75 protein-coding genes (1 of these 75 only partly in view) are annotated in these 88,904 nt (G+C 41.8%); 45 read left to right on the forward strand and 30 right to left on the reverse strand.

Annotation, left to right across the window (positions count from 1 at the left end; genetic code table 11):
- From FA047_RS17550 to FA047_RS17575, 6 genes are all read left to right on the forward strand, one after another.
- Positions 1 to 429, forward strand: the end of a protein-coding gene (locus tag FA047_RS17550; RefSeq protein ID WP_136837383.1) for a FecR family protein. 690 nt of this gene lie to the left of the window's left edge; only the last 429 of its 1,119 coding nucleotides appear in the window; its start codon lies off the left edge, out of view; it ends in the stop codon at positions 427 to 429.
- 249 nt (positions 430 to 678) lie between these two features.
- Positions 679 to 4,125: a TonB-dependent receptor gene (locus tag FA047_RS17555; protein WP_136837384.1), complete on the forward strand. Its 3,447-nt coding sequence runs from the start codon at positions 679 to 681 to the stop codon at positions 4,123 to 4,125.
- A 34-nt stretch (positions 4,126 to 4,159) separates the two neighbouring features.
- Entirely contained in the window at positions 4,160 to 5,602 is a 1,443-nt protein-coding gene (locus FA047_RS17560; RefSeq protein WP_136837385.1) for a RagB/SusD family nutrient uptake outer membrane protein, read from the forward strand.
- A 94-nt stretch (positions 5,603 to 5,696) separates the two neighbouring features.
- A complete protein-coding gene (locus FA047_RS17565; RefSeq protein WP_136837386.1) occupies positions 5,697 to 6,896 on the forward strand; it encodes a TlpA disulfide reductase family protein in 1,200 nt (399 codons plus the stop codon).
- A gap of 27 nt (positions 6,897 to 6,923) precedes the next feature.
- Positions 6,924 to 8,000 carry a TlpA disulfide reductase family protein gene (locus FA047_RS17570; protein WP_136837387.1) on the forward strand — a complete coding sequence of 359 codons (1,077 nt, stop codon included), beginning with the start codon at positions 6,924 to 6,926 and terminating at the stop codon, positions 7,998 to 8,000.
- A gap of 11 nt (positions 8,001 to 8,011) precedes the next feature.
- A complete protein-coding gene (locus FA047_RS17575; protein WP_136837388.1) occupies positions 8,012 to 9,190 on the forward strand; it encodes an AhpC/TSA family protein in 1,179 nt (392 codons plus the stop codon).
- Here the strand turns inward: FA047_RS17575 and FA047_RS17580 are convergent.
- On the reverse strand, positions 9,187 to 9,372 hold the full coding sequence (locus FA047_RS17580) for a YtxH domain-containing protein (RefSeq protein ID WP_136837389.1): 186 nt from the start codon (positions 9,370 to 9,372) through the stop codon (positions 9,187 to 9,189). The two genes, FA047_RS17575 and FA047_RS17580, sit on opposite strands and share 4 nt — an antisense overlap.
- Before the next feature lie 107 nt (positions 9,373 to 9,479).
- Here FA047_RS17580 and FA047_RS17585 point away from each other — a divergent pair, with 107 nt between their 5' ends.
- The 11 genes from FA047_RS17585 (at position 9,480) to FA047_RS17635 (ending at position 22,049) form a co-directional block, all read left to right on the forward strand.
- The gene (locus FA047_RS17585) at positions 9,480 to 9,896 is read left to right on the forward strand and encodes a hypothetical protein (protein ID WP_136837390.1); all 417 of its coding nucleotides are present in this window, start codon (positions 9,480 to 9,482) and stop codon (positions 9,894 to 9,896) included.
- 95 nt (positions 9,897 to 9,991) lie between these two features.
- On the forward strand, positions 9,992 to 10,222 hold the full coding sequence (locus FA047_RS17590) for a hypothetical protein (RefSeq protein ID WP_136837391.1): 231 nt from the start codon (positions 9,992 to 9,994) through the stop codon (positions 10,220 to 10,222).
- Positions 10,223 to 10,503: 281 nt separating this feature from the next.
- A complete protein-coding gene (locus FA047_RS17595) occupies positions 10,504 to 11,145 on the forward strand; it encodes an RNA polymerase sigma factor (protein WP_136837392.1) in 642 nt (213 codons plus the stop codon).
- 81 nt (positions 11,146 to 11,226) lie between these two features.
- Positions 11,227 to 12,414 (forward strand): FecR family protein, encoded by a 1,188-nt coding sequence (locus FA047_RS17600; protein ID WP_136837393.1) that lies wholly within the window; start codon positions 11,227 to 11,229, stop codon positions 12,412 to 12,414.
- A gap of 359 nt (positions 12,415 to 12,773) precedes the next feature.
- The gene (locus tag FA047_RS17605) at positions 12,774 to 16,316 is read left to right on the forward strand and encodes a SusC/RagA family TonB-linked outer membrane protein (RefSeq protein WP_225872775.1); all 3,543 of its coding nucleotides are present in this window, start codon (positions 12,774 to 12,776) and stop codon (positions 16,314 to 16,316) included.
- Between the two features lie 11 nt (positions 16,317 to 16,327).
- The gene (locus FA047_RS17610) at positions 16,328 to 17,689 is read left to right on the forward strand and encodes a RagB/SusD family nutrient uptake outer membrane protein (protein WP_136837394.1); all 1,362 of its coding nucleotides are present in this window, start codon (positions 16,328 to 16,330) and stop codon (positions 17,687 to 17,689) included.
- A 15-nt stretch (positions 17,690 to 17,704) separates the two neighbouring features.
- Positions 17,705 to 18,676 carry a discoidin domain-containing protein gene (locus FA047_RS17615; protein ID WP_136837395.1) on the forward strand — a complete coding sequence of 324 codons (972 nt, stop codon included), beginning with the start codon at positions 17,705 to 17,707 and terminating at the stop codon, positions 18,674 to 18,676.
- Between the two features lie 33 nt (positions 18,677 to 18,709).
- Positions 18,710 to 19,846, forward strand: a complete 1,137-nt coding sequence (locus FA047_RS17620) for a TlpA disulfide reductase family protein (RefSeq protein ID WP_136837396.1) — start codon at positions 18,710 to 18,712, stop codon at positions 19,844 to 19,846.
- Between the two features lie 10 nt (positions 19,847 to 19,856).
- The gene (locus FA047_RS17625) at positions 19,857 to 20,990 is read left to right on the forward strand and encodes a TlpA disulfide reductase family protein (RefSeq protein ID WP_225872776.1); all 1,134 of its coding nucleotides are present in this window, start codon (positions 19,857 to 19,859) and stop codon (positions 20,988 to 20,990) included.
- A 152-nt stretch (positions 20,991 to 21,142) separates the two neighbouring features.
- Positions 21,143 to 21,580 carry an SRPBCC family protein gene (locus FA047_RS17630; protein ID WP_136837397.1) on the forward strand — a complete coding sequence of 146 codons (438 nt, stop codon included), beginning with the start codon at positions 21,143 to 21,145 and terminating at the stop codon, positions 21,578 to 21,580.
- A gap of 97 nt (positions 21,581 to 21,677) precedes the next feature.
- Positions 21,678 to 22,049, forward strand: coding sequence for a helix-turn-helix domain-containing protein (locus FA047_RS17635; RefSeq protein WP_136837398.1), 372 nt, complete (start codon positions 21,678 to 21,680; stop codon positions 22,047 to 22,049).
- On the opposite strand, the gene cdaA is transcribed toward FA047_RS17635, so the two are convergent.
- Both cdaA and folP read right to left on the reverse strand, forming a co-directional pair.
- On the reverse strand, positions 22,046 to 22,837 hold the full coding sequence (cdaA, locus tag FA047_RS17640; protein ID WP_136837399.1) for a diadenylate cyclase CdaA: 792 nt from the start codon (positions 22,835 to 22,837) through the stop codon (positions 22,046 to 22,048). The genes FA047_RS17635 and cdaA overlap by 4 nt on opposite strands.
- Before the next feature lie 29 nt (positions 22,838 to 22,866).
- Positions 22,867 to 23,724: a dihydropteroate synthase gene (gene folP, locus FA047_RS17645; RefSeq protein ID WP_136837400.1), complete on the reverse strand. Its 858-nt coding sequence runs from the start codon at positions 23,722 to 23,724 to the stop codon at positions 22,867 to 22,869.
- 49 nt (positions 23,725 to 23,773) lie between these two features.
- Here folP and FA047_RS17650 point away from each other — a divergent pair, with 49 nt between their 5' ends.
- The 3 genes from FA047_RS17650 to FA047_RS17660 are packed head-to-tail and all read left to right on the forward strand — an operon-like array spanning position 23,774 to position 26,017.
- Positions 23,774 to 24,316 carry a DUF1599 domain-containing protein gene (locus FA047_RS17650; RefSeq protein ID WP_136837401.1) on the forward strand — a complete coding sequence of 181 codons (543 nt, stop codon included), beginning with the start codon at positions 23,774 to 23,776 and terminating at the stop codon, positions 24,314 to 24,316.
- 16 nt (positions 24,317 to 24,332) lie between these two features.
- A complete protein-coding gene (locus FA047_RS17655; protein ID WP_136837402.1) occupies positions 24,333 to 25,484 on the forward strand; it encodes a BT_3928 family protein in 1,152 nt (383 codons plus the stop codon).
- A 26-nt stretch (positions 25,485 to 25,510) separates the two neighbouring features.
- Positions 25,511 to 26,017, forward strand: coding sequence for a shikimate kinase (locus tag FA047_RS17660; protein WP_136837403.1), 507 nt, complete (start codon positions 25,511 to 25,513; stop codon positions 26,015 to 26,017).
- Between the two features lie 5 nt (positions 26,018 to 26,022).
- On the opposite strand, the gene FA047_RS17665 is transcribed toward FA047_RS17660, so the two are convergent.
- From FA047_RS17665 to FA047_RS17730, 14 genes are all read right to left on the reverse strand, one after another.
- Positions 26,023 to 26,478: a DoxX family protein gene (locus FA047_RS17665; protein ID WP_136837404.1), complete on the reverse strand. Its 456-nt coding sequence runs from the start codon at positions 26,476 to 26,478 to the stop codon at positions 26,023 to 26,025.
- A gap of 85 nt (positions 26,479 to 26,563) precedes the next feature.
- Positions 26,564 to 27,373: a tRNA pseudouridine synthase A gene (locus tag FA047_RS17670; RefSeq protein WP_136837405.1), complete on the reverse strand. Its 810-nt coding sequence runs from the start codon at positions 27,371 to 27,373 to the stop codon at positions 26,564 to 26,566.
- 2 nt (positions 27,374 to 27,375) lie between these two features.
- Positions 27,376 to 29,340: a beta-N-acetylhexosaminidase gene (locus FA047_RS17675; RefSeq protein ID WP_136837406.1), complete on the reverse strand. Its 1,965-nt coding sequence runs from the start codon at positions 29,338 to 29,340 to the stop codon at positions 27,376 to 27,378.
- Positions 29,341 to 29,364: 24 nt separating this feature from the next.
- Entirely contained in the window at positions 29,365 to 30,777 is a 1,413-nt protein-coding gene (gene dacB / locus FA047_RS17680) for a D-alanyl-D-alanine carboxypeptidase/D-alanyl-D-alanine endopeptidase (protein WP_136837407.1), read from the reverse strand.
- A gap of 101 nt (positions 30,778 to 30,878) precedes the next feature.
- The gene (locus FA047_RS17685; RefSeq protein ID WP_136837408.1) at positions 30,879 to 31,871 is read right to left on the reverse strand and encodes an aspartate-semialdehyde dehydrogenase; all 993 of its coding nucleotides are present in this window, start codon (positions 31,869 to 31,871) and stop codon (positions 30,879 to 30,881) included.
- Positions 31,872 to 32,024: 153 nt separating this feature from the next.
- Positions 32,025 to 32,900 carry a sugar phosphate isomerase/epimerase family protein gene (locus FA047_RS17690; protein WP_136837409.1) on the reverse strand — a complete coding sequence of 292 codons (876 nt, stop codon included), beginning with the start codon at positions 32,898 to 32,900 and terminating at the stop codon, positions 32,025 to 32,027.
- A gap of 10 nt (positions 32,901 to 32,910) precedes the next feature.
- Positions 32,911 to 33,792 (reverse strand): hydroxypyruvate isomerase family protein, encoded by an 882-nt coding sequence (locus FA047_RS17695; protein WP_136837410.1) that lies wholly within the window; start codon positions 33,790 to 33,792, stop codon positions 32,911 to 32,913.
- An 11-nt stretch (positions 33,793 to 33,803) separates the two neighbouring features.
- Positions 33,804 to 35,039, reverse strand: a complete 1,236-nt coding sequence (locus FA047_RS17700; RefSeq protein ID WP_136837411.1) for a nucleoside permease — start codon at positions 35,037 to 35,039, stop codon at positions 33,804 to 33,806.
- 34 nt (positions 35,040 to 35,073) lie between these two features.
- A complete protein-coding gene (locus tag FA047_RS17705; protein ID WP_136837412.1) occupies positions 35,074 to 35,778 on the reverse strand; it encodes a 3-keto-disaccharide hydrolase in 705 nt (234 codons plus the stop codon).
- Between the two features lie 21 nt (positions 35,779 to 35,799).
- Positions 35,800 to 37,257, reverse strand: coding sequence for a Gfo/Idh/MocA family protein (locus tag FA047_RS17710; RefSeq protein ID WP_205943342.1), 1,458 nt, complete (start codon positions 37,255 to 37,257; stop codon positions 35,800 to 35,802).
- Positions 37,258 to 37,283: 26 nt separating this feature from the next.
- On the reverse strand, positions 37,284 to 38,339 hold the full coding sequence (locus tag FA047_RS17715; RefSeq protein WP_136837413.1) for a sugar phosphate isomerase/epimerase family protein: 1,056 nt from the start codon (positions 38,337 to 38,339) through the stop codon (positions 37,284 to 37,286).
- A 7-nt stretch (positions 38,340 to 38,346) separates the two neighbouring features.
- Positions 38,347 to 39,504 (reverse strand): Gfo/Idh/MocA family protein, encoded by a 1,158-nt coding sequence (locus FA047_RS17720; RefSeq protein ID WP_205943343.1) that lies wholly within the window; start codon positions 39,502 to 39,504, stop codon positions 38,347 to 38,349.
- A 2-nt stretch (positions 39,505 to 39,506) separates the two neighbouring features.
- Complete coding sequence (locus FA047_RS17725) at positions 39,507 to 41,210, reverse strand: GMC oxidoreductase (RefSeq protein ID WP_136837415.1); 1,704 nt, start codon at positions 41,208 to 41,210, stop codon at positions 39,507 to 39,509.
- 21 nt (positions 41,211 to 41,231) lie between these two features.
- Entirely contained in the window at positions 41,232 to 41,921 is a 690-nt protein-coding gene (locus tag FA047_RS17730) for a gluconate 2-dehydrogenase subunit 3 family protein (RefSeq protein ID WP_136837416.1), read from the reverse strand.
- A 280-nt stretch (positions 41,922 to 42,201) separates the two neighbouring features.
- Between FA047_RS17730 and FA047_RS17735 the strand changes: the two genes are divergently transcribed.
- Both FA047_RS17735 and FA047_RS17740 read left to right on the forward strand, forming a co-directional pair.
- Positions 42,202 to 43,152 (forward strand): NAD-dependent epimerase/dehydratase family protein, encoded by a 951-nt coding sequence (locus tag FA047_RS17735; protein ID WP_136837417.1) that lies wholly within the window; start codon positions 42,202 to 42,204, stop codon positions 43,150 to 43,152.
- A 13-nt stretch (positions 43,153 to 43,165) separates the two neighbouring features.
- On the forward strand, positions 43,166 to 43,894 hold the full coding sequence (locus FA047_RS17740) for a YebC/PmpR family DNA-binding transcriptional regulator (protein ID WP_136837418.1): 729 nt from the start codon (positions 43,166 to 43,168) through the stop codon (positions 43,892 to 43,894).
- Between the two features lie 2 nt (positions 43,895 to 43,896).
- On the opposite strand, the gene FA047_RS17745 is transcribed toward FA047_RS17740, so the two are convergent.
- From FA047_RS17745 to trhO, 9 genes are all read right to left on the reverse strand, one after another.
- The gene (locus tag FA047_RS17745) at positions 43,897 to 44,679 is read right to left on the reverse strand and encodes a carboxylesterase family protein (RefSeq protein WP_136837419.1); all 783 of its coding nucleotides are present in this window, start codon (positions 44,677 to 44,679) and stop codon (positions 43,897 to 43,899) included.
- Between the two features lie 268 nt (positions 44,680 to 44,947).
- Positions 44,948 to 47,245, reverse strand: coding sequence for a beta-glucosidase BglX (gene bglX / locus FA047_RS17750; RefSeq protein ID WP_136837420.1), 2,298 nt, complete (start codon positions 47,243 to 47,245; stop codon positions 44,948 to 44,950).
- Positions 47,246 to 47,274: 29 nt separating this feature from the next.
- On the reverse strand, positions 47,275 to 48,663 hold the full coding sequence (locus FA047_RS17755; RefSeq protein WP_136837421.1) for a glucoamylase family protein: 1,389 nt from the start codon (positions 48,661 to 48,663) through the stop codon (positions 47,275 to 47,277).
- A 9-nt stretch (positions 48,664 to 48,672) separates the two neighbouring features.
- Positions 48,673 to 50,337 (reverse strand): glucoamylase family protein, encoded by a 1,665-nt coding sequence (locus FA047_RS17760; protein WP_136837422.1) that lies wholly within the window; start codon positions 50,335 to 50,337, stop codon positions 48,673 to 48,675.
- 76 nt (positions 50,338 to 50,413) lie between these two features.
- Entirely contained in the window at positions 50,414 to 51,301 is an 888-nt protein-coding gene (locus FA047_RS17765; RefSeq protein ID WP_136837423.1) for a LamG-like jellyroll fold domain-containing protein, read from the reverse strand.
- A gap of 12 nt (positions 51,302 to 51,313) precedes the next feature.
- Positions 51,314 to 52,852 (reverse strand): RagB/SusD family nutrient uptake outer membrane protein, encoded by a 1,539-nt coding sequence (locus FA047_RS17770; protein WP_136837424.1) that lies wholly within the window; start codon positions 52,850 to 52,852, stop codon positions 51,314 to 51,316.
- A gap of 23 nt (positions 52,853 to 52,875) precedes the next feature.
- Complete coding sequence (locus FA047_RS17775; RefSeq protein WP_136837425.1) at positions 52,876 to 55,899, reverse strand: SusC/RagA family TonB-linked outer membrane protein; 3,024 nt, start codon at positions 55,897 to 55,899, stop codon at positions 52,876 to 52,878.
- 247 nt (positions 55,900 to 56,146) lie between these two features.
- A complete protein-coding gene (locus tag FA047_RS17780; protein ID WP_136837426.1) occupies positions 56,147 to 59,041 on the reverse strand; it encodes a triple tyrosine motif-containing protein in 2,895 nt (964 codons plus the stop codon).
- A gap of 28 nt (positions 59,042 to 59,069) precedes the next feature.
- Positions 59,070 to 60,008, reverse strand: coding sequence for an oxygen-dependent tRNA uridine(34) hydroxylase TrhO (gene trhO, locus FA047_RS17785; RefSeq protein WP_136837427.1), 939 nt, complete (start codon positions 60,006 to 60,008; stop codon positions 59,070 to 59,072).
- Between the two features lie 454 nt (positions 60,009 to 60,462).
- On the opposite strand from trhO, the gene FA047_RS17790 reads away from it, so the two are divergent.
- The 3 genes from FA047_RS17790 (at position 60,463) to FA047_RS17800 (ending at position 62,451) form a co-directional block, all read left to right on the forward strand.
- Positions 60,463 to 60,897 carry a DUF6526 family protein gene (locus FA047_RS17790; RefSeq protein ID WP_225872777.1) on the forward strand — a complete coding sequence of 145 codons (435 nt, stop codon included), beginning with the start codon at positions 60,463 to 60,465 and terminating at the stop codon, positions 60,895 to 60,897.
- A 172-nt stretch (positions 60,898 to 61,069) separates the two neighbouring features.
- Complete coding sequence (locus FA047_RS17795; RefSeq protein WP_048905418.1) at positions 61,070 to 61,261, forward strand: cold-shock protein; 192 nt, start codon at positions 61,070 to 61,072, stop codon at positions 61,259 to 61,261.
- Positions 61,262 to 61,365: 104 nt separating this feature from the next.
- Positions 61,366 to 62,451 (forward strand): sensor histidine kinase, encoded by a 1,086-nt coding sequence (locus FA047_RS17800; protein WP_136837428.1) that lies wholly within the window; start codon positions 61,366 to 61,368, stop codon positions 62,449 to 62,451.
- Positions 62,452 to 62,464: 13 nt separating this feature from the next.
- Here the strand turns inward: FA047_RS17800 and FA047_RS17805 are convergent, their stop codons facing one another.
- The gene (locus FA047_RS17805) at positions 62,465 to 63,709 is read right to left on the reverse strand and encodes a cation:proton antiporter (protein WP_136837429.1); all 1,245 of its coding nucleotides are present in this window, start codon (positions 63,707 to 63,709) and stop codon (positions 62,465 to 62,467) included.
- A gap of 287 nt (positions 63,710 to 63,996) precedes the next feature.
- Here FA047_RS17805 and FA047_RS17810 point away from each other — a divergent pair, with 287 nt between their 5' ends.
- The 7 genes from FA047_RS17810 (at position 63,997) to FA047_RS17840 (ending at position 74,095) form a co-directional block, all read left to right on the forward strand.
- Positions 63,997 to 64,593, forward strand: coding sequence for an RNA polymerase sigma factor (locus tag FA047_RS17810; RefSeq protein ID WP_136837430.1), 597 nt, complete (start codon positions 63,997 to 63,999; stop codon positions 64,591 to 64,593).
- A gap of 67 nt (positions 64,594 to 64,660) precedes the next feature.
- Positions 64,661 to 65,806, forward strand: coding sequence for a FecR family protein (locus FA047_RS17815; protein WP_169304451.1), 1,146 nt, complete (start codon positions 64,661 to 64,663; stop codon positions 65,804 to 65,806).
- Positions 65,807 to 66,060: 254 nt separating this feature from the next.
- Entirely contained in the window at positions 66,061 to 69,384 is a 3,324-nt protein-coding gene (locus FA047_RS17820; protein ID WP_169304452.1) for a SusC/RagA family TonB-linked outer membrane protein, read from the forward strand.
- Positions 69,385 to 69,413: 29 nt separating this feature from the next.
- On the forward strand, positions 69,414 to 70,862 hold the full coding sequence (locus FA047_RS17825; RefSeq protein WP_136837433.1) for a RagB/SusD family nutrient uptake outer membrane protein: 1,449 nt from the start codon (positions 69,414 to 69,416) through the stop codon (positions 70,860 to 70,862).
- Between the two features lie 2 nt (positions 70,863 to 70,864).
- A complete protein-coding gene (locus FA047_RS17830; RefSeq protein ID WP_225872778.1) occupies positions 70,865 to 72,037 on the forward strand; it encodes a TlpA disulfide reductase family protein in 1,173 nt (390 codons plus the stop codon).
- 114 nt (positions 72,038 to 72,151) lie between these two features.
- Complete coding sequence (locus FA047_RS17835; protein WP_136837434.1) at positions 72,152 to 73,336, forward strand: C1 family peptidase; 1,185 nt, start codon at positions 72,152 to 72,154, stop codon at positions 73,334 to 73,336.
- A gap of 99 nt (positions 73,337 to 73,435) precedes the next feature.
- Complete coding sequence (locus FA047_RS17840; protein ID WP_136837435.1) at positions 73,436 to 74,095, forward strand: hypothetical protein; 660 nt, start codon at positions 73,436 to 73,438, stop codon at positions 74,093 to 74,095.
- Positions 74,096 to 74,097: 2 nt separating this feature from the next.
- Here FA047_RS17840 and FA047_RS17845 read toward each other — a convergent pair whose 3' ends face one another.
- Positions 74,098 to 76,545 (reverse strand): DUF5686 and carboxypeptidase regulatory-like domain-containing protein, encoded by a 2,448-nt coding sequence (locus FA047_RS17845; RefSeq protein WP_136837436.1) that lies wholly within the window; start codon positions 76,543 to 76,545, stop codon positions 74,098 to 74,100.
- Positions 76,546 to 76,686: 141 nt separating this feature from the next.
- Between FA047_RS17845 and kbl the strand changes: the two genes are divergently transcribed.
- The 7 genes from kbl to FA047_RS17880 all read left to right on the forward strand — a co-directional run bounded on the left by kbl (position 76,687) and on the right by FA047_RS17880 (position 82,195).
- Positions 76,687 to 77,877 carry a glycine C-acetyltransferase gene (gene kbl / locus FA047_RS17850; RefSeq protein ID WP_136837437.1) on the forward strand — a complete coding sequence of 397 codons (1,191 nt, stop codon included), beginning with the start codon at positions 76,687 to 76,689 and terminating at the stop codon, positions 77,875 to 77,877.
- Between the two features lie 123 nt (positions 77,878 to 78,000).
- Positions 78,001 to 79,038: a phenylalanine--tRNA ligase subunit alpha gene (gene pheS, locus FA047_RS17855; RefSeq protein ID WP_136837438.1), complete on the forward strand. Its 1,038-nt coding sequence runs from the start codon at positions 78,001 to 78,003 to the stop codon at positions 79,036 to 79,038.
- Entirely contained in the window at positions 79,038 to 79,454 is a 417-nt protein-coding gene (locus FA047_RS17860; RefSeq protein WP_136837439.1) for a Rieske (2Fe-2S) protein, read from the forward strand. The genes pheS and FA047_RS17860 overlap by 1 nt, the downstream gene beginning before the upstream one ends.
- On the forward strand, positions 79,454 to 80,029 hold the full coding sequence (locus FA047_RS17865; RefSeq protein ID WP_136837440.1) for a TetR/AcrR family transcriptional regulator: 576 nt from the start codon (positions 79,454 to 79,456) through the stop codon (positions 80,027 to 80,029). Before FA047_RS17860 ends, FA047_RS17865 begins: the two co-directional genes overlap by 1 nt.
- 81 nt (positions 80,030 to 80,110) lie before the next feature.
- Positions 80,111 to 80,221: a phenylalanyl-tRNA synthetase subunit alpha gene (locus tag FA047_RS17870; protein WP_136837441.1), complete on the forward strand. Its 111-nt coding sequence runs from the start codon at positions 80,111 to 80,113 to the stop codon at positions 80,219 to 80,221.
- 94 nt (positions 80,222 to 80,315) lie between these two features.
- Positions 80,316 to 81,773 carry a 23S rRNA (uracil(1939)-C(5))-methyltransferase RlmD gene (gene rlmD, locus FA047_RS17875; RefSeq protein WP_136837442.1) on the forward strand — a complete coding sequence of 486 codons (1,458 nt, stop codon included), beginning with the start codon at positions 80,316 to 80,318 and terminating at the stop codon, positions 81,771 to 81,773.
- A 17-nt stretch (positions 81,774 to 81,790) separates the two neighbouring features.
- Positions 81,791 to 82,195: a hypothetical protein gene (locus tag FA047_RS17880; RefSeq protein WP_136837443.1), complete on the forward strand. Its 405-nt coding sequence runs from the start codon at positions 81,791 to 81,793 to the stop codon at positions 82,193 to 82,195.
- Between the two features lie 63 nt (positions 82,196 to 82,258).
- Here the strand turns inward: FA047_RS17880 and FA047_RS17885 are convergent, their stop codons facing one another.
- The gene (locus tag FA047_RS17885) at positions 82,259 to 82,972 is read right to left on the reverse strand and encodes a head GIN domain-containing protein (RefSeq protein WP_136837444.1); all 714 of its coding nucleotides are present in this window, start codon (positions 82,970 to 82,972) and stop codon (positions 82,259 to 82,261) included.
- Between the two features lie 189 nt (positions 82,973 to 83,161).
- On the opposite strand from FA047_RS17885, the gene FA047_RS17890 reads away from it, so the two are divergent.
- The 5 genes from FA047_RS17890 to hemH all read left to right on the forward strand — a co-directional run bounded on the left by FA047_RS17890 (position 83,162) and on the right by hemH (position 87,208).
- A complete protein-coding gene (locus FA047_RS17890; RefSeq protein WP_136837445.1) occupies positions 83,162 to 83,671 on the forward strand; it encodes a phosphoribosyltransferase family protein in 510 nt (169 codons plus the stop codon).
- 39 nt (positions 83,672 to 83,710) lie between these two features.
- Positions 83,711 to 84,331: a 1-acyl-sn-glycerol-3-phosphate acyltransferase gene (locus tag FA047_RS17895; RefSeq protein ID WP_136837446.1), complete on the forward strand. Its 621-nt coding sequence runs from the start codon at positions 83,711 to 83,713 to the stop codon at positions 84,329 to 84,331.
- Positions 84,328 to 85,248, forward strand: a complete 921-nt coding sequence (locus tag FA047_RS17900; protein WP_136837447.1) for a hypothetical protein — start codon at positions 84,328 to 84,330, stop codon at positions 85,246 to 85,248. Before FA047_RS17895 ends, FA047_RS17900 begins: the two co-directional genes overlap by 4 nt.
- Positions 85,249 to 85,264: 16 nt before the next feature.
- Positions 85,265 to 86,113, forward strand: a complete 849-nt coding sequence (locus FA047_RS17905; RefSeq protein ID WP_136837448.1) for a 4-hydroxy-3-methylbut-2-enyl diphosphate reductase — start codon at positions 85,265 to 85,267, stop codon at positions 86,111 to 86,113.
- A gap of 81 nt (positions 86,114 to 86,194) precedes the next feature.
- Positions 86,195 to 87,208 (forward strand): ferrochelatase, encoded by a 1,014-nt coding sequence (hemH, locus tag FA047_RS17910; protein ID WP_136837449.1) that lies wholly within the window; start codon positions 86,195 to 86,197, stop codon positions 87,206 to 87,208.
- Here hemH and FA047_RS17915 read toward each other — a convergent pair.
- Positions 87,205 to 88,416, reverse strand: coding sequence for a 3-deoxy-D-manno-octulosonic acid transferase (locus FA047_RS17915; protein WP_136837450.1), 1,212 nt, complete (start codon positions 88,414 to 88,416; stop codon positions 87,205 to 87,207). The two genes, hemH and FA047_RS17915, sit on opposite strands and share 4 nt — an antisense overlap.
- A 150-nt stretch (positions 88,417 to 88,566) precedes the next feature.
- Here FA047_RS17915 and FA047_RS17920 point away from each other — a divergent pair.
- The coding region (locus FA047_RS17920; RefSeq protein ID WP_136837103.1) for a 2-dehydropantoate 2-reductase N-terminal domain-containing protein at positions 88,567 to 88,904 on the forward strand (338 nt) is incomplete at its 3' end.

Genomic DNA, 88,904 nt, shown 5'->3' on the forward strand with positions numbered 1-88,904 from the left:
GTACAGGAAATAGAGGTATTAGGAACGCATTTTAATGTAGATGCCTATGATAATGAAAAATCGGTGAAGACGACGCTGCTTGAGGGGCTGGTTAAGGTTTCTGCAAATGGAGTGGATAAATTATTAGATCCCGGATTTCAGTCGGTGAATACCGGCAACCGGATTTCTATTGCTAAAGTAGATGTAAATGCTGCAATAGCCTGGAAAAATAAGCAGTTCGTTTTCGAAAGTGAAAATATAAAATCAATCATGAGAAAAGTAGAGCGCTGGTATAATGTGGAGGTGATATATACCGACGAGGTTTCGGAAGAGACTTTTAGTGGAGGTGTGTCTAGGTTCGACAATTTATCAGAGGTGTTAAAGTCTTTAGAATCAACAGGAAATGTATCTTTTAAAGTAAAAGGAAGAATAGTCTACGTTTCCAGGTAAATAATCAATTATTCAACTAAACCCATATCAATGACCAAACCACTACGATAGACCACAATCAAAAAAACCAGACTTCAAGAAAGCCTGGTTCAGAGTTGGCTCCGGCCAATTAGAATTAACCGTTAACCCGCAGAATGCCAATGCTTCGAAACCTGGGCAAACTGCATAGAACCAACTAAACAAATGTATAAAAATTATACCAGGAAAAGGGGTGTACCTTCACCTCTGTACCACAAAATTTTGCTAATTATGCGCTTAACCACCGTAATATTGATAGCATCCATGCTTCAGGTTAGTGCTTCGGTACTGGCCCAGAAAATTAGCTTGTCTAGTTCTAATGCACCGCTGAAGTCAGTCCTGACCGACATAACCAAACAAAGCGGTTATATATTTCTTTACAGCGACAACCTGATGAAACAGGCGATACCCGTAGACATCAAGGTTGACGAAAAGAACATTAAAGAAGTGCTGGAAAAAATATTTGACAACCAGCCTTTAAATTACGAAATCAATAAAAATACAATTACCCTTAGGGGAAAAGAACATGATTCTTTTCTGGGGCGTGTTGGTGATTTTTTTGCAGACCATGTGGTAAGAGGTATGGTGACCGATGAGAGAGGTTTGCCACTTCCGGGGGTAACCGTAAAGATCAAAAATGACACCAGAGCTGTAGAGACTAAAGCTAACGGCGCCTTTGAAATTACGGTGCCTGATGAAAAGACTGTTTTGGTTTTTTCTTACGTAGGATATGCTACAAAAGAAATGGTAGCCAGGACTGGTATGATGGTGTCTATGGTATTGGAAACAAACAGACTGGAAGAGACTGTGGTGGTCGGTTATGGTACGACGAAAAGAAAGGACCTCACGGGATCTGTTGCTTCGGTAAGTATCACTGAGGTAAAGGATGTGCCTTTTGCTACTTTCGATCAGGCGCTGAGCGGTAAAGCTGCCGGTGTGCAGGTAGTGCAGGCAGATGGTTCTCCGGGAGGGGTTGCCAAGATTCGGATCAGGGGTGGAACCTCTTTGATGGGGGGAAATGATCCATTGTATATCATCGATGGCGTGCAGATACAAGTTCAGAACCGCTACCAGCAAGGAGCATCAGATATCGTGAGTCCGGTGGAAAGAGGCGGAAATGACGACCCTAATTTTACGGTGGCAGGTTCTTTTGCACGTGGACTGAATAGTTTGGGTGGACTGAACATCAATGACATTGAAACTATAGATATCCTTAAAGATGCTTCTGCAACAGCTATTTACGGCTCAAGAGCGGCAAATGGGGTAGTGATCATCACGACCAAAAAAGGTAAGATGAATCAGAAGCCAGTCTTTGAGGCTAATTATTATACAGGAGTAAGCTTAGCTGAGAACGAAAAGGTATTGAACAGAGATCAATACATCATGATTGTCAAAGAAGCTGCTAAAAACCTGAACGATGCACGTGCAGCGAAAGTTCCGGTACTTGCACCAAATGCACTTGCTACGCAGATCCTTACTGATCCGGGTTATTTTGGAACAGCAAACACGGACTGGCTTGACCTGGTGACCCGTACAGGGATCACTCAAAATGCAGACCTTTCGGTGAGAGGTGGTGGTTCAGGTTCGCGTTATTATACTTCACTCAGCTACAACAGTTCGCAAGGAACGGTATTGGGAACAGACTTCAGGCGTATCGCCGGAAAGGTAAGTCTGGACAATGACATCACCAGTAAATTGCGTTTCAATACCAATCTGGATTATGGTTTCAGTACCAATAACATCACCAACGGATTGTATACACAGGCTATATTTGCACCGCCTACGGTAGATCCATACAATGCGGATGGCAGTATTAAAATTATTGACCCTGCATCTATCGGTGCCTATGCGTATGAAGGATTTCAAAACCCGCTTTTACTTACCAAAGGGATTAATAAGTCGAACACACTTTTCCTGATCGGTAGTCTGGCAGGTGAATATGACATCGTAAAAGACCTCACCTTTAGAAGTTCGGTTTCTGTAAACTACAATAATTACCGTCAGAACAACTATATCCCAAGTACTGTAGCGGTGGCTACACCTAATGGAACTGGAAGCTCTAACAACGGTACGGCTACACAGGCACAGGCTGAGCAGGTAAATACCTTTGTTCAGAATACGATAACCTGGAATAAAGAATTCAATGAAAATCACCGTTTGAATGTGGTGGCTGGTACAGATTGGCAGATCACGAAAGGGAATGCTTTTTCTGCAAGCGGACAGGGCTTCCCCGACGATGAGTATTTAAATAACCTTTCTTCAGCAGCGGTAACTTTACCATCAACAGGAACATCAGATCAGAATTCATTGCTGAGTTTTTACATGAGAGCTAACTATAGCCTGATGGATAAATACATGTTCACATTTACAGGGAGGTCGGACGCTTCTTCAAAATTCCCGGTGACCAACCGTGTAGGTTATTTCCCTTCGGGCGGTGTGGCATGGAGGATTTCACAGGAGAATTTTTTAAAGAATGTGAAATGGATCAGTGAGATCAAACTGAGAGCGAGTGCCGGTTATACTGGTACTCAGAATATTGGCAACAACCTGTTCTATACCCTTTATTCACCGGTATCATATGCGGGGTTGAATGGACTTTCACCTTCACAGCTTGGTAATGAGCGGTTAAAATGGGAATCCACCTTACAAAAAGATGCGGGTATCGATTTTGCCTTTTTTAATTCCCGTCTTCGCGGAGGAGTGGGTTATTATGAAAAGACCACTAGTGGAGTGTTGTTCCCTACAACCGTTGCGGGAAGCTCCGGTTTTGGCCAGGTGACTTCAAATATTGCCAACATTCGTAACCGTGGTCTGGAAATAGAACTGAGTGGAGATTTTATACGGGGTAAAAATTTCCAATGGTCAGGGAGTTTTAATATATCCGGCAACCGTTCTAAAGTACTTGCGCTATCTAACCAGGTTGACGATCCGGACAATCCGGGCATCTACCAGTTTGGAAATACTGTGCTGAAAGTAGGAGAACCAGTGGGGCTGCTATACGGAAGGGTGTTCGATAAAATTCTTAGCACACAGGCTGAGGTGGATGCATATAAAGTAGGAAATGTGCTCGCGGGTAGTTATCCATACCTCGGTATCGGTGACCCTAGTTATATATTAGATCCTAATGCTTTTGGTCCCGGAATCAGGTATTTTGCGGATGATATCATTGGAAAAGCCGAGCCTAAATTTTACGGCGGTTATACCAACAGGATGAGCTATAAAGATTTCAGTCTGACCACACTGGCAACCTTCTCTTATGGTGGAGATATTTACTATCTGGCAGATGTGCAGAACCAGGACATGGGAAAGAGAACAAACAAAGGTATTAGAATTCTAGACCGCTGGACTCCTGAAAACACGGATGCCACAAGACCACGCTTAATTCAGGGTCAGGGCGCTTATGCTTACGCCGCAAGTAACAATGTGTATGATGCATCTTTCATCAAATTAAAATCGGTAACCTTTGCTTACCAGTTTCCAAAAAGCCTGACCAGCAAATGGAAACTGAATGGTATATCTGCGTACGTTTCCGCGACCAACCTGTTCACCATCACCAATTATCCAGGTGTAGATCCTGAGACAAGTAATGATCCGTACAGTCTGATTGGCGGATATAGTGATTCAGGAGGTTATCCATATGTGAGACAGTTCAGCCTGGGAATCCGGGTAGGTTTATAGTACAGGGGAATAAAATTTAATTAGAACAAAGGACATGAAAACATTATATAAATTTCTGACAATGGGTGTTGTGCTCATTGGGGCCTACGGCTGTAAAAAAGAATTGAATGCACCACCTAAAAATGCCAAAGTAGAAGGGAATACCATTTTAGATCAGGCAACCTCTCAGATTGCTTTGAATGGTGCTTATTACAATTTTGCCAATGCCAATAACATCAGTACAGACTGGCAGCAGCATCAGATTCTTCCGGCAGAATTTGCAGGCTATTTAGGCTATGGTTTTGGTGCAAGTCCATCTGAGGAGAATATGACAGAAGGTAGCTCTGGTACATATTGGAACGAATCTTACAAAGCCCTGAATAGCACCAACGGTGTGATCAAGGGTGTGAATGAGCTTGCGGACAATAAGTTTACAGGCAACAGGAAAAAAGAAGTGATTGCCGAAGCGAAATTCATTCGTGCTTACGCACATTTCAAACTGTTGAGTTACTATGCAGAATGGTACAAGATCGGCAGTACGCAGGGGGTTCTGTTGAGGGACGAGCTTTCAACGTTGACGAATATCATAAAAAAGCGTAGTACGGTTAAGGAAAGCTATGATTTCATCATTGCTGATATAAATGAAGCGATTGCTAATGGGCCATCAAGTAATCCAAACCACTATGCGACCAAGTGGGCGGCAATGGTGCTGAAAATGCGTGTATTGATGAGTAGGGCGGGAACCGGAGATTATGCTGAGGTAATTACACTTGCAGACAACATCATGCAGAATAGCCCGTATGTATTGGAAGCCAGTCAGCAAAGCCTGTTTCACACGATTGGTTTAGCCAGTAAGGAAGTGATTTTAGGGGTTAAGCCACAAGCGCTTCAGCCTACCGATCCCTATTCCAAAACCCGACAATACTTTCCAGGGGCTTCAGCTCTGTATGTAGCCAAAGGAGCTTTGAAGGATCTTTACGCCAATGATCCGCGAGGAAGCTGGGTTATTGGTACCGCAAATCCTAATGCACAGTATTCGCCTAATACCTTTTATTTCAACAAATACAATGCACAGGGCGTTGCTCCCTCGGCATTGACTGAAACAGACTATGCGATGCGCCTTACGGAAGTCTACTTACTGAAAGCAGAAGCTATAGTAAGATCTGGAGGTAGCCTGGCCACAGCAAAAACATTGATTCATCAAATACAGGCAAAGGCAGGTATAACCGCAATTTCTAATAATTTTCACTATTTGGCTGTGGAGGCGGCAAACACTCCTGATGCAGTATTATTGGAGTTATATAAGGAAACTTCAAAAAGTATGGTGGGAGAGGATGGCAGCGAATGGATGGCGTTACTGCGTTTCCCGCTGTCTGTTGTGACGCAATTGAAACCGACCATTACGACTCAAACTCAGTATATTATTCCTGTTCCAAAAGGTGAATTTATCTACAATCCGCAGTTTGGTGAACAAAACACGGGATATAGCGCAAATTAAACGACTTATTATATGAAACCATCAGATTTGTCAAACCACACAGTGGGGTGATAAATCTGATAGCTTCATCACAAAAGAAAACAAATTTAAACAGATGAAAAAGTACTTATTGACATTATCATTGCTGGCAGGTATGATTCCGGTACTGGCCCAGGATGGTTCCTTTACATTGCAAGGCAAGATTAAAGGGCAAAGTAGCGGGATGTTAAAATTAACTTACCCGGATACAAAAGACGGATATAAGCAGGACAGCGCTGCCATTCAGAACGGACAATTTGAATTCAAAGGTAAAGTGGCAGGCCCGGTGATGGCTTACATCATGGGAGCTGTAAAAAGCCAGGGCTTCGACGATCCGAATATGGCTACCTTTTTTATTGAGCCAGGGAAACTGAGTTTGGAGCTAACCAACGGAGATTTCAAAAACCTGAAATTAAAAGGTTCTAAAACCCAGGAAGAGTTAGTGGCCCTGAATCTTCGTAAAAAAACACAGCTGGAGCAAATGCGTGTATTGTCGGCAGCCTATAACAAGGCCAATACGAACTACATAGACGCAAGAAAGGCCGGTAAACCTGAAGCAGAACTGGAAGCTCTAAAGGAGGCTGCAACGGCAGAAAAGGACAAGATGGATCCTGTGAGAGAGGAGATGGATAAAATTGATATGGAATACATCAGGACTCATCATGATTCAGATTATTCAGCCTATGCTTTAAGCTGGAAGGTTTCTTCGTTGCCACTTGCAGAATCTAAACTGCTTTACTCGAAACTATCAGACCGTATCAAACAAAGCAGCTATGGTAAAAAAATTGCGGAGGAGATCAAGAGCCTGGAAGGCGGATCGCCAGGGGGTATAGCTTCGGTATTCAGCTCGACAGATATTAACGGACAGCCGCTGAGTCTCGCTGATTTTAAGGGCAAGAAGTATGTGTTGCTTGATTTCTGGGCCAGCTGGTGTGTGCCATGTCGTAAGGGTAACCCTCATTTATTGTCCTTGTATAGCAAGTACAAAGATAAAGGTTTGGAAATAGTGGGGGTGTCTGATGATGACGGTAATCTTCCAGCCTGGAAGAAGGCTGTAGAGCAGGATAAGATCGGAGTGTGGAAGCATGTGCTGCGCGGTCTGAAACGCACGGCAACAGGTTATGATAAGTCGGCAGACATCAGTGAACCTTACGCCATCCATACATTGCCAACTAAGATACTAATCGATAAGAACGGAATCATCGTTGGACGCTATGGTGGCGGTGGCGAAAATGATGAGGCTATGGATAAAAAACTGGCTGAGATCTTCAACTAACAACTTAAACAAAAACATAAAAAAACGATGAAAGTAATTAAATCATTGGCAGCTGCAGGACTGCTGTGTATGGCGGGTGCCGCTTTTGGGCAGCAGGCTAAAGTGACTGGCGACATCAAGGGCCTTGGCGACGTAGACGTCAACATCCATTATTATGAAGGAGCTGAAACAAAAACAGGTACGATAAAGACCACAGGAGGAAAGTTTAGCTGGACAGGCAATATGCCGGCTCCTCAGAAGGTGACACTGATGTTTCCAAACAGGGCAGCATGGGTATACCTGGAGCCCGGAAATATTTCAATTAAAGGCACAGCAGACTCTCTGCATGCGCTGAAAGTTACCGGTTCTAAAACACAGACAGAAGCAGATGCATTTGAGGCCTCCCAAAAACATCTGGATGATCAGCTGATGCCGCTATACCAGAAATATGGAAAGTTAGGCAAAGAAGAACAATTGGCCCTGGAAGAAAAAATTAATGGGATCAGGAAACAGATGCGCGAGATGGAGAATACATACATCGCTGCTCATCCTGAGAGTGCGGTGAGTCTGGCCATGGTAACTGATCGCGCCGGCATGGGTAGCTATCAGGACATCCAGACGATCTACGAGAAACTGGGGCCAAAAATGAAAGCAAGTGCTGAAGGGAAACGCTTGTCGGAGCGACTGACGGTTCTGAAACGCAGCTCGATTGGTGAGCAGATGCTGAACTTTACCCAAAATGATATGGAAGGTAAACCTGTAAGCTTTGCTTCTTTTAAAGGTAAATACGTGCTTGTAGATTTCTGGGCGAGCTGGTGTGGCCCCTGTCGTGCTGAAAACCCGAATGTGCTAAAAGCCTACAATACCTATAAAGACAAGAACTTTACCGTAGTGGGTATTTCACTGGATGATAAAGGTGACAACTGGAAAAAGGCCGTTAAGGATGATGGTATGCCATGGACACAACTGTCGGATCTGAAGGGCTGGAAAAATGAGGTATCTACCTATTATGGCATCATGGGTATTCCAAGTACTTTACTGGTAGACCCGCAGGGGAAAATCATAGCCAAGGATTTGAGAGGAGAGATGCTGAATAAGAAACTGGAAGAGTTATTTAAAAACTAAAAATACACAGTATGATGATGAACAAATTAAAGAACAGTTTGATGGCTGTAACCCTGGTTGCGGTAGCAGGCTGTGCACAAAATAAATCTTCGGATGGCTACGCCATTTCAGGTAAAATCAAGGGAGTAGATTCAGGCATGGTCAGATTGATGCACTATAATGAAGCTGACCGAACTTCTAAGGCTGTAGATAGTGCTTTGTTAAAAGACGGTGTTTTTGAACTGAAGGGGAAAATAGATAACCCGGAAGTGATGGGGCTGCAATTTTCGTCCGGCAACTGGGGGATGAGGTTGTTTGTAGAAAACAGCAAGATTACTGTTGATATTGATACTACAGGTGCTGAGCATTACGATTATACAGCTTATGGCATGGGAAAAGGTGCAAGCCTGAAGACATTTAAGATAAGCGGTTCCAAAGTGAATGATGAATATGAGCAATATGAAAACAATCCTGAGCAACTTAAATTTAAGGCAGCCTATGCAGCACTTGATAAGATGAAGGGTGCAGACCATGAGGCATTGCGTGCCAAGTCAGATTCCATCAGCAAACTATACAAAGCATGGCAGTTGAAATATATTAATGATTTTGTGGCAAAAGACCCCGCTTCTGTAGCCGGAGTATATATGTTTAGCAATTATTATATGTTTGAATCCTCTATGCCTATTTCAAAGGTAGAGGCTATGCTGGCTAAGTTTCAATCAGGCGCTAAAGGGTCAGCTTATTATGATAACCTGAGTGAAAACATAGAGATGAGAAAGCGTGTCTTGCCAGGCAAATCTGCTCCTGATTTTACTTTATTAACACGCGATAGTACCTCATTCAGCCTTTCTTCAACAAAAGGTAAATATGTGATGGTCGACTTCTGGGCAAGCTGGTGCAAGCCATGCAGAGAGGCTATTCCACACTGGAAAGAAGTTTATCAGAAATATAAAGACAAAGGATTTGAAATTGTGAGCGTTTCTAATGACAGCAAGTGGAAGGATTGGTTTAAAGCCATGGACCAGGAACAAATGCCATGGATCCAGGTATGTGATGAATTTCCTTTAAAGAATATGCCGGCTAAGGTTTCTACATTGTACCAAACCCCGTCTCTTCCTTGTTATGTTTTGTTGGATAAGGAAGGTAAGATCTTAGTGCACACTATAGAAGAAAAGGACATAGACCGTAAGCTTGCAGAGGTATTTCGTTAATACCTCTGCTTTTCGAGTTCTACTTTGAACTCCTCTTTTACATTTTTTACCTTTTCCATCCATTCAGGAGCTTTCTCTTTGAGATCATCCATTATTGATCTCCCGTTTAAGTCCTTTTTCGTTACATATTTAATGACGCCGTATACTGCGGCGCCTATTAATGCTGTTTTTAATAAGCCCATTTGTTTAAAGATTGATGTGATTGAAGAACAACTTACGCTTTGAAAGGTTTTGTTTTATTTGTAGCGTTTTGTTAAATTCTACCGTTTCCTTTAAAAACCGATAAACGATGAAGAGAATTGCGCTTGCATTATTAATGGCCGGGACGTTGCTGGCCTGTAAAAAAGACAGAAATAATACTGACTGTGGAAATAAGATTTGCACTGATATTTTTGTATCGGCAACCGTAAAGTTTGTAGACAATAAAGGTCTGGCCGCCGAAGTAAAAGACTATAGTGTGGTGAACCAGCGGACCGGCGAAAAAATTGATGCTCATTTTACCAGTTCATATTATGTGAAAGGCTCCTACTTAGTGGTAAATGATAATTTTACTTCGAAGTTGTCTGAAGCGGGTGACGATTTGAAGGTTACAGGCACATCTGTAGAGACCAACCAGACCAAATCTGCAGTGGTAAAAGTAAAGGGTGGCGAATGTGCCTGCCATATAGAAAAAGTTTCGGGTCCGGAACAAATTGCTTTCAATTAGTGCATCAGCTGTGATTGATAACATAACATTAACTAACCAATGAGTTAAAATAGGTTGTCTTGTTTTGCGCTCAACTAGCAAGGTTAGATCACAACATGGAAAAAGCACAAATAAAAATCAGCTCAGATCTGCAAAGGTTTATCGACAAATTTGAACCGAACAAATTTAAACTGCTGTCTAAAGGAATTGAGATCAGAGGTATCAATGACATCCACAGGAACATTATCCAGGCCAAAGCTTTGATTGAGAGGCTGGAACTTAATCTTGTAGTGGCGCACAATGCTGAAATGCTCAGTTATGGAGGTTTTGAAGTGAACAACGCGTAAAGAGAAAGAGGTGCATTTGCATTGCCTTTGATTTCTTTTCGATATGCGTTCGTATAATTACAACATAAACGTATTCTACGGTGATAATGAGTGATTCTACGGTGACTACAATGGATGCCACAGCAAAGGATTCTATTGTTGTGGACACTGCAGTGAAAAAGTAAGTAATCTGACTTTGACCAACTTTTAAAAGAGCCTGCAAATTTCTAGGCTTTTTTTGTAGGCTGAAAAAGAAATGAGCCGTAATTGATGTTTGGTTAATATTGATAACTTACCTAATCTTGCAGAAATTTAGTAAATTAGTAACGGGGGGAGGTAATTTAATAAACGTCATGGCTGCTTACGGTACTTATACAGATCAGGAACTGATTGCTTTAATGAGGCAGGGGGATGAGCATGCCTTTAATGTTTTATTTGAGCATCATCAGCAGCTTGTTTTTAGTATAGCCATGAAAATGACACATTCCAGATCCCAAGCCAAGGAAGTAGTACAGGATGTGTTTTTGAAGATATGGATAAAACGGGGAGAGCTTGATGGTGTTGAAAATTTTGGTGCTTACCTGAACAGAATTGCAAGAAATCAAAGCATTGACGCATTAAGACGAATTGCCCGGAAAGCGCTGAGGACGGTCGAACTAAAAGAGGAGCAGTTAGAAAATGGTGAGGATTTGACTGAACAAACATTGAGTTATCATGAAATGGGGGGCATGATTGCACAGGCAGTTGAAACCCTTTCACCACAGCAGCGTAAGGTTTACCAGCTTTGTCATGAACAGGGATTGAAATATGAAGAAGCTGCAAATCAACTTGGCCTGAGTGCTGGTACTGTTCATGCTCATATGAAGGTAGCTTTGGGAAATATCAGAAAGTATCTTAAAAATATGGATGCGATGCTGGTCTTGATTCTATTGATGAATAAATAAAAATATTTTACATCACACTACCCCGATACCCTTATTCATTTCGTCAAGCTGTTGAAAGGCATTAAAATGTACCTGTAATTTATGACTGCTGATTCAGAATTTTCTTTATTGTTCCGCAAATATGTCGATGGAAATGCATCACATGATGAACGACTTGCGTTTTTAGAGCTGGTTAATCATGACGAAGTGCAGGCTGAGCTTGCTCAGCTGGTAGATGCTGAATTGAAATCCAGGAATACCTATAGCCTGGATGAAGACGAACAACAGGAAATTCTAAATAACATTTATAAGATGGCACCTGTAATGCCATCTGCCGATAAAAAAATAAAGCTGTCAGGGTTTCGGATCACCTTAGGAATGGCGGCAGGTATCGCAGCTGTAGTGGGAGGGCTTGTTTTTGGACTTTGGTTCTTCAATTACAGATCTGAGATCGCTGGTGGTTCCCATGATAACAAATATAGGTATGCCAATGATATCACACCAGGTAAGAACGGGGCAACAATTACACTGGCCAATGGCAAGGTGATAAAGCTAAGGGACAACAAGAGTGGGGTAGTGATAGGTGAGGACAGGTTGGCCTATAGTGATAATAATGATGTAGTAGATTTGTCGCTGCGCTCTGTCGAGATGACAGCCGAAACAGAGAAAGGCCAGACCTACGAATTCACGTTACCTGATGGTACTAAGGTGTGGATAAATGCTGCCAGTAAATTGCAGATACCTTCCAGCTTTTCGCGGGGAGGTGTAAGAAAAATTTATTTGGATGGCGAAGCTTATTTTGAAGTGACTAAGAATAAAGAGCGTCCCTTTGTGGTAGAAAGTAATGGGCAGCAGGTAGAAGTACTTGGTACTCATTTTAATATAAACAGCTATGCTGATGAGGGTAGTGTGAAAACAACATTATTGGAAGGATCTGTGCGTGTTGCTACGCACTCTTATGGAGTAGAAAGCAGCACGGTACTCAAACCCCAGCAGCAGGCAACCCTGATTAATCAGGCCATTAAAGTAAAAGAAACAAATACCGAAGAAGTGCTGGCCTGGAAAAATGGCAGCATCGTATTCAGGGATAAAACACTGGAGGGACTCATGCGTGAATTGGCCCGTTGGTACGATGTGACAGTTGTGTATGCCGCGGATGCACCAAAGAACGTCACATTTAGCGGCGCAGTATCAAGAACCAGAAACATATCAACTGTACTGGAGAGAATGCAAACTACTGGCAGTGTGAAGTTTAAAATAGAAGGCAGGACTGTAACGGTAATGAAATAAAGACTATTTAATTAAATCATATAATCAACAACCTAAACAACCAGTTATGAAAGAAATTCTACGCCACTAAGACCAGAGAAAAAGGGGCTTTTAAATAAAAAGCCGAAAAGTGGTTCGAACACTTTCCGGCAATAGTTTGAGCAACCATTCCTGAAAAATTTCAGGAAGAACAATTATTTGCTAACAATCAATTCTCAACTCAAACCAATTCAAACTTAGGCATTATTGCTTAACAAAGCAATATGATGTCTGTCGTCGACTTCCTGTGTTTGAATACAAAACAATGACGAAGTATGGAAAACTATGCTTTAAATCGAGGTATGCCTTTTAAGTGGCTGCCAACCAAAATTCTATTGATTATGAAGTTAATCATAGTGCTAATGACCACCTTTTTGATTCAGGCAAGTGCTGCAGGCTATGCTCAGAAGGTTACTTTAAATGAAAAAAATGTTTCGCTTGGAGCAGTAATTGATAAAATACGTTCACAAACTGGGTACGACTTTGTATTTAACTCTGAGGAGGTTAAAAATGCTAAAAAAGTAACCATCAGCCTGAGCAGCGTGGAACTGAAAGATGCTTTGAGGGCTGTTTTTAGGGATCAGGATCTTACTTATTCGGTAAAGGATAAATTCATTGTGATAGAGCCCGCCAAGCCCTCCTTTATAGATAATCTAAGTGCAATGTTTTCAAACATTGATGTGCGTGGACGCGTGGTAGATAGTGCCGGCGATGTACTTGTTGGAGCTACTGTAACGGTTAAAGGACAAAAGCAAGGGGTCAGAACAGGTGCGGATGGTTCGTTTTTTCTGCAAAATGTAGATGATGGCGCAATACTGGTTATCACTTACACAGGCTATAAGACGAAAGAAGTCAGATCGTCAAAAGACGTTGGAACCATCCGAATGGATGTTGCCGTAGCAGACCTGGAGGAAGTTGCAGTAACTGTTAACACGGGCTACCAGCGGATTAAGCCGGAACAGAGCACAGGTGCGGTTTCGCAAATAGGTACTAAAGAATATGAATCAAGGGTAAGTTCTAATTTCCTTGATGGACTGGTAAACCGTTTACCAGGATTGTTGATTAACAACAGCGTACAGTTTACCAGTACTACTCCTGGCGTTGGTGAAACTACCAGGCCTTTGTTCAATATCCGTGGTATTTCTACCATGTCAGCCAACCAAAGTCCGTTAATCGTAGTGGATGGTTATCCAACAGAGTTGACGCTGGATATGATAGACCCAAATGAAATAAAGTCGGTGACGATCCTTAAAGATGCCGCCTCTGCCACTGTATATGGGGTAAGGGCATCTAATGGAGTAATTATTATTGAAAGAAAACAGGCAAGCCCTGGGGCTGCACAGTTTAATTTCAGGACTACATTGGGCCTTACGCCAGAGGAAAATTATAGCCGCTACCGGTGGGATCCAGAGGCGTCGGGCATCAATGCAAATTACATACGTGAAAGACAAGCGCTAATTGTCACACCATCTAGCTGGAATGCCTTGTATGCGCCGGGATCTTTAGGGGGTAATGTACGTCGTTCTATTCCCTACTATATTCAAGCCCAGCTAGCCGCCGGCATTATTACACCTGCACAGGCTGAAAGCTCTTTTGCAGAACTGGCTAATTATGACAATCTTGAGGATTACAGTCGTTTATTCCAGAGGACGGCAGTTGCGCAAACAAATACCTTGAACATTTCGGGTGGTGTGCCAAACGCACTATATTACATCACGGCCAATTATACGGGTAACCGCAATAATGCCATCCTGAATGACAACAACAGATTTCAACTGACGGGCCGCACTACCCTTAAACTCGCAAAACGATTGAGTTTGGAACTGATAACTGAGTACCAGGAAAGTCGTATCAACGGCGCTCCAGTACCGGGTGCTGCTACCTATGCAGGTTATGAGCGCTATGAAGATGTAAATGGTAACCCTGCCGCCATCACTTCACAAAGCTACGCACCGGTTTACAATAGTTTCCTCCTATCGCAAGGCTTGTTAGACCAAAACTATTACCCGCTAATTGAAGCGAATAAAGTAAGTAATAAAACGCGCACGTTAAATAACAAGACCATTGCCAATTTTAACTATAATATTGGAAAAGGATTTAACCTATTGTTCGGCGGGGTATATGAAACGTCCCGTACAGAGTTCAAGCATTTGGCTGGCCAGGGTTCCAATGAGGTGAATAGCTACGTAAATAATTATACCATCACTCCTACGGCTGCTAACCCTACGTTGGCATTCAAAAGGAATCTTCCTGACGGGGATTTCCTCCGTCAACAGAATACTACTTCAACTAGTTATACGGCGCGGACGCAATTAAATTATAATAAAAGAATTGGTAACCATTCCCTTAACGGTATAGCAGGTGCTGAAATACGCCGCGTATTAGCTAAAGGTAATTTAGCGTCTTACTTTGGCTATAACGATCAGAGTTTGTTGCATCAGCCTGTAGATTATGCTGCGATATTTAATGGTGTAACAGGAACTACTGGTACACTTGTTACGGGAAATGGCCTTGGACTTTTGAATAGTTTTTTTAACCAGAGCTATGATGACGACCGGTTTGTATCGGCTTTTTCTAATGTTGTCTATTCCTTTAAAGATACGTATTCCTTATCGGGAAGTATCCGCATTGACCAATCAAACCTTTTTGGTAGTGATCCAAAATATAAATACAAACCATTGTGGTCATTAGGTGCTGCCTGGAACATACATAGGGAAGATTTTATGAGCAAAATAAACTGGCTTCACCAGTTGAAACTGCGCGGTGCTTACGGATTTAATGGAAATGTAGCTAAACTTTCGCTTCCACAGGTAATTGCCAGGGCTCAGAACAATTCACAGAATTCACCTGTGCTTCCTTCGCTCATCTTATCCTCCAATGCCAATACAGGCCTGCGTTGGGAACAGACTGAGAACTTAAACTTTGGGCTTGATTTTGATGTTTTCAAAAACATTACCGGTAGCCTTGAGTATTATACCAAAAAAACAACCGATGTAATGGGTAATTCTACGATCGACCCAACGCTCGGTGCCAGCTCTGCCTTAATCAATTATGCCACCATCAGAAATAACGGGCTGGAATTTAGCCTGAAGTCTGATTGGATCACCACCCGGAACTTTAACTGGAATACGGGTATTGTGATTGCTAAAAATAACAGCAAGGTACTTGATGTGTATAGAACGGGACGTTACGATCCGCAGATTCTTGATGTATTGGGTTATGTAAGTGGTTATCCAGTGGGTGCTATGTTTTCTTACAATACAACAGGACTTAACAATGAGGGCCACCCCATCATTATGAATCAAAATGGGGAATCATTTGTGGTAAACACCAGTACTACAGGAACACCTTTAGTTACTGCGATGTCAGATAAGAATTCAGGACTGGTACAATATTCGGGAACATCTGTTCCAACTATTAGCGGTGGACTAAGTAACAGAGTGGATGTTGGCAATTTTTATTTCTTCGCAATGATCAATTATTATGGTGGTTTTAAAGTACGCGTGCCGAGACCGACACCGGAAGTCACCAGACCTTTAAAAGGGTCAAATAACTTTTGGAGGGTTGCTGGCGATGAAGAGCGCACAGATATTCCAACCCTAACTGACCTGAATAGCTTTGCGCCAGGATTGGCTTACCGTTATAACAGCAACTATGTGGTTAATGGTGATTACATGACACTAGGAGATGTAACGGTTTCGTATCGGTTAAATGACGTTAGCTTTACAAAAAAGGCTGGTTTCAAGAACTTTGAGATCAAAGCCCAGGCTTCAAACGTGTACTCCGTTGGGTTTAACCGTGAAAACTTTAGTATGGCTACGGGAAGTTACGCAAAATCGTATCTAACTCCTACGTATACACTTGGTTTGTTCACTAACTTTTAAAATTTAAACTGATGAAGAAATTAAAATATATAACCGCCAAACTGTTGCTTTGCTGCATGATTTTTAGTGGTTGCGACAAATATCTGGATGTGGAACCAAAGGGCAAGCAATTGCTGAAAACAACCAATGACTATGATCTTTGGTTAAACGCAATAGCATTCACAACTGAAATGAGCAGTCCTTATTTGGATTATATGACCGACAATATGGATTACCTAAGCGTTAATACTCCGCCAGTTACGCTTGCTGATTTCGTTTATACCTGGCAGCCACAGTTTACAAATGATGTTAGTGCAGCCGCCTATCTATGGGCTGACCATTACCAACGGATTAGTTTGTACAATACTGTGTTGTTAGGTATTGACGCTGCTGAAGGCGGTACTGCATCTCGGAGGAACAGTGTTAAGGCGGAAGCCTTACTTGGCCGTGCATTTTCTTATTTTTACCTGGTGAACGAATATGCCAAGCCCTACGACGCTGCAACTGCGGCTACTGATTTGGCTGTACCTTTTGTCACTTCAGACAATGTAAGTCAAAAAGCTCCACCAAGAGCTACGACGGCTGAAATTTATCAACATATCATTGACGACATCAATGCGGCTATCCCAAACCTTCCTGTTGACAATAGCAGCGCAAGGTTTCGTGGTTCCCAGGCTGCTGCATATAGCGTATTGGCACGCGTTTATTTATACAGAAGAGAATATAGTGAAGCGCTGCGTCATGCAGAGCTGGCGCTAGCAAATACCCGTGCAACAATGATTGATTATACCACTCCTGCTTCCTTTCCAATCACGCAACTTGTAGTGTCTCATCCGGACGCGATTTACGGTAAGGGATATGCTGCTGCCGGTATTCCGATAGCCTTAGACTTCAAAGCTTCGTTCGCCAGCAACGACGCAAGAAGGACAATTCTTTATTCGAGCTGGACAAGTACCGTAAGAGGGGCGACTGCGTTCTACGCAGCTGCAGTTACACCAATTTTTCAGCTAACCAATTCCGGTACGACTGTGCAGGAAATGCGGTTAATTGCTGCGGAATGTGCCGCAAGGGCAAACAATCTTACAGACGCTCTAAATCATTTGAATATAGTTCGCAGGGCCAGGTATACAGGCACGAGCAGAGATTTCAGTTCGGCTGATCAAAATGTTGTGTTTAATGAAGTACTGGCCGAGAGAAGGCGTGAATTGCCTTTCCATAGCTTACGCTGGTTTGATATGCGGAGATTTGACATGGAAAACAGGATGCCGGCAGTAACCCGGACCAATGCGCAGAATACAGTGATAGCCACGCTTGAGCCGCATAGCCCGAGATACACGCTGCAAATACCGATACAGGTGACGGCCTTTAATCCAGATATGCCCCAAAATCCATAACTATAAAATCAAGAGATGAAGACATATAAATTAAATTTATTAGCAATATGCACGGTAGCGCTATTGTTTATGGCTTGCAAAAAAGACAAAACTGGCCGCGAAGCCCTACCTGAAGGTAGTGTAACTTTTGATGTGCCGGCTTCAACAGATGTTGTGGCGAGAGATTTCGACATCAGAAATGTGTCTGTAGTTACCGTAGAAATGAAAGCGGCGCTACAAGGTAGTTCGTCTTCGGATGTTCATTATGTGACCTTTGCCACTGATACGACTAAAATAGCAGATTATAAGCTGAAATATGGCAATGCCGCCCTTTTACTTCCCACAAAAAGCTATCTGTATTATAAGCCAACGGTAGCCATCGCTGCCGGGACTAATCTTTCAGAAGCGGCGATACTAAATCTTAGTTTTCAGACCACACTGCAGCCATTCACCACCTATGTGCTGCCGTTGACCATTGCATCTGTAGACGGCGTAGCGCAGGATCCAAAGGCACGTAAAGTTATTTACTATGTCTTTAATACAAAAGAACCACGTTATGTGAACCATGCCGGATATACTCCTACTGCTACTGCATCTTCTACATTTGGAACTAACGTAGCGGGCAGAGCAATTGATGCAACTACTGGTACAACATTTTGGGCAAGTTCTAATACCGTGCCGCTGCCACAATTCTTAACTATTGATTATGGACGCAATGTTACCTTTCCTGGATTAGACTATTTTTTTCCAACGGGCTTAACCGCTGCCAATGGAGCTCAGACAACCTCTGCTAAAGTGGAAACAAGTGTAGATAACATAACCTGGACAGATAAGGGTACGTATGCAATCAATGTCAACAATACCGCTAAAATGCACACTATAACTTTGCCTTCATTAACTACAGCCAGATACTTACGCTTCACCATTTTGGCTGCAAATCCATATGTAGCATCAGCAACAATCACTTATAACATAGGTTTTGTGGGCGGGATTTTGTTGTTAAATTAAAAAAGATAACTCTTAATCTATAAAAATAGAAAAATGAAAAAAACAATATTTTCAGTTTTGATGCTGCTGCCCTTTGTGGTAGCAGCTCAAAAAAGCTATACGATATCTGGAAAATTACCCGCTATAAAAGGTCAGGCCAAGGCATATCTTGTTCTTTTAAGGAACAATGCATGGAAGGAAATTGATTCTACGGAAATCAAGGACGGCAAGTTTCAGTTTACCGGAAGTGTTGAGGAGCCTCAAAGTGCAATTCTCACAGTTAGACGCAATGGTGCAGCAGATTTCGGAAGACAACGCGACTCCCAAGGTTTTTTTATAGAGAATTCGAAAATTTCTATGGTTGGTACAGATCTGATCAGCAACGCCCAAATCACGGGTTCAGTTGCTGATTCTGAAAATCGTGAAAGAGAGGCCATGATTAAGCCGGTTACGGCCAGAATCATAGCATTACAGGATGAATACGGAAAGAAAGCCGCAGACGGGAGCTATGTGAAATCATTGGAAGAACGTAAAATGGCGGGCGACAGTGTTCAAAAGCTGGTAGCTAAGAATAAGGATATCAGTGTTAGGTTTGCAGAGAGCCATTTAAATTCTTTTATGGGGCTTTATACCTTTAACATGTATGTGCTGGACAGTAAATTCGAAGCCTCAAAAGTAGAGCCCTTGTTTCATCGCTTTTCTGCTGTATTAAAATCCTCTCCTCTTGGCTTGCGGACCGCCGAGAAAATTGAAATAGGTAAGCGCAGACAGGCAGGATCTAAGGCAACAGATTTTACTCAAAATGACCTCAACGATAAACCATTCACGCTTTCTTCTTTAAGAGGCAAATATGTGCTGGTAGATTTTTGGGCCAGCTGGTGCGTGCCTTGTCGCGCGGAAAACCCGAATGTAGTAAAGGCATACAATGCACTAAAAGGTAAAAACTTTGAGATTGTAGGTGTGTCGCTTGATTATCCGGGAGGTAAAGCTGTTTGGGCAGATGCAGTTAAAAAAGACGGCCTGCCATGGATTCATGTGAGCGACCTGAAAGGCTGGAAAAATGAGGTGGCTGTGATGTACGGCATCAATTCGGTGCCTCAAAACCTGCTGATTGATCCGAATGGAATAATCATTGGTAAAAACCTGAGAGGTGAAGCACTCACGGAGAAATTGAAGGAATTGATTAAATAGATTTTAATAAATGATGAACATAAAAAAAACACTTGCTTTCTTCCTGATTCTTTTGGCAGGGAGCAGCATGGCGCAAGATAAATTTGAAATATCCGGCAAACTGGCTGAGGCAGGAAAGGATAAAATGGTAATGCTGAGTTACAAAAACAGCGAAGGGAAAGATGCCAGGGATAGTGCAGTTGTAAAAAATGGAAAGTTTTTACTTAGCGGTACCACGGCATTTGCAAGTAAAGCATATCTGTCATTGGTACCTCTGAAGAAAGATACAGCTAAGCGTGGGGGCCAGTCTGACTATCAGGAATTTTATCTGGAAAAAGGCAAATATAAGGTGACTGGTAAGAATAGCATGGCTAAGGCGAGCATTATAGGTGCTCAAGCACAAAAAGATTATCTTCAATACAATGAACAACTAGGCGCAATGCTTGCGCAATTTAAAGAGATCACGCAAAGGTTTACGAAGGCATACTATGCAAAAGTGAAAGATACCGTTGAGATCAAAAAGATACAGGCGGAAGCAAGACCTGTGCACGCAAAAATAGAAGCGGCTCTGGACTCCTTTATCTTCAGTCACCCCGATTCCTATGTGACACTTGATCTCATCAGTGAGAACAAAACTGCTGTTATTGATCCTGGGACATTCGGACGTTATTATGATCCGCTTAGCAAAAGGGTTCTGGCAAGTTATACCGGACAGAGGCTGACAGCGAAGTATGATAAAGCTAAACAAATTGCAATCGGAAAAGCAGTAGATTTTAGGCAGACAGATGATAAAGGAGCAGAATTTAAACTGTCATCCTTAAGAGGTAAATATGTACTGGTAGATTTTTGGGCTAGCTGGTGTGTGCCTTGCCGTGCAGAGAATCCACATTTGTTGAAAGCTTATAATCAACTGAAAGATAAAAATTTTGAAATCGTGGGTGTTTCCCTTGATGAAACAAAGGCTGCATGGCTGAATGCGGTGAAGCATGACGGTATGCCTTGGATCCAGGTGAGTGATCTGAAAGGGTTTAAAAGTGATGTAGCTGTTAAATATGGTATTAGTGCAATCCCTCAGAATTTCCTCATCAACCCTGAAGGGGTGATCGTAGCGAAGAACCTGAGAGGTGAAGATGTGAACGAGAAAATAGCTGCTTTTATTAAATAAGAGATGCAGAGAACAGATTGCACCCATATTTAAGTGCAATCTGTTGGAGATCGAAGTTTGACGGGATAAGCCCTAAATATGTCGCAATTACGCCTTTACATTCCTTATAATCTTCCCGATCTTAGATTAACATAAACCTTAATGATAAAGACATGGAAAGATTAACATTTAATATCACGATTGACGCCCCAAGAGAAAAAGTATGGAAACTTCTTTGGAGTGATGAATCTTATCGCGAGTGGACTTCTGCTTTCTCTGAAGGATCACGGGCAGAGACTGACTGGAAAGAAGGAAGCAAAGTTCTCTTTTTAGGCGAAGGTGAGGACGGAATGGTTTCGAGGATCGTCAGAAATATACCCAATGAATTCATGTCTATAGAGCATCTGGGGATGATACAAAATGGTGTGGAAGATCTGGATAGTGATGCAGTAAAGGGATGGTCCGGCGCTTTGGAAAATTATACGCTAAAAGACGTAGATGGAAAAACAGAACTCTTTATAGAAACAGACATGGATGAGAGTTATGTAGAGCAGTTTAAACAAATGTGGCCAAAGGCTTTGGATAAATTAAAGACAATGGCGGAGAAGTAAAGGGAAAGTGCCTGTTTTAGTAACTGTAATTCATTTTTTATTGGAAGCTTCATGAGTATCATTGTGACCAGAAGACAACTGATATTAAATCTTGAAGATGAAAGATACAAGCCGTTTTGAAAGGGGAGGGTATATCACGCCCGACAGGAAATTGGTAATAAGACTCGAGGAACTGATTGAGCATTCTTTTAAGTCGGAACATCACCCTAATTTCTATGCAGATGAGATGAAAATTTCTATGAAACGTTTGAACAGCTATACCATGTTTTATGTTGGTAAAACTGTAAACAGGATGATTGAGGATAGGATTCATGAAGAAGCATTAAAATTGTTGTGCTCAACAAAACTTTTGATCAAGGATATCACCTATCTGCTTGGAGTCAATGACCCTTCCTGGTTTAGCCGCTGCTTTAAGAAGTATACCGGATATTCGCCAAAGGACTGGCGACGTATGAACATGGGCGCTTAAAAATCTTTGTTCAGTAATTTCTCCAGTTCGCCAAAAGAGACGTTCATTCTTACACGGCCCTGTTTTGCATAGGCAATTTCCCCTGTTTCTTCCGAGATGATGACAGCAACCGCATCGGTGGTTTCTGAAACGCCGATTCCGGCCCGATGGCGCAATCCGAACTGAGGCGGAAGCTTGTCATTATCCGTAAGTGGGAGAATGCAGCTTGCACTTTTGATCTTATTTTCAGCAATGACTACGGCCCCATCATGCAGCGGACTGTACTTCTGGAAAATGCTTTCCAGTAAACGTTTGGAGATTTTTGAGTCTATCATCTCACAACTGTTGGCAAATAGCTGATCGTCATAAAACTTCACAAAGACGATCAATGCACCTGTCCGTGATTTCTTCATGCTCTTGCAGGCATCAATGATCGGTTTGATACGCACGAGATTGTCTCTTTCGATATTTTTACTACCGAACAAGTATCCCCACCAGGCCTTGTTTTGCTGGAGAAATGTGTTTTTACCGATCAGCAGAAGGAAACGCCTGATCTCGGGCTGGAATATCACAATCAACGCGATAATCCCCACACTCATGAATTTTTCTATAATTGCGGTAAGCAACTCCATGTGTAATTGTTTCACCACAAACCAAATGATCATGATGATCAGCATTCCGAGCAGAAGATTTACCGCAAGGGTATTCTTGATGAGGTTGTAGATGTAATAAATGAGCAATGCAACAAAGACAATGTCTACAACATCAGTTACAGTTATTTTGAGAAAATCGAAATCAATTGTTTTCACTTCGTATTTATGATTTGGTTTGAGCTCCGTCAGCTCGTTTGTACCAAGGTAAGAATTTTTATAGTTTCAACAGCTTCTTTGACATCGTGTACACGCAAAATACGTGCACCTTTTTGTAAAACGATAGTGTTTAATACGGTAGTTCCGTTTAATGCTTCTTCCGGCGAAGTTCCAAGGAATTTATAGATCATCGATTTTCTGGATACGCCGACAAGTAAAGGTAATTGAGGTATCTGCAGATGCTCCATTTGCTGCATTAGCTGATAATTGTGCTGGAGGGTTTTTGCAAATCCGAAACCGGGATCCAGAATGATATCTTTTACTCCCAGCTTTTTCAATGTCGAAATTTTATTAGAGAAATAATGCAATACTTCCAATCCTATATTTTCATAATGAGGATTTTGCTGCATGGTTTGCGGTGTTCCCTTCATATGCATCATGATGTAAGGGACCTGCAGTTGCGCAACGGTTTCAAACATGGCTTCGTCCATGCCACCTGCCGATATGTCGTTGATGATATGTGCTCCTGCTTCAATACTTTCTTTGGCGACCTTTGCCCTGAAAGTATCAACAGATAATATCGCTTCTGGTAACTTTTTTGTGATGGCTGCAATCACCGGAAGCATTCTTTTCAATTCCTCTTCTGCACTGACCTCTGCTGCGCCTGGTCTGGAAGAATATGCACCAATGTCTATAAACGTGGCTCCATCCTTTAAAAATGCTTCTGTTCTTTGTAAAGCGTCATCCACAGAGCTGCTGCGGCTGTTCCCATAGAAGGAATCCGGCGTAAGATTTAGTATGGCCATAACTGCCGGGGTACTTAAATCTAATAGCCTTCCTTTAACGTTTAATGTGGTCTTTCCGTTTAAAAATGTATCTTTAGCCATTGTTTGAGTACAAACTTAGATAAATGTTTCTATATAAATTATTATTCTTTTGGCAACAAATACTTCACAGGAATACGACTCAATAATAGCGGTTTGCAAATCGCTTTTTTTGAAGAAAACAAATGATTATGGCACTGCATGGCGTATCCTAAGACCATCATCAATTACAGATCAGATTTTCATTAAGGCGCAGCGGATCCGTACGCTTGAAGAGAAAAAAGTATCGAAGGTAGGTGAAGACATCACTTCGGAATACATCGGTATAGTCAATTATTGTATCATCGGAATGATTCAGCTGGATATGGGGCCGGAAGATCCCAATGAGCTTGAAGTGGCGCTTGTAGAACGTTTGTTTGATGAGAAAGCAAACGATACAAAAGAATTGATGTTTGCCAAGAATCACGATTACGGTGAGGCATGGCGCGACCTGCGTATCAGTTCTCTGACAGATTTAATCCTGATGAAAATTTTCAGGGTGAAACAAATAGAGGATAACCTGGGGCAAACCCTCGCTTCCGAAGGTGTGGATGCGAATTATCAGGATATGCTGAATTATGCAGTTTTTGCATTGATCAGATTAGGTGTAAAGTAGATATTGAAATAACCAGATGAAAAAAAGCTTACTTAACTTTTCAAGAATATTTGTTGGAGTCCTGTTTATATTTTCGGGCCTGATAAAAGCAAATGACCCACTTGGCTTTGGCTACAAGCTACAGGAATATTTTGAGGTATTTCACATGGACTTTTTAAGTGGCTGGTCAACCGGAATAGCCATTCTATTATGTGTCTTTGAGATTGTACTTGGTGCATTGTTGCTCTTCGGCTTCTGGCGCAAACAGGTAACAACAGGCTTGTTGCTGGTGATCATATTCTTTACGTTCCTGACGTTTGTATCGGCAGCATTTAAAGTGGTGACTTCATGCGGATGCTTTGGCGACGCAATACCATTGACTCCATGGCAGTCTTTCTCTAAAGATCTTGTGCTGCTTGTATTGATCTTAATCTTATTCAGGAACAGGGAACGCATTATGCCGGTTACGGAGAATAAGGGTATTCAGAATACGCTATTTGGACTGGTATTGACAGCTTCTTTATTGTTTAGTCAATACACCTACAGCAGGTTGCCGATTTTGGATTTCCTGCCATATAAAATAGGAGCCAATTTACCCGAACTGATGAAAATCCCAGCAGGGGCAAAGCCTGATGAATACCAGATCATGTACAACCTGAAACACAAGGAAACAGGGGAGAAGAAAGTGATGAGTGATAAGGACTACCTGAAGACAGAAATCTGGAAGGACGACAACTGGGAGATTGTAGGAACACCGGAAAGTAAATTGATTAAAAAAGGCTACCAGCCGAAGATTAAAGATCTGCTGATCACAGATGCTTCAGGAACAGATTATACCAAAGAACTGATTGAAAATCCATATTACAACCTGATCGTTGTAGCCTATAATTTAAAGGAAACAAATGATGATGGGATGTCTAAACTGAATGCGCTTGCACTTAACGCGGCGGAGCAGTTCAACATCCGGGCGGTATTATTGACTTCAAATTCTGCCCAGGACGCGGATGCTTATAGCAAAAGAATGAAGCTGTTTATGGAAGTTTTCTATGCTGATGCTGTGCCTTTAAAAAGTATGGTTCGTGCTAGTCCGGGAGTTTTATTGTTGAAAAACGGAGTGGTGATTAACAAATGGCATTATAACAATGCTCCTTCAATAGACGAGCTGGCAAAGGAATATTTTGCCAGGTAACATTGATCAATTAGAAAGTTAAGGTAATGAAGATATTCCTGATTGGCTTTATGGGTTGTGGTAAAAGTACGCTGGGCAAGAAGCTGGCGACAAAGCTTGGCTATGATTTCATAGACCTTGATCATCAGCTGGAAAAGGAGTTAGGAGATAGCGTGGGAAATTATTTTGCCACTCATGGAGAAGATGCTTTCCGTAGACTGGAAAAGAAAACCCTGCAGGAATATAACTATCCTGCCAATATTGTAATTGCAACAGGTGGCGGGGCGCCATGTTATTTTGACAATATGGAGTGGATGAATGCCAATGGGAAAACGGTTTATATCGAAATGTCGCCTGTAGCATTGGCAAAAAGGCTCGAAGGCGGAAAAGAGAAGCGCCCATTGATCAAAAATCTCAATGAAGTTGAATTGATCGCTTTTATAGAGGCTAAGCTTGCCGAGCGTGAAGTCTTTTATAAACAGGCTGCAATAAACGCCAATGGCATCAGCCTTACGGCCGATGCACTCAGGGCTATATTGTTGTCAGAAAGCTAAGTAGCTTACCTGTAGATGGTTTGTTTTCTTTTCATTGCCTGATCTACTGAATAGGGTCCAGAGCCTACTACCCAGAACAATACCAAGAGCATCAATACAATGATGGACAACCATAATTCAGAGTTCAGTACTGAAAATCCCTGTGAGAGATTGACAAAAAATACTGCACAAAGCAGGATCGGAATCTGAATGACTACCGCAAATCTTGTAACCAGTCCGATGGCAATTAGAATGCCCCCAACCAGGTGTACAAAACCTACAATGTGAATGGCTAAACTGGCCATCATTCCCGAAAAGCCAAAAACATTATTTTGCAGCAGCAAGTTCTGAAGGACTTCAGTATTACTCACGATGGCGATGCCCTTGCCGAAAATGAGAATTCCTAAAACAATCCGAATTACATCGAGCCATTTGGCGTGGTGTACATCGCCCCAATGCTCAATTTTTTGAATAACAGTCATAATAATGCCTCCTATTTATATTGGTCTATTAAAGCTAACGATAATAAAGTAAATTATCAATAGCAATAAATTATCAATCAGTAGCTTATAAAGTTCTCCAGGTAACGTCTGTTTGTTTCTGAAGAATGGATGAAAATTCTACGCGTGGAGGGAGGTTTAGGTAAGGATAGGTAACCTTTGAAAGGTACAGTCCCTGGGGATGTGCAGGTGTAATTAGTTCAGGTGTGGTATTGGTGATCAGGTAGTTTTCAAACTCATCCACACTCAGTACACCTCGCCCTATTTTCAATAGCTGCCCCATAATAATACGGATCATTTTACTGAGGAAGCGATTGGAAGAGATCTGAAAGCGTAATTTGTCGCCATTAGTGTCGACTGCAAAAGATGCCGACATCACGTTGCAGATCGTGTGTTCGTATTTATCGGGACTGGTACAAAACGCCCTGTAGTCTTTGTATTTTGGTAACACCGCAGCTGCCTGTTTCATTTTATCGAAATCAAGGTTATCTAACAGGTAGAACGAACTTAATCCGTTCAGAAAAGGATCTTTATAGGTATGGATAAAGTAATCATAAGAACGCTGTACAGCATCGAAACGCGCATGAGGCAGGCCTTCCATAGGAATGATGTCAAACACCGCAATGTTTAGTGGCAGCAGTTTATTAAGCCTGAACTTAAGGTCAAAATCCCATTCCTGTTCGATATCCATGTGAAAAAAGAATTGGCTGGCATGTACATGCGCATCAGTACGGCCGCATCCATTGATGAAGACCTCAGTCTTTAGCGCCTGACTTAGGTATTTTTCTATTACACCCTGTACATTCAATACGCCCGGTTGTTTTTGCCAGCCATTGTATTGTAATCCATTATATCCGATGTGAACGAAGTATCTCAATGTTATTTTCTCCAGGCTCTTTTATTCAATTCTTCTATTGGCATAACCATCATGCGGCCCGCTGGTTTCTTACCTTTGTAGGTGATCACTTTTAGGGTAGCCGCGTCTTTAGGAGGAGTAATCTTCTCCGTATATTTTGGATAGAAACGATCAGGGAAGGAATTGTCAAAGCTATAGTAGATATCTAACCCCTGAACTTCTGTACTCAGCTCAATCATCAGCTGCTTGTCGGCCGATCTGCTCACCGAGAATATCGGGTCATATACACTTGGTGCATATTTGGTTTCTGCGATATCAAGCCTTTTGAAGTGCTGTTCTACTCGGTTGAAGAAATTACTCCAGTTCTTCTTCTCAGGGGGAGACCATACGGATTCAGCTATTGCAAAACCACGTGGCCAGGTCATATATTCCGCCTGGCGGATGTTGTAAACTTGTTCAGTCCATAGGTTTGCTTGTCCACCTTTGATAAATTTAGGATCCACGCCTGCAGGTATCGGGTCAAACTCGTAGGATTTGCTCAGGCGAAGTGAAGCATAAACTTTAGGTTCGGTGATGACATCGGCTTGCATGTAATCCAGGTAAGCATAAGTGCTGGGGCTCATGACTACTTCATGTTTCTTTTTAGCTGCATCAATGCCATATTTCATACCCCGCCAACTCATTACCGCAGCACTGGAAGGCATATCCCCATCCAGAATCTCATCCCAACCCATAAACTTCTTGCCCTTGGCCTCTACGATCTTCTGAATACGTTTTTCAAAATAGCCCTGGACCTGGTGCATGTTCTTTAAGCCTTCTTTTTGCATTAGTGCTTTAATGGCATCATTCTTTTCCCAGAAATTAAAGGGAGCCTCATCACCTCCCATGTGAATATAATCAAAGGGAAATAACTGGGCTACCTGTGTAATTACTGTATCCAGAAAGCTGTATACCAGTTCGTTTGCCGGACAAAGCGTGTTGTCTACCAAAGCAGTAGGAGGCGCACCTCTGGACCAGTCCATGATCCTTTCACCCGAGCGTACCCTGTAATTTGGTGCGGCTGGGGTGCATGACAGTTCAGGGTATGAAGCGATTGCCGCCAGACTATGTCCCGGAACATCTATTTCGGGCATGATGTCTACAAATCTTTCCTTAGCATACTGCACCAGTTCCCTGATGTCATCCTGGGTGTAAAATCCTCCGTAGGTTCTGGGTTCATCAGGGCCAGGAGTACTGAAGTTCCCAAATTCTCCGACTTTCTTTACATTCCATGCGCCGACTTCGGTCAGCTTTGGATATCCCTTAATTTCAATTCTCCAGCCTTCATCGTCAGTCAGGTGCAGGTGCAATAAGTTGTACTTGTAGCGTACCATTGCATCGATGTATTGTTTTACCTCTGCTTTTGTAAAGAAGTGACGGGCCACGTCGAACATCAGTCCTCTCCATCCAACACGGGGATAATCAGTAATTTCAACACAGGGTGCTGTCCAGTTGATTTCTTCAACAGGCTCCTTGCTTTCTATCTCCTTGGGGAATAGCTGCATCAGACTTTGTATTCCATAAAATAGTCCGGCTGCTTTATTGGCCCTGATGGTAATGTGGCTGGGGGTTACAGAAAGCTGATAGCCTTCTTTTCCAAGAACTGAACTGGCCTTTTCATTGATGATCAGTTTAACTGTAGCAGCCTGGTTGTGCGTATTTACTACGGATACAAAACTACCAGTCGGTATAGACAGCCTTTCCTGAAGAAATGCAATGGCCTGTTTCAATTCAGGGAGGGCAGGAGCGGCTATCAATATGTTTTCAGGGATAACGAAATGTCCTTCACTTTTAACCACTGAGACCGGCTCAGGGATAATGGCTACCTCAGGTGCGTTGTTAAAAGAGGGTATAGATTCTGTGGTTGCTGAACTTTCAGGTGCAGCATTCTGGCTGAATGTAGCGTAGCTAATTACATTAAAGAATAGCAGTAAAAAAAATCTCTTCATAAACTTTCTGCAAGTTATCATTTCTTATTTTAAGGCGTCCAGTACTTTAAATAGTTTTTTATTGATTCCTGATCCGGAATAGTTATTAATATTGATGACAATAATATATTTTCGGCCTGCATTATCGGTATAATATCCTGCGAATGCAGAAACATCATTTATGGTTCCGCTCTTTAGCCTCATTCCATTGTTTTCAGGTAGAGACTCATAGAACGCCGGAAACCAGGTTTCTTTTTGAGATTGAAACAGCACATTGGCCATGGCAGAGGTCGTAACTCTGGTGCCTGGAGAAAGGCCACTTCCATCCAGTATATTTAATGCATTCCTATCAATTCCTTTTGATTCCCAGTAACTGATTACAGTCGCTGCCCCGTTTTTGGTGCTGACTTCTTTTCCGGATTTCCAGGCAAGTGTTTTCAACAGGTGTTCGCCGTAAAGGTTTACACTTTTTTTATTGAACCAATAGACAATCTGGCTCAATGTAGGAGAGCTTATGGTCGCCAGTTTGTGTGTCACTGAAGGTAAAGGTTTCCCTTCTATATTAAGCAACCTGCTCGTCGAAGGATTGCCTGAGGAAGATATCCCAATTCTTTTCAATGTATCCTGTAAGCGGAAAGCAGCATCAAAAGCAGGGTCTGGCAGTGCTGCAGATATGCCGGATTTTGCAATGCCAAGTGCCCAGGTGCCTCTTAGGTAAGCAACATTCCCTAATGGAGGCAGATAGGCATACACTCTGTCACCAGTACCTTCAGCACCTGCTTTCAGTTCATTTACCACTTTGATATAAGGCATTTCAGGAACGGCTTTTAAAACCGTAACTGAGCCGTTAGCTCTGTTCGCCCTCAGGTGAAGGTCAAACTGATTTTCTCTCCATGATAAGGCAGAGGCACCGGCTCCATAATAATTTCCTATGTCCTGCCATATCCAGCCATCTGGCGTCGTTTGCGATCCCCACAGATTCTCATCCCCTATTACACTTCCTTCTATTTTTTTGATTCCGGCAGCTATGATAGCCTTTACCCATTGGTTCAATACAAATCCTTCTTTGCTGCCCTCATATCGCCATGATCCCAATGTAGGGTCCCCGCCCCCAACAATGATCAGGTGGCCTTTCAAGGTGCCTTCATCATCAATTTTACCAGTATATGAAAGTGTGGTCTGGTATTGAAAATCTTTGCCCAGTAAATTAAACGCTGTGGCCGATGTAATGACTTTTAGTGTTGAGGCAGTTGGCAGTCCTATATTTTCATTGCGTGCGAACACGGTTTTGCCGGTACTGGCATCAAGGACACACAACGAGGTGATTGCATACTTTGCTTGCGGGTCGGCAATGAGATTGTTATAAGCTTGTTCCAGCCTTTGGACTGGGGCTTGGGCGAATGAAAGATTCGTGCTTAGCAGGAAAAACAGGAAGAGTAGGTTTTGTCTTTTAAACATAGTGTAACAATCGTGCTTAATCAGTGGTAGTATTAAATAAAACGGTCGTCATTCTGATTTATTTCAGGATAACGACCGCCATTGTGTGTTTACTAATTTTATTATATCAGTTCCTTGCTCACAAGATACTCGGCAATTTGAACTGTATTAGTTGCAGCACCTTTACGCAGGTTATCGGCAACGATCCACATGTTTAATGTGTTTGGCATAGATTCATCGCGTCTAATCCTTCCTACAAATACCTCATCTTTCTCATGAGCATCCATAGGCATTGGATATTTCAGGTTTGCAATATCATCCACAACGATTACCCCAGGAGTTTTTGTCAGGATATCCCTTACTTCAGCTACATCATAATCATTTTCAAATTCGATGTTCACAGATTCTGAGTGTCCTCCCATAACCGGAATACGCACTGTCGTTGCTGTAACCCTGATGCTGTCGTCACCCATGATTTTACGGGTTTCCAGGATCATTTTCATTTCCTCTTTAGTATATCCGTTTTCAGTGAACACATCAATCTGAGGAATTACATTAAGGTCGATAGGGTAGGCATAAGCCATAGGGCCGTCAGTGATTCCTTTACGTTCGTTCATCATTTGTTCTACCGCTTTCACACCAGTTCCTGTTACAGACTGGTAAGTAGATACTACCACACGTTTGATCCTGTATTTATCATGAAGTGGTTTTAACGCTACCACCATTTGAATGGTTGAACAGTTTGGATTGGCAATGATTTTATCATCTATAGACAATACATGGCCGTTTACTTCAGGAACTACCAGTTTTTTCGAAGGATCCATTCTCCATGCAGAAGAGTTGTCAATCACCGTTGTACCAGCTTCAGCAAAGCGAGGAGCATATTCCAATGAAGTACCACCACCAGCAGAAAACAACGCGATATCAGGTCTCATTGCAATTGCTGTCTCCATGTTTACAACAGCAAACTTCTTACCCTTGAAGCTGATTTCCTTACCAACACTCTTCTCAGAGGCTACAGGGATCAATTCGGTCAACGGGAAGTTACGCTCTTCTAATACTTTTAACATTACGGTGCCTACCAGTCCGGTGGCACCTACTACTGCAATTTTCATCTTTCTAATTGGTTGTTTTACTTGTTTTTAAATTATTTAATAATTGTATTAATGGTGAATAATAAGTCCCCAAAGATGCGGATTATTTCAACATAAAAAAAGGGGAGCGGCCTTTTCTAAACCACTCCCCCTGTTATTGTTAAGATATATATCTTAAATCAGTTCGCGGTTTACATAATCAAAGCTTTGTTTAATGCTTACGAATGGATCAATTGAGAAATTCTCCTGCTCCACAATCAGGTGCTTTAATCCGGCCTGTTTGGCCTGTTTATAAATTGGTTTAAAGTCAATGGTTCCGGTACCAACTTCCGTATTGATCCCATTGTTGGTCTTATCCATATCTTTTACATGCCACATCGGGAAACGGCCAGGATGCTTAGCGAATAATGCAAGTGGATCATTTCCAGATCTCACCACCCAGTAAAGATCCATTTCAAACTGAACCAGCTTCTTATCAGTTTCCTGAAGCATGATCTCATAACCGTTTGTATCACCAAATTTCTTGAATTCAAAATCATGGTTGTGATAGCCAAGTTGCAATCCTGATTTTTTACAAAGTACAGCTGCTTCATTCAAACGGGCAGATGTCTTTTTGAAATCATCTGCAGTGGTTCTTAAAGATGGGTCTAGCCATGGACAAGTTAAATAACTCATGCCAATGGCGGTTGCACCTTCAATTAATGGTTTAAGTAGGTCCAAATTGCCAGTTTTGATGAAGTCATCAATACCAAAATGTCCACTTGGCGCTTTTAGCCCATTACTATTCAGCAAAGCTTTGAATGATTTCGCATCGAGTCCCCAATAGCCATCTTTAGGAGAGTAGCCATAAGTTTCGACCTCTTTATAACCTGCCTTTGCAACTTTTTCTATTACACCTTTTACATCTTTAGAAATCTGATCTCTCAATGTATATAGCTGAAGTCCAACTGCTTTAGCTGCTGCTGGAGATGTACAGGCAAAAGAAGGTATTAATAATGCTCCTGCTGCGGCAATCCCTGCTTGTTTTAAAAATATTCTTCTAGAATTCATATGCTTCAAATTATACGTCACAAATATTTACCGCTTCCTTCAGGGATTTTATGCCATCTTTTTGTTTTGGAATAAATTCCTGCGCCAGATATCCTTTGAAACCTGTTGCCACGATAGCTTTAATGATTGCCGGAAAAAATAGCTCTTGTGTATCATCAATTTCATTTCTTCCAGGTACGCCGGCGGTATGGTAATGAGAGATGTATTTATTGTACTTTTTAATGTTGGCGATGACGTTTCCTTCATCGATCTGCATGTGGTAAATATCGTAAAGTAATTTGAAATTTTCAGATCCCAAACGTTTACACAGCTCTGCACCCCACTCGGTATGGTCACACTGATAATCCTTATGGTCCACTTTACTGTTGAGCAGTTCCATCACCAATACCACATTGTGTTTCTCCGCTATTGGAAGTACTTGTTTTAAACCCTCTACACAGTTTTTTAATCCTGTTTCATCATCTTTCCCTCTGCGGTTCCCACTGAAACAGATCAATTGCTTATAGCCAGCTTCTGCAACGCGGGGAATCATTTCTGAATAGTTTTTGATTAAGGTGGCATGAAACTTCGGATCATTCCATCCGTCTACCAGGTTAATTTCTGCGCCATTGCACATAGATGAATCCAGCCCGTGCTTCTTTAGTATGTGCCAGTCATTGGGGCCAATCAAGTCAATGGCTTTAATGCCTATTTTCTTTGCTTCTACACATAAAGTATCCAGATCCAGGTTGCCGAAGCACCAACGGCATACAGAATGATTTACATTTCCTTTTAACATTGTTGATTTTTCTTCTTCAAGAGCAAAAACAGGCATTGCTGCCGAGACCCCTAAAGCGGCGGTTCCGGCAACAATGGTTTTTAATGCATTTCTTCTGCTTAGTTCGGAGCTCATTCTAATATCGATTAAACTGCTTCTGCCTCAATTTTCTTTTTATCAGTAAAGAAAACTGCAAATAAAAGGAATACTACCAAGGCAATACCTGAAGGGATGATCCAAATCATTTTCCAGTCAAATACACCATCGGCGGTTTTATAACTATCAGTGATCATACCTGCTACTTCAAAGCCGATCAGCATCCCTACTCCGTAAGTAGCGAGGGTAATCAATCCCTGAGCAGAACTTTTGTATTTTTCTCCTGCAGCAGCATTGGTATAGATCTGGCCCGACACAAAGAAAAAGTCGTAGCAGATGCCATGTAAAGCAATACCGATAATCAGCATGAAGCTAAGATCGGTTGCATTTCCATAGGCGAACAGCGCATAACGTACAGCCCATGCCAGCATACCTACAAGAATTGTTTTCTTGAATCCAAAACGGGTAAAGAATACCGGCAAAAGTAATAGGAACAATACTTCGGAGATCTGACCAATGGTCATTTTTCCTGTAGGATTATCTACACCTACATTCGATAAGAAAGGGTGTGCATTTTGATAGTAAAATGCCAGTGGAATACAGATCAGGATAGAAGAGATGAAGAAGATAGCGAAGTTTTTGTCCTTTAAAAGCTTCAATGCATCTAATCCCAAAATTTCTGAAATTTTCACTTTCTCACCGCTAGCTCCTTTTGGTGGAGTCTTAGGAAGAGCGAAGCTGAACAGACCCAATATCAGTGATGCGATTCCGGCCATTGCGAAGGTGTTTTTTAACAATCCCGCAGTAGTGCTTTCTGCTGAGTCCCAATGGAAGATATAACTGATCATCAAACCTGCTGTAATCCAGCCAATCGTTCCAAATACCCTGATCGTAGAAAACTCTTTCTCAGGATCTTTCATCTGGTTAAAGGAAACTGAGTTTACAAGAGCCAGTGTAGGCATAAATAGAATCATGTATCCCAGTACGTATGGGTAGAAAACAGAAATATCTTCTGAATTGTACATTTGGTACATCAGGAGCGCACCTACAATATGTAATACACCAAGAATTTTCTCAGCGTTGAAATACTTATCGGCAATCAATCCGATGATAAATGGCGCAATAATAGCCCCCCATGACTGGGTAGAAAATACAGAGCCGGTCTGTGCTCCGGTTGCATGAAGGTTATTGCCCAGGAAAGTTCCCAGGGTAACAAACCATGAGCCCCAGATGAAAAATTCCAGGAACATCATGAAAGATAATTTAATACGGTTACTTGAGTTCATATTTGGTTTTTTGATTTGTCTTTAAATGTATTGATTATAGCTCTTTAATCATAATGTTACGGTACCACACGCTATCGCCGTGATCCTGCAGTGCAATTTTACCCATTTTAAAGGTACCCCAGTTTTCCCAGCCTTTAAATTTACTGCCATTGATCAGCGTTTTCCAGTTGTCGTCCCATAGTGTGGTAGAAACGACTTTTACACCATTCAGATACTGCTCAAGTTTACCATTTTTACTGATGATCTCTGCGCTGTTCCATTCTCCAACGGCTTTAACCGGCTCAGAACTGCTTTTGATCAGGTCATAAAGATCCCCTGCACGATGTTTAGTGATCTTTCCATCAGGATGACCATCGTTATCCAACACCTGCATCTCCAGACCAGTGCTATATGTTGCGCCATATTTAGCCTTGTCTTCATGTACATAGAAAATCAGCCCACTGTTTGCCTTTGGAGCAACTTTCCATTCGTATTTCAAATGGAAATTGCTGTATTCTTTATCTGTTACAAGGTCACCGCCGCCATCACCAGGTCCTTTTGGATCAAGATGCAGCGCGCCGTCTTCAACCTTCCATTTAGCACCTGCAGTAGTTTTACCGTAAGTATGCCATCCTGTAGTTGTTTTACCGTCAAACAATCTTGTAAAACCTTTAGTGCCAGTCTGGCTTTTTGTACTGCTGCAGCCTAGCATTGCGGTAATGGCCAGCGCAGATACTGCAGAGAGAATGTATTGTTTCATTTATGTATTTGTTTTAAATTTTTAAACCCCAAGTGTCCATCCTTTACGGTATTCACGTTTTACGAATTGATTTACGTCATCCAGATTTGTCACCCTCATATTGTTATTGTCCCAAAGCAATTTGATGTTCCGTCCAGGATAAATGATATTGCCTTTGTCATTTTTGCGTTGAACATCAACACCACGAATAGCGAGATTTGCCATTAATAAAGCCTCTGTCAGCGGCCCTGCAATTTCAAAAGGAGAGCTCACTTCCTGTTTGCCATAACCTGCAATCGCGGCTTCAACCCATTGCTTATAATGTCCGTTTGCACCCTCAGGTACACGTGCAAAACGCTGTTTTAGATTGATGTCTTTGTTTCTGCTCAGAGGAAGCAACTTAGGGTTTGCGCTGTATGTGCTCGCCATCATTTTGCCTTTCGTTCCGATAAACAAAGTTCCGTTACCGCCATCGCCAAAAGTTTCGTTTGCCTGCAATTCTTCAGGCCTCTCCGGTTGTATACCGCCGTCCATCCAGTGCACAGTAACATCACCTTTTGTTTTGTTGGTTTTAGGGAACTTTAACGTCACATGACTTGATGGAGGACAGCTGTCAGGAAAATAACCTCTTTTGAATTCATCCACATAGACCGAGCCAACACTTGCCTGTACTTCACTAGCATATTTCAGGTTGAGCACACTAAAAGGAGCTTCAAGCAAATGACATCCCATATCGCCTAATGCACCTGTTCCGTAATCCCACCAGCCGCGCCAGTTAAACGGAACTAGCTTATCGACATAATCCTTATAAGGCGCCGTTCCCAGCCACAGATCCCAATCCAGATCAGCAGGCACCTGGGCTTTGTTTGTAGACCATGGGACACCCTGAGGCCATACCGGACGGTCAGTCCAGGCATAAACGGTATGTACATCACCAATTAATCCTGCATCATACCATTCTTTCATCTGACGAGGCCCATCATTTGATGCACCCTGATTACCCATTTGCGTTACCACCTGATATTTTTTAGCAGCAGCAGTAAGTGCCCTGGCTTCATAAATATCGTGGGTTAAAGGTTTTTGCACATACACATGCTTACCGAGCTGCATAGCAGCCATAGCCTGTACCGCATGGTTATGGTCCGGAGTAGAAATGGAAACTGCATCAAAGTTTTTTGATTCCTTTTCAAACATTTCACGCCAGTCCTTATAATATTTTGCTTTTGGAAAAGCCTTTACACTTTTAGCAGCCCTTGAGTCGTGAACATCACAAAGAAATCCAATATCTGCTTTGCCGCTTTTATAAAAAGCATCGATATCTGACTGCCCCTTACCACCCACACCAACACCGGCGATGATCAGCCGGTCACTCGGCGCCAAAAAACCTTTTCCCCCCAACACATGCCTGGGAACAATCATGAATGCAGAGGCTGCAATAGTCGTCGTTTTTAGAAAGCCACGTCTAGATGTAGCGTTCTGGTCTTTTTTCATTTCTTCCATGGTTTCTGGTTTAGTTTTTTTAAGGGTTATGATATTCCTAAGATCTTGTTGTTAAAATCATCATTTCCACCGGATGCCGCAAAATCATCAAATGCTCTGTCTGTCACTTTAATGATGTGTTTTTTTATAAACTCTGCACCTTCAGCAGCGCCTACCTGTGCATTTTTAATACAGCATTCCCATTCCATCACAGCCCATCCCTTATAGTCATATTGTGCCAGTTTGCTGAAAATCGTTTTAAAGTCTACCTGTCCATCGCCGGGAGAACGGTATCTGCCGGCACGGTTCGCCCAGCTTTGATAACCACCAAAAGCTCCCTGCTTACCAGTTGGATTAAATTCTGAATCTTTTACGTGGAATGCTTTGATACGTTCGTGGTAAAAGTCGATGTATTGGATATAGTCGAGCTGCTGGAGTACAAAATGTGAAGGATCATATAGCAAACAGGCGCGCGGATGATTGTTTACCTTTTCCAGGAACATTTCATAAGTGACGCCGTCAAAGAGGTCTTCACCAGGATGAATTTCATAGCACACATCCACACCACAGTTGTCGAACTCATTTAGGATCGGCATCCACCTTTTTGCAAGTTCAGTGAAGGCGGCATCAACTAACCCCTCGGGGCGTTGCGGCCATGGGTGAAACATGTGCCATAATAGCGATCCGCTAAAGGTAGCATGTGCGTTTAAACCAAGATTTTGCGAGGCTTTTGCAGCATATTTCATTTGCTGTACAGCCCATTCAGTACGTGCCTTGGGGTTGTTTTTATACTGATCAGGGGCAAAAGCATCAAATGCCAGATCGTATGCAGGATTAACTGCTACAAGCTGACCCTGCAAATGTGTAGATAACTCAGAAATCTCCAGTCCGTACGAAGCTACCTTGCCTTTCAGTTCATCAGCATAGGTTTTACTTTCCGCAGCTTTTTGCAGGTCTATAAACCTCGCGTCAAGCGTAGGCATCTGGATTGCTTTAAATCCCAATCCGGCTGCCCATTCGCATATTGCATCTAAAGAGTTAAAAGGAGCTTCGTCGCCAATGAATTGTGCAAGAAAAACTCCAGGGCCTTTAATTGTTGTCATCTGTTAATTATATCTTAAAATCAAACCATTTTTGATCTGATGCACTTGAAGCTACTACGGCATCTATAAAAGCCATTCCTCTTACACCATCTTCTACTCTTGGGAAATCCAGCATGGCATCAGTAGGGGTAGTGCCGTTGATCTTTGCCACTACTGTAGATGCGAAATTTCTATATATATTGGCAAATGCCTCCAGATAACCTTCTGGGTGGCCACCCGGTACGCGCGTGTTGTGTTTGGCAATATCTGATAAATATGCTTGTCCGGCACGATAAACCTGCGCAGGCTCATTCAGCCATTTTACAATCAAGGTATTGGGTTCCATCTGGTGCCATTCCAGACCTCCTTTTTCACCATATACTTTAATCTTTAATGCATTTTCCTCTCCGGCCGCAATTTGAGAAGCCACAAGTACACCGTTGGCACCATTATCGAATTTCAACAATACGTTTCCATCATCATCGAGTCCTCTTCCTTCTACCACAATGTTCAGGTCTGCACATACTTTGCTGATCTTTAAGCCTGAAATATATTCAGCCAGTTGAGCAGCATGAGTACCTATATCACCCATACATCCACTTTTTCCGCTCTTTTTCGGGTCAGTACGCCATGCGGCGCCTGCGTTGCCTTCTCTTTCTGTAAGGGTGCTGAGCCATCCCTGAGGATATTCAACCATTATTTTTCTGATGGCACCCAGTTTGCCTTCTTTTACCATTTGTCTGGCTTGTTTTACCATTGGGTAGCCAGAGTAGGTATGAGTAAGACAAAGTACAAGTCCGGTTTCTTCCACCTTTTTCTGCAATTGTTTTGCTTCATCAAGCGACAAAGCAATAGGCTTCTCAATAACCACATTAAAGCCATTTTCCAAAGCCAGCATTGCAGGAGCAAAGTGGGCAAAATTAGGAGTCACTATCGTCACGAAGTCGATGCGTTTATCGGCAGGGAGTTTACTTTCCTTTTCGATCATTTCTTCAAAATTCATGTAAACCCTGTCTTCAGGAAGAAACAACATCCGACCTGATTCTTTAGCTACTTCCGGATTGATGCTCAGGGCTCCGCAGCAAAATTCTACCTGCCCGTCCATGTTTGCGGCAATGCGGTGAACGGCGCCGATGAAAGCATCTTTACCACCGCCAACCATGCCCATTCTAATTTTTCTATTCATTATTATAGATTACCTTTTTTTAATTCACTTACAGCAAAATCACAGGCTCTTGCTGTTAAAGCCATATATGTCAATGATGGGTTCTGACACGCCGCTGAAGTCATGCAGGATCCATCTGTTACGAATACATTTTTCACTTCATGCATCTGGTTCCATTTGTTTAATACCGAGGTTTTAGGGTCATGACCCATGCGGGCTGTTCCCATCTCATGTATAGCCATACCTGGGGCAGAGCCGTTGTCATAGGTTTTCACGTCTTTCATGCCCGCAGCTTCCAGCATCTCCGCAGCATCATTCATCATGTCAACACGCATTTTGCGCTCGTTGTCTTTAAACTCACAGTCGATTGCCAAAACAGGTTGTCCCCATTTGTCTTTTTTTGTCTTGTCTATAGAAACCTTGTTCTCGTAATGAGGCAGGGATTCTCCAAATCCGCCCAGTCCCATGCTCCATGCACCGGGAACAGTCATCTGGTCTTTAAACTCAGCACCGAAAGCCATCTCTGCAACATCAGCATGCCAGTTTCCGCGACTTGCACCACCCTGATAGCCAAAGCCTCTCAGGTAGTCACGCTTGTCGCCATTCATGTTCTGGTATCTTGGTATGTAGATCCCGTTGGCGCGCTTGCCATAGGTGTATTTGTCTTCAAATCCCTCTGCTTTTCCTGATGCCCCGCAACGGAAATGGTGATCCATAAGGTTGTGACCCAATTGACCGCTGCCATTGCCCAGTCCATTAGGATGCTCGTCCGAAGTGGAGTTCAATAATAAGAATGTTGACCCTAAAGTAGAACCGTTCACAAATACAATTTTAGCAAAGTACTCAATCGTCTCCTTGGTTTCAGAATCAATTACCACCACGCCCTTAGCTTTTTGAGTCTCTTTATCGTAGATGATTGTGTTTACGAGAGAGAATGGGCGTAAGGTTAGGTTTCCGGTGGCTACTGCAGCCGGTAGGGTAGAGGATTGGGTACTGAAATAAGCACCATATGGACAGCCTCTGCTGCAAAGGTTTCTGTACTGACAAGAGCCTCTTCCGCCATGCGGCACGGTTAGGTTAGCCGTACGTCCCATGATCATGATCCGGGATTTTTTCCACTTGTCTTCAATACGTTTTTTAACTTCCTTTTCAACACAGTTGAATTCCATTGGCGGAAGAAAGTGTCCGTCAGGTAATGCCGGCCAGTTTTCTACTGAACCACTGATCCCTGCGAATTTTTCTACATGATCATACCATGGTGCCAGGTCCTTATAACGGATAGGCCAGTCTACACCATATCCGTCTTTAAGGTTGTCCTCAAAATTCAGGTCACTTAAACGATAACTTTGCCTGCCCCACATCAGCGACTTGCCACCCACGTGAAAGCCACGGTACCAGTCAAAACGCTTCACCTCAGTATACGGGCAATCCAGGTCATTTACCCAAAAGCTTTCATTAAACTCCTGGTAAGGATAGTCCCTTTTTTGCACTGGGTGGGTTTCTTTTTGTGCCTCAGTTAATTTGCCCCTGTGTTCAAATTCCCAGGGGTTTTTCATTGCGGTGGTATAATCTTTTATATGTTCAATGTTTCTTCCTCTTTCGAGTAATAAAACCTTTAATCCTTTTTCAGTTAGTTCTTTTGCTGCCCAGCCGCCGCTTATTCCGGATCCCACAACAATGGCATCATAAGTATTATTGGCTGTTGCCTTGATATTCAAATTGCTCATTTTAATTTTATTGAAGGTTAACTATGCCCAAACTCTCTGACCTGGTTTCAGATCTACGCAGCCGTCGTAACGGCCAGGTACCTGGATGTACTGATACGCTTTTGTACAACCTATTTCAGAAGTGAAATAACCCAGCAGTGTCAGGTCTCTGACGATCGCAAAAAAGCGGGGTTCCATCTTAGGTTTGTCCTTTGGTAAGATAGAAATTGTACCGGCGTTTTCCGTTTGTGACTTAGCCTTGTCATCAGGATTAACGGTTTGTTTATCCTTTTCAGCTGATTCCTGCTTGTCCAGAGCGTCTTTCTCCGTCTTGGTGGCGGCAATCGTTTCCTCCCTAAGTTTATTCAGTAATTGCTGGCGTTGTTCTACTGAAATTTCAATAAATGATTTCTTAAACTCTTCTTTAGATTGTTTTTCAAGGTCTTCCAATCCTTTAACGAAGGCTTTCTGAGCATCATCCGGATAACAATCCTTGACCATCATAGCGATGAATGGCCCTACACCTGCTGCCTTAGCACCTGGTGAACTTGTGGTAGGGATGATGATGTCGGCAACTTCCGTAATCAGCAATTGCTGGTCATCAGTAAATAAGCTGTCATTGGTTTTTGTGGATGGAGAATTGCAACCCTCAAGGAATACTCCGATCGTAGTTGCTGATAATGCGCCTCCCATTAGAAAGGCCATATTCTTCACTGCTGCTCTTCTGTCCATATTTGGCGATTTAGGTGTTTTGGTGTGCTCTAACTGTGTTTTGTTTTGTAATATTAAGAAAAAAATAATAGTTAGTGTTCAAAATACACAATTAAAGTAAATATATAATGTTTTTGTTACTTTATGAATTCAACGTCGAATATACCTAGAATCTTATGTGAAATTTCTATTCATATAGCTTCTAAACAGTTAAATATTAGTGCTTAAATATTGTGTGCAATAAACATTTTTTAATAGGTTTGTCCATTTAATTACTTTTGCCAAAATCCACATAAAATCAATGACAGAAAAAATAGTAGTATTAGGTTCCAATGGTCAGATCGGTACAGAACTGGTAACAGCCTTACGTAAAACATATGGTGAGAGCAATGTTGTTGCTTGCGACATCCGCCGACCTGATTATGACATCAAGAATTCAGGCCCTTTTGAGTTTGTAAATGTGCTTGAAAAAGACATCTTAAACGATATATTTCAAAAATATAAGCCAACTCAGGTATATCTTCTGGCGGCATTGTTATCCGCAACAGGAGAGCAAAATCCAAAACTGGCCTGGGATCTGAATATGAACGGACTACTTAATATTCTGGATCTGGCAATCACTTATAAAACTGCAAAGGTTTATTGGCCAAGCTCAATCGCCGTATTTGGACCTAATTCTCCGAAGGACAACACACCTCAGTTTTGTGTAATGGATCCCAACACAGTTTATGGCATCAGTAAACTGGCTGGTGAAAGGTGGTGTGAATACTACAATCAGAAATTTGGTTTGGATGTACGCAGTATCCGTTACCCTGGACTGATCAGCTGGAAAGCCGCTCCAGGTGGTGGTACAACAGATTATGCAATTCACATTTTCCACGATGCATTGAAAAAAGGAAGCTATGCTTCTTTCTTAAATGCCGAAACTGAATTGCCTATGATGTACATGGATGATGCCATTCGTGGTACTATTGAATTGATGGATGCAGAAGCAAATAAAATTTCTATCCGTTCAAGCTATAACTTTACCGGTGTGAGCTTTACTCCGGAGATTTTGGCTGCCGAGATCAGAAAACATATTCCGGATTTTAAATTAACTTACACAGATAATGATCCGCGTCAGGCAATTGCGAACAGCTGGCCAAGATCTATTGACGATAGTGTCGCTGTAAAAGATTGGGGCTGGAAACCTGAATTTGATCTTGCAAAGATGACAGCAGATATGTTGGATAATTTAAAGAGCAGCAAATAATACATTAAGAAAAATGGGAAGAGCATTTGAATTCAGAAAAGAGAGAAAATTTAAACGTTGGGCCAAAATGGCCGTGCAGTTTACTAGGATAGGTAAAGATATCGTGATGGCGGTGAAAGATGCTGGTCCGCATCCCGAAACGAATTCACGTCTGCGTACAGCAATACAAAATGCGAAAGCAGTAAATATGCCTAAAGACCGTGTTGACGCAGCCATAAAAAGGGCTTCTGATAAAAGCATGGCCAACTATGAAGAGATTGTTTATGAAGGATATGCACCCCATGGTGTGGCAGTACTTATAGAAACCGCTACTGACAATACCAACCGTACGGTTGCTAATGTGCGCAGTTATTTTAACAAAACAAACGGTACTTTGGGTAAAACAGGCTCACTTGACTTTGTATTCAACAGGAAATCGATCTTCAGATTTGTACCTTCAGAGAACCTGGATCTTGAGGAACTGGAGTTTGAACTGATCGATGCCGGACTGGAAGAATTGTACGTGGAGGCTGATGAAGAGGGGAATGATATTGCAGTTGCACAAGGAGCATTTGAAAATTTTGGTCCCCTGCAGAAAGCTTTAGAAGAAAAAGGTATAGAGCTAAAAAGTTCCAAACTGGAGCGCATTGCGCTTTCTCATCACGAAGTGACAGAAGAGCAGGCTGTAGACGTACTGAAACTAATTGATAAACTGGAAGAGGACGATGACGTTCAGGCAGTTTACCACAACATGGCAGAATAAGTTTACTTTTTCTGATTAGAAAATAACCATGGCAAGAGTTGGGGTTCGGCAAAAGCAGGATCCCAACTGTTGTGATTGGCCTCCGGGTATAATGTCAGTTTTGGCTCATATCCCAGTACTTTCAATTGGTTGGCCACAATCAATGAATTCACGGAAGGCACCACATCGTCTTTCTCTCCGTGAAAAATCCACAGCGGTACTTTTTTGTATTTCTGAACGTTTGCCACGTTATCCCCTCCGCAAATCGCAAATGCCGCTGCAAAGGTTCTTGGCTTCCGCCTCAGCATTTCATAAGTGCCCATGCCTCCCATAGAAAGTCCGCCAACATATACCTGCTTTTTATCGATGAACGGTTTTTTCAAAAAGTCCTCTACCATCCCCAATAATGCGTGCATGGCTTTCGTAGGTTTTCCTCCTTTTGCAAAATTGAATTCACGTTTGCTATTAACAGTGTTGATGTTCACGTTGGCCCAATAGCTATCAGATCCGCATTGAGGAAAAACAATAATGGCGGGGTGTTTTTTACGGAATTTATCTTCCAGAAACTGTTTTGCTCCATGAGTCAGCTGCTTCTGATTGTCCTTTCCACTTTCTCCTCTGCCATGCAGGAAGAACAGGATTGGATATTTTTGCTTCGGATTGAAGTTCTCAGGAAAGAGAATCCTGTAGGATATACTGTCTTTTCCTTTGATAAAACTTCCTTTATCGTACTTGCTGAGATCCTGGGCCTTACTGTTCAATCCAAAAAGCAAAACCATAAGAGTGGTTAATGTAATCTTGTTCATTATACTAAACTAAACAAATTTGAAATGTTTTAAAAATAAGGAGGTCGTTCGTTCGTCATCTGACCGCGCAGTTATGCGCGGTGCCCAATGACAGTTATCTCTGAAGCGGTCGTCCTCTCGATACTGAAACAAGTTCAGCACAGGCTGTAGGAGAGATGTTTTAAGCTATGCATGAACAAGAGATCCCTCGGTTCCTCGGGATGACAACGTGTTGTAGCATCGGAAAGACGAGGGGCCTATAACATGAGGTCTCAGCATAATGATCGCTTTAGCGTAACGTAAACTTAATTGTACTTACATCCTTGGAATTGGCCCCAATAAATAAATTAAAGTCTCCAGGTTCAGCGATAAACTTTAATTCAGAATTGTAGAATTTCAAATCTTCTGCACTAATTTTGAAGGTCACAGTTTTACTTTCGCCTGCAGCGAGGCTGATTTTCTGGAAGCCTTTTAATTCCTTAACAGGACGTGTAGAAGAGCCCGCAAGATCTCTGATATAAAGCTGCACCACTTCCTTTCCGGCCAGCTGGCCGGTATTCGTGACGATGATGCTTGCAGTAATGCTTTCTCCCGGCTTGAAGCTGGATTTACTCAATTTAAGATCGCTGTAAGCGAATGTTGTGTAGCTTAGGCCATATCCGAATGGATAGAGAGGCTCATTGCTTACATCCAGATAATTGGAGCGGAATTTACTAAACCATTTTCCGTCAGGAAGAGGCCTTCCGGTATTCTTGTGTGCATAGTAAAGCGGTATTTGTCCAACATTCTGAGGAAAAGTAGCAGTCAGTTTTCCTGAAGGGTTAATGTCACCAAACAACACATCAGTAATGGCCTTTGCAGTTTCAGTACCGCCGAACCATACATTCAGGATGGCAGGTACATTTTCATTTTCCCAGTTGAGCACCAGTGGTCGCCCGGTAAAGAGTACCAACACTACTGGCTTGCCGGTTTTAAGCAGTGCCTGCAGCAGGCTTTTTTGCACATCAGGAATTTCAAGATTGGTACGTGAAGAGCTTTCCCCACTCATTTCAGAAGATTCTCCCAGTGCGGCGACAACTACATCTGATTTTTTTGCGATGTCAACAGCTTCTCTGATGATGTCCTCTTCAGGTCTGCTGTCCCTTGGAATATCACGGCCAAACATGGTCGCTCTTTTCTGATATTCTGCATCAGCAATCAGGTTAGAACCCAGGCTATGCAGAATTTTTACATTTGCACCTAAAGTTGCTTTCATGCCGTCCAGAAGAGAAGCAGTATTGGCAAGATCACTGTTTACACTCCAGGTACCAGGCATATTAGGACCCGAATTAGCTAAAGGGCCAATTAAAGCAATTGTGCCGGTCTTTTTGAGCGGCAGGGTTTGATTGGCGTTTTTAAGCAATACAAAAGATTGAGTAGCAGCCTCACGTGCGAATTGCAAATGCTCTGGCTTTAGTATTTCTGTTTTTGCACGTTCTTCATTGCAGTAACGGAACGGATCTTCAAACAGGCCCAGTTTATATTTAGCCTCAAGAATCAATCGGCAGGCATTCGTGATTTGCTGTTCTTTTACTTTGCCTTCCTGAACTGATTTTTTTAAAGTAGTCAAAAATCCTTCGCCTACCATGTCCATTTCCACACCCGCATTTAGTGAAAGTGCAGAAACAGCCTGCAAGTCACCCAAACCATGGTCTACCAATTCATTTACAGCAGTATAATCCGTTACTACAAATCCTTTAAATCCCCATTGCCTACGCAGCAGGTCTGTCATCAGCCATTTATTAGCTGTAGCCGGTATCCCGTTGATGTCGTTGAAGGAAGTCATGATGCTTCCCGCGCCTGCATCCACAGCTGCTTTATAAGGAGGGAGATATTCATTGTACATTCTGTCCAGACTCATGTCAGTGGTGTTATAATCCCTTCCGCCTTCAGCAGCTCCATAGAGTGCAAAGTGTTTTACGCAAGCCATCATGGTGTTGTATTTTGAAAGATCATCGCCCTGGTAGCCTCTTACCATCGCTCTTGCAATTTGAGAACCCAGATAAGTGTCTTCTCCTGAGCCTTCAGATATTCTGCCCCACCTCGGATCCCTTGAAATATCTACCATAGGAGAGAAAGTCCAGTTGATCCCGTCTGCTGTAGCCTCTATAGCGGCAATGCGCGCAGTTTTTTCAACAAGAGACATATCCCAGGTGCTGGACAATGCAAGTGGAATAGGAAAGGTGGTTTTATAGCCATGGATGACATCCTGACCAAATATAATTGGGATTTTAAGCCTGGTTTGAGTTACAGCGATCTCCTGAGCCTTGCGGATCTTTTGAGGAGTGGTAAAGCTAAACATACCGCCAACCTGGCCTTTTTTGATCTTGTTCTCTACGTCCATACTCATTACTGATCCCGTAGTTGCTTCACCACCTGTCAGCAGGTTCAGTTGTCCAATCTTTTCATCCAGTGTCATTTTAGACAACAGTCCATTGATAAAGGTGTTCATTTTCTGATCGGCTGCCGAAACACTCTTTTTTTGTTGCGCTTTTAAGCTTAGCGAACTAAAAAATATGCCTAGGATAAGTAAGTATGTTGCTTTCATTGTAGTGTGTTTTACTCGTGTGTATTAAATTAGGGCTTGATCACGGTGGGTTCATATTTTTTTAATGCCGGACTGGTAAAGCCCAGGCGCATCAGCCCATTTACCGCCGGTAAGCTTTTCATGAAAAGGTTCCACAATAAACCCGTCCTGTAATTTTCAATCATCACAATGATAGGGCCCTGATCAATCGCCAGATGTGATTTTGCATGCCAGTTTTTCTCTTCACTAAATGCATCTATAAATCCGTACTCACTCCATAGCTTGTCGCCCATATCAAAGTAGAAATGTTTTAAAGCCTGCATAGAATATTCCGGTGTATAGGGGAACGATGACAACGCAGCAGTAGGAGTAATCACACCATGATCATTTGTTGGAGAGTGGGCGTCATATCCGGACCAGCTGTCAGAAGCAGTAAGCCCCCAGTTATTGGCACCATAGCCCTTAAATTTCTTCGGATTGTCAATGCAGTAAGCCCGGTTGATTAGAGTATGGTTTTTATTTTGCTCCCAGTAATCTGCATACTGGTCTTTCAGTCCTCTCGGATCAAGTCCGGTGAAGGAATAGTGTGTGAAAAATAGCGGTCCGCCAAAATCCATCCCCAAGGGGAGGTTGATGTCGTAATACTTTTTGCCATTTAAAAAATGTCTGCCCTGTGCCCAGCCATCTGCATATACCTGTCTGTTTACAGGAAAGCGCTGCGCACCCGCGGCCAGGATGTAAGTAATCAGACACTCATTATATCCCCTGATCTGGTGGTTCATGGCCCAACCATTATTGGGGCTCCAATGCCAATACAGCATGTTTTGATTTTGAGTGAACCAATTCCATTCTATTGCTTCCCACAATTGACTGATCTTACTCCTGATGCTGTTCTCTACCGGATTTTTTTCAGTGTAGTATTCCCTGGCCGTCAACAGTCCCTGAAATAGAAAGGCGGTTTCTACAATATCAGCACCATCATCTTTCAAGCTGAAGCGGATGGTTTTGCCGGTAGCACCATCCAGCCAATGGGGAAAAGCACCATGGTACATGTCTGCTTTATACAGGAAATCTACAATCTTTTTAGTTCTGGCTGCCGCTTGCCCACGGGTGATGAATTTGCGCTCGGCCGCAACTATGATGGACATGACACCAAAACCAGTACCTCCTGTTGTGACTACCTCGCTGCCATAATTGAACGATTCATTGCTTCGTTCACGTGCCATACCGCTTACTGGGTGACCGAAATCCCAAAAATACCTGAAGGTCTGCTTTTGTACCAGATCCAGCAGCTGATCGTCAGTCAGATTTTTCTGGATCTTCATTTCAGGTTTTATCCCTTCATTTTTACCAGCTTCAGCTTTTTTCTGGGCACAGGCAATATTGGTAATCAGTGTTATAGCAAGTAGTATCGGTGTAAAAAGTAAGTTTCGTTTCATGTTCATCAATTAAAGACTGGCGCTGCTAAAACCCAGTTTTAGCATACCTGCTTTTACCTCAGGTGCGCTCATAAATAAATTCCAAAGTAGTTTGCTCCTGTGGTTTTCTATCATCACGATGATAGGTCCCTGATCAATAGCGAGGGTAGAAGTGGCAAACCATTGTTCTTGTATAGAAAATGCATCTACAAAACCATAATCCTTAAACAGCTTGTCACCCAGTTTATAGTAAAAGAATTTAAGCGCCTGCATGGATTCTGTCGGTGTATATGGAAATGAAGAAAGCGCTGCGGTAGGAGCAATCACGCTCCTGTCATTTTCAGGTGAGCTGGCCGTATAACCATTCGGTATATCGCTGGCTGTAAGCCCCCAGCAGTTTTCACTGTATCCTGCATATTTTTTTGGATTGGCCGCACAGTATTTATAGTTGATCAGCGTGTGGGCACGTGTCTGTGTTTCATAGTTGGCATAAGCATCAGTTAGTCCATTGGGGTTGATGCCCATAAATGAATAGTGGGAGAAGAAGAGCGGACCTCCGTTAGTCGACCCCAAAGGCAACTGTACACCAAAGTAACTATTGCCATTTTTTATAGCTCCGTTTTTTGCCCAGCCATTGTCATACACTGTTTTTGGTATCGTATGCGTTGTGGAAGAAGCGGCCATCACATAAGTAATGAGACATTCGTTCCAGCCGGAGACTGGAAGGTTCATCTCCCAATTGTACTGCGGACTCCAGTGCCAGTACAGCACATTGCTATTGTCTTTTTTATACCAGTCCCATTCTACACCGTTGTAGATGGCGGTTATGTCATTTCGTAAAGTTGTTTCTGCAGCATCGCCATTAGAAAAATACTGGCGTGCAGTGATGAGTCCCTGCATCAATAGAGAAGTCTCTACCAAGTCACCACCATTGTCTTTTGTGCTGAATGGGAGGGCGACTCCTGTATTTCCATCTATCCAGTGCGGGTAAGCACCATGAAATCTGGTGGCTTTATTTTTGAGAAAGTCTACAATCTTTTGCATCCTTGAAAGCCCTTCAGCCCTCGAAATGAAGTTACGGTGGACACCTGTAACCAGGGCCATAACGCCAAAACCTGAACCTCCTGAAGTAACCGTATTACCGGAAGTATTTCTTTCTCTTGCCAACCCACTTACCGGATGCCCAAAATCATAGAAATACTTAAATGTTTTTTGCTGAACGAGCGTCAGCAGCTCATCATCAGAAATGCGGGGAAATTTATCCGTGTCATCCATACCTGTACTCAGAATGATATTGACAGGATTGATCAGTTTACCGCCTTTAGCAGAAAGTAGCGCATTGCTGACAGACAAGGTGTATTTTGCAAAACCAGGTAAATTATTTTGAGGTGTAATGGTGATTGTTTTATCAGCATCCTGCACCGTAGAAGTATAATTTATGGCATTACTGCTATTGTCAGCCAATTTAATGGCAGCAGCTATGGTGGAAGTGTTTATAGCTTCTGTAAAGCTGAATTTAATAACCGGTTTCGCACTTACTGCATAGTTTAGTGTACCATTATAGATGCCATCAACGGTAAATGATAAGGAAGCATTTGAAGAACCAGCGACAGGTGTACTGTTTTTTTTGCAGCTAAATACCAATACCAGCAAGCCAAAGCACAACGCTGAAAACCTTAGATTTTTTCTCATCATTAATGATTATTTTGAATGAATAAATTAAAGGGTATTCCGCATGAATATTGTTCAGCTGAATACCCTTCTGGTAATATTATTTACCTGCGAGTCCCAGGTTGTATAAAGCTTTAATGTGTGCGTCTGAAATTACCGTATTGAAAATTCTTAATTCATCAATATTTCCCGTCATGGCAGCGTAGGTTACGTTTGTTCCAATTTCTTTACCAGGAATTTGGCTATAGGTAGCTCCTATGATAAATTCGCTAGGCTCGTATGCTTTAAAAAGGTTATTCCCTGTTCCGCGATTGTTGTATGAACCAATCTCTATACCGTTACCCCACTCCTTGAAAATGCCCGTAGTGCCATCATAAGTTAATACCAGATGAGTCCATACTGTCGCGCCGATCTTTGGTGATAATGAGGCATTGAGGTTGTCTTGATATCCTCCGCCAATAGTTCTGAAGCGTGGGCCAACTTTTATCACGTCTGTGTTGGTGGCAGGAAGCTCATTGGTGTTCAACCGGTATTCGAAGCTTCCGTCTAAAGATCCAGGACGTGTTAAGGTCATTAGCATTGTTTTTTTAGATCCATTATTTGTAATCTGAATCCAGCTGCTAATGGTAAAACTTTTTAAAGAGTCGGTTTTGAAAGCATCTAATTGCTTTGCATAATATAGATACCCGGCACTAAGTTTTAATGATTTTCCTTTCATTCCCGGCACGAAAGTGTTATTGCTCGCTTGTGTTGGAGCACTTCCTGATTTCAGTTCGTTGTTTGTGTCATCGAATGACCAATAGGCCTTTAGGTTTTTTGGATAAATCTCGTCAGCGCTTCTGTAGCCTTCTATTGTTCCCTCATAATCTGAAGGATTGACATCAGGGAGGTTGTTTGGATTATCACTTTTTTTACAAGCAGAGAAGATTAGGGCGTAAATCATGATGCCAAATGAAATCTCTCTTATATATGATTTTGAAAAATTCATGTCCTTTTGAGTTTAGTTATAACCAAAGTTTTGTGTAAGAACGTTTTTGCTGATCTCAATTTGAGCTGCAGGAATAGGCAGCAGCTCATGTTTCCCGGGTACAAATGCTTTGCCCGCCTGCTGAAATGCTTCAGAGGCTGTTCCCCAACGTACCAGGTCGAAGAATCTGTCGTGCTCCATTGCAAGCTCTATTCTTCTCTCCTGACGAATTGCACTCCGCAATTGGGTCTGATCTGTAGTTGTGATGTCTGGCAGAATACCCGCATTACTGCCTCTGGCCCTTTTTCTAACATCATTCAGTGCTTTTAAAGCCGCTGTAGTATTAGCAGTTCCACCTAGTTCATTGGCGGCCTCTGCATACATCAATACCACATCTGCATAGCGCAGAATCCTGATGTTCATCCAATAACTGAAATTGTCCAATATGGCATTTCTTGTTGCAGGGTTACTGTGTATTTTGTGATTATAGCGTGTATTTGGTAATGAAGCAGGAACTGCTTCTCCGAAAACAGATGTTCCGCCTGCGTATAAGAATGTTCTTGCCTTTCTAGGGTCATTGGGAGTTTCATAAGCAGCTTCCAGTCTGGTATTAGGTATGTTGAACCCCCAGCCTAAATTCCAGATGCCAGTTCCCCTCACGGCTTGTATGCTCGCGAACTGACTTCCATTGGCTCTTTTCTCAGTTAGACTTGCGGTAGCCTGGAGTTCAAATACTGATTCCTTGCTGTTTTCTCCGGTTTCTTTGAATATGTCATCGTAAGGAATAAGCAGGTCGTAATTGCCAGAAGTCATGACAAGGTTTGCAGTGCTCATGGCCATTCCCCAGTTTTGCCTGGTCAAATACACCTTGGCTAATATTCCGTTAGCAGAGCCCTTAGTGGCACGGCCTGGAAACTTGGAAGCGTCCCAACTTGGAGGAAGACTAGCGCCTGCAAACTGGAGATCACTTTCTATTAGCGTATAAATAGCCGCCGGTTCACTTTGTTTAACATTAGATTGCGCTACCGGATCATCATATAATTTATCGATTAACGGCACTCTTCCAAAGAGACGCACCAACATAAAATAGGAATAGCCGCGCAAAAATTTAGCTTCCGCCTCTGCATAAACTTTAGACTCAGCTGGAGTACCCGGATCCTGGTCCTTAGTTACTTTATCGAGTACGATATTACACTTTCCTATTACATTAAAATATCCTCTCCATAAATCATTCACCAACACGTTGGATGGAGTGATGGTGAAATTATCCATTTCAAGCGAAGTCGGGCCATCAGTTGGGGTACTACCTTTATCTGCATCGTCACTTCTTATTCCCGTGGCGGCTATAAATCCACTTCCCGAACAATCGTATGACCTTAAAATATCATAAGCAGCAAATATCTCTCCGTCAAATGGTCCTGATCCTTTAGGATAAGGATAGGTATCAGAGGTATAGGCACCCTGTGGTTTACGATCAAGGAAATCTTTTTTACAGCCACCCAATATACCTATTGCTGCCATTGCAAGAATCGCAATGCAGAAATTTTTACTGGTTTTTATATATGTTTTCATTGTCTGATATTATAATGATTCAATTAAAAAGTAACATTTATGCCAAATGTATAGACAGCTGGAAGTGGGTATACTCCGTTATCTGCTCCGCCTCCCAATATGTTGCTTATTGGAACCTCAGGTGAATAACCTGTTGTTTTAGACCAGGTATGTATATTTTGCCCGCTTACGTATAGACGTAGATTTTTAACACCGGCTTTTTGGAGCGCCTCTGGCTTAAAGGTATAGCCCATCTGAACAGTACGCAAACGGAAATAATCGCCAGGTTCCAGATAATATGTACTCATCAGGTAATTGTTGCCTCTCCTTACAAGTGTGGGCTCGATATTGCTTGTGCCGGGACCGGTCCATGCGTTTATTCTGTTGATTTCATAATTGACATCAGTGAATTGAGCTGTTCTTCGCTGTGTATAAACATAATTTCCTGCTACACCTTGTCCCTGAAGAAGAAGGTCAAAGCCCTTGTATCCAAGATTGACATTCAGACCGTAGTTCCAGGTAGGAAAAGGTGAACCCAGATTTACCTTATCTGCATCTGTAATCACACCGTCCTTGTTTACATCTTCATACGCGATATCTCCCGGCAAAGACGTACTCATTCTTGGTAACTTATCTAAATCTGCTGTAGATTGATAGATACCAACTTGTCTAAATCCATAAAAGTGACCAATGGATTCACCTGTGACCGTTCTGTTATTTACCCCATTGCCAAAAAGAACGAAATTAATGTTGTTTCCAATGGACTCCACCTTATTTTTATTATAGCTAAAATTTGGAGATATATTATAGGTAAAATCACTTCCTATCTTATCGTTCCAGCCCAGACTAACTTCCACACCACGGTTTGTAATTGTTCCAAGATTGGTACGGTAACTTGTATTGCCGCTCGAGCTTAATAAGGTAATTTGAGTGATGATGTCCTTAGTAGTTTTATCATATAAATTGATCTCTCCACTTAAGCGGTTGTTTAATGCCCTGATATCAAGGCCGAGGTCAGTTCCCCGAACTACTTCCCATTTCAAATTTGGATCTGGAATATAGGCAGGCGCTACGCCTGGATAAATGTTGTCCCCAAATACCCCTGAATTGGAGGTGCTGAGTCCTGGCAGGTAGATATAATCTGCAATACCTTGCCCGTTACCTACGGTACCCCATGCTCCTCTTAGTTTCAAAAAGTCTATACCTTTTATGTCCTTGAAGAAACTCTCTTCTGATATAACCCATCCTAAACCAACACCGCCAAAATTACCCCATCTGTTTTGAGGAGCCAATCTTGAGATACCATCTCTTCGATAGGTTGCGTTTACAAGATATTTTTCCAGGAAACTATAGTTTACTCTGGCAAAATAACCCATTGAAGATACTTCTCTACCTCCGCCAGTCACATTGCTCGGGTTACTTTTGTCTGAAACGCCTAAATACCAGAACGAAGGATCGTTAGGGATATTCAGTCCTATATCAGTTCTATCTCCAGATAGTGATGTAGTGCTTTCAAAGATTGAAGTGAAACCCGCAACAGCAGTCACTTTATGATCTTCATTTAATGTCTTCTCATAAGTAAGCGTATGGTCTTGCTGGAACTTTCTGTATTCGTCTGAAGCCTGTCTAACGCTTGTCCTTGCATTGGGATTATTAAAATATTCAGTAGGGGCTGCTCCTTCGCCAAGGTTGATTACGGTGAAAGGTAAACCTGTGTAACCTCTGCTGTTATTGAAACCGAGATCTGTATAAATCTGAGATCTCCATTTGAAATCCTTTAGAAAGTTGACTTCTCCAAATAAACTTCCTACCACCCGATAACCTTTATTGATGCTGTTTCCGTCGTTTTGGTAAATTCTCGCTACAGGGTTTCCTACTTGTGCCCTTTGAAAGTTTGGCATGGCATAGTATGCTGTTTCGCTTTCCCGTACACCGACAATCGGTGCGGCCCAAATCGCATTATTGAGATCGCCGCTTGAACCATTAAGATTCCAGTGACTTCCGGTAATATCAGCTCCAACTTTGATGTTATCCGTGATTTTGACGTCTTCATTTACCCTGGCGATGTACCGCTGAAACCTGCCAAACTTTAATACACCTTCTTGTGTATTATAACCAAGATTAATTAAGGTGCTGGTTTTTTCTCCGCTGTTGGAGATGGTCAGGCTATTGTTGCTTAGGAATGCCGACCGCAGTATTTCTTTTTGCCAATCAGTATCAGCAGTATAATTTCTATAATCCATCTGTCCGGCACCGGAGGCGGCAAGGTAGGTGTCATAGAGCGTTCTGAATTGTGCCGCATTTGTCACGCCGATAGTGTTTACTACTTTTTGTACCCCGGCAGAACTTTGCAGGGAAACTCTCGTTTCGCCTTTCGCCGCCCTTTTTGTAGTCACCACTATAACTCCGTTTCCTGCCTGCAATCCAAATATAGCAAGTGAAGAAGGGTCTCTTAAAACCTCAATGTTTTCGATGTCGGCGGGGTTAATGTAATCAATGTTGCTCTGATGCACCCCATCAACGACGTATAGAGGGGATGAGCTATTTGTACTATTTACACCTCTTATCCGTACTGTTGGCGCCGCGCCAGGACTTCCGCTATTTACGACAGTCAGACCTGCTACTTTGCCCTGTAACGAAGATAGGGGGTTTGTATTTGGCATTTTAGCGATATCATCACCCTTTACCTGAGTGATAGCGCCGGTAAGGTCACGTTTTCTCTGCGTACCGTAACCCACGACTACCACGCCTTCAAGGTCCTGAGAGGATTCTCCCATCTGTACATTAATAGTTGTCTGATTGTTTATTGGAATTTCTTTCGTCGTATATCCGATGTAAGTGAATACCAGTGTTGCGTTTGCAGGAGCGCTCAATGCGTAACTTCCCGATGCGTCTGTTGTTGTACCCGTTGTAGTTCCTTTTACCAAAACACCAACTCCCGGCAGAGGCAGCTTATCAGCCCCATCGGTAATTACACCTTTCACAGTTATATTCTGTGCAGATGCCGCGTTCATAAAAAGTAAACATAGAAAAGTAAAAACAGAGAATTTTGTAAAGATTCTTTTCATGCTGCTTGAGTTTATTTTAGTTGATTAAATTTCCATCAGTATTAACGCTAAACCAAATAAACCACCTCTACATTAATACATCAGTACGCATATTTCTACTATCTCAAACAAATAAAGGAAGGCTGTTGTTCAGCTAAAAACCTTGTTATTGACCAATCAGCTGAAATATATACACCACACAACAAGGCCTTTTAAAACACAAAATTACCAAAAGGAAAAAGAGGGCATGAGAGGTAATGATGTAGTGTTATAGCTCCATCAGGAACTCTACAAGGTTCTTGTCGTGGGGCACATCAAGCTTTTTACGCAACCTGTAACGTCTGATCTCAACCCCCCGCAAAGAAATGTTTAACAATGATGCCATTTCTTTACTGCTCATGTTCATATGAAGGTACGCGCAAAGCTTCAAATCATTCGGCACCAGATCTGGATGATTAGCCTTCAATTTCTTAAAGAAACTTTCATGGGCCTCATTGAAACTGCTCTCAAATAAGTTCCAGTCGCGCTCATCATTCATCCCTTCATCGATCACTTTTTGGATCTTTCTCAATTGGTCTTCGGCAAGCGGTTTGCCACTTGAATCTTTCAGTTTCAGGATCTCCTGACTTAGCTTTTGAAGGAGCTCATTTTTGTAAACCAGGCTCATTGCCGAATTGGCCAGTTCCCTGTTTTTTCCCGCCAGCTCTACCTGTAGCTTCTCTGTCTGCAATTTGATAATCTGTCTTTCGGTAGCTTCTGCTTCTTTTTTCAGGTAGGCTTCTTTTTCCGCTTGTAGTCGGTCTGTGATGATATGCTTATCCTTTTTCAGTTTCTTTTCATATAAACGCTTAGATGAAATCAACAGCAGTACAAGGACAATAAGATAGCATAAGATCGCCCAGTTGCTCGCATAAAAAGGAGGGAGTATCGTAAACTCAAACTCTGTAACGTCACTTACAATACCCTCACTAATCTTAGCTTTTACCTTTAAGGTGTAAGTGCCCCGGCTTAAGTTGGTAAAATCTTTCTGAGATGCAGGGCTCCAGTCAGACCATTGTTTGGAATACCCTTCCAGGAAGTACTGAAACTCAATTTTAGCCTGTCTGTAATAGGGTAGTGCATAAGAAATCCTGATGTTATTTCTGCTGAAAGGGATTTCTATCTCAGCACCGGAGTTTCCGACCTCACTGATTGTACTATAAGTATCTGTAACATCTTCTATTTTTCGTATCAGCACTTTGGGAAGCCTGATCTTTGATGCAGTTTGCTGTCCGTTGGTAGCATTATAAATCACAAAGCCATCATCTACGCTGATCAGATAAATTTCATTGCTGATCTTACTGATGTTCTCATAATACTGAACCATACGGCCATCCAGGATACTAAAGCGGTTGGAGTCTATTTCTATTTTACCGGGTTCTTTTAAATGTACCAGGCCCATTCTACCATGATTAATGAACCAATACCTGCTTTTGCCCGCCTGGATGATTTTATTGGATGATGAGAATGCCCCAAGTTCTTTATTGAGTTCCCGATAGAGTGAAAAGCGGTTGCTGATCTCATCATAGATGAAAAAACCTTTAGAAGAGGAGAAGATCAGCCGGTTTTCAATAATGAAAATGTTGATGTTGTAATCACTGGGCAGGCCGTTCTTTTCGTTATAGCTTTTTGTGCTGGTTACTTTTTTCAGATCGGCACTGAGGGTCAGTTTGTAGAACCCCTTGTAAGCATGACTGACCCATATGTCTCCGCGTGCATCCTGCTCCACATATCTGGAAGGTTCACCAAAGCCTTCTATTTTATGGTAGAATTTCCATTGCCCGGCAGCGTCTTTGGCAAACAAAACCAGTCCGTTATAAGTGCCCTGTATCAGGTAATCCGGATTGGAAGCCAGTTTTTTAATTGTCCAGCCCCCTTTTATAGTCGAAATACTTTCCAGGGTATTACCGTTTACTTTAAAAGTGCCGTCATTGTGCCCGCAAAAAAGTTGCCCGTCTATTTGTGTCAAGTCCCATACCTGTCCCTGGGAATTGGGGATGAGTTTGAAATCAAATGCATTAAATATGTTGCTGCCCGTCCATGCACTATAAAATAAGCCCTGATTGGTGCCCAGATAAATGTTGTTTTTATAGATCAGACTGGAATATACTGTGCCAAACTGACCTGTTTTATCAAAATAGAAATACAGGGGGGAATTTAACTCGATCCTGTCAATACCATTGTCAAGACCTGCCCACAAGTTTTGGTCATCATCAGCATAAACACTAAGCACCGTATTGTTTTGTAAACCGCTGGATTTGTTGATCCGCTGCACAGTATTTCCGTTCTCATCTATGATGATGATTCCATTGAGAATGGTGCCGAAGGCGTAATATTTATTGAGTATCCTGGTGCCGTTATTGAGTTGATAGGTCTTAAGAAATGCATTTGCAGGTGTATTTAACGGACTGAAACTTTGCCCGTCGTAGAGGAACAAGCCATCTTTACTCGTCCCGATCAATAGCCCCCCGTTTTTATATGGCAGGATGGTCAAAATTGCAGATGGATTGATTGCAGAACTGTTTTTGAGTGCAACCAGTTTGTTACCCGACAATTCAAATAACCCTTTGCCGAGCGCTTCCACATAGAATTTGCTGCCTACTTTATGTAGGAATAAGAAAGCAGATGGACCCTTAATGACGGATATCTTTTGGTTTTCGTAGATATAGATGCTCGAAAAAGACTGAAAGATCACACGTTTACCATCAATATGAATCTTCCAGATCTCGTCTTTTATGCTATGTGGTTTGGGTATTAATTTAGTGAGTGAAGTGTAGGAGAGGTGCCTGTCTTTGTTCGACCAGTATCCAAATTCTCCGAAACCACCAGCGTAAATCGTCCCTTGTTCATCGGCAACTACAGATCTTACGATTTGTTGGTTAGGCATTTTATACTGCTGCCAGTACTTCCCATCGTAGGTTAGGAGTCCCTGCGCGTTGCCAAAATACATGATCCCGTTCTTATCCTTGGTGACAGACCAGTTCTGGTTGCCGGAGAGGTAGACTGATTTGGGATAATTCTGGATATAAGGTACACCAATGCTCTTGATTTCATCGGCCAGCGCGCTTACTGAAATGAAACAAAAGAACTTAAGTAAAATGTATTTGATATACCTGTTGTGCATTAATAGCTAAGATAGGTATTAAAAGCTACTATTTCTTTGCTGTGTTGACCGGCTGAGGAACTTTCACATAATAACCTGTGCCGTCATACGGACGTTTGCGAGGATTGGTTGTGCATGCTACAGAGCAGCATCCCTGTAAATCATCACCGCATTCATCGCACTGGGTAACATGCTCATTGCACTCCGGATTTGCACAGTTGATCATCTTAGGTGTCACCTTTCCGCAGTTGTAGCAGGTAGATATGACTTTTGGATTCACGGAGTTTACCTCTACAGCAATCCTGTTGTCAAATACATAGCATTTTCCTTCAAAATCCTCTCCGCCCGCTTCCTTACCATACTTAATGATCCCTCCGTGAAGCTGGTATACATCATTAAAACCATGATGCAATAACAATGCTGAGGCTTTTTCGCACTTGATGCCACCAGTACAGTAGGTTAATACTTTTTTGTCTTTGTATTTTGCCAGTTCATTGATCTTCTCAGGAAAATCCCTGAAGTTTTCGATATCCAGTGTTACTGCATTTTTAAACTTACCGAGGTTGTGCTCATAGTTAGAGCGTACGTCTAGGATCACTACATCCTCCTGATCAATCATTTTCTGGAATTCAGCGGGTTCAAGGTGCTTGCCGGTCTGCTTATTCGGATTGATAATATTAGGGTCTCTCAGACCTGAATGCACAATTTCCGATTTGTAGCGGCAATGCATTTTGATGAAAGAAGGTTCAGCTACGTTGTCGATTTTAAAGTCAGTTTCGGCAAACCTTTCATCGGCGTGAATAGCAGCCATATAGGCTTCGCAGGATTCCTGAGTGCCCGATACTGTTCCGTTTAAGCCTTCGTCGGCGACGATAATACGGCCTACAAGGTTTAAAGATTTACAAAAAGTAAGGTGATCAGCAGCAAATTGTTCTGCATCAGCTATAGGACTATAGCAATAGTAAAGTAAAGTCTGGAAATTATTCATAATTCATTGATACCGGTGCAAATGGCGTTTAATGCGCTGCAAAAATAGGAAAATTTACGTTCTTTTCAAAGACGGGAAAAATTTACGTTCTCTTCAAAGGCTGCATAATTTCACTGAAAAAGTGAAAAAGACGCTATGCCTTTTCTGAGAAGCAAATTTTTTAGGGTAACAAAAAATAAATCGGTTTCTTAAGTGTAAGGAAGTATAACGGTTTATTACCTCGCTTTTGAAGAGTTCGTAGTCGGCTTAGATTTGTGGCAGATTTTCAGCAGATTTTGTACGGATGCTAAACGGGTTTGAAGCGGGTTTTAGCCGTACCAAACCCGCTCCAAACCCGTAGCAAATCCGCTGCAAACCCGTAACAAACTAGAATACATCTACAACACAGATTATGTAAAGCATATCTTCACGTTTACTGGTCATATATTAGTATATTTATTTGAAATTAATTTTGATGATGCAGAGCTATAAAAATCACATCCGTTATTATGCACCTCACCATTTTGTGTTTTATCCGATTGTTGGGATTTTAATTGCAATTACAGTGAGGCAGGCAATTGTTGATGAAGCCAATTCACTATTGTGGATCTTTCTCTCGATTAGCTTTTTAATGCTGGGCTGGTTGTCTTTTATGGTTAGACAGCATTATGCGCTTACACTTCAGAATCGGGGCGTAGTTCTGGAAATGCGCTTTCGATATTACACTTTGACAGGCCGGAGGCTAGAGCCGCTGGAGGAACATTTAAGTTTCGGGCAAATTGCAGCACTTCGTTTTGCTTCGGACGAAGAATTGCCGGGGCTGGTTGAAAGGACTTTGAAAGAGCAGTTATCTTCGGGGCAGATCAAAAAAGCAATAGAGAACTGGCTGCCGGATAATAGTCGGGTTTGAAGTGTTTTAAGCATCTGAATCTAGAGACTGAAAAGCTCGCAATCCAACTCAAAAAAATATTTTGTTTGCCTTTTGTTGGTTAAAATATAATTCTAAATTTTTTATTATTTTAAAATAAAATTTTATATCTCAAAGATTTGTTTATCTTTGGATATAATTTAAATAAAATACAATGCAACAAGGAACAGTAAAATTTTTCAATGAGACAAAAGGTTTTGGATTTATCGTGCCAGCGAATGGTGATAGCGAAATCTTTGTTCATTCTTCTGGTTTAATGGACAACATTCGTGAGAATGATTCAGTAAGCTATGACATCGAGCAAGGTAAAAAAGGCTTGAATGCAATTAATGTTAAGATCAGCTAATTAGATTTCAATCATAATTGATAAAACATCTGCTTTTAGCAGGTGTTTTTTTTTGTCTATCCAGTTTGTCTACCGCCTGTCCAAGAGGCTTTTATCTTACCGTTATGGAAAACAAAATTAAGCAGATCAGTACATTGATCGAGCTCAATGACGAACTCGAAAATTATTTCAGAAACACGATTATCCCGCAACTTTTTGTAGATGCCCAGCTGATCCTGCGGAAGTTTACTCCCCCGGCGATGAAACAGTTCAGTCTGGCCTTAACAGATGTAGGCCGGCCGATTGCGGATATTAAGGAAAACTTCCGGTTCCCTGCCATTGTAGATAATATCCAGCATGTCATTGATACCGGTGAAATACTGGAGAAGGAAATCCAGACAACGGATATGCGCTGGTACCAGATGAATGTGCTGCCATACTTGGTGCAAAAAGAAAATAAGACAAACGGGGTGATCATCACGTTTGTGGAGGTGACCCGGAGGATTAAAGACCTGAAAGAGCAGGAAAAACTGATCGCAGAACATGAAATGTTGCTGGATACGATTTCTCATGACATAAAAACCCCATTGACCAGCCTGGGACTCAGTATTGAAATGCTTAAAAAAGTACCGGAAAAGGGAATGGACAGATTCCCGCTTTTGCTGGAAAAGGTAGAAAACAGCCTATTTAACATGCAGCAGATCATTGACGAGCTGACGACTTCCCGCTTGAAGGAACACCGGTTTCAGGCAGTGGAAGAATTGTTGGATTTTGAACATATACTTGAGGATGTAAGGCTTACCCTTGCGCCACAGATCGAGGAATCCGGGGCTGTGATCAAAAGTGATATTGGTGTTTCTGAGATCGTGTTTGTCAGGCGGAAGCTCCGCAGTATGATCTATAACCTGGTGAGTAATGCCATTAAATACAAATCTCCTGAGCGTAAGCCGGAAATTCATATCCGCACCGAAAGGGAAGGTGATTTTATGGTCATCAGTGTTATCGATAATGGGACCGGGATTGCTGAAAAGGATCTTGATACTATCTTCAGCAAGTATCACCGTCTTACTGAATTGATTGAAGGTTCTGGAGTTGGTTTATATCTGGTGAGCGAGATTGTGAAAAATTCCGGTGGAAAGATTGCTGTGGAAAGTGATCCAGGTAAAGGTTCTGTATTTAGAATTTACCTGAAACTAGAACCCCAGTTGTAGAATATTTTGAACTTTATTCGGGAACAGGCTCTTTGGGCATTTGAACTTTCAGATATTTCATAACCAGGTTTGCCGTCATTCCATGCATGATGATGGATAACAGCAACGTGAAAGCGACAATTGCCCAAAGCTCGCCTTCATTTCCAAAGGAGGTATGCCCCAGAGCAAAAGCAAGGTAATAGACAGAACCAATACCTCGAATGCCAAAAAAGCTGATGGCAAGTCTTTCCTTCCAGTGTACCGATGTGCCATATAAGGACAGGTAAGCAGATATAGGTCTGATGAGTATCAAGAAGCCAAAGGAAAATGCCGCCATCTTTAAAGTGAGTGGCGATAAAATGCCGGAGACCAGCGTTCCACCGAAGAATACCAATAGGATGCCCAATAACGCACGTTCGATCTGGTCGGTGAAGGCATGAAGTTCTTTATGGTATTTGTGTGTTTTTTCTGCATGGCGTAGGGTTAGGGCGGCAACGAACACCGCGATGAAGCCATAGCCGTGCAGTAACTCAGTCAGCCCATAAGTGCAAAGCATCAGTGAAATGGCCAGGAAGCCATCGGTGGGTTTAAGTAACCTGTATTTTTCTGAAATGTTGAAGACCAGAAAGGCTGTTAATTTTCCTGATAGCCATCCAAGGAGGAGTCCGGCAGCAATTTTATAAAAGAGGTGGTAACTCAGCCAGTCAAGCACAGATGCGGATTGCAGTCCTGTTGTCGCTGCCAAAATAGCGAGCCAGGTAAAAGGAAATGCAAAGCCGTCGTTCAGTCCCGCTTCCGAGGTCAGCGCGAACCTGGTTTCGGACTTGTACTTTTCGTTTGGGGGCCCTACCTGCACGTCAGATGCTAAGACAGGATCTGTCGGCACCAAAACTGCACCTAACAATAGTGCTGCGGGAAGCGTCAGGTTTAGCATAGACATTCCCAGAAACACGCAGGCAGCGATACATAAGAGCATAGCGATTCCGATCAGTCGGAATGGAGAAGACCAGTTGCTGAATGAAAAGCGGCGGTCAATCTTGATACCGGTACCCATTAGTGAGATGATTACAATTATTTCTGTCAGGTGGGTGGTAAGCTCAATATTGGAAGAAGGTAATGGAGAGGGCAACCAGTCTCCGAGCAATAGATAAATCACCACCCCGGCTACGAGGTAGATTAAAGAGTAGGATACGCCCGTACGCTTGGATACCGCCGGCATAAAAGCCATACCTAAACTGGCCAGGCCCGAAATTAATAAGACCGGGAGATAATGATCCATAGTAGGGTATAATGATTAACAACAAACGTGATACGGATATGTTCTACCGATGATGATGTCCTTAGGGATATTTCACCTCTAATCCCTCTTTAGCAATCAAAACTTAAATTTATTTTCCTTTGTAGTTGATTTATATATGGAAACAAGTTCAGCACAGGCTGAGAGGTAAAGGGTGGCGACCGTTTTAATAAAAATTATTTTTAGTGGTATTTGGTTTATATGGGATAACTTATATAATCTTGTAGAATCATTTTATTATATTAGTGACAGGGGACAAATGAATCATCATGTCTGATTATAGTGCGTATTCTGACCAGGAATTGGCAGCACTCTTTAAAGAGGGCGACTATTCTGCGTTTACTGAAATTTACAACCGAAACTGGGAAGGCTTACTGAATTATGTCTCTAAAATTACGAATGAAGAACATGATGATGCTCAGGATATTGTTCAGGAAGTATTTGTTTCTTTCTGGAATAGGCACCGGCATGTGGAAATTGCTAATTTTTCTTCCTGGCTGTATGGAGCTGCCCGTAAAAGCGCATTGTTTTATCTTCGCACCAGTAGAAACAGGACAAAATATATTGAATCTCTGGCCGGTTATCTTACCGAAATTTCGGAATCACCCGATGAATTATTGATCGCAAAGGATCTTTCTGATTTTATTGACAAGGAAATAGATACGCTTCCAGCTAAGATGAAAGAAGTTTTTATCCTAAGCCGCAGAGAACATCTTTCTTACAAGGAAATTGCACAGCGTCTGAACATTTCTGATAAAACGGTTAAAAAGCAAATCAGTAATGTTTTAAAGCACTTTAAACTCAAAATGGATGAAGAGTCTGCTGGTCTGATTGCAGTGACCACCATCCTTCTTTTCCCCAGTTAGAAAAATATTTTCAATTTATCTACTACCATAGCTGCTGAGCTGCAACTTGTGTTTATAAGGCATGATTATGGACAGTAAAGCAGCAGCAGATTTATTAGAGCGGTATTATCTTGGGAAATGTACGCCTGAAGAAATCTCATTGATTGAGGACTGGTATGAAACACTACAGACTAACGATCAAAATATGACAGCAGCTCAAAAGGCTAGATTGTCTGTTCAGCTTAAGCAAGAAATCGATGCGAAAACAGGACGTAGAGTTGATTCGAAAACTACCAGATTATGGCGGGGCTTTGGGATCAAGCCCGGAGTGACGATTCTTGCTGCAGCCGCAGCAGTGGCGATGGTCGTGTTTGGGGTGTGGTTTTTTAATGCTCCTGATCCAATCGTAAATCGTAATTCTGCAATCGTAAATCATAATGACATTGCCCCCGGTAAAAACGGCGCGACGATTACGCTGGCTAACGGCAAGATAATAGAGTTGAGCGATGCGAAGGGTGGAGTTGTGATCGGGGATGATAAGTTGGTTTATAGTGATGGAAGCCCTCTCTCCCCGCAAGGGGGATCTCTCCCAGAGGGAGAGAGTAACGCGGTGGCAGAAACGGCCAAAGGCCAGACTTACGAGTTCACATTGCCGGATGGCACCAAAGTGTGGCTAAACGCTGCCAGTAAGTTGGAAATTCCTTCTAGCTTTTCTGGTACCGATGTCAGGAAGATTAAGTTGGAAGGGGAAGCTTATTTCGAAGTGGCCAAGGATAAAAAACGTCCTTTTATAGTTGCCAGCGGGGGACAGGAAGTAAAAGTTCTTGGTACTCATTTTAACATCAATGCCTATAAAGATGAACCCAATATAAAAACGACTTTACTGGAAGGCAGTGTAGAAATCATTGCCGGAAGTTCCCGTGCTGTAATCAGGCCGGGAGAACAGGGGAGTTTCAAATCTAATGAAATTAACGTTGCCGATGTAAATGTAAATACCGTGATTGATTGGAAAAATGGAACTTTCAGGTTCAAAAACGAATCACTAACCAGCATTTTGAGAAAGGTATCCAGATGGTATGATGTAAAGATTATTTATGAGTCTGACCCGACTAAGATGCCAACCTTCAGTGGTGCAATTTCCAGATTGGAAAATGTCTCGGGTATTTTGCAGATGCTGGAGGAAACGAGTGATGTTAAATTCACCATTGACGGGAAAACAATAAGAGTAGAGTAAATAACACTTGGCCCGACCAGCCATTTAATTTGTCAAATCAAAATCAACTAAAACAAAAACGAAATGAAGAAACAGCTACGAAAGAAGAATTAAAGAAAGGGTTTTTAAATGCCATTAAAAAGCCATGAATCCCGATAGCCGTCGGGACCATGGCAATGTGGATGAGTTAACCCCTAAAAACAATTTTGCGAAGTGTCTTAACGTATTAACCCAAACCAAACGAAAGTATGAAAATAAAAGCAATTTTATTAATTATGAAGCTAGTCATAATTATTCTCATTACAGTTCTTGTGCAGGTCAGCGCCGCTGGTTTTGCACAAAGACTTACTTATACTAAAAAGAATGCAACACTGGAGCAGGTTTTTCAGGAAATTGAAAAACAGACGGGCTTCCAGGTATTGTATTCCGACCAGAAATTAGATGATGCGAGGAAACTTGATGTGAATTTCAGGAATTCCAGCCTCAGGGAAATTCTTGACTTCTGTCTTCAAAATCAGCCCCTGACTTATAAGATAGAACGTAAAACAATTTTGATCAGGGATAAAATCCCTGCTTCACAGCTAAAAGCCATTCCGCTTGCTGTAATAGAAATCAGGGGAAGAATAACAGATGCCAGGAATCAGCCTATGGCTGGTGTAAATGTGACGATAAAAGCCAGTAAGAAGGGAGTAATTTCTGATGGGGACGGTCGTTATAGCATTCAGGTTGATGAATCTGATATACTTGTATTTACTATGGTAGGTTTCAAACCCCAGGAAATTGCTGTTAGTGGCAAAGAACAGCTGAACGTAGTTTTACTGGAGGATATTGGCGAACTGGAACAGGTGGTGGTTACCGGATACGGAAAAAAGAAGGTGAGTGAACTAACCGGTTCATTGGTTACGGTGAAGGGAGATGATTTAAGGAATGTTGCTTCCGCCAGTATTGTTCAGAATTTAAAAGGAACGATGTCAGGCCTGATCGTAAGTGACCCAGGGGGTGACCCGAATGGAGTAGCCAGCTTAAATGTAAGGGGTGTGGGTTCGTTGGGCGGAAACTCATCTACGCAACCCCTGATCGTGATTGATGGGCTGGTTCAGGATTTTACGAATATACCTAGTGTATCAGGTGCAGCGAACATCATTAACCTAAGTCCTAATGATGTTGAATCCGTTACCTTGCTGAAAGACGCCGCGTCTACCTCCTTGTACGGATCAAGAGCGGCAAATGGTGTTTTGGTGATCACCACTAAAGCCGGATCAGGAGTCGGAGGCGGAAAGCCCCAAGTTAACCTTGAATCAAACTTCAGCTGGGAGAACCCGGTTTTCGGTAAGTTCAGAATGATGAACAGTACGGAAAGATACGACCTGTTGGGCCAGGCTTATACAAATGACTATAAAAACCTGAACCCGACCAAAACAGATGCAGAAGTGGCTGCCTACCTGACAACGGTAATGCCCAACAGGGAGGAGGCATTGTCGCACAACACGGATTGGATGAGGGAAGGTTACAGAACCGGGAAAATCCAGCGTTATAACCTATCAGTATCAGGTGCATCAGAGAAATTTAATTATTATGTGGGCACAACCTATCATAAAGAATTGCCGGTAGCTATTACTGATAAGTTTGAAAGATATGGTCTGAGGGTAAACACAGAGTACAAGGCAACTCAAAAACTGACCATCAATGCAGGATTTAATGGGACATTTTCTCCATTGCAGAACTCGGGATTGAGTAATTATCGTAGTGCATTGTATAAATTGATGCCATGGGATTACCCAAAAAATGCAGATGGCAGTTATCGCTTAGGAGGTGCAAACGAGGTCAATTGGTTTAGCAAGGGTTTGTTTAATCCGTTTTACAGTACACAAGAAGATTTTAACTACCGTTATGACAAGATATATGTAGCAGGTGCTGATGTGAAGGCAAGTTATAATTTTAATTCCTGGCTGAGCCTTTCAACTGCCAACCGGATCACCCTGACGAGTGCAAAAAATGGTTTTTATATAGACCCGCTGGACCTGGCGTCGGGCCGGCCGGGAGGATCTTATTCACGTAACATCACACAAAATGTCAATTACATCACTTCCAATATTCTGTCCTTTCAGCGGGAGTTTGGGTTGCATCAGGTCAAAGGTCTGGCGGGTTTCGAATTCAATAACATAAGGAATGAGACGACTGGAGGTACAACCAATGGTATTACTTCCGGATTGATGTCTTTAAGTCAGGGTACTTTCCAGGGCATTACTGAAAGCATCAATGAAGTATCTTTCCTTTCATACCTGTCGGAAGCCAATTACAGTTATGATAACCGATATTTTGTTTCAGGCTCATTCAGACGGGATGGTTCCTCAAAATTTGGCGCCAACAATAAGTATGGTAACTTTTATTCAGTGGGAGCATCGTGGACAGTGAGCAATGAGGCTTTTTTAAAGAACAATAAGATCATCACAAACCTGCGTTTAAGAGCAAGTCATGGTACCACTGGTAATGCCGATCCGGTAGGGCCGTATTCTATTTACGGTGTGTATAACTACGTAACAGGAACCTCACAGTATGATGGCAAATCTGGAATTATACCAGGCTCAAATGACAACAATCCGGACCTGCACTGGGAGGTGCAACAGATGAATAACCTTGGGTTGAATATTGGTTTATGGAACCGCATCAACCTGGCGGTAGATATTTATGATAAAGCAAATACCAACATCCTAAGGACTGTTCAGGCACCGATCACCAGCGGCGTAACCGGTGTGGTAAAAAACATTGGCAAGGTGTCAAATAAAGGTATTGAAGCAGATCTTAACTCTTTGAATATTAATGGAAAAGTGAAATGGTCCACCAATATTAACGTGGCGTTTAACCGGAATAAGGTACTTTATTTAACTGATGTGCCTGCTGTCTTGCCTACTACAGGCGGCTTAGTTATTGCACCGGGATATGCCATCGGTACTATTTATGGTATAGTGTACAAGGGTGCGGATCCGGATACTGGCAAGCCATCCTATGAAGTGCTGAAAGACGACGGGAGCAGGAGTACTACCCTGAACATCAAGGAAGCGACTCTGCAGGTCCTGGATTCTCAGCAACCGGATTTTTCAGGAGGTATCGGCAATTCTGTAAGCTACAAGGGAATCACTTTAAGTGTGCTGTGCAACTTTATTACCGGTTTAAAGGTAAACAACGACCTGCGGGGTTATATATTTGGTCCGCTGGAAATAGATGGTGCATCAAAAACGGTGAACAATACCGCTTTGCCTGAGGGGCAGACGCGCTGGCAGAAAAAAGGTGATCAGGCTTTTGCACCTGCTGCTTCTTTAAGCGGTTATCCGGAAGCCAACGGCTATACCACAACCAGGTTTATCGATAATGCAAGTTTTTTCAGGGTACGTAACATCAGGCTGACTTATGATTTACCGTCTACATGGCTGAATAAAGTGAAGATAGGGAAGGCAGCTCTTTATATTGCTGCCGATAATGTTTTTACCATCACCAAATTTACCGGGCTTGATCCGGAAGTTGGCGGCGGAAACTTTGAAAATGCCGCAAAATATCCGATCAACAGAAAAATAACCCTGGGCTTAAATGTTGTCCTTTAAAGAGGCTATTCACTTAAAATATTTCAATCATGAGATTAAAAATCCACAACTATACTTTGCTGCTTTTAACACTGATGTTATTGGCAGCCTGCTCTGAGAAACTTGATTTGCGCCCCGAAACCAGTATGGATACTGATAAGGCACTAACCGGTGAAGCCAATCTGCGGTTAGCTACCAGCGGCAATTACAGTTTGCTCAATTATTTTGATTATGTAAGCGCTTACTTTCACCTCACTGAATCGCCGGTGGACAATGTAGAAGCTACCTCGGTATTTGATCCGGGTGGTACCAGACAGTACGGGGCGTATTCTTATATACATTTCCCGACAATGAGCAACTCAAGCGGAGTTTACAGCAATGCCTATAAGTTAATCCGGGGAGTGAATAATGTAATTGCCGCTATCCCAGATGATGCGAGTCCAGCATTGCTGCAATTAAAAGGCGAAAATCTCTTTTTGAGGGCTTTTGCTTATCAAACACTGGTCAAAGTATTTGGCCGTCCCTATTTGCAGGGAAATGGAAATAATCCAGGAGTAGTCATTCTTGATAAACCTACCCCCAGCCTGGAACGCCCTGCCAAGCGTAACACCGTAAAAGAAGTTTACGATTTTATAGTGGCCGACCTGCTGAAAGCAGAGGGTTTAATGACGATAGATAACAACAATGCATTTGCGTCTAAATATACCGCGCAGGCTATGTTGTCATCATTACACCTGAATATGGGAAATAATGCAAAGTCAATAGAATATGCAGACAAGATAATTGGCATGACCAGCAAATTTACCCTGGCACAGGGCGATGCATATAAAAGCTATTTCTCTACCAACCACAGTGCAGATAAGGAGACCATATTCTGCATCAAAAACCTGGATGGAACAGGTGGTGGTTTCTATTATTATAACCAGAGTTATACAGTAGAAAAATTTGCTGCGGTGTCGCCTCCCCTTTGGAATCTGCTAAACGAAGGAACCGGGGATCTGCGGAAAAACTTTTATAAGGCCTTAAAAACAGCGGATGGAACAACCTGGAACTTTACTACTAAGTTAATACAGAACCCGGCGGCAAATCCTACAGAAAAAGTAAGTTCTCCTGCAATATATCGCCTGGCAGAAATGTACCTGAATAGGGCTGAGGCCAATGCAAAACTTAATAACGGACAGCTGGCGCTTGATGACGTGAACACAATCCGCAGGCGTGCGGGGCTTACTGGAGTCGATCTTTATGCTACTGACAACTTACGTGGACGGAGCAGTATACTACAGGTTGTGTTGGATGAGCGTAGACTGGAATTTGCCTTTGAAGGCGGACAACGCAGGGATGACCTCCTGAGAAATAACCTGCCTATGATCAGAACTTATGGTAAAGCAGGACAACCCGGATCGAACATTAGCGTTCAGCCTACCGATTTGCGCGTGGTGTATTTTATTCCACTAAATGAAACCAATGGTGTAACCAATACTTTAGATCAAAATCCTTAATTATGAAGACAAATTTTTTTACTATAAAAAGCTCGATTTCGGGTATGCTTATGATGGCCTGCCTGGTCGGTCATGCGCAACAAAAAGACAATTTTACGCTTTCGGGCAAGATCAAAAAGCAGAATTATGACCTGATCTATCTGCGCTACAATATTCCATCAGGAGGGTTTGTACTCGATAGTACGAAAATTGTGAATGGCAATTTTCAGTTTAAAGGCAAGATCAGCGAGCCAGTTGTGGCCGCCTTGTATGGAAAGATGACGAGCCGGAGCATGGACGATCCAAATTATACCAGTGTATTTTTGGAACCGGCTGCGATGAGTATTGATGTCACTGCAGGTGATTTCAAGAATGCTATTGTTAAAGGGTCGCGTAGTCAGACTGAACAAGAGACACTAGACCGGCTTAAAGCCCCAATCAGAAAAGAGATGGAGCCTGTTCTAGAACTTTACAGGAATGAAAAGGACCACGAAAAGGCTGCGGAAATCCGTGAGCAGTTTGAGCCTTTCAATGAAAGGATGGATAAAATAGATTACGCTTTCTTTGCGGCACACCCGGATTCTTATGTGTCTGTCTATATGATGCGCTTTAAGGTAGCTAAATTGGGCATCGCGGAGCTGAAGAAAATTCGCAGTAGCTGGACGGAACGCATCCGGGAAAGCAGTTATGGTAAATACATCGGAGAAGAGATCAGGAAGCTGGAAAGTGGGTCTCCGGGAAGTAAGGCGGCGCTTTTTTCTGCAAAAGACATCAATGGTGAGCAGCTCAGTCTTTCTGATTTTAAAGGCAAAAAGTACGTGATGCTTGATTTCTGGGCGAGCTGGTGTGTGCCTTGTCGCAAGGGGAACCCACATTTAATATCCCTGTATAAGAAATATAAAGACAATGGACTGGAGATTATCGGCGTGGCTAATGATGATTCTGCTGTAGCTGCCTGGAAAAAAGCAGTCGAAGATGACAAGATTGGAATATGGAGACACGTGCTCAGTGGTTATAAACGAGAGGCTAGTGAAAGTGAAAAAGCAAATTATATCAACGAACGCTACGGCATACATACGTTGCCTACAAAAATACTGATTGATAAAGATGGGGTAATTGTAGGTCGCTATGGTGGGGGCGGCGAAGATGACGCTGCTATGGATAAAAAGCTGGCGGAAATTTTTGGCGGAACCTAGAGCCCTGATTTTGCCAGTCGCCGTTTTTTTACATAAATGTTGTGGTATGCTTGTGCAGTTTATTTAAGTTTGCACGTTATATAACAATAAGTACAATACTAACTTTAAACATAAATGACTAAAACTTCAATGAAATCATTGTGGATGGCTGCAGGCCTTCTCTTTGGATCTACTGTAGGCTTTGCACAAGACAACCTTGTAAACTCACTGAAAAATAATGCAAGTGAAGGAAGCAAAAACAGTTTTACTTTTACACCTGTGATCAATGCTGAAGCGACTTCAGTTAAAAATCAAAAATCTTCTGGTACTTGCTGGAGCTACAGCACGAACTCATTCCTGGAATCGGAAATGATCCGTATGGGTAAAAAACCAGTGGATCTTGCTGATCTTTTTACTGCCCGTAATGCTTACATCGAAAAAGGAATCAACTATGTACGTATGCATGGTGCATTGACTTTAGGAGATGGTGGTGCTTGTCATGATGTGACCAACATGTTTGCTAAATATGGTGCTTTGCCTCAGGAAGCTTACAACGGTAATGATTATGGTAGTCCGGGTTCTTCTGACAGGATGAACAAACTGACAGAGGCTATCCTGAAAAAAGCTGTTTCAGGTAAATTTGATCCAAGCTGGAAAGCGAAGTATATCGCGACTATTGATTCTTGCATGGGTGCTGTTCCAGAGAAATTCACTTATGAAGGAAAAGAATATACCCCTAAAACTTTTGCTAAAGAAGTTGTAGGTCTTAATGCTGCTGATTATGTAGAGCTTTCATCTTTCAATACTTCTCCTTACTACGAGAAAGCTGTATTGATGGTACCTGATAACTGGTCTTTTGATCAGGTGTATAATGTACCAATGGATGACATCACTAAAATCATTGACAATGCATTAAAAGGTGGCTTTACCATAGCATGGGCTACTGACGTAAGTGAAAAAGGCTTTAGCTGGAAAAACGGTGTGGCTTTTGTTCCAGAGAAGGATTTTGCAAGCATGAGCGATGATGAGAAAAAATCGATGTTCAACGGTCCTAAACCAGAGAAAGAAATTACTGTGGATATGCGTCAGGCTGCTTTTGATGATTATGAAACTACTGATGATCACGGTATGCAAATCACTGGTATGGCTAAAGATCAGAATGGTAAAGAATACTATATTGTTAAAAACTCATGGGGTGCCACTAACGATTACAAAGGTTATTTATATGTAAGTAAAAACTTTGTGAAGTATAAAACAACTGCGTTTTTATTACATAAGAAAGGAATTCCTTCTGATATCAGAAAGAAACTGAGTGTTTAAGATTTTCTTTTTTATACAGTTCGTCATCCTGAATTTATTTCAGGATCCTGTTTGAGCAGGTTTTTAATGACTTGTTCGGGATCCTGAAATAAATTTAGGATGACGTGTTTTATAGGTAATTTCTTTTATTTCAAGTTGTGGAGTAGCTATGATGCAAAGTTGGAAAGGTCATTAGCGCTTAATTTAAGAGTGATGAGAGAATTGCAGACCCAGAAAGCTGAGCATAAGTTGCGTGCTTTTCGTAAAAATCAGATTATTGGTGTAATTCTGGGTGTATTATGGATTGCTTTTTTGGTGTTTTTAGTGGCTAATACTTTGGATAACATCTACTTTGTGGTATCTGTGGGCTTTATCATATTGTTTAATGTTTTTGCAACTATAGCCTATATCAGACATATTGTGATGCTTACAGAAATAAACATCGAAGACAGTGTTACTATGTCCCAACTAAAAATAACTGAGATCCAATCTTCTTTTACTAACATTGGCCGGATATTGGTTTTGCAAACTCCATTTTACTGTACCTTTTGGTACAATAGGGATTTGGTGGCAAATGCAGGCATAGTTTTTTGGTTAATTCAGTTGGTAATCGTTTCGTTTTTTACCTTCGGCTCAATATACTTATTCATAAAATTGACTTACAAAAATATTCACTTAAAATGGGTTAGATCCGCTCTGGAAAGTTTCGGAGGAAAAACTTTAACCAAAGCAATAGAATTTCTTAAGGAGATTGAGGAGTATAAGACCGAGAAGCCATAATTCTAAAACCCGTAGCTTAATCTGAATCCATGATTCACACGCTTATTGCCATCATAAGCAAAACCATAAGTCGCTCGGAAAATCAGGCGCTGCAGACCGAAATAAAACTCATAATAGTTTCTTTTTACCGGCTGGCTCAAATAGCTGGCTCCGACAACCTCTTCCAGTTTCAATTTGCGTAAGAGTGGTACTTTGTTTGTAAAAAGCCCGGAGAAGTTGTGTTCGAAATGCGCCTCAACATATTCCCTGTCTGTGCTGAATAAGTAAAAATCAAGGAATAAAAACCTTCTCAGATTCGGTAGGGTAAATAAGGAGTTGCTCCCCCAGAAATGTTTGGCCTCAGGATAATACACCTGGCCGTTGTTCAGGAATTTTCCAACACCTGCAACGAAAGAAGAATACCCCCATAAGCCGGAACTGATCCTGTTTTGCGAAACTTCCAGTGCAACCAGATCATAATCTACATCACTGTTTAATATACCATTTACTCCTTTTCTATAAGAAAGATCTATTGTAGGGTATTTGGAGGGTTGATAAAAGCGGCCGTCGGGACGGGTAATGTATTTCTGTCCTATGGTATAATTTAAAGAAGCAGTAATCGTAAATGCTTCATAGGTTGGGAATAGTGGCAGTTCAAATTCAGGATTGAAGGGATTGTTTGAAGTAAATTCCTCTCCTTTAAAATCCTTGATCTTAAATTGAGTGGTGTTAACGAGGTTATAATTGCGGGAATATCCTGCTCCAAGACTGGCTTGCAAACCGATGGCCAACTCTCTTGTCGTACCAATATTTGCAAATTCCTTTTTGTAGAATTTAGAGAAATTGGTTTCGAATAACAGGGAGTTGATGGTATTGCCCAATAAGCTCATAGACCCATGATTATTTAAGTCATATATGCCTGACCCTCCTGAAATATAGATGTTGGCACGCTTAACAGGATCGTAAACGTAGTTTGCAGACAGACTCCCTGTGAGGGTCTTGTTTGAAAAGCCGTACCTGATTTCAGGCCTGATGCTGTACTGCCGGCTGTCTTCCAGTCTTTTAGTATAGGTGGCGCCGTATTTTATTGCAAATCCTTCTACTGTATTGTAAAAGACAGCCTTGTATAAAGGATCCAAACTAACAGATGTTCTTTTATAGCGATTATTGATCGTATATCCGCTTACAATGAATTTAACTGCTCCAAACTTATTGTTTGCTTTTTCCAGGGAGTCCAGGTAGCGTTTGGAGGTTTTTAGGGCAGCGATACTGTCTTTTCGAACGTAGTCCCGACTTTCTTCAGCGGTAAGTGGGATAGGCCGGTTATTGAGCCAGAATAAAGAATCCTTTTTATTTACAGCTTTGGTGATTTTTAGAATTTCGCCATTAAAATAGTTCTTAGGGAAATCAGGATGCAAGTTGTAATTGTTGTAGACGCCTACATAATATCCTTCAAATTTGAATCCCAATATGTTTCCATTGAACTGGAAGTTGATGTTGGACGGCATATAGGTGTCTTCCACCTTTAAGAACTGCTGTTTGATATTTAAGATGTCAATGAGATTGATGCCTGAGCTTTTGGTAAGGAATACCTCCGCATTCACCAGGTGCCATGAATCATCCTTTATATAAATAATTCCGTTAAAGACCGGATCGTACCCTCGTCGTGGAATAATCTGTATCTTATTTATAGTCGCGCCATTTTCATTACTAACTCCCAGCAGTTTATATCTGTAATACAGCATGGCATTATCAGAGATAGGTGAGACAAAACCCCTGGTGCTTAGTTTGTTCTCTAAAAGGATGTTGTCGTAAAAGTTAATGATCAGATCTGAAGCTTTATTGAAGCTGAAGGCATTGTTTTGTCCCGCCGTTTTGGAAGAAATCATTTCCTCGTGTATATTGTCAGGGCGCTGGTAAGCAAAAGTTGATGTAGATTCAGACAGGTAGAGGATTCCTTTTCTATTGGTATCGAGGTCCAGTGTTTTCTGAATGTCGCGTCCAAAGAATCTTTTAGGTGCGCCTACCAGTTTTTGCACGCCTTTGATGTAAACATTGGTCGTGTATGCCGCAACTTCAGTTAAATGCTGTTTTCTTGCTTTAATGGCCTGCCTGATGATCTCATAAGCGGGGTCTTCAGCATTTGCCTTTATGGTCACGTTGTTTAGTGTGTAAGCTTCGGCAGATAAGGTGATGTTCTGGGTTGTATTTTCAGTGAGCTCAATACTTTTTTCTATAGCCTTATATCCAATTGCGCGATATATAATGGTCACCGTCCCCGGATTTACTGCAAAAGAATAAACTCCATCTATATTGGCAGATGTTCCGGTTGTGGTGTTTTTGATGTATACCGAAGCAAATGGTACTGGCTGTCCATCCGTATCATTGATTGTTCCGCTGATTTTGAACTGCTGTGCAAAGCTATTTAGAGCACCCGTAAGGATAAGTAGCGTTAGGTATATGTTCTTCATTACAAGGTTTAAAGCTTAAATATCGGTTTTGTTATTTAAGAAAACACAATTATTATGCTAAAGTTTTTTAGCATCATTTAATTCCGTTCTATGTAGAAGATGATATTTTTATAACTTTGGTTGCAATAATTAAAAATACATATGTACAAAACACTACAACCCGCTCTGCAACAGGAGTTGGAGCAAATAGAAAAAGACGGTTTATATAAACGTGAGCGTATTATTGTAACCCCGCAAGGTGCAGATATTAAAGTAAGCACAGGTCAGGAAGTGATTAACTTCTGCGCGAATAACTATCTTGGATTGTCTTCAGATCCTAAAGTTATTGAGGCAGCAAAGAAAGCTATTGATAAATATGGTTACGGAATGTCGTCCGTTCGTTTCATTTGCGGTACCCAGGATGTACATAAAGAACTGGAAGAGAAACTTTCTAAGTTTCTCGGAACAGAAGATACGATTCTATATGCAGCGGCTTTTGATGCCAATGGTGGTGTTTTTGAACCTTTATTCAACGATCAGGACGCAATCATTTCTGACGAGCTGAACCACGCTTCGATTATAGATGGTGTGCGTTTGTGTAAAGCAAAACGTTTCAGGTATAAAAATGCAGATATGGCTGATCTTGAGCAGCAGCTGATTGCAGCTAAAGATGCGAGACACCGTATCATCGTTACCGATGGTGCATTTTCAATGGATGGTGTTGTAGCTCCTTTGGATAAAATCTGTGATCTTGCTGATAAATATGAGGCATTGGTAATGATTGATGAATCACACTGTACTGGTTTTATTGGTAAGACCGGTCGTGGTACACATGAGCATTTTAATGTAATAGACAGGGTAGATATCATCACCGGTACTTTAGGTAAAGCGCTTGGTGGTGCATCAGGTGGTTTTACATCAGGTAAAAAAGAAATCATTGACATGCTTCGTCAGCGTTCACGCCCTTATTTATTCTCTAATACTTTGGCCCCGGCTATCACAGGTGCTTCGGTTGCAGTTTTGGATATGCTGAGTGAAACGACTGACTTAAGAGATAAATTAGAGCGTAATACTGTATATTTCCGCAAAAAAATGACAGAAGCCGGATTTGACATTAAAGAAGGTGTGCATCCAATTGTTCCGGTGATGCTTTATGATGCTAAACTGGCGCAGGAATTTGCAGCTAAAATGCTGGAAGAAGGTATTTATGTGATCGGTTTCTACTACCCTGTAGTAGGTCAGGGCAAGGCGAGGATCCGTGTACAATTGTCGGCAGCACATGAACAACATCACTTAGATAAAGCAATTGCTGCATTTACTAAAGTAGGTAAAGAGTTGGGCGTACTTAAGTAGGTCGCCCCTGCAAGCTTATAAAATAGTCAGACTGAGTTCATTTTCTTCCATGAAGCATACTTCAAGTTGATTTTTGAACTCAGTCGCTAAGTTTTATTCTATAAATTGCTGTATATTTGACGCATGTTACAAGATAAGATAACACAATATACTGCAGAAATAAATGCGTTTTCTACTGATAACGCTGATGAATTAGAACAATTCCGCATTAAATTCCTTGGTACGAAAGGAATAATCAAAGATATTTTTGATGAATTTAAAGCTGTTTCACCTGAAGAGAAAAGAACTCTAGGTAAAGTTTTAAATGAATTTAAGCAGTTGGCAGAAGCCAAATACCAGACGCTTAAAGATCAAAGCAGTTCGACTGAAAGCCAGCAAGATTCAGGTCTGGACCTGACTTTGCCAGGAGAGGGCTTTGAAGTAGGTGCACGTCATCCGCTGGCATTGGTAAGAAGAGAAATTATAGAAATATTCAATAAGCTTGGTTTTGTTGTGGCCGAAGGTCCGGAGATTGAGGACGACTGGCACAACTTCTCTGCCCTGAACTTTCCGGAAGAACACCCGGCACGTGATATGCAGGATACTTTCTTTATCAAAAAAGGAGGTGAAAATGGAGACATTGCGCTGCGTACACACACCTCATCTGTGCAGGTACGTATGATGGAGGCGGGACAGCCGCCGTTCAGAGCGATCATGCCGGGAAGGGTGTACCGTAATGAAGCCATTTCTGCAAGGGCACATTGTTTCTTTCATCAGGTAGAAGGTCTCTATGTAGATGAAAATGTTTCGTTTGCAGATCTAAAACAAACCTTATTTTACTTTGTACAGGAGCTTTATGGTGAAGGTACAAAAGTGCGTTTCCGCCCTTCGTATTTCCCGTTTACTGAACCATCTGCAGAAATGGACATATCTTGTACGATCTGTAAAGGAGAAGGTTGCCAGATGTGTAAGTATAGCGGATGGGTTGAGATTCTTGGCTGCGGTATGGTAGATCCGAATGTATTGGAAAATTGCGGTATAGACAGTAAGAAATATAGTGGGTTTGCTTTCGGAATGGGGATAGAGCGTATTGCTAATCTTAAGTTTGAGATTAAGGATCTGCGTTTGTTCTCAGAAAATGATACCCGCTTCTTAAAGCAATATAAAACTTCATTAATATAATGATCAGAAAATTATCAGGCGTGTTTTTACTGGTGCTGACTTTCGTTGGCTGTGGAAAAGACAACCTGGTGATTCCGAACGTTCCTGTGAATTTCAGCGCTCCGCTGACTGACCCGAGATTGATCAGGTTAAGTAGTCCCGGAGGAGCTGTGGCGTTTTCTGATTATGGTGTAGCAGGAATAGTGATCTATAGAACTACGAATGGTAGTTATGTGGCCTACGATCGGTGCAGTACTGTAAATCCGCAGAAAATGTGTGCAGTGGAGCTGGATGAACCGAGTTTTACGGTGACCGATAAATGTTCGGGCGCAAAATACCTGTTAGAAGATGGCAGCCCTGCGAAAGCTCCGGCGGAGATTGCATTAAAAAAATACACTACTTATATAGCAGGGAATACCTTACATGTAACCAATTAATGGAACCAGAGAAAATAAAAGAAAGCATAATTAGGGCTGCTAAAGAGTTGTTCAGGAAATACGGCTATCATAAAACCAGTGTGAATGAGATCGCTAAAAAGGCCAGAATAGCAAAAGCTACTATATATAAGTATTTTGAAAGTAAGGAGCAGATACTGGATGCGATCCTGATGAATTACCTGGACCTGAACCTGCATGAGATCCTGAAAAATAAAGCACAGTTTGCGGATGAAGAGGAGCATTTGAAAGCTTTGGTCATGAAGACCTGCAGATTGACTTACACGGTGTGTAATGAATTTATTGGCTGGGACTTCGTTCGTGAGAACGCAAACTCTCAGGAATTTTTAAAGCATTTGTCTGATCAGCTGGAATCACTGTTGCTGTCCGCATATCTGGAACTTGATCATTTTAAAAATAACCCTTCCCGCAAAGAGGGACTTGCATTTCTGCTAAAAGCAAGCAAAAGTATCTGTTTTTCTTTTGCCTTCACTTCGGTGAGTGATGCCGATGTCCGTAAGAACTTTGTGAGTTTTCAAAAAGAGCTATTGCCGTTTCTCGTAAAGGCTGCCCTGTAGTTTCTTTACATTGCCTTAACTTATACCGTTTTGGTATTTGGTATAAAAAGGCTTACCTTTGGCTGTATCAGTCATATAACTATGAGTAAAGAGGTTTTAGAGATTTCTGTATTGGTAGAAGAGAAGTTTGATATGAGCTTTAACCTGGTTGAGGGTGTTTTTGGTTTAATCCTTAAGATCTTTGGCAAGTAAGGTTTGATATTGTGATTTTCTTCATCCTAAGGTACCGCCCGGTGCCCGCCTAAAATTCCTATGTCTGAAAAAAATCCTGTAAGTTTGTATTATAATGAGTAGAAATAGAAAAGCCGGAACGGTAACCATCATTCCAAATCTAAGTATTATTGATATTGCCGAAGAGGGCAAAGGGGTTGGTAAGGCAGATGAATTGGTCATATTTGTAGATAAAGCAGTGCCTGGTGATGTGGTTGATGTCCGCATTGTAAAGAAGAAAAAGAATTTTGCTGAGGCTGTTATCGAAAGCTTGAATACAGCATCTGAATTGAGGACAGATTCTTTTTGTCAGCATTTCGGAACCTGTGGTGGTTGCAAATGGCAACACATGGGCTATGATTCTCAATTGAAATTTAAGCATAAAAACGTAGAGGCTGCATTACAGCGCCTGGCCAAAATAGATACATCGGCCATGGAGCCTATATTGGGGTCTGCGGAGAACAAATACTACAGAAATAAACTTGAATATACATTTTCCAATAAACGCTGGCTGAATAAACAGGATATGGCTGAAAGGCCGGAAGACTTCAGCGGGCCAAATGAAGAACTGGAAATGAATGCGCTTGGCTTTCACGTGCCTTTAAGGTTTGATAAAATATTAGATGTGCAGCATTGCTATTTGCAGGCTGAGCCTTCAAATTCGATCAGGAATAGCGTGAGGACCTATGCTTTAAATAATGGCCTGAGCTTCTATGACCTGCGTAATCATGAAGGTGCATTGAGAAACCTGATCATCCGTACCTCATCGACCGGTGAAGTGATGGTGGCTGTTGTTTTTGCTTATGTGGAGCAGGCGCAAGCGGATGGACTGATGGAGTTTCTTAAAGTTAATTTTCCTGAGATTACTTCATTATTGTACATCATCAACCAAAAGAAAAATGATACCATATTTGATCAGGACGTAATTACCTACTCGGGCAGGGATCACATTTTTGAAGAAATGAATGGTCTTAAATTTAAGATTGGCGTCAAATCATTCTACCAGACCAATTCTGACCAGGCACATGAGCTCTATAAAATTACCAAAGAGTTTGCCGGATTTTCAGGAGATGAGCTGGTGTATGATTTGTATACAGGAGCGGGCACAATCGCTAATTTTGTGGCTGGGAGTGTAAAACAGGTGGTGGGGATTGAATATGTGCCTACTGCTATTGAAGATGCGAAGTTTAACTCTGCACTTAATAAAATTGATAACACCGTTTTTTACGCCGGTGACATGAAGGATATTCTGACAAGGGATTTTATTGCTGAGCATGGCAAACCAGACGTGGTAATTACCGATCCGCCAAGGGCAGGTATGCATACTGACGTTGTGGAGAGGCTACTGGAGATGGAAGCAGAAAAGATCGTTTATGTAAGCTGTAATGCGGCTACACAGGCGAGGGACTTGGCTTTACTAAAGGAAAAGTATGAAGTAGTACGGATCAAGCCGGTGGACATGTTTCCGCATACTCAGCATGTTGAGAATGTAGTGTTGCTGAAATTTACAGGTAGCAGTAATATAGTTGTTTAAAAGAATAAAAGATTAGCATGGATATAGAAGAATTATTGCCTCAGCCTGAGCAGGAGAAACCTGAACAAAAGAAGCAAAGCCCTCTCGTTAGTTTAGAAAAGGATCTGGAATTGTATGCAGATTCAATAAAAGAAGTTGCAGTAGAAATAATGGTTCAGGGAATTTCCGCAAACCCAATATTTATTGCCCATCAGTATACAGTAAGCATAGGAGAGGTAATCCTGGATAGAAAAGAATTAAATACGGAATGGACCATCCAGGCCTCAACTGTTGAAGAGTTTGTAGAAAAAGGAATTATACAGCCTGATAAAAAGGCGTTGTTTTTAAAGAACTATAAAAAACCAGAAGATTTTATGTGCGTTTTTGTAATTGTACCTGAGGGGGCGAATTTTATCTTCTATCCTTACAGGGCGAGAAATTAATTCAGTAAAAAACCCTGACATACATCCATATGGCAGGGTTTACTAAAAACTAAACTCTAAATTTTAATCGATCCTGCTTACTTCTCCGCTCTTACCCGAAGAGGTTTTTCTAACCGAAGCATTTCCTTTATAATTGATGTCACTGCCGCCACTTGCGTTTGCTTCAAGTGCTTTCGTAACATTGATATTTGTGTCTGAGCCGCCGCTGGCATTTACTTTTGCATATTCCACTACAAATCCCAGCGCGTCGATATCGCTGCCTCCACTTACATCAATCTGCATGTTGGATGCTGATCCTTTCAGGTCAATATCGGCACCGCCACTGCTGTTGATGTCAATGTTCTTTACCATGGCATTCAGTTTTAGATCCGCGCCACCTGAGGCATTGATAGATAATTTATCCGCCTTTAAAGTGTTTTGAGTATATACATCGCTGCCACCGCTTGCACTAATTGATTGAAGCTGTTTGTAGTTGACGTATACCTTGATGTCCTGCCCCTTAAATAACTTGGACCAGCTGATGTTGTTTTTGTATTTGACATGCAGGGTGCTTCCTTCTTTTTCGATGACTACATTTTTTAAAAGATCAGGGTGTGCAGATACACGAATATTTTCGGCAGTACTTTGTGTAAGGTAAAGATCTATGCCGCTGGAAACGGTAATTTGATTGAAATTGCTGATCGGAACTGTTTTACTTTGTTGTGCATTCGCTACTATAGCGATTGAAAGCAGTGTAAGAAATGTGAAAAGAGATTTCAATACATAGGGATTTTTCATGGCGATTGTAGTTTTGACTTTCAGAAACGGTCATGAAAGGTCATGATGGTTTCATGTTGTTTTAGTTAGGTTATATTAATAAGACGCAATTAGGAGCCAAACGTTGCAGAAATTTTAATTTATTTTTATCTAAGTTTGAATATGAACCTTAAAATCGTTCTTTTTGTAGCATAAACAATGTGATAACAGATGGCAGAATCTCAATTACTAATTCTTGATAAAAAACAAATACAGCAAAAAATCAACAGGATCGCTTACCAGATACTGGAGGATAACCTGAATGAAAAGGAAGTCGTATTGGCCGGAATATGGGATAGGGGATATAAGCTTGCATTGAGATTAAAAAAGGTGCTGACCAAGATCTCTGATATCAAGGTGATCATGCTGAAAGTCGAATTGGATAGGGTAAGTACCAAATTGATTGCCAGTACTGATTTGGATGAATCATATTGGAAAAATAAGGTGATTATTCTGGTAGATGATGTATTGAACAGTGGCAAAACCCTTGCTTATGGCCTTGGAGTTTTCCTGAATACGCCGCATAAAAAAATCCGCACGGTAGTACTTGTTGACCGTAGCCATAAAATATTTCCGATCGCAACAGATTTTGTCGGGCTACAGATGGCCACTGTTTTAAAGGAGCATGTAGATGTAATCATGGACGTAGAGGGAGAAGAAGACAGGGTTTATTTGAGTTAGTCATTTGGATTTGAGGCTATTTTTTCTCATTTTAGAGGGATGCACCAGTCTCAAAAAAGCCCTGTAATCTATAAGATCTTTTCCTGGTATATCAACTATATTGTTAAAAGGGATTTCTCTGCCTATACTTTTAATGCGATAGATACAAACAGAAATGAAGCAATATTGCTTTTTTCTAATCATTTCAGCTGGTGGGACGGGTTTTTGATGTTTCAGTTAAACAAAGTCGTTTTTAAAAAGAAATTTAATGTACTGGTAACCAGTGACGACTATGCCAGACATTGGTTCCTTAAATACCTTGGCGCTTTTGCCGCCGACACAAAGGGTAAAGATGTGGTAGAAACTTTAAATTATGCAGGACATTTGCTCAATGATCCTGATAATCTTGTGCTGATGTTTCCGCAGGGTAAGTCCTACAGTAGCTATGTAAATAGTATTGGCTTTGAAAAAGGAGTAATGCAGGTTGTGAATGCTTCTAAAAAGAAATTCCAGATCGTTTTTGCAGTTACACTTTCTGATTATTTTGGAAAGAGGAGGCCTGAGATGAGCACGTACCTACAAAAATGGGAAGCTGAAGAATATATGAGCTTGCAGTTATTGAAAAGTGAATACAATAAGCACTACAATGAGGCGTTAAAGAGCCAAAACAGTAAGGAATGATCACTTTTGTATATGCGGTCCTGGTTTTTCTCGTACTCCGATTTTCTGTAACTCTCTTTAACTTTTTGTCCAATCCCAAGTTAGGCTATTACGGGAAACATTTTACAGATAAAGTTTCCATCATTATTGACGGAAGCAGAAAAGATGCGGAGAATTTACTCGATACAATTGCAAAGCAGGACTATGAAAATGTAGAAATACTTTTTAAGCAAGAGGTAGAAGCCGCTTCCGGAATTCTTGAAGTTACAGGTAAGTATATCTTGTTTACTAATGTCAATGCAACGATCGGCAGGGGATTGATCAATAACCTAATTTACCGCGTTAAAGTATTTCATCTCGACTTGCTGAGTCTGATTCCTAACCGGAAGATTTCTGGCTTATGGGCCTGGGCCTGCTTTCCTTTGAATGATTTTCTATTGTTGAGCCTGTTCCCATTAAGATTTGTCAAAAGCAATCAGCTGGCTCTTTCGATAGTAAATGATGCTTGTGTTTTTTATTCAGCAGAAAGCTACAGAAGGATCAATATGCCTTTGGGGGTTGATGATGAGCAGCAAAAGTTAAAGATAGAAGTCCTGCTCGCAAATCAGTTCGTTTACGTTAACGAGATGGTTAATCCCCGGAAAATAGCTGAACAGCTCATCAGAACATTAGGGAACAGTGTGCCTGTGGTGCTTATCTATCTGGCATTGGTGATTGCCGGCCCGCTGGTAATTTCCTTCAGTTATGAGCCCGCCATTTTATTTCTGCCGGTAGGATTGATTTTTCTGACCAGGGTGATGATTGCTTTCCTGACAGCTCAAAATCCTTTACTGGACGCAGTGTTGCATCCGTTACAGATGTTGATGATGGTGGTTTTGCTAATTAAGGGGATTTGGAATAAGTTGTTTACTTTTTTGTCTACTTTTGTATTACTATAAGTTTTTCAGATAAGAGATGAAGTACGATTTAACGGTAACTATAGATAAGGCATCAGGATTTTGCTTTGGCGTCGTTTATGCGATCGACATGGCAGAAGACATTCTGGCCAGTGATGAGTATTTGTATTGCCTTGGAGATATTGTTCACAATGATGAAGAGGTTAAACGTCTGACAGATAAAGGTCTTCGTATCATAGATCATGAGCGATTGAAGCACTTACGCAATGAGAAGGTGTTGATCAGGGCGCATGGCGAAGCTCCATCTACTTACCAGCTGGCTCTGGAAAATCAATTGACGCTTATTGATGCTTCTTGTCCGGTTGTGCTCAAGTTACAGAACAGGATCAAAAATTCTCATGATGAAGATGAGCAGATCCTGATTTTTGGAAAACACGGTCATGCTGAAGTTTTGGGGTTACAAGGTCAGACTGATGGCAAAGCCATTGTATTTATGGATATTGCAGAGCTTGACCATGTAGAGCTGCCTTCCAAATTTACGTTGTACAGTCAAACCACCAAAAGCACAGATAAATTCTATCAGATTAAAGACGAGCTGATCAGCAGGGGATACGAGGTGAAGGCCAATGACACGATTTGCAGACAGGTATCCAACAGATATGGTGACCTGGAGAAATTTGTGGTCAACTACGATAAAATCCTGTTTGTTTCCGGAAAGAAATCTTCAAATGGAAAAGTACTATATGACGTTTGTAAGAAGTACAATGACCAGTCTTACTTTATTTCCAATATTGAAGAAATAGATAAAAGTTGGTTTGCTCCAAATGATAAGGTTGGGATTTGCGGGGCTACATCAACCCCTATGTGGCTCATGGAGCAGGTAAAACAGGAACTGCTGTCTTTTTAAATCATATTTATTCATCATTAAAAAGTAATTTCCTTTTTTCTAAGAGGATACAAGATTATAATCAGTTAATTTCGCGCCATAATGGGAAAAAAGGGTATATTATTAGTGAATTTAGGAACCCCGGATAGCCCGGAGGTAGGCGATGTACGTAAATATCTTAATCAGTTTCTGATGGACGAACGGGTAATTGATGTCAATGCCCTTAAGCGTACTTTACTTGTGAAGGGTATAATTGTTCCTTTTCGTAGCCCTAAAACTTCTAAGCTGTATAAAGAAATCTGGGATGAGAATGGTTCGCCTTTACTTTATTTCAGTAAAATACAAACAGCACTTGTTCAGGAACAGTTGGGAGATGACTACCATGTTGAGCTAGCCATGCGCTATCAAAACCCTTCTATCTTATCTGCTTTGGAAAAGATGAAGGCAGGTCTTGTGGAGAGCATCAAGGTGATCCCGATGTTTCCACAGTATGCATCAGCGAGTACAGGCTCTGTGATCCAAAGCGTAATGGAAATTGTGAGCAAGTGGGCCACGATACCACCCGTTACCTTCGTGAATTCTTTCCACGACAACGAACTGATGATTGAAACTTTCGCTGATAATGCGAATAAATATCAGCCTGAAACTTATGATCATGTATTGTTTAGTTTTCATGGATTGCCAGAACGCCAATTACTAAAATGTGACCATACAGGACACTATTGTCTGAAAAAGGACAACTGCTGTGATACCATGAATGATACCAATAAGTTTTGTTATTCTGCGCAGGGACATGATACAGCCAGACTCATAGCAGAAAAATTGAACATCAAAAGAGAGGACTATACCGTTTGTTTTCAATCGAGGTTAGGTAAAGAGCCATGGGTGCAGCCTTACACTACAGATGTATTGAAAAGACTTGCTACAGAAGGCAAAAAACGTCTGCTTGTATTTAGTCCTGCTTTTGTTGCGGACTGTCTGGAAACCCTATATGAGATTACTGTAGAGTATCATGAAGAGTTTAAAGAATTGGGTGGAGAGCATGTGCAGCTGGTGGAAAGCCTGAATGATAACCCTAAATTTATAACTGCTTTGGTTGATATGGCTAAAGCCTAGAAGTATTTGGAGATATGCGTTAAGATCTGGTCGGTCGAGCCTATTTTAGACATTACATATTTCTTTGCCCTTTCCGCGGCGTTGTTCGCAATGAGCTTTTCAAAAGCATTGTCCAGTTCTTCAAAATTACTTATTGAGGAAGCGGCACCTATGGAAATGAGGTCTTTTGCTTCCTGAAACTTGTCGTACTTAGGGCCAAATATAACTGGTATTCCAAATGCGGCTGCTTCAAGTGTGTTGTGAATGCCAACGCCGAACCCGCCTCCAATGTATACGATATCTCCGTATCTGTAAATAGAAGACAATAAACCGATGTTGTCTACAATTAAGACCTGGGATTTCTCCGGATTGGCAGGCATTTCTGTATACCTGATTGCCTCTGGAATAAGCTTTTGTATCTCGAGGATGTGAGCGTTGTCAATTTCATGGGGAGCAATGATGAATGTCCAATCGGGATGCTGTAAAACCAGTTTGCTAAGCAATTGTTCATCTGGGGGCCATGTGCTCCCGGCAATAAATACCTTCGATGTGCTGCAAAAATTTTGAATAGCCGGGATGTCCTTTGGATCGGCAGCATTTTGCGATACCCTGTCAAATCTTGTGTCGCCGCTAATGCTGACATCCTTTATTCCGACGCTGCTTAGCAACTCCAGACTTTCTTCATTTTGCACGAAAAAGTGGTTCACAAAGCGGAGGATCTTTCTGTTAAAGCCACCATACCATTTAAAGAAAACCTGTTTTGGCCTGAATATCCCCGAAATGATAAATATTGGAATGTTGCGGTCATTTAGTGCCTTAAAGTAATGGAACCAGTATTCATATTTCGTAAATACGGCCAGTTCGGGATTGAATAAAGCAATCAGTTTTTTTGCATTTGAGGGCGTGTCCAAAGGCAGGTAAAAAACGCCATCTGCCAGAGGGTAATTTTTTCTGATCTCATAGCCTGATGGGGAGAAGAAAGTAATGACGATCCGCTTTTGCGGATGTTTTTCTTTTATGGCTTCCAATACAGGTCTTCCTTGCTCAAATTCGCCTAAAGAAGCGAAATGGAACCAGATATAAGAGGAAGAAGCATCCAGTTGATTTCGGATCTTTTCAAAGATATTTGTCCTGCCTTTTATGAAAAATGAGGCCTTGCTGTTGAACATAGAAAAGATCCTGACTACTATCCCATAAAATTGAATTCCTATATTATAAAGCAAAAGCATTTTGTATGTTTATTTCTTATCTTAGCCGAAGATAGCTTAATAAAATTAAAACGGGATTAATCTATGAAACCATCATCGTCAGTGCTTGCAAAAGTAGTATTTATGAGCTATGATCGTTTCATTACCCTTAAAAATAAAACAATATAAAAGATGAAGATAGCCGTAATAGGAACAGGATATGTAGGTTTGGTTACCGGTACTTGTTTGGCTGAAACAGGCAATAACGTGATTTGTGTGGATGTGAATGCAGCCAAAGTTCAGAAAATGCAAGAGGGAGAAATCCCTATTTATGAGCCAGGACTTGATGTTTTATTCCACAGGAATATTGCACAGGACAGGCTGACTTTCACAACAGATCTTGCTGCAGGAATCAAAGATGCCCAGATCATTTTTATGGCCCTGCCAACTCCTCCCGGAGGAGACGGAGCAGCAGACCTTTCTTATATACTTGGGGCGGCAAAGGACATTTCTAAACTGGTGACTGACTA

It is taken from the genome of Pedobacter frigoris (genome assembly GCF_005116445.1).
Lineage (GTDB): Bacteria > Bacteroidota > Bacteroidia > Sphingobacteriales > Sphingobacteriaceae > Pedobacter > Pedobacter frigoris.

Coding starts and splice junctions, on each gene's coding strand:
- FA047_RS17555 (WP_136837384.1), top strand. CDS start 679: ATGCGCTTAACCACCGTAATATTGATAGCATCCATGCTTCAGGTTAGT.
- FA047_RS17560 (WP_136837385.1), top strand. CDS start 4,160: ATGAAAACATTATATAAATTTCTGACAATGGGTGTTGTGCTCATTGGG.
- FA047_RS17565 (WP_136837386.1), top strand. CDS start 5,697: ATGAAAAAGTACTTATTGACATTATCATTGCTGGCAGGTATGATTCCG.
- FA047_RS17570 (WP_136837387.1), top strand. CDS start 6,924: ATGAAAGTAATTAAATCATTGGCAGCTGCAGGACTGCTGTGTATGGCG.
- FA047_RS17575 (WP_136837388.1), top strand. CDS start 8,012: ATGATGATGAACAAATTAAAGAACAGTTTGATGGCTGTAACCCTGGTT.
- FA047_RS17580 (WP_136837389.1), bottom strand. CDS start 9,372: ATGGGCTTATTAAAAACAGCATTAATAGGCGCCGCAGTATACGGCGTC.
- FA047_RS17585 (WP_136837390.1), top strand. CDS start 9,480: ATGAAGAGAATTGCGCTTGCATTATTAATGGCCGGGACGTTGCTGGCC.
- FA047_RS17590 (WP_136837391.1), top strand. CDS start 9,992: ATGGAAAAAGCACAAATAAAAATCAGCTCAGATCTGCAAAGGTTTATC.
- FA047_RS17600 (WP_136837393.1), top strand. CDS start 11,227: ATGACTGCTGATTCAGAATTTTCTTTATTGTTCCGCAAATATGTCGAT.
- FA047_RS17605 (WP_225872775.1), top strand. CDS start 12,774: ATGAAGTTAATCATAGTGCTAATGACCACCTTTTTGATTCAGGCAAGT.
- FA047_RS17610 (WP_136837394.1), top strand. CDS start 16,328: ATGAAGAAATTAAAATATATAACCGCCAAACTGTTGCTTTGCTGCATG.
- FA047_RS17615 (WP_136837395.1), top strand. CDS start 17,705: ATGAAGACATATAAATTAAATTTATTAGCAATATGCACGGTAGCGCTA.
- FA047_RS17620 (WP_136837396.1), top strand. CDS start 18,710: ATGAAAAAAACAATATTTTCAGTTTTGATGCTGCTGCCCTTTGTGGTA.
- FA047_RS17625 (WP_225872776.1), top strand. CDS start 19,857: ATGATGAACATAAAAAAAACACTTGCTTTCTTCCTGATTCTTTTGGCA.
- FA047_RS17630 (WP_136837397.1), top strand. CDS start 21,143: ATGGAAAGATTAACATTTAATATCACGATTGACGCCCCAAGAGAAAAA.
- FA047_RS17635 (WP_136837398.1), top strand. CDS start 21,678: ATGAAAGATACAAGCCGTTTTGAAAGGGGAGGGTATATCACGCCCGAC.
- folP (WP_136837400.1), bottom strand. CDS start 23,724: ATGGCTAAAGATACATTTTTAAACGGAAAGACCACATTAAACGTTAAA.
- FA047_RS17655 (WP_136837402.1), top strand. CDS start 24,333: ATGAAAAAAAGCTTACTTAACTTTTCAAGAATATTTGTTGGAGTCCTG.
- FA047_RS17660 (WP_136837403.1), top strand. CDS start 25,511: ATGAAGATATTCCTGATTGGCTTTATGGGTTGTGGTAAAAGTACGCTG.
- FA047_RS17665 (WP_136837404.1), bottom strand. CDS start 26,478: ATGACTGTTATTCAAAAAATTGAGCATTGGGGCGATGTACACCACGCC.
- FA047_RS17675 (WP_136837406.1), bottom strand. CDS start 29,340: ATGAAGAGATTTTTTTTACTGCTATTCTTTAATGTAATTAGCTACGCT.
- dacB (WP_136837407.1), bottom strand. CDS start 30,777: ATGTTTAAAAGACAAAACCTACTCTTCCTGTTTTTCCTGCTAAGCACG.
- FA047_RS17685 (WP_136837408.1), bottom strand. CDS start 31,871: ATGAAAATTGCAGTAGTAGGTGCCACCGGACTGGTAGGCACCGTAATG.
- FA047_RS17690 (WP_136837409.1), bottom strand. CDS start 32,900: ATGAATTCTAGAAGAATATTTTTAAAACAAGCAGGGATTGCCGCAGCA.
- FA047_RS17695 (WP_136837410.1), bottom strand. CDS start 33,792: ATGAGCTCCGAACTAAGCAGAAGAAATGCATTAAAAACCATTGTTGCC.
- FA047_RS17700 (WP_136837411.1), bottom strand. CDS start 35,039: ATGAACTCAAGTAACCGTATTAAATTATCTTTCATGATGTTCCTGGAA.
- FA047_RS17705 (WP_136837412.1), bottom strand. CDS start 35,778: ATGAAACAATACATTCTCTCTGCAGTATCTGCGCTGGCCATTACCGCA.
- FA047_RS17710 (WP_205943342.1), bottom strand. CDS start 37,257: ATGGAAGAAATGAAAAAAGACCAGAACGCTACATCTAGACGTGGCTTT.
- FA047_RS17715 (WP_136837413.1), bottom strand. CDS start 38,339: ATGACAACAATTAAAGGCCCTGGAGTTTTTCTTGCACAATTCATTGGC.
- FA047_RS17720 (WP_205943343.1), bottom strand. CDS start 39,504: ATGAATAGAAAAATTAGAATGGGCATGGTTGGCGGTGGTAAAGATGCT.
- FA047_RS17725 (WP_136837415.1), bottom strand. CDS start 41,210: ATGAGCAATTTGAATATCAAGGCAACAGCCAATAATACTTATGATGCC.
- FA047_RS17730 (WP_136837416.1), bottom strand. CDS start 41,921: ATGGACAGAAGAGCAGCAGTGAAGAATATGGCCTTTCTAATGGGAGGC.
- FA047_RS17735 (WP_136837417.1), top strand. CDS start 42,202: ATGACAGAAAAAATAGTAGTATTAGGTTCCAATGGTCAGATCGGTACA.
- FA047_RS17740 (WP_136837418.1), top strand. CDS start 43,166: ATGGGAAGAGCATTTGAATTCAGAAAAGAGAGAAAATTTAAACGTTGG.
- FA047_RS17745 (WP_136837419.1), bottom strand. CDS start 44,679: ATGAACAAGATTACATTAACCACTCTTATGGTTTTGCTTTTTGGATTG.
- bglX (WP_136837420.1), bottom strand. CDS start 47,245: ATGAAAGCAACATACTTACTTATCCTAGGCATATTTTTTAGTTCGCTA.
- FA047_RS17755 (WP_136837421.1), bottom strand. CDS start 48,663: ATGAAACGAAACTTACTTTTTACACCGATACTACTTGCTATAACACTG.
- FA047_RS17760 (WP_136837422.1), bottom strand. CDS start 50,337: ATGATGAGAAAAAATCTAAGGTTTTCAGCGTTGTGCTTTGGCTTGCTG.
- FA047_RS17765 (WP_136837423.1), bottom strand. CDS start 51,301: ATGAATTTTTCAAAATCATATATAAGAGAGATTTCATTTGGCATCATG.
- FA047_RS17770 (WP_136837424.1), bottom strand. CDS start 52,852: ATGAAAACATATATAAAAACCAGTAAAAATTTCTGCATTGCGATTCTT.
- FA047_RS17775 (WP_136837425.1), bottom strand. CDS start 55,899: ATGAAAAGAATCTTTACAAAATTCTCTGTTTTTACTTTTCTATGTTTA.
- FA047_RS17780 (WP_136837426.1), bottom strand. CDS start 59,041: ATGCACAACAGGTATATCAAATACATTTTACTTAAGTTCTTTTGTTTC.
- trhO (WP_136837427.1), bottom strand. CDS start 60,008: ATGAATAATTTCCAGACTTTACTTTACTATTGCTATAGTCCTATAGCT.
- FA047_RS17790 (WP_225872777.1), top strand. CDS start 60,463: ATGATGCAGAGCTATAAAAATCACATCCGTTATTATGCACCTCACCAT.
- FA047_RS17795 (WP_048905418.1), top strand. CDS start 61,070: ATGCAACAAGGAACAGTAAAATTTTTCAATGAGACAAAAGGTTTTGGA.
- FA047_RS17800 (WP_136837428.1), top strand. CDS start 61,366: ATGGAAAACAAAATTAAGCAGATCAGTACATTGATCGAGCTCAATGAC.
- FA047_RS17805 (WP_136837429.1), bottom strand. CDS start 63,709: ATGGATCATTATCTCCCGGTCTTATTAATTTCGGGCCTGGCCAGTTTA.
- FA047_RS17810 (WP_136837430.1), top strand. CDS start 63,997: ATGTCTGATTATAGTGCGTATTCTGACCAGGAATTGGCAGCACTCTTT.
- FA047_RS17815 (WP_169304451.1), top strand. CDS start 64,661: ATGGACAGTAAAGCAGCAGCAGATTTATTAGAGCGGTATTATCTTGGG.
- FA047_RS17820 (WP_169304452.1), top strand. CDS start 66,061: ATGAAGCTAGTCATAATTATTCTCATTACAGTTCTTGTGCAGGTCAGC.
- FA047_RS17825 (WP_136837433.1), top strand. CDS start 69,414: ATGAGATTAAAAATCCACAACTATACTTTGCTGCTTTTAACACTGATG.
- FA047_RS17830 (WP_225872778.1), top strand. CDS start 70,865: ATGAAGACAAATTTTTTTACTATAAAAAGCTCGATTTCGGGTATGCTT.
- FA047_RS17835 (WP_136837434.1), top strand. CDS start 72,152: ATGACTAAAACTTCAATGAAATCATTGTGGATGGCTGCAGGCCTTCTC.
- FA047_RS17840 (WP_136837435.1), top strand. CDS start 73,436: ATGACGTGTTTTATAGGTAATTTCTTTTATTTCAAGTTGTGGAGTAGC.
- FA047_RS17845 (WP_136837436.1), bottom strand. CDS start 76,545: ATGAAGAACATATACCTAACGCTACTTATCCTTACGGGTGCTCTAAAT.
- kbl (WP_136837437.1), top strand. CDS start 76,687: ATGTACAAAACACTACAACCCGCTCTGCAACAGGAGTTGGAGCAAATA.
- pheS (WP_136837438.1), top strand. CDS start 78,001: ATGTTACAAGATAAGATAACACAATATACTGCAGAAATAAATGCGTTT.
- FA047_RS17860 (WP_136837439.1), top strand. CDS start 79,038: ATGATCAGAAAATTATCAGGCGTGTTTTTACTGGTGCTGACTTTCGTT.
- FA047_RS17865 (WP_136837440.1), top strand. CDS start 79,454: ATGGAACCAGAGAAAATAAAAGAAAGCATAATTAGGGCTGCTAAAGAG.
- FA047_RS17870 (WP_136837441.1), top strand. CDS start 80,111: ATGAGTAAAGAGGTTTTAGAGATTTCTGTATTGGTAGAAGAGAAGTTT.
- rlmD (WP_136837442.1), top strand. CDS start 80,316: ATGAGTAGAAATAGAAAAGCCGGAACGGTAACCATCATTCCAAATCTA.
- FA047_RS17880 (WP_136837443.1), top strand. CDS start 81,791: ATGGATATAGAAGAATTATTGCCTCAGCCTGAGCAGGAGAAACCTGAA.
- FA047_RS17885 (WP_136837444.1), bottom strand. CDS start 82,972: ATGAAAAATCCCTATGTATTGAAATCTCTTTTCACATTTCTTACACTG.
- FA047_RS17890 (WP_136837445.1), top strand. CDS start 83,162: ATGGCAGAATCTCAATTACTAATTCTTGATAAAAAACAAATACAGCAA.
- FA047_RS17895 (WP_136837446.1), top strand. CDS start 83,711: ATGCACCAGTCTCAAAAAAGCCCTGTAATCTATAAGATCTTTTCCTGG.
- FA047_RS17900 (WP_136837447.1), top strand. CDS start 84,328: ATGATCACTTTTGTATATGCGGTCCTGGTTTTTCTCGTACTCCGATTT.
- FA047_RS17905 (WP_136837448.1), top strand. CDS start 85,265: ATGAAGTACGATTTAACGGTAACTATAGATAAGGCATCAGGATTTTGC.
- hemH (WP_136837449.1), top strand. CDS start 86,195: ATGGGAAAAAAGGGTATATTATTAGTGAATTTAGGAACCCCGGATAGC.
- FA047_RS17915 (WP_136837450.1), bottom strand. CDS start 88,416: ATGCTTTTGCTTTATAATATAGGAATTCAATTTTATGGGATAGTAGTC.